The organism is Dongia sp. (assembly GCF_041906375.1).
GTDB lineage: Bacteria > Pseudomonadota > Alphaproteobacteria > Dongiales > Dongiaceae > Dongia.
Genome location: NZ_JAYRJJ010000001.1, coordinates 861,611 through 974,267, shown reverse-complemented (window position 1 = coordinate 974,267; position 112,657 = coordinate 861,611). Strand labels below are relative to the sequence as shown.

Below are 112,657 nucleotides of genomic sequence, written 5' to 3'. Positions count from 1 at the left end.
TCGCCCGCCATGGGCCTCATCGGTACCCTGATCGGCCTGGTCCAGATGCTGGGCTCGCTCAATCAGCCCGAAGGCATCGGCCCGGCCATGGCTGTGGCCCTCCTCACCACATTCTACGGCGCCGTGCTTGCCAACGTCGTTTTCCTGCCCATCGCCAGCAAGCTCGAGCGCAATTCGGCGATCGAACTGCTGATCAACCAGATTTTCATCCTGGGCGCTCTGTCCATCGGGCGCCAGGAAAACCCGCGGCGGTTGGAACTGGTGCTGAACACCATTCTGCCGGCCAACCAACGCGTTAAATATTTCGATTGAACGGAGACTAACCGATGCGACTTCTCATCGTCGGATCCCTGGACGGCCATATCGCCGCCGCCGGCAAGATCGCGCTCAGCCGCGGTGCCAAGGTGGCCCATGTCGATGATGTCGACCAGGCCATGACCGCCCTGCGCAACGGCCAGGGCGCCGAACTCATCATGTTCGATGTCAGCCTCGACATCACGCGGATGATCGACAGCCTGAAGCGCGAGCGGATCAGCATTCCGGTCGTGGCCTGCGGCATCGGTACCTCGGCGGAAATCGCCGTGCGCGCCATCAAGGCCGGCGCCAAGGAATACATCCCCCTCCCCCCGGATGCGGAACTGATTGCCGCGGTCCTTGCGGCCGTCACCGAAGAGAGCTCCGCTTTCATCTTCAGCGATCCGGTCATGAAGGCAACGCTGAAGCTTGCGGATCAGGTGGCGCCGTCCGATGCCAGCATCCTCGTCACCGGCGAAAGCGGTACGGGCAAGGAAGTGATGGCCCGCTACATCCACACCCATTCAAAGCGCGCCAACAAGCCCTTCGTCTCGGTCAATTGCGCTGCCATCCCAGAGAATCTCCTGGAATCCGAGCTGTTCGGCCATGAAAAAGGCGCCTTTACCGGCGCGATCGCGCGCCGCATCGGCAAGTTCGAGGAAGCCACCGGCGGCACGCTGCTGCTTGACGAAATCAGCGAGATGCATCCGCGCCTGCAGGCCAAGTTGCTGCGCGCCATCCAGGAACGAGTCATCGACCGGGTCGGCGGTTCGCAGCCAGTGAAGGTCGATATCCGCCTCATCGCTACCTCGAACCGCGACATGCAGGAAGAAGTGCGCAAAGGCACCTTCCGCGAGGATCTCTATTTCCGCCTTAACGTCATGTCGCTGGAGCTGCCGCCCTTGCGCGAGCGGCCGGGTGACATCGCGCTGCTGGCCGAGCACTTCGCACACAAATATGCGGCGGCCAACGGCGTCCATATCGATTCCATCTCGCCCGAAGTGATGGAGATGCTGCGCACCCATGAATGGCGCGGCAACGTACGCGAGCTCGAGAACACCATGCATCGCGCCGTGCTTCTCACCCAGGGCCCCGTCATCGGACGTGACGCCATTCTGCTGACCGGCGGTCGCGGCCTGCCCGTGGTTGGCGCCGGCATGATTGCCGCCAGTTCGCCGACTGACAGCGCGGTGGCCAAGGCCGCGGCGGTAGCCGCTGCCGGCACGACGGCGCTGGTCGGTCGCACCGTGGCGGCGGTCGAGCGTGACCTCATCATCGATACGCTCAGCCATTGCCTCGGCAATCGCACCCATGCCGCCAACATTCTCGGCATTTCGATCCGCACGCTGCGCAATAAACTGAAGCAATACAATGAAGAAGGCTTTGCCGTGCCAGCCGCGCATGGCGAGGACGCAGCTGCCAGCGCCTGATTTCACCGAATTCTAACCGCCGTTGAAGATCGAACAGTCTGGGATGAGGGGTAGCGGTCGATGACCGACACGGCAACGGGTACGAATGCAGCGGGCAGCGGTGGTGGTGCGGCCGCCTTCGGCAAGGCCTTCAATTTCATCAAGCGCGGCGAAATCGCCCTGGCGCTCGGCTTGGTCGCCGTGCTGTCGGTGCTCATCTTCCCAATGCCAGCCTGGCTGTTGGATATCTCGCTGGCTTTTTCGATCACTGTCTCCATCCTCATCCTGATGACAGTTCTGTTCATTGAAAAGCCGCTCGATTTCTCCAGCTTCCCTACCATGCTGCTGTTGGTCACGATGCTGCGCCTGGCGCTTAACCTCGCCTCGACGCGCCTCATCCTCACTCACGGCCACGAAGGCACCGACGCCGCCGGTCATGTCATTCAAGCCTTCGGCGGCTTCATCATGGGCGGCAATTACGTCATCGGCATCATCGTCTTTGCCATTCTCGTCCTGGTGAACTTCGTCGTCATCACCAAGGGCTCCGGCCGTATCGCCGAAGTTTCGGCACGCTTCAGCCTGGACGCCATGCCCGGCAAGCAGATGGCGGTCGATGCCGACCTCTCGGCCGGCTTGATCGATGAAAAGGAAGCCAAGCAACGACGCAAGACGCTGGAAGACGAAAGCAACTTCTTCGGTTCCATGGATGGTGCCGCAAAATTCGTGCGCGGCGATGCAATTGCCGGCCTCATCATCGTCTTCATCAATGTCATCGGCGGCATTATCATCGGTGTCGCGCAAGCCGGTCTTTCGATGAGCGAATCTGCGGCCACCTATACGCTCCTCAGCGTTGGCGATGGCCTCGTCTCGCAGATCCCGGCCCTGATCGTCTCGACCGGCGCCGGTATGCTGGTGACCAAGGCCGGCGTCTCCGGCTCAACCGACAAGGCCCTCTTCAAGCAGCTCTCCGGCTATCCGGCCGCCCTGGGCCTCGCCGCCTTCCTGATGACCCTGCTCTCCCTGATGCCGGGCATCCCCACGCTTCCCTTCATGAGTCTCGCCGCCATCACCGGCGTCATGGCTTTCCTGGTCATGCGTCATCAGAAGAAAGCCGTCGCCGCCGCAGTCCAGCAGCAAGTTGTCGAGCAGTCTCATGTGCCGGTAGCGGAGGAACCGATTTCGACCGCACTGCAGCTCGACGCCATCCGCCTTGAACTGGGCTATGGCCTGCTCGGCCTCATCAACACCGAACGTGGCCACCGCCTGACCGACCAGGTGAAAGCGCTCCGTCGCCAGCTGGCCAGCGAAATGGGCTTCATTCTGCCGGCCGTCCGCATCCAGGACAATCTGCAGATCCAGGCCAATTCCTACGTCATCCGCATCAAGGAGATCGAAGCTGGTCGCGGTGATCTGCGTCCCAACATGATCCTGGTGATGGACCCGCGCGGCGACAAGATCAACATGACCGGCGAAGAGACGACTGAGCCGACCTTCGGTTTGCCTGCCATGTGGGTGGATCCCGGCGCTCGCGAGGAAGCGCTGTTCCGCGGCTATACCGTGGTCGACCCGGCCACCGTCATCACGACACACCTCACCGAGCTGGTGAAGGACAACATGGCGGAACTGCTCTCGCATGCCGAGACGCAGAAGCTGCTCGACGAGTTGCCCAAGGAGCACCAGAAGCTGGTGGCCGATCTCGTCCCCGGCCAGATCTCGGTGGGCGGCATCCAGCGCGTTCTCCAGGCCCTCCTTACCGAGCGCGTCTCGATCCGCGATCTCGCCAATATTCTCGAAGGTGTGGCCGAGGCGACCGGCTATTCGCGCAATGTGAACGCGATTGTCGAACATGTCCGTGCCCGCCTCGCCCGCCAGATCTCCGATGCCAGCAGCGACAGTTCGGGCGTCATTCCGCTGGTCACTCTGTCCCCGGAATGGGAACAGGCCTTCGCCAACGCCGTGCGTGGGGACGGCGAGGACCGTCAGCTGGTGATGGCACCGAGTGATCTGCAGCAATTCATCCAGAACGTACGCCAGACGTTCGAGCGCTTCGCCATCATGGGCGACAGCCCGGTCCTGCTCACCAGCCCCGGCATCCGTCCCTTCGTTCGCTCCATCGTCGAGCGTTTCCGGCCGGCAACCACGGTGATGTCGCAGAACGAGATCCACCCAAAGGCCAAGATCCGGACGCTCGGGCAGATCTGATGACGAACCGCGTGGAACGCCGCTGACATGCGCCTGCGCACCTTCAATGCGCCCAACATGACCGAGGCGATGGCGCTGGTGAAGGCCGAGCTTGGCCCCGACGCCGTCATTCTCAATATCGAGCAGGTCGGGCAGGCCGTGAAGATCACGGCGGCACTTGATCGCGACGCGATCCTCGCCCAGCCGCCGGCACCCGTCCAGGATCCGCTCGATGCCATCGCCCAGGCGCTTGATTTCCACCGCGTCACGCCGGCACTGGCCGACCGCCTCACCCAGCAGGCGGCCCAGGTCTTGCTCGAGAATCCGCATCAGGCTCTGGCAGCCGCCCTCCGCTTGCGCTTTCCCGTTCAGGCGCTGACTGAGCGGCAACCGACCCGCCCCATCATGCTGGTGGGCCTGCCCGGTGCCGGCAAGACGGCGACGCTGGCCAAGCTGTTGGCACGCGCCAAGCTGCGCAAATGGCCTGGCGTCGCCATCACCTGCGACGTCGTCAAGGCGGGAGCGGTCGAACAATTGGGCACCTACACCAAGGCCCTGCAGGTTCCGGCCTACCGGGCCGGCGATATCGCGACGTTGCAGCGTGCGGTTGGCCAGGCCCCGGCGGGAGCCTTTGTGATCATCGATACGGTCGGTTGCAACCCGCTCGACAGCCACGATCTCGCCCACCTTTCCAGCCTCGCCGAAGCCGTTCGGGCCGAAATGGTCCTGGTGATGGCTGCCGGCGGCTGCCCGGTTGAATCTGCCGAACTCGGCCAGCTCTTCGCCGAAGCCGGCGCCAGCCGCCTCATTCCGACCCGGATTGACGCGGCGCGGCGCTACGGTGGTATCCTGGCTGCGGCCGAGGCCGGACGTCTCTCTTTCGCCGAATTCGGCGTCTCGCCTGAAATCGCCACCGGGCTTGATATCGTCGGTGCCGATCGGATCGCAGAATGGCTGCTGGAAACGGCGCCTGCCCGCCATCAGGCGCGCGACCTGCCGCGGGCAGATCACCCAATCAGGGCTAGTGGAACACGCTTATGAATGAACAGGGCCTATCCGGGACAGCCGCCACCCGTGCCGACGCCGGCACGATCGCCGGTGCCGTCGCCATCGCCTCCGGCAAGGGCGGGGTCGGCAAGACGTGGCTCGCCATCTCGTTGGCGCAGGCCCTCGCCCGGAACGGCGAACGCGTGGTCCTGTTCGATGGTGATCTCGGCCTGGCCAATGTCGACATCCAATTGGGCCTGACACCGGCGATTGATCTCGGCACCGCGCTGGAGCGGCAGCTGCCGCTGGCGCGCGCGGCCACACCTTGCGCCGCCGGCTTTGACGTCATCGCCGGCCGCTCCGGCTCAGGTGGCCTTGCCAATATGCCGCTGCACCGCCTCGCCGTCCTGACTGCGGGCCTGCGCGAGGTGGCGACGCAATATGATCGCGTGATCATCGATCTTGGCGCCGGCATCGACCGCCCGGTGCGGATGATGGCTGCCCTCTGTGCCACGGCACTTGTCGTCGCCAATGATGAACCGACCACGCTCACCGACGCCTATGCCCTCATCAAGATGCTGACGGCCGACCAGGCGCCGTGCCGTGTCGGCATCGTCGTCAATTCGGCCCAGGACGTCATTCAGGGTCAGCAGACCTATGCGACCCTCGCCAAGGCCTGCAACAATTTCCTCAAGCTCGATCCGCCGCTTCTCGGCATCATCCGGCGCGACCCCAAGGTAAAGGAAGCGATCCGTGCCCAGTCGCCGCTGCTCACGCGTCATCCCGGCACCACTGCCGCGCTGGATGTCGAGGCGCTGGCCGGGCAGATTCCGCTCATCAACCTGACATGAGCGATATCCTCAACCCGCTCGGTGGTCGCTACATCGGACCTTCCGGCCCGGTGGCGACGACCTCGGTGTTGGGGACTGTTTCAGATCCGCCGCGCGGCCTGCGCCAGGTCGATCCCGGCACTATCATCAAGGGCATCGTGCTCGGCCGCGAGAGCGACGGGCTGACGGCCATCGCCACCGACAAGGGAACCGTGCGCGTTGCCGCCAACATCCCGCTGCCGCCAGGGGCGCAAGTGACCCTCGAGGTGCGTCCCGCCGGCGACCGGCTCCAGGTCCTGATCCTTGCCAACGAGACGGTGGCGCGCGCGACACCGCAGGGCGCACCGGTGACGCCGCAGCCGGCCGGCAACACTCAAGCGCCAGCGCAGCCACCGTTGCCCTCCGCGACCAATGGACCCGGCACATCCGGTCCCGAGGCGCGGCCGGCGCCGACATCAGGGCCACAGCAACCACCCCCGGCACCGGTACGGACCGATACACCGAGCATCGAATTCGTCGGTTCGAGCCAGCGCGCGGTCGTCGTGCATGCTTCGGCGCCGGCCACAACTCCCCTCCCCGTACCGCAAGCGCCGCCCACGCCGGTTCCGCCCGCGCCAGTTCCGCCCGGTGCAACGCAACCCGCGCCGACGCCGGCGCCAACTACGGCCCCCGTTCCAGCGCAGCCAGCGACCGGCGCCACGCCGCCGGCGACACCCGCTCCCATCGTCACGACGATGCCCGGGATGCAAGTGCAGGGATCACCCCTGCCGGGCACAACAGCACCAGGCGCGCCGGCGCCGATCGTGATCATGGCACCCGGCAGCATAGCCAACGTCGCCACCGCTCAGGCGGCCCTCATCGCGGCGACCTTCGAGAAGAAGGACCGGCAAGCCGCCATGCCCGCGGCCCCTTTGCCGCTCACCTCGCCGCCACTGGCGGAAACGCCGACCGGCGAGGCTGCCGCGCATTATTCGGTCGAGCCGACCGACGAGCATCCGGCCGGCTCGCCGCTCACCACCTTGGTGCCGCCGGAAAGCGCCCTTTCCGCCGAAACCCGGCAGCGCATCCTTGCGCTCTTTGCTGCCGCCGGCACGGGAAGGGGCATGATGCCGCTCGAAGCGCCGACCGCCGCATCACCACAGGCGCCGGCACAAGCCCTGCCCATGGGTGCCGAATTGAAGCTCCGCGTGCTGGCGGTGCAGATGCAGGCCAACCAGCAGATCGAGTTTGATCCCATTGCCCTCGATCCCCATGACGCGCAGGGCAAGATCATCTTCGGCCGGGTCGTCAGCATCACGCCGGCCGGCCATGCGGTGATCCATACGCCCATCGGCGACATCATGCTGCAGAACCGATCCAGCCTGCCCATCGGCGCGCAACTTGCCCTGGCGATCGACATCGTCGAGACGGCACCGCCGATCACTCTCCCCACCCCGGTCGTGCAGACTCCGCAACAGGCGCTGCTCACCCTCTCGCAAGGCTGGCCGACACTCGCTGACCTGATAGCCCTGCTGCAAGGCGCCGAGGCCGGCACGGGTCGAGGCGCTATCGATGCCGACACGGCGCGCCAGGCCCTCAATCTGCTGCCGCATGCCGGGGTCAAGCTCGGCGCCGGCCTGATGAATGCGATAGCGGCGCTGCGCTCCGGCGATCTTGGCAGGCTGCTGGGGCCGCTGCTTGGCGCCAAGGGCGGCAGCACCGAGCGTGAGGAAATGGTGCGCCGCCTGCGTGGCGAGTTCAGCCAGCTATCGGCCCTCGCGCAGGAACGACCCGATGTCGATTGGCGCGCACTCTTCCTGCCCGTCATCGACGATCAGGGGCGCGTTACCCAGGTCAATCTGTTCTATCGCCGCCCGAAGAAGAACAGCGAAGACGGGCCCGGCGAATGGGGCAGTGGAACGCGCTTCGTGGTCGAGGCGGATTTTTCGCGCCTCGGCCCCTTCCAGCTCGACGGGCTGATGCGCCCACAGCGTTTCGATCTGATGATCCGCAGCCGCGCGCGCCTCAACGACCGCATGCGCCGCGAGATCGAGGCGATCTACGAGGAAGCCCGCGGCCTCACCGGCTTTGCCGGCTCGATCGCGTTCCAGACGGTGAACGAATTTCCCGTGATTCCGCTCGAAGACCTGAAGCGCGGCACGCCGACCTATACGGTCTAGCTCTCCCGCTTCGTCTTGCGCCGATGTTGTTCGAGACCCATCTCGTCGGTCGCGATCTGCTCGCGCCTGGCCGCGGCCTGGCGCTTGCGCTCCTGCCTGTTCTGGATGGTCTGTTCGGTCTTCTTGATGTCGCCGAAGGCCTCGGCGATCTCCTCGCGCACGCGCTCCAGCTCCAGCGTGATGTCAGCCACCGACTGCTCCAGCCTTTCGCGCCTCTTGGCCATCATGTCGCGATAGGGCGGCAGATGGCGGCTTGCCTCGAGATCCGTCCGCGCGATCTCGATCTCGCGCGCCACCTCATCGTCGAGCTTGGCGATGTCGCCCTGCAGCCGCTCGATGAGCGCCACCAGATCGGCGGCCTGACGCCGCTTTTCGTCAAGTGTCCATTTCTGCAGGCGCAGGAGCTGGTCGAGGCCGTTCATTTACCGGCGGCCTCGCTCGTCTCGGTGGGCGGTGGGGCCGTGTCGTCGACCAGGCCGAGGATGGCCGCGAGTGCTGCATAGCCACCGTCGAGGGTCGATTGCTCCTCGCGCCGCTGGCCGAGGAAGCGCTCGATCTCCGGGTAGAGCTGGATCGCCTGATCGACCGCCGGATCGGTGCCGCGGCGATAGGCGCCGAGGCGAATGAGCTCGGCCATGTCCTCGTAGACCGACATGTGCCGCCGCGCCTCGCGCACGATCCTGTTCTCGAATTCGCTGTTGCAGCCCGGCATGGTACGGGAAAGCGAGCGCAGGATGTTGACCGCGGGATAGCGGCCGCGCTCGGCGATCGAGCGCTCCAGCACGATATGCCCGTCGAGAATGCCGCGGCAGGCGTCGGCGATGGGTTCGTTATGATCGTCGCCCTCGACCAGCACGGTGAAGAGGCCCGTGATCGAACCCGATCCGGCGACACCGGGGCCGGCACGTTCAAGGAGGCGTGGCAGTTCGGCAAAGACCGACGGCGTATAGCCTTTCGAGGCCGGCGGCTCGCCGATCGAGAGGCCGATCTCGCGCATCGCCATGGCAAAGCGCGTGACCGAATCCATCAGGCACAGCACATCCTCGCCCTGGTCGCGGAAATATTCGGCGAGCGCCATGGTCATCTGCGCTGCCTGACGTCGCAGCAAGGGCGATTCATCCGAGGTCGCCACCACGACCACGCTGCGGGCAAGGCCCTCCTCGCCCAATTCGTCCTCGATGAATTCCTGCACCTCGCGACCGCGTTCGCCGATGAGGCCGATCACGTTGATATCGAGCGAGGTATAGCGCGCCATCATCGACATCAGCACCGACTTGCCGATGCCGGAGGCCGCGAAGATGCCGAGGCGCTGGCCTTTGCAGACGCTGGTGAAGGTGTTGATGGCTTTGATGCCGAGGTCGATCTTGCCACCGACGCGCATGCGCGTATGGGCGGGCGGCGGCTGATTGCGGATGCGGCTGGCGACCGGTCCCTGCGGCAGCGGCCCCTTGCCGTCGATCGGTTCGCCAAAGGCATTGACCACACGCCCGAGCCAGGCCCGCGTCGGGCGCACCACCGGCTCGCCATCGATCAGCACGACCTTGCTGCCGAGCCCTACACCCTCCAGCGAACCATAGGTCATTGCCAGCGCCAGCCCCTCGCGGAAGCCGACGATCTCGCACGGCACCTGCCGGTCGTTGCGGTCGACCAGCGCGCAGCGCGCACCGATCGAGAGCGCGCTTTCCATGCCGCTGATTTCCACCAGCATGCCGACCACCGCGGCGACGCGGCCATAAATGCGCGTCTCCGGGATGCGATCCAGTTCGCGGTAGAAGGCGTCGAATTCCTGCAACTGGGCGCTCACCGGGTCGGGCATCCTTCTGGTTGTCGGCCGCTGCAAAACCGGCCTCGAAAGCCGACAGCGAGCTTAGCTCAGGGGCATTAAATAAGTGGTTAAGACAGTCTTTATGCCCATCTTCAGCATCTCAAGCACGTTAACACCTTGGCGGCATTAGATAATAGGCGATTATTCCTGAGATGAAAACCTTCACCTTCCGTCATCAAAGTTAACGCCAAGTGCTTTACATAAGCCGCTATTAATGGTTAAGATTCACACATCAATCGGCTGAGGTCGAGAACCGAACGAGGTCCTTGCCATGCGCGTGCTAGTCGTCGAAGACGATTCCAACACCGCCCAAAGCATCGAACTGATGCTTAAGGCCGAGGGCTATATTGTCGACACAACCAATCTCGGCGAAGACGGATTGGAGATCGGCAAGCTTTACGATTACGACATCATCATCCTCGATCTGATGTTGCCGGATATCGACGGCTACGAGGTGCTGCGCCGCCTCAGGGCCGCGCGCATTAACACACCGATCCTGATCCTGTCGGGCCTGTCGGAACTCGACAGCAAGATTAAGGGCCTAGGTTTCGGCGCCGACGATTACCTCACCAAGCCCTTCGACCGCCGCGAGCTCATCGCCCGCCTGCAGGCGATCGTGCGCCGCTCCAAGGGTCATTCGGATTCGATCATCAAGACCGGCCGCCTGACGGTGAACCTCGATACCCGCACCGTTGAGGTCGAGAGCCAGCCGCTGCACCTCACCGGCAAGGAATACGGCATCCTGGAACTGCTCTCCCTGCGCAAGGGCACGACGCTCACCAAGGAGATGTTCCTCAACCACCTTTATGGCGGCATGGACGAGCCGGAACTGAAAATTATTGACGTCTTCGTCTGCAAGCTCCGCAAGAAGCTCAGCACTGCCACCGGCGGCGACAATTATATCGAGACCGTCTGGGGCCGGGGCTATGTGCTGCGCGACCCCGAAGACAGCACTCTCCCCGCCAAGACGGCAGAGAGCGCCTAAGGCCTCGCTTCCATAGATTGCTGCAAATGCCCGGGCCAGTCCCGGGCATTTTCTTTTAGGGGCAGAACACCAACCCAGTCGCCCCTTCTCCCGCAAGGGGGGGAGCGTACTCACAAGCCATCATAGTCCAGCGAAGACCCGGCCATGCACCTTCGCAACCTAAAGGAAGAGAGGAAACCTACGCCCGCGGTGTCGCTGGCGCCGCCCCTGGCGTGCCGAAGGCAGTCGGCGCCTTGATGCCGCCGGTGAGACCGTAAATGCCGCGCTGGCCAGGCAGCAGCTGGAACTTGTCGGAAATGCCGAGCACGGTTTCAGCACCGCCAAGGAACAGATAACCGTCCTCGGGCATCTGCTTGGCGATGCCCGCCAGCACCTTGGCCTTCGTCGGCTGGTCGAAATAGATCAGCACGTTGCGGCAATAGACTATGTCGAACTTGCCCAAGGGCGCCGGATCATTGAGCAGGTTCCATTCCCGGTACTGCACCTTGGAGCGGATCGCGTCGGAGATCTTCCAGCGGTCGCCGGTCTGCTGGAAATATTTGACCAGCAAGGTGATGGGCAAGCCGCGCTGCACTTCGAACTGCGAATAGAGACCTTCCTTGGCACGGTTGAGGATCTCTTGCGAGAGGTCGGTGCCGACGATGTCGATCTTCCAGCCATTGAGCTGCGCGCCCATTTCCGAAAGGATCATCGCCAGCGAGTAGGCTTCCTGGCCTGACGAACAGGCAGCCGACCAGATGCGAAGGCTCTTCTGCGCAGAGCGCGCCTTCATCATCGCCGGCAGGCAGATCTGCTTGAACTGGTCGAACGGTTTGGTATCGCGGAAGAAGAAGGACTCATTGGTCGTCATCGCTTCGACCACGTCGCGGATCACCGCTTCGTCGTTCTTCTGGCGGATAAGGCGGACCAGATCGTCGAAGGTGGCGAGCTTCCACTTGCGCGCCACGGGCAGCAGGCGGCTTTCCAGCAGATAGGCCTTGTCGTTGGTCAGCAGCAGGCCCGACCTGGTTTTCAATATCTGGCAAATGAAGTCGAAGTCGGTAATCGTCATCGACGGTTCTCTCATGCCACGCTGCGGGAGATTGCCTTTTTGACGAACGGACCGATATCTGCGAGCGGCAGAACCGCAGAGCAAAGGCCGGCAGTCGCCACGGCGCCGGGCATGCCCCAGACCACGGAACTTGGTTCGTCTTGAGCGATCACCGTTCCCCCGACATTGATCAGTTCCTGTGCCCCCTTCAATCCATCCTGCCCCATTCCCGTCAGCATGACAAACAAAGTCTTGTTGCCATAAGCCTTTGCAATGGAACGCAACATCGGGTCGACCGCTGGGCGGCAGAAATTCTCGGGCGGATTCTTGTTGAGGCGTACAACACGCTGTGCCGCGGTACCTTCGACCACCATATGGAAGTCGCCGGGCGCCACATAGATGCGCCCCGGGACCACGGCTTCGCCATCCTTGGCTTCCGCTGACGGCATGCCCGCCGCCTGCCCCAGATGCTCGGCCAGGATCGTGGTGAAGGTTGCCGGCATATGCTGCGTCACGAACACCGGCATATGCGAAATCTTGCCGATGCTCTGGAACATCTTGAACAGCGCCTGCGGGCCGCCGGTCGACGAACCGATCGCCAGGCAATCCGGCCGAAGCAAGGGCGGCATGTCGCGGAGCTTCACCGGCTGCGCGCCATAAAGACGTTTCGGCACCGCCGGTGCTGCGCTGTTGGGTTCGCCCGTGGGCGAAGGTGCAGCGATACCGCGCTTGCGGCGCCCGGCCTGGGCCCAGGACTTCACCTTCTCGACCAGATCGGCCTTGAAGTCGGTCGCCGCCGAAATAGCGCCGGTTGTCGTCGGCTTCGGCACGTAGTCGGACGCGCCCAGCGACATCGCCTTCATCGAAACCGAGGCGCCTTTGAGCGTCAGGGTCGATGCCATGATGACGGCAACACCCGGCTTGGTCTGCAACAGGCGCGGCAGCGCCGTGATGCCGTCCATAACCGGCATTTCGATGTCGAGCACGATGACTTCGATATCGTTGTCGGGCCGGCCGACGGCATCGATCGCCAATTGGCCGTTGCCCACAGTGGTCACGACCTTGATGGTCGGATCGGATTCCAGCGCGCGCGTCAGCAAGCCTCGGATCACGGCGGAATCATCCACCACCATGACGCGGTACGGTCCGGCTTTGCCGCCGGTGCCCGCTGCTGCCGCCTTGAAGGGTGTCATCACGCCAACCTGTCCCAGTCTATTTTCACTGCGTTCGCGCGCATGGCACGCTGCTCTGCGGCGATACGCATTCCGTTACAGCAAACCGACCTGGGAGAACTTCGATTCGATGATCTCGCTGTCGAAAGGCTTCATGATATATTCGTTGGCGCCGGCCGTGATGGCTTCCTGGATATGCTGGATATCGTTTTCGGTGGTGCAGAACACGACGATCGGTGTCTGCCCGCCATCCATCTTGCGCAGCAACCTCAGGAACTCGATCCCACTCATGACCGGCATGTTCCAGTCCAGAAGGATCGCGTCAGGCATCTCCTTGGCGCATTCGTCCATGGCCAGCTTGCCGTTTTCCGCTTCGACGATCTGAAAGTTGAGGCCCTCAAGGATCTTTCGGGCCACCATCCGGACGACTTTTGAATCGTCAACGACCAGGCAAGACTTCATTCAGAAACTCCGTTCGCCGAACGTATGCACTCAGACCTTAGCGAAACCGCCGGCACATTGCTTGTGCTTTCAGTTCTTTACCAATAGTCAGCAAACGCTGGGTCCGTCAATTACCCTACCAGCACTTTTAGCCGAATTTCATATATTTGCGGAAATGAGACCTCGTTATTACTGAGATCTCCTCCCTCGTCCCCTCCTCTCAGGCGACATCGGACCGATTGCCGAAATCGAGCAGCGAGCCGACATTCAGCACGACCAGCAGCGAACCGTTGAGCCGATAGATGCCGTCGGAGAATTCACGCAGCCGCGGATTGAGGGTTGGTGGATTGCGCTGGTAGTCGCGCGAATTGAGGCTCAGCACCTCGCCGACGCTGTCGACCAGCAGGCTGTAGAGCTCGCCATCATACTCGACCACGACCGACATCGCGGCCTTCCCGCCTTCGCGCGTCGCCAGACCCAGGCGCGGTCGCACGTCGATCGCGGTCACGATGCGACCGCGCAGATTGAGACTGCCGGCAACCTCCGGCGGTGCCAGTGGCACGCGGGCGATGTTCTGCGGCCCCAGCACGTCCTGAACGGTCAGGACCGGGATCCCAAACATCTGATCGCCGATCGACATGGTCACATAGTCGCGCTGCTCGCCATTGTTGGCTACAGACGCTGTGCCGAAATCGCTTCCGGCCCCGTTCGCACCACCGCTCATGCGGCACCTCGTACTTCAGAGAGAGCTTCGTTGAGAATATGCACCAAACCTTCGCGGTCGTATTTGGCGACATAGTCGTCGAAACCGACCTGGCGACCCTTGGCCAGTTCCTGCGGACTGGCGTGGGACGAAAGAGCGATGATCGGCGTCGTCTGCCAGCGGCCGCTTTTCTTGACGGCCTCGCAGAAGGCGAACCCATCCATCCCCGGCATTTCGATGTCGGAAATGATGAGGTCGAATTCTTCGCCGGCTTCCGCCAGTTCGAGCGCCTTGTCACCACTATCGACTGCCGTGACCGAGAAGCCGGCCGCGGAAAGCTGCGGTGCCAGGAGATTGCGGAAGAAGGCGCTGTCGTCGACCATCAACACGCGGCGCGCCTTGGAGCCGACCGAATCCTCGCGGCGCGAACCGAACCAATCGGCAAAGGCTTGCGACAGGAAGAAGCCGGTATCGATGATGTCGGTTGCCTGGCCGGCGATGATGGCGGAACCGATACGGCCCGGCGTTTCCGCCGCCAGATCGACATTGAGCTTGGCTTCGACGATGTCGACGATTTCGTCGACCATCAGGCCCATCGAATGTTCGCGGTCGGAGAAGACCAGAACCGGCTGCCGGCCTTCCTTGCCGGTGACATCCGGATAGCCTTCCAGCGGCACCAGCGGCATCAACTGGCCACGATACTGCACGACCAGGCGATCGTTGGAATGCTCGATCGCGGTGCGCTCGATTTCCTCGAGACGCGCGACGAGCGCCAGCGGCACGGCCTTGGGCGCACCCTGGCCGGCGCGGAATAGCAGCAGCGGCACTGCCTCGTCGCCATGAGCACGGCTGCGGAGAGCCTGCTTTTCGGCGGCATCGGCGTCGCCCATGCTGATCTGGCCCGAAGCCGCGGCGATGCCGTTGGGATCGAGGATCATGATGACCGAACCGTCACCCAGGATGGTATTGCCCGAGAAGACTTCAATATGGCGCAGGATCGGCGCCACCGGCTTCACGACGATTTCTTCCGTGTCGAACACGCGATCGACCATGATGCCGAACTGATAAGTGCCGACCTGGGTCACGACGATGAAGGTATCGTCGCTGCTGCGGTCCGACTTGGCTTCAAGCTTCAGCTTCTCGCGCAAGCTGACCAGCGGCAGCAGTTTGTTGCGAAGGCGCAGGACCGGCGTGTCGTTGATACGCTCGACCTTCAGCTCCCCCGTCGGGCTGGCACGCACCAGTTCGACGACGCTGATCTGCGGGATGGCGAAACGCTCCTCGGCGCATTCGACCACCAGGGCCGACACGATCGCCAGGGTGAGCGGGATCTTGATCGAGAAGGTGGTGCCCTTCCCTTCGACCGACCGCAGCTCGATGGTGCCGCCGATCTTTTCGATATTGGTGCGCACCACGTCCATGCCGACGCCACGTCCCGAGACGCTGGTCACTTTGGCGGCGGTGGAGAAGCCGGCCTTGAAGATGTATTGCTGGATCTGCTGATCCGACATGTTCTCCAGCTCGGCCTCGGTCGCGAGGTTGTTCTGGAGGATCTTCGCCTTGATCTTGTCGAGCGGCAGGCCTTTACCGTCATCGACCACTTCGATGATGATATGGCCGCCCTCGTGATAGGCGTTGAGCGTGATCTTGCCGGTTTCGGTCTTGCCGGCGCGGCGGCGCTCTTCCGGCGTTTCAATGGCGTGATCGGCCGAGTTGCGCACCATGTGGGTGAGCGGATCCTTGATCATCTCAAGGACCTGGCGGTCAAGCTCGGTCTCCTGGCCGATCATGACCAGGTCGATCTTCTTTTTCAGTTCGTGGCTGAGATCGCGGATGATGCGCGGCAGCTTGGCCCAGGCATTGCCGATCGGCTGCATGCGCGTCTTCATGACGCCTTCCTGCAGTTCCGACGTCACATGGTTGAGGCGCTGCAGGGGAGCAGCGAACTCGCTGTCCTTGTGCTTCCTGAGGATCTGCAGGACCTGGTTGCGGGTCAGCACCAATTCGCTGACCATGGTCATCAGGTTCTCAAGCAGCTCGACATTGACGCGGATGCTCTGGTTGGCGATGGCGGATTCCTTCGCCTCGCCGTCGCCACCTTCCTTCTTGACGGGGGCGGCTTTCACCGGCTTCGCCTCGACCGGGGCGGGAGCCGCCTCGACGATCGCAGGGGCGCTGCCGGTCGCTTCTTCGCGACCCGCATAGACCATGCCCATGATCATCGCGGCGATCTGCTGCGGCACTTCAAGCATGTTGAGGCCGGCCTGCAAATGCCCACAGACGGCGTCGAACTGGGTGTCGGACATGGCGCGGCCGGCGATGGGATGCGGCGCGCTGGTGTCGGGGCCACCGCACATCTTGGCCAGATGCTCGCGCATATAGCCCTGGACGTGATCGATGCTGTCGCCCTCGAAAACGGCTTTCAGCCTGAGGTCGCCCAAGATGCGGTTGAACATCACTTCGACCACGGCGTCGATGGTGCCCATGCCGCCGATCTGTTCGTAGAGCGTGGCGCCGGATTTCACTTCACTGGCGGCCGGCGCGGGAGCTGCTGCCGGCGCTGGAGCGGGAGCAGCCGGCGCTGCGGCCTTGCCGCCGTCGGCGAAGGCGTTGAGGCTCTTGATGAGTTCTGAATCGTCGCCCTGCGGCTCGGTGCCGGTGGCCTCAAGATCGCCCATGATGGTGCGGATGCGATCGAGGCAGGCGAGAATGAGGGTCACGGCCTGCGCCGTCACCTCGAGTTCACCGTCGCGCACCTTGCCGAGCACGTTCTCGCCGGCATGGGCGACCGATTCCAGTCGCGGCAAGCCGAGGAAGCCGCAGGTGCCTTTCACCGTGTGCACCAGTCGGAAGATATTCGACAGCAAGTCGATATCGTTGGGATTTTGCTCGAGCTTCACCAGCTCGACATCGAGTACGGCGAGATTCTCGTTGGTTTCGGTCAGAAACTCGCTCAACAGATCGTCCATGGCGCCTGCCCCACTCCGTTTGCCATCTTGGCTAGCGATGGTTCGGCCGACGGGCCGATTTCGCACCCTAATCCTTGGGCAAAAGAATTAATTTTGCGTGAAGCCCCTACAAACTAGGCAACCACTTTCAAAAATTGGCAAATTTCGCCCGGACTGGCCCGGCTGCGACCTCCCCGTCGCCCGACTCACACGCCTTTTCAGCCGGCGCGGTATTCCAGCCGGCCGGCGCCGCTCTGCGTGGTCTCGATCTTCATTTTGAGACGTGTCGCCAGGGTGCCGGTGAGATAGGCCAGCACATTGCGGGCATCGAGCGTGGCGGCCGTGGCATCGCCGCTCAGCAAGGCCTTGTAGTCGTCGGCAAAGACGATCTGCGCCCCTTCGGCAGCCAGGATGAAGCTCGTCGTCGGCCCATCGCCATTGACGGTGAGGTGCAGTTCACCGCCGCGGGGCAAGGTTTCCGACATCAGGATGACGCTGAGCAGCAGCAGCTTCGACCAGCCGGCGGGCAGGTCGCCGGGCGACATGGCGGGGATGCCGGACAAGGTGACGCGCCCCCCTTCCAGGAAATCGCGCGCCAGCTTGATCGCCTCGCCGAAACCAAAACTGGCCTGATTGCCGGCATTCCCGAGGGCGCAGCGATAGGCCTGCAGCAGGATGCTGGCACGCCGGGCGGAGCGGGCGGCCAGGGCCCGCGCTTCGGCCACCAGTTCCGGATCCTGCTCATCCTCCAGCAATTCCAAGCCGTTATTGACTGCGCCGATGGGGCTGATCAGGTCATGGCAGAAACGCGAGCAGGTCAATTCCAGAACGGCGAGGTCGATTTTCATGAGGTCTCCGGGTTGGCGCGAATCTCTCTATCAGCCCACTCTCGCGCCTGACGGGGCGGCTGGCAACCCGGCTCAGTCATCGAGCCTGCCCTGCCTCAACTTCTTGACGCTGCCGCGCTTGGCCTTGCTGTCCATGCGCTTTTCCTTGGAAGCCTTGGTCGGCTTGGTCTTGCGCCGGGCCTTCGGCACGACGGTGGCGGCGCGGATCAATTCCACCAGTTTTTCAAGCGCATCGGCCCGGTTCATCTCCTGGCTGCGATGGCTTTGCGCCGTGATGACGATCTCGCCCGAGAGGGTGAGGCGCCGCCCGGCAAGCTTCATCAGCCGCTCGCGCACCCCTTCGGGCAGGCTGGGTGAGTTCCTGGCATCGAAGCGCAATTCGACCGCCGAGGAGACCTTGTTAACGTTCTGCCCACCCGGCCCGGAGGCGCGGATGAAGCTTTCCTTGATCTCGCGCTCGTCGAGATGGATACGGCTGGTGACTTCGATCATGCCGGCGAAACTAGCAAAAAAGTCCCCGCTAATCGATTAGCTAATCGATTAGCTGGCCCCCTTTTCACCCCTCATCGGGGAGCGCCACGCCTTTTTGCCGGCAGGCGGCGATGAGGGTGCTGTGGAGGAGCATCGCGATGGTCATCGGCCCGACCCCGCCCGGCACCGGGGTGATCGCCCCGGCGCGGCCGATGCAGGACTGGAAGTCGCAATCGCCCACCAGCTTGCCCTTGCCGTCCTTCTCGATGCGGTTGATGCCGACATCGATGACGACGGCCCCCTCCTTCAGCCAATCGCCCTTGACCATCTCCGGCCGGCCGACGGCGGCCACCACGATGTCGGCGCGGCGCACTTCGGCGGGGAGGTCCTTGGTCTTGGAATGGGCGATGGTGACGGTGCAGCTTTCGCCGAGCAGCAGCTGCGCCATCGGCTTGCCGACGATGTTGGAGCGGCCGATCACCACCGCATGCTTGCCGGAGAGATCGCCCAACCGATCCTTCAACAGCAGCAGGCAGCCATAGGGCGTGCAGGGCACCAGGCCCTGCCCGCCGGTGGCGAGGCGCCCGGCATTCACGACATGGAAGCCGTCGACATCCTTGTCCGGGTCGATGGCGTTGATGACGGCCTGGGCGTCGATCTGCTTCGGCAAGGGCAGCTGCACCAGGATGCCGTTGACCGCCGGGTCCGCATTCAGCTGGGCGATGAGCTTCAGCAGCGTTTCCTGGCTGGTCGACGCGTCGAGCTTGTGCTCGAAGCTGTTCATGCCCGACGCCTTGGTCTGCTCGCCCTTGTTGCGCACATAGACCTTGCTGGCCGGATCCTCGCCCACCAGCACGACGGCGAGGCCCGGGGTGAAGCCGTTCCTGGATTTGAGGGTCGCCACCTGGGCTGCGATCTTGTTGCGGATCTTTTCGGCAAAGGCCTTGCCGTCGATGATCTTCTGGTCGCTCATGATGGTTCAAGCCTCGTGCTAATCGGTAGGGATGCCCTTGAGGGTCTCGGTGAGCCAGGCATCGAGCGCCTGGACCAGCGTCGTCGGGTTGCCCCGAATGTCCACCAGCTTGCGCCGGTCTTTTGCCCCGGCGGCGACCGAAATCGCCGCTTTTGCGACAGGAAGATGTTTGGCGAGCAAGGCGATCACCGCCGCATTGGCCTTGCCGTCCTCAGGCGCCGCGTTGATGCCGAGTTTCAAGGCGACGCCACCCGCCTCATTGCCCTCGCTCGGCAAGTCCACAAAACCCTGCGGCCCCGCGCGCCGCGACTTGGGCGTCACCCGCAGCCGCAGGCGGATGCCGTCGGCAAGCAGCTCGTAGCAAAGCGGGATCACGGCCGGGGCCCGGTCGTCAGCGGATCAATACCAACGGCTCAATAAATGACGTATTCCCACATCAGGTTGCGCAGGAACTGCAGCAGCAGGATGAGCACGACGGGCGAGAGGTCGAGCCCGCCGACATTCGGGAGATAGCGCCGGATCGGCCGCAATGCGGGCTCGGTGACGCGGTAGGTGATCTCGCCCAGGCCCCGCACGAAAGGCTGGCGCGGATTGACGATGTTGAAATGGATCAGCCAGCCCAGCGCGATGTTGATGATGAGGACCCAGGTGAAGATCCAGATGACGGTGTCGATCAGAATGCCGAGGGATTGCATATGCCAGGATCCATTGCCGCTTGATGGGACGCCCTGCCGGGATCAGCCGGCCGGGATAAGTCGTTGGGACAGTTCGGCGGGGCACGCGCCCGCCGGAAAGAAGAAGCCGGAAAGAAGAACCGGTGGCAAGCTATGCCAGCCCTCCCCTCCGGATCAAGCAGCACCGCCGCCTTGCCCAGGCCCGCCCGCCAACCCGACCAGCAGGAGGGGATTCGCCCCCGCCCGGCGGAAAGCGGCCCTGAGGCCCGTCCCGACCCCCGGAAAGATGGCCTTTTCGGCCCGAAATTCAAGCCGTTAACCCAGGCTTGACAGCGCCCCTCCCCCCAACCATATTCCCGCCCGTTCCGGCGGTTAGCCGGAATCCCAGCGGGTGGGCCCGTAGCTCAGTTGGGAGAGCGCCTCGTTCGCAATGAGGAGGTCGTCAGTTCGATTCTGATCGGGTCCACCAAATTCTGGATGCTTGAAGGCCGCCTTTTGGGCGGCTTTTTTTGTTTTGCGTCCTGGCCCGTCCGGTCGCTTCGCATACCCTGAGGGCGGATGGCGCACGATTCTCGGTATGGCCCTTAAGGGCGAGGCGTGCTAGCCGCGTCGACCGCTTCGGGACTAGGTCGTGGGGAAGGGTAACCCATGAAATGGAGGCAAGATATCCGGAAGCAAGATCAATCAGAGTGTGCCCGGATCGACTAGGTCATCTGGGGACGTGAGTGCAGCTTAGGCACAACGTCGATGCACCGGGCCGGCACACGATGAGGTCAGCCCTTGGGGAACGCCCGGTCAAACTCAGCCAATGCAGTGACGGCCAGTTCAGCCATCTTCCGCAATTCAGCGATCACCTGCTTGGGCGTCAAAGTTGGCATCATAGATTTAAGGTAAGGGATGTGTGCGCCAGCTTTGCGAATTGCGAGTATCAATGCTTCGTCCTCGGTTTTCGCCAGGTCCTGTGCGAGCACAAAGAGGTCAGTCTCGTCCAGATTTTGGAGCACATGCGCCGGCACGGAACCCGCTTGGTCGTCTCGATCACTTGGTTCTCCATGGCCGAGGCCATCCGCAATGGCGCCGGCAATCACATTGAGAGTGGAGAGCGATTGAATGCGCGTGATGAACTCTTCACGATAGCGCTGATGACGCTCGAATTTTATCAGCTCTTTTTGATCCTGAAACCCGCGCCGGATCTGCCAGCCTACAATCCAGGCACCAGCAACGATTGAACCGACGGACACCAACGCACTAAGTATATCACCCCCGTCAAATGGGCAGTCACGGCCACAGGCGCCCAAAATAGGCGGCAACTCAAACCAAAGAATAGAGATCGCCACTGCCATAGCCAACGCGACGACAACCGCCCTAAGCATCTGCCCCCCTAAGGAAATTTGACATCGATCAGTACTCGCGCCTCCCGCACAGCCACATTTTCGCTGTATGAAGGACACTTAACCAGGGCTTCGTCGCGGATGGCTTCGATCTCGCAGGCGCCAGGCAACTGGTCTCAACCAAATGGTGCACTAGCCCCTTCCACAAGGCGAGCGAGGCCAAAGCGGCCGCACTGTCGGGCGGACCGGTGCGGCTGAAACGGAGATCGCTCGGCATGACATCACCGGTTCAAGTCTGCGGTCCTAACAAGCACAAGGCCGTCGGCTTCTTTGGTTCCGGCGGCGTATTTGCGTTGGGCAATCGCCTGAATTTCGGCTTTGAAGGCATCATACAGGGCGAGAAGGCTTGCGATCGATCCGTCCTTGGAACGCCCACGATCCATCAGGGCTTCGCTCGAAACCGCGCATGCCACCCGCTTGTCCCCATCGAACGTTTCGATCTTGAGCACGAAGCGATCGGTATCCCACGTCGTCGTACCAGTGAAAGTTAAAGCCATGACTGACCTCCCCATCATTTTCCGAGGGCTGATCGTGCAGGCTTTGCTCGCCGGCTGCAAGACCATGACCAAGCGCCTAGCGTAGTGGAAAAAGACCTAAGCGCCGGATCTCGCCATCGGGTGTCTCAAGGATCTCAAGCGTCGCAACTGGGGTTGCCGACAGTTCAATGACAGATGGCAGATCCGCCAACCCTCACCCTAGAAAATGGTCAAGCCGGGGGACGGACGCTATGTTAGGTAATCTTGGCGCACGACATCGCATATGGATCAATGGTTGCCTAGGGAGATCGTCGCGAAGTGCCTAAAAGCTGGCTATTAATCGCCTTGGGCACCGATCCAGTATGAGGCCAATCACACTACCGAGAACTGGAGGAATGCAACAAGCCAGGTCGGCTGCGCGCTGCAATGCACCTGCCCACAATTTTCACCCGCCTCACCTTGATCGTCGAGGCCGCTACGATTGAGCAACAGCAGGATTTCAGCGGTCAAGATGCTAGCCCGAGGGATTGTCGGCCGAATGGCTTGAGGCCAGCCTGAGCTGCATTGAATCTGCCAATGTGCCAGCAAGGACGCAGCTCGCCTGCTTGTGGATGCATCTCCACGGCGTCGAATCCTGGTGGACCAACCCCGAGGTTGTCGCCCTCACCTTCCGCGTCATGCGCGGTAGCACCGACACCCTCTAAGACGCAGCGTGAAAACATATTCCTTTAGTGAAGAAGCAACATCTGGGGATCTTTCCCGGTAGCTCGGAGCGGGAAGTTGGTCAGATCCAAATTGCACTGAGCCCATGATTAGCTTGTATCGTGGACCTTGCCTGCTCAAGGCGTGGCAACAGATTCTTGCTGCGAGCAAGCACCTTTCGGGCAAAGAAATGTTGCCACCGACCCGCACCAGCGGGTCGTCGCAGGCCTGCCGGCAGCGGCTGGCCATCACAAAAGCGAAGCAATTGTTGGACGGAACTATAGAACCACATCACTTCGTGGATAAGATTGAGATCATAGATAGACCCAATAGCGGGAAGCGCTGCGTCATATGCATGGCAACCTATTGCGATGATATTGCCTGGATCGTTACGAATAAAACTCTTCCGATCTCGGTATCGACGAATGCGGATAAAGCGAGTTTCATAGTCATCAACTACTACGCAGGCACGATCAGAAATGATCTGAGCTTCAGTTATCAGCATAGTCAGACAAGATATTATTCGCTTCGCCTCTTCCTCCCGAGCCGCGTCGTTCTGGGCTTTGATAGTTACTCTTGTTTGCCATGTGACCCCTACAATAGCAAAGATCGTTCCGAGAAATGTCGAGCTCACGACAAGAACATTGATGATGTCTGTATCGTTCTTGAGCCCCGACAAACCGCGAAACACGACGGAATAGGGCGCATAGAACATCGATAGCAGTGCCGTGCAAAAAAGCAGAGAGCTTACCGAGACTATTAGCAGCGCTACACTTACTGCCGGCGAGATAGGCAGAGTCTTAAAGAGACCAGCCCAGCGTTTTCTTGTATCCAGAAATCTTGCAGCCAGCATTGTTGCGCAGGCAATGCAGAACAGAAAAACAGACAGCAAAAAGAATGCGAAAAGAGGGCTCCACTCAGACAGATTTGGCACTTGATCGAACAACCTCTCTATGGGCCGCCAGAGCAATTGAATACAAAAGGCACCGATCAACGCCCAGTAGAATGGCTGCCTGTAAATGGAATCGGATTTGATATTCACGTCGCACCGGGAGAATCAGTCTTTCGCGTTAAGATAGCAGCTGAAAGCCAAAAGGCCACACATTCTAGTGACCTACGCACATAACCTTCACGGCACAGCGCCAAGCGTATCTTAAGGTTGAACAGAAATCGGAGTCGGAACAGAAATCGGAGTCAGACACCAATTTTGAGCAGGTGTCTCTTGGCTTCACACTCGTGGATGGCCGGCTGCAGTTGTTGAATGTCGGCATGCGCCGGCGGGCGACCACGATGGGGGAGTGATGGGCCAACCGGGATGCGGGCAGACGGCCCGGGTATGCTGCTGAGCACAGCTGACCCCACCGAGTGAGTAGTCATGGATGCCCGGATCAAGTCCGGGCATGACGGCGGGGGTGGAGATTGGGCTTGCGACGTTGGTTGCGGATGGTGGCGATGGTGTGGCGGTGCCGCTGCCACACGCCGATAGTGGGATGAGTTGCGCAACATCGTGGCGGTGGAGAGATACCCCCTCCCCGGCCCTCCCCCTCAAGGGGGGAGGAGAAAGAAGGGTGAGGGTTTCACGGCTTGTGCGCGACGCCGCCGCCCGATCTTTCCGGTTGTCCCCTGCGGATTTCGCGGCATAATCGCAGGCCAGTTGCCGCATCATGTCGAGGCTGACTTTGCCTAAGCACTGACCGATCTCAGTGAACCCGCGTCTCAAGTGGCGCCTGCGCGTGATTGCGTGGGGCCCTGAGGTTGTTCGTGCTGGCTGCGGTGGGCTGGGATCGGTTGTGGCGGGAAGCCCGACGGAACAGCGCATCTTTGGCATCTTGGCCCCTCATCTTGGGCCCTTGGTCCGGCCAGAGATACTAGGCGCGAAATCGTTCCATCATCCCCTTCTGCAGCGCCTTGGCCGAGCTCCGGCATGCGACGTCTTTTTCAAGATCTCACCTGACACCGCCGCACAGCACTTCCGGATCGGAAGGCTGTCATCCACATGGTTACCCCTATCGGCGCCAGCGGCGCCCTGGTGCAGATCGACGTTACGACGCAACAAGACCCTCAAATCGAGCGGCATTGTGCCGGCTGCAAGGCGCGCGGCACCTTTGCCAGCAGCGGCAAGTTCCGCGTCAACGCCAACGGCAAGCAGGTCGATGCCTGGCTGATCTATCGCTGTGTCCTGTGCCGGCAGAGCTGGAACTATCCCATCCACGCGCGGCGGCCGGTGCGCAGTTTTGATGCGGCGGAACTGACCGCCTTGATGCGGAATGACGCAAGGCTTGCCGCCCGACATGCGCGCGATGTCGCCGGTCTCGCCGCCGCCGGGGCGGAGATCGTGCCGGGACGCGCGGTGGAGATCAGCCGCACCGTTCTGCGCCCGGCCGGCGACGATGCCGCGCGCGTCCAGCTGATCCTTCGCGTGGCGCCGGCTTGCGAAATCCGGCTCGACCGCCTGCTGGCGCTGGTCCTGGAACTGCCGCGTAGCGAGATCGAGCGGCTGGCGGGTGCCGCGGCTGTCACGATCGTGACGGGCCAGATTCATGCGCCGGATGCGGCGGATGCGCCGCGTGCCTTGCGGCGGACGGCCGGCGATGGGCAGCGGGTCGAACTCGATCTGGCGCGCTGCCCGCCTTCCGTCCTGCAGGCACTCAGAGCGGTTAGGGTGCGCTGACCTTCGGCCCGGCCCGACCTTCATCCATCTGGCGTTCCTTGATGCGGGCCGCCACCAATTGCTGCAGGTGCCAGAGATGGCGGTCGTGGATGCCCTTGGCTTCGAGATGGCTAACTGTGTTGTGCAGATATTCAGCACCACTGCCCCAATGGCCACAGGCGCGGCTGAGGATGTCGGCCACCTCCTCGACCGGCAGCTTGCCGGCATACGACGGCGCCGCGCGGTTCATGAAGAAGGCGATGGCGCGCACCGGGCCGGATGGTGCGGCGACGGTGATCCAGCGCGGGCGGCAATTGGGCGGCTTTACCGTGAATTCGCGGCGGAAGAGCTTGTCGACCTGGGCCTGGAGATCATCGTCCGGCAACCGATAGAGCATGTCGCCGCAACCGCCGCCGCGGTCGAGCGCCATCATCAATCCAGGCTCCGCCCGCGTGCCGCGAAAGCGCTGCACGCGGAAGCAGAAGGCCCGGTGATAGCCGCGCACCAGGCCGCGCATCTCGTCCACATGCGGAATTTCCGGCTTCCAGATCAGCGAGCCGTAGGCGAAGAGCCAGCACGGGGTCCGGGGCGGATGTTCGGCCAGCATCGATGCGGTGATGGCGGCATAGTCGGCATCGTCGTGATAATCGAGGCCGGGGACCGGCCCTTCATCGGCCAGGTCGCGGTGGACGCGCGCCACCAGTTCGGGCGTCAGATCCATGCGGCGGGGTGTGTTGCGGCCGGGTGTGTTGCGATTGGGCAGAGCGGACCTCGGATGTGGCAAAGGAGATTCGGCAATGGGGGGAGCTGCGTCACGGAGAATTCTGCGGCATCGTCGCCCCGCATCGGCTAGAAGGGCAAGTGACGATTTCTCACCGCCCGGTTGAGATGCCCTGGCCCGTAAGATGCCCTGGCCGCGTGAGATGCCCCTAAGGAGCCCCGATGACCACCGCTTTGTTGTTCGACCTCGACGGCACCCTGGTCGACACCGACCATCTGCATCTGGAGGCCATCAACCACATCTTTGCCGAACACGGTTTGCAGATCGACCGGCCGACCTATACCGCCCGCATCATGGGCCAGCCGAACCATGGCGTTGCCGAGGCCTTCCTGCCGCATCTCTCGCCGGAAGAAGGTGCTGCCGTGCTGGCGCAGAAGGAAGCGGTCTATCGCACGCTGGTGGGGCCGCTCACGCCGATCGCGGGTCTCATCGACCTCCTCGACTGGGCGGAGGCGCGGGGCTTGCGGACTTGCGTCGTCACCAACGCGCCGCGCCCCAATGCGGAACTGGTGCTGGGCGGGCTGGGCCTCGCCGCGCGGTTCGAGACCCTGGTTATCGGCGAGGAGTTGGCTGAGATGAAGCCGCATCCCCTGCCCTATCTCACCGGGTTGGAGCGGCTGGGGGCCGTCGCCGCCCGCTCGGTGGCGTTCGAGGATTCCTCCGCCGGCATGCGGGCGGCACTCGGGGCGGGCCTGTCGCTGGTCGGCATGGCGACCTCCCTGCCGCCCGATGCCCTGCTGCAGGAAGGGGCGCATCTGGCAGTGAAGGATTACCACGACCCGCGCCTCCGCGCCTTCATCGAGGAACGGCTGCTGGGGGCCGGCTGAGGCGCTCGAGCAGGAACGCCACCGTACAAGTTTCATCATCATGTAACGCTGTCCGGCCGGAATTGATTTATACCCAGGCGCGGCCGAGACTGGCCGCCTTTGCCCTGCCGGAGGTTGCCCCCATGACCGTGCTCAACGCGCCGAACCTCAAACCGCTTGCCGCCACCATGCCGGACAAGCCGGTGCATCGCCTGCCGCTGGTGCGGGCGACGCCGGAAAACCTCAAGGGCTATGGCGAGATCATCGCGCATGCGGATGCGCGCAAGGTCGAGATCGTGCGCTGGCCGTCGCTGGGCTGGCGCCAGGTCGAGCCCGGCACCGGCGACCAGGGCGGCACGACGGAGGGCGAATTCCGCTTCAACTGGCATGGCGACGTGCTGCGTGCCCGCAACGAGGCGGTCGACGACGATTACGTGCTGGGCTGGACCTGCCAGCCGAGCCAGGCGCGCGAGGACCGGCAGACCTGCCCGCGCGATGAATTACTGCTGTGGCGCTGCAACTATCATCCCGATGGCGGGCAGCTGTTCTTCCCGCTGGAGCCGGGGCCTTTCGTGACGACCCTGGCCCTGCCCGGCGACGACATCACGCCGGAGAGCTTCGTTGCCTTCTATTCCGAAGGCGGCAGCGGGCTCTACATCCACCCCGGCATCTGGCACGAGGCGCTGTGCCCGGTGAATGACAGCTTCCGCTTCTATGGCCGGCAGGGGAAAGTGCATGCCCGTGTCGGCGCCGATTTCCCCAAGGAGTTCGGCTGCTATCTCTCGGTGTCGCTGCGCCAGGAAGACGTGCGCGAGCGGCTCTAGCTCCGCCGCGGGCGCCGCAGCGCCGCGTCGGGATCCGGGAGGTCGAAGCCGTAATTGCGGTAATAGGCGCTGGCCGCATCCTGGCGCGGTTCGAAATCCCACGGGGTGACACGGCCCTTCACCAGGGCCTCATGCACCAGGCGCCGCCGATGCTGGCTCATCAGCACCTGGCCGCGGAGTGCGTCGAAATCCCAGCGCGATTCCGCTGCGGCGATGAATTCTGCAAGCTCCGCCGAACAGGCAGGATCGCGGGCCAGATTGTGCCGCTCCAGCGGGTCGGCGGCGAGATCGTAGAGCGTCGCGCCGTCGTCGCGGGCATAGGTGAATTTCCGCGCGCCCTTGCGCAACATGACGGCCGGGTGTTCATAGCCTTCGCCCATATACTCGCCGGCGATGTCGCCCGTGGGCAGCGCCGTTCCATTGAGGCTCGGCCACAGGCTGCGGCCATCCAAAGCAAGACCGGGGAGCGCGCTCGCCGTCAGATCGGCGAAGGTCGGCATCAGATCGAGATGCGACACGGCCGGCGCCACGCGCTTGCCCGGCGCGATGCCGGGGCCGGCGATGACCAGCGGCACGCGAATGGCGCGCTCGAAGAAGGTCATCTTGTACCAGAGGCCACGCTCGCCCAGCATGTCGCCATGATCGGAGGTGACGATGACGATGGTATTGTCGAGCTGATCGAGGACCTTCAGCGTCGCGATGAGGCGCCCCAGCAGATCGTCGCAATAGCTGATCATGCCGTAATAGGCATGGCGCGCGCGACGGATCTGCTCCGCCGACAATGGGATCTCGCCGCGGTCGTAGAGCTGGAACATGCGGCGCCCGGCGGCATCGTCCTGCTTCGGCACCACCGGCATGTCGATCTCGGCATCGGCGTAGAGATCCCAGAAGGGTTTGAGCGCCTGATAGGGATCGTGCGGGTGCATGACCGACAAGGTCAGCATGAAGGGGCGCTTATCGGCCGCACCGGCATGCTGGTGCAGCCATTGGCGCGCCTTGAAGGTCGCCTCCTCGTCATATTGCAGCGAGAGTGAATAGTCGCAGGGCCCGGCCTCGGCGACGGATTGCAGCGTGTGATACCAGGGCAAGGCCGCCTGCGGATGCTCCCAATCCGGCGTCCAGCCGAGATCGGAGGGCGACAAATCCGTCGTCAGCCGTTCCTCATAGCCATGCAGCTGGTCGGCACCGGTGAAATCCATCTTGCCGGAGAGACAGGTGCGATAGCCGGCGCGGCGCAGCAGATGGAGGAAGGTCGGCACGCTCGACGGCAATTCGCTGGCATTGTCGAAAGCCCCGATGCGCGCGGGCAGCAGCCCGGTCAGCATGCCGAAACGCGCCGGCGAGCACAGCGGGGCCGCGCAATAGGCGTTCTCGAACAGGGTGCCGCGCGCGGCAAGCGCATCGAGATGCGGCGTCTTGACCACCTTGTGACCATAGGCCGGCAGCGACAAGGCAGCCAGCTGGTCGAACATGACGAAGAGGATATTTGGCTGCGGCATCTTGGGATCAGGAACGCAGGCGGCGATAGATGAAAAGCAGCAGCAGCGAGCCTGCGACGGCGATGACGAAGCTCTTGATATCGAAGCCGGTGATGTCACCCAGGCCGAACATGGTGGCCAGCCAGCCACCGAGCATGGCGCCGACGATGCCGATCACGGTCGTCATGATGAACCCGCCAGGATCGCGGCCCGGCATGATCCATTTGGCGAGTATGCCGGCGATGAGACCAAAGGCAATCCAGCTGAGCCAGCCCATGACAATCCTCCGTAAATGAAGAGGCGCCGAGACTAGCCAATATTCGGGCTTTCCGCCACCGGTGACATCGTCGTGGGATCGCCTTTGTGACGTCACCGCCTTGTCACGCAGGCGACGGAACGATCGCCAGTACGAACCATTTCCTTTCGGGACGACCGCGCAATCACGCGTGAGCAGAGAAGGAGATGAGGCCATGATGAAACGCATCCTGCTGGCGGCCACCGTGGCGGTATTGCCGCTGGGACCCGCCCTCATGAACCCGGCGCTTGCGGAAGACCCGGCGGCGACGCCGAGCGCGCCCGCCCCGGCCGAGTCAACGCAGCCGGCAGCACCCGCCACCAACAGTGTCGGCACGGTTGAAGCTGAGCCGGTCGTGACACCGCCGCCATCCGAGGCGGTTATTCCGGCCCAGCGCGCCAATGAAGTGCGTGCCGAAAGCCTGATCGGCGCCACCGTGTTCAGCCCGGAAGGCGACAAGGTCGGCACGGTGAAGGACATTCTGTTCGATACCAGCGGCAAGGCGACCGGCCTTGTGCTCTCGGTCGGTGGCATCATGGGTCTCGGCGCCAAATCGGTCGGCCTGACCTGGGAAGAAGTCGACGTGCAGCCGGAGCCGAAACTGTTGCAGGTGAAGTACAGCGAAGATCAGCTGGAAGCCGCTCCGGCCTTCAAGACCCAGGAAGCACAGCAGGCGGAATCGGATGCACAGAAGCTGCAGGCCGAACCGCCGGCCCAGGCGCCCGCGCCGATGACACCCGCACCGGCAACGACGGAATAGGCTTGATTACATTACTGCGGACCCCGGCTCCGGCCGGGGTTCTTCGTTGCCGGCAAAGTCGTGTAACGTTCGCGCCGGCGGGAATGAAACGGTGACGACGGTCCCCTGGTTTGGTGAACTGGCGACAGCGATCTGACCACCATGTGCGTCGACCAGCTTCTTGGTGATGGCTAGGCCCAGCCCCGTGCCGCCATAACGTCGCGAAACCTTGGCATCGACTTGGTAGAATGGCTGGAACAGCTTCTCAAGCGAGCTCGCCGGAATGCCGATGCCGGTATCGCTCACCGACATTTCGATTCCGCCCTTGTCGTTCACATACGCTGAAACCCGGGCCGTACCACCCGGCGGTGTGAACTTTACTGCGTTGGAAAGCAGATTGAGCACGATCTGCTTCAAGGCGCGCTCGCCCCCCATCAAGGGAGGGAGGCCGGGCTCGATATCGGCCAGCAGCCGCACACCACCTTCGCCCGCCCGGCGCTCGATCAGGCGCCGGCTGGTGGCGATGATGGCCGGCATGTCGATTTCCCGCTCCTCAAGATCCACGCGTCCGGATTCGAGTTTCGCCATGTCGAGAATGTCGTTGATGAGCTGCAGCAGAAGCTGCCCGCTGTCGAAGATGTCCGCGGCATAACGCCGGAAGGTGTCGAGGTCCGAAGTCAGACGCTGATCCCGGATGATCTCCGAAAAACCGAGAATGGCATTGAGCGGCGTACGCAATTCGTGGCTCATATTGGCCAGGAACTCGGACTTCGCACGATTGGCCAGTTCGGCTTCGTTCTTGGCCGCGATGAGATCGGCTTCAAAGCGGCGCTGCTCGGTGATGTCGAAGCCGATGCAGACGAGCAAGGAAATGCGATCCTTGGCATCCTTCAATGCCACATTCGACCAGCGCAGCAGGCGCTTTTCGCCGGACCGGCTGATCCAGAAATTCTCGTTGATGATGGGATAGGCGTCGGCCTTGCGGCCGCACACGATCTCCTCCACGCGGTCGAAATCAGTGCCGGGCAGAATCTGGCGCCAGATCGCCGGGTCAGTCAGCTCCACCTCACTATAGCCCGACAATTTTTCCGCCGCTCTGTTGGCACGCAGCAAGGTGCCATTGGCGTCGTAGACCGTGATTGCGGCATCAACCGAATCGAGGACGAGCGAAACGAAGGCTTCTTCGTAAACCGGCGCAGGGGGATGATTGCGCATGGCGAGCCAAGCCATCACGACATTGCCGAGCAGGATAGCAGCGACGATAGCGGTCAGAATTTGCGCGCTGCCGCTGGCGAGCGCCGCCAGCCCAGCCACCACCGCCAGGGCCCCCAGATTGATGGCGAGTGCGATTGACGCGCCAAGATGCCGCCGAAGATGAGCCTGGTCGATGCCGGCCTTCGACCTGTGCTTTACGCCATTCGCCACGCGCTGCCTGCTGAGATGCCCCAATCACGTCGTTCGGACGCGATCTCGTTTCATGACAGCGAGTCTCGGGCAGATGGGTTAATAAACCCTTCACGATCCAGCCCGAAATAGGCCGAATTGTCGTGGTTTTTAGGCAACTTGGGTCGTTTGAGCACCCGAGTTGCCGATGCGATTCGACCTATTTGTGATGGGTTGTCTGGAGGAAGCCGCGCAGGCGATCGGAGCGCGGATTGGCAAAGACTTCGCGCGGATTGCCCTCCTCCTCGATCCGGCCCTGGTGGAGGAAAATCACCTTGTTGGCGACTTCACGGGCAAAGCCCATTTCGTGCGTGACCACCAGCATGGTACGGCCTTCCTCGGCCAGTTGGCGCATGACGCGCAGCACTTCACCGACAAGTTCCGGATCGAGCGCCGAGGTGGGCTCGTCGAACAGCATCACCTTGGGTTCCATCGCAAGTGCCCGGGCAATGGCAGCGCGCTGCTGCTGGCCGCCTGACAGATGGCTCGGATAATGGTTACGCTTGTCGGCGATGCCGACCTTGGCGAGCAGCTTCTCCGCCCGTTCGATCGCGTCCTTCTTGGGCAGTTTCAGCACATGCACCGGCGCCTCGATGACGTTTTCGAGGATAGTCATATGCGACCACAAATTGAAACTCTGGAACACCATGCCGAGGCTGGCGCGGATGCGGTCGACCTGCTTCCAATCCTCGGGCGTGGCATGGCCGTTCTTGAGGGCGCGCATGCGAATGAGTTCGCCGCTCACCGTGACCTTACCGGAATCGGGAGTCTCCAGCAGGTTGATGCAGCGCAAAAGCGTGCTTTTCCCGGAGCCGGACGAGCCGATCATGGCGATCACGTCGCCGGTATGGGCGGTTACGGATACGCCCTTCAAAACTTCAAGTTCGCCGAATCGCTTATGCAGATCTTCGACTTCAAGCGCGACTTGCGCCATGCAATCCCCCTCGCCTTTCCCTGTCCGGGGCCAACGGTCTTTGGTCAAGCCGTGTTTCCCCATCTTCTGGCGGGAGTTAAACCCACTTTGCAGCCTCGCGCCAAGGAAAATCCTGCCTTTTGGGCATTTAACCACCCCATAGTCGCCATTTGACTAAGCTCGGCGGGTTCGCCAAAGTCGTCGGACGCTGAACATTAGCAACTGAATCGGGAAAAAAGTATGATTTCACTCTGGTACCGCGGCAAACAGCTTCGTTCTTTTTTCCCCTTGCTGGCGGTCCTTGCCATCGGCGGCATGCTTTGCGCCGACCCATCTGCCGCGGCGGATGAGGAGGTCGAATGCAACTCGATCCGGCTCCAAATGGCGTCGGAAGGCTACGACATGATCTGCTCTGTCGATGACGTCTCGGACATCACCTACGAGACGCTTGAAGCCAACGCAACGGATGGCAGCCACTTCCTGGTCGTGACCGATGCCCGCACGAATTACGGCTATATCTTTGAAAGCCGCGGCCTGCGCGAATCGCTGACCAAGATCTTCAGCGAACTGGAAGTCTCCAACTGGACTGGCGGCAAGGGCGAACAGGGCCTCACGACCTCCGAATTCGACACCGATGTCAAAACCGTGGCCTCGGCCTGCGTCGGGTTTCACAAATACACCTCCCGCGATCAATGGGGCGGCTGGCGGCGGCACGTCATCGGCTTTGGCTGCAGCCGCGGCGGGGATCGGAAGCAAGTCTATGAAGCCTTGAAAAAGATCGATTTTCCAAACTAACAGGGCCACGTTAACTTTCCCAGCGCGCCTGCTTCCTGCTAGATTGCAGCTATGTTCGAGATCGACAATCAGCGCGCCATCATCGACCGCCGGGCCCTCATGGCGGAGCTTGACGGCCTCGCCGAGAGGCTGTCCGACCCGACCAGCCCGGGCGCGGAACTGGTCGATATCCTAAAGCGCCACCTGCAATCCGGCCGCGAGGAGATCCAGCGCCGCTTCCTCGGCAATAGCAGAGGAGCCCAGGCGGGCCTTACCAGCGCCCATGAAGCGAGCTTCCTGGTCGACCAACTGTTGCGGGTTCTTTTCGACTTCACTACCCAGAAGGCATTTCCGCTGGGGAATCCGACGGTCGCCGAGAAGCTGACCTTGCTGGCCGTCGGCGGCTATGGCCGAGGTGAGTTGGCGCCCTATTCCGACATCGACCTCCTCTTCCTGCTGCCCTACAAAATGTCGCCCTATTGCGAGCAGGTAGTGGAGTTCATGCTCTATCGCCTGTGGGATCTGGGGTTGAAGGTCGGCCAGGCCACGCGTTCCGTTGAGGAGTGCATTCGCCAGGCGGAAGGTGACCTCACCATCCGCACCAACCTCCTCGAAGCGCGCTATGTCTGGGGCGATCAGGCTCTCCATGACGATTTCAAGAAGCGCTTCCGGAAGCAAATCGTCAAAGGACACGGCGAGGCCTTCTATCAAGGCAAGCTCGCTGAGAGGAATGCACGGCACCAGCGCCATGGTGGATCGCGCTACACACTTGAGCCCAATATCAAGGAAGGCAAAGGTGGCCTCCGGGACCTCCAGACCCTGCTTTGGCTGGCCCGCTTCGTCTGCGGCGCGGACAGCATGCAGGAACTGGTCGAGCAAGGCATGCTGACCTCAGCCGAACGCGCGACCTTCGACAAGGCGCTCAACTTCTTCTGGACCCTGCGCTATCACCTTCACTACCTCACCGGCCGGGGCGAGGAACGGCTGACATTCGATCTGCAGCCGGAGATCGCGCGGCGCCTGGGCTACACCGACCACGCGGGCACCAAAGGCGTCGAGCGGTTGATGAAGCACTACTTCCTCACGGCCAAATCGGTCGGCGGGCTTACCCGCTATGTCTGCGCGGCGATCGAAGCGCAACTGATCAGGAAACCGATGCTGCGCCTGCCGGCGCTTGGCATTCTCAAGAAGGAACTCGGCGGTTTCCCGATCGAAGGCGGCCGCCTGACGATTCCGCGCGGCGATCATTTCGCGCAGCATCCGATCGACCTGCTGCGCATTTTCGCCGTGGCGCAAAAGAACGATGTTGAGATCCATCCGACCGCGATGACATCGATGTCGCATGCGTTACGTCAGGTTGACCGGCTGCGTGACGATCCTGCCGCCAACGCCGTCTTTCTCGACATGTTGACAGCCGAGCGCAGCCCGGAGCTTACGCTGCGCCGCCTCAGCGAGGTGGGCATTCTGGGGCGCTTCATTCCCGATTTCGGCCGTGTCGTGGCGCAGATGCAATACGACATGTATCACAGCTATACCGTCGATGAGCACACACTGTTCGCCATCGGCATTCTGGCGCGGATCGAAAAAGGTGAGTTGAAGGATGACGCGCCGATTGCCAGCACGGTGGTCAAGGAAGTCCTGTCGCGTCGGGTCCTCTATCTGGCGGTACTGTTGCATGACATCGCCAAGGGGCGCGCCGGTGACCATTCGATCCTTGGCGGCGACGTCGCGGAGAAGCTGTGCCCACGCCTGGGACTGACAGCCGAAGAGACGGAACAGGTCGCCTGGCTGGTACGCTATCACCTGCTGATGAGCAACACGGCATTCCGCCGCGACATCGACGACCCCAAGACCATCGCCGACTTCGTCGATCTGGTGCAATCGCCGGAGCGGCTGCGGCTGTTGCTGGTTCTCACCGTCGCCGATATCCGTGCCGTTGGTCCGAAGACCTGGAACGGCTGGAAGGCACAGTTGCTGCGCGAGCTATACACCCGCGCCTTCAATATGATGATGGGTGGCCTCAACACCACCGAGGAGGACCGGGCAGCATCAGTCATCGCCATTCTCAAGCAGGAATTGGGTGATTGGTCCGAGGCCGATCTGGCGGCTCATGCCGAACGCGGGCATTCCGCCTATTGGCTGGCCTTTCCGCCAGCTGCACTTGGCCGCCATGCCCGCATGATCCGCGCGGCGGAAGCCGAGCAGCGGCCGCTTTCGGTCGAATTCAACGTCGACCGCTGGCGCTCAATGACTGAAGTTACGATCTATACACCCGACCGGCAGGGACTGTTCTCCCAGCTTGCGGGCGCCATGGCACTGTGCGGCGCCAATATCGTCGACGCGCGCATCGTCACGTTGCGCAACGGGAAGGCGATCGACACCTTCTTCGTGCAGGACAGCGAAGGCGGGCCGTTCGACCGCCCAGCGCGCCTCGCCAAACTGTCGGCGACAATCACCCGTGTGCTGGAAGCGCCCGAGCAGACGCTGGAACAGTTGCAGGATCTGCCGCCGCTGGCCAACCCGGCGGCACGCAATTTTCCCGTTATCCCGCGCGTGCTGATCGACAACAAGGCCAGCGCCACGCACACAGTCGTCGAAGTCAACGGCCGTGACCGGCGCGGCCTGCTCTATTACCTCACCTCGGCACTGACCAAGCTTAACCTGCAGATCTCCAGCGCCAAGGTTTCGACCTTCGGTCATCGCGCGGTCGACGTCTTCTATGTAAAGGATCATTTCGGCTTGAAGGTCGAAAGCGAAACGCGGCTGAAGGCGCTGCGCGCCACCTTGATGACCGTGCTCACGGAAGCCGAACCAGAGAACGCCCTGCAGACGCGCGCCGTCACGGTCGATTCCTGGCCGCCGGTAGCCCCCTCGACCGCTGCGCAGTAGCTCCTATTCGTTCCTAAGATACGGCGCCGCGCGCGCACTGAGCGCACGCCAGGAGCCAGCGAAGCCAAGCCCCACCGCCAGCACCAGGCTGATCCCGACAATTCCGAGAACCAGCGGCAGATCGAAGGTCCAGCTGCTTTCCATGAGGCGCGTCAGGAAGAAATAAGCGCCGGTGCTGCCAATGCCCAAGGCGAAGATAGCACTCAGCCCCGCCAGAACGGCAAATTCGGTGAGATAGCCAAGTGCTACGTCGCGCCGTGTGCCGCCCAGCATCTTCAACAGCACGGCTTCGTAGATGCGCCTTTGTTGCCCGCTCGCCATCGCGCCGGCAAGGACCAGGGCACCGACGGCCAGGGCGATGGCAGCCGCGGCGCGCACGGCCCAGCCGACCGCATCGAGAATCCGGGTCGCGGTAGAGATCGCATCCTTGACGCGGATGGCGGAGATATTCGGATAGCGGGCGGCAAGCTCCGTCACCAGCGCGCCTTCGCGGTCGGGATCCACCCGCACGGTTGCGATATGGGTCTGTGGGGCGCCAGAGATCATCCCGGGGGAAAAGACCATGACGAAATTGATGTCGAGGCGCGACCAGTCGATTTCGCGTAAGGATGCAATCCGGCCGGTGATCTCGCGCCCGAGAATATTGACGGTCAGCTGATCGCCGATCTTGAGGCCGAGGCCGCGCGCCGTCTCTGCGTCAAGCGAGATAAGAGGATCGCCGCTGTAATCCGTCGGCCACCATTCGCCGGCGACGATCTTGGCACCGGGTGGCGGTTCCGCTGACCAGGTGATGCCACGATCCCCGCGCAGGACCCAGGCGATGTCTGCCGGGGCATTGACCTTTTCCGACGGGACACCGTTCACCTGCGAGATCCGGCCGCGCAGCATGGGGACGTGTTCATAATCCGTCGCCGTCGGATACTTGCTAACCTCCTCGGTGAAATCCGCGAGTTGCGCCGGCTGGATGTCGATGAAATAGAAGCTCGGCGCCTTGGCCGGCAGCGTCTCGGCGATGTCGCGCGTAAGGCCGCGCTGGATGAGGCCGACCGCCACGAGAATGGTGAGGCCGAGGCCGAGCGAGATCACGATACCGGCGGCCGGCGCCTGAGGTCGCACCATGGCGCCCAGCGCAAACCTGATGGCCTGCGGCCAGGCATTGCGCTGGGCGCGACGACGCAAGATCGCTGCCAGGTCGCGAATGCCGATAGCAAGCAGCCGGAACAGGGCGAGAGAAATCAGGGACGCGATGATGAACCATGTACCGAGCACACGGTCCTCGCTGCCCAGCAGCACGAGGCCAGCCAGCACCCAGCCGATGAGGCCGAGGGCGATGGCGTCGACCTTCTTCACCGCGCCAAGCTCCAGCGCCAAGGCGCGAAACAACTGCGCCGGACGAATGCGTTGTGCGCGCAGCAGCGGCAGCAATGAGAAGCAGGCGGCGGTCAGCAGGCCCACGGCGGTCGCGAACAGCAGGGGCAACACATAGAAACCAGGCAGGAGGCGCAGGCCATAGGAACTGAGTGCCGATTGCGCGACAAAAGGCAGCGCCACGCCGATGGCGAGGCCGAACACGATTCCCATCCCCGCCATGGCAAGAATCTGCATGCCGTAGATCAGGAACAGAAGACGCGAGGTGGCGCCGAGACAGCGCAGGATCGCCAAGGATTGCGCGCGGCTTTCAAGATAGGCGCGCACGGCATTGGCGATGCCGATGCCGCCGATCAGCAAGGCGGCAAAGCCGACCACGTTGAGGAACTGCGCCGTGCGGTCGAGGAAGCGGCTAGCGCCGGAGGCGGCATCGCTGAGATCGCGGATGCGCCAGCCGGCCTTGGGCAGATCGGCGCGCAATTTGTCGAGGAAGGCAGCCCCGTCGAGCGCCGGCTTATAGGCGACACGGTAGAGATGATAGACCAGGGCACCGGGCTGTAGCAAGCCGGAAGGCTGCAAGGCTGCCGGCGAGAGCATCAGCCGCGGCCCCAGCGAGAAACCGCGCAGTCCCCGGTCCGGTTCGAACTGCAGCAGCGCGGTCAGGCGATACTGGCCGTCCCCGATGGTGAGTCTGTCGCCGATCTTGAGGCCGAGCCGGTCGGCCAACGCACTTTCCGCAACCACACCGTAGAGGCCGTCGCTACCTCGCGCCAATGCTTGGCTGAGCGGGATTGCCGGTTCAAGCACCGGCGCTCCATAGAGCGGATAGGCATCGTCGACCGCCTTCACTTCGGCCAGGGTCGGCGCCACGTCGCTGCCGGCCACCTTGACCATGGCGCGCAGCTCCATCGCATGGGACAGCTTGCCTCCCTGCTCCAAGGCAGCGCGTTCGGTTGCGTCAGCCTCGCGATAAGCAAGGCGGAACTCCGCATCGCCTCCGAGAATGGCGCGGGCGTCGTTGGCAAATCCGGCTTCGATGGCAGCGGACAGTGATCCTACGCCGGCAATGATGCCGACGCCCAAGGCAAGGCTGGCAATGACAATGCCGAAACGCCGAAGGCCGCCGCGCATTTCACGGCGCGCGAATTTGAGGGCGAGTTTGAGACTGTCCATGATCAGGCTGCGAGCCGCCCGTCGCTGACGATACGGCCGTCGGCCATGCGCAGGGTCCTATCGCAGCGCTTCGCCAGGGCCGGGTCGTGCGTGATGAGCAGCAGGGTCGCCCCCACCTGTTCGCGCAGGGCGAAGAGCAGCTCAATAATGCGGCTGCCGGTTTCCATGTCGAGATTGCCGGTGGGTTCGTCGGCCAAAAGCAGCTTCGGCCGCGGCGCGATGGCCCTTGCCAGCGCCACGCGCTGCTGTTCGCCACCCGACAGCTGCGACGGGTAATGTGTCAGCCGATGGCCGAGCCCCACTGCTTCCAAGGCGCGGCCGGCGATGCCGAAAGCGTCGTCGATTCCGGCCAGTTCCAGCGGAACCGCCACATTCTCGGTCGCGGTCATGGTAGGAATGAGATGGAAGGATTGGAACACGATGCCGATATTCCTGCGCCGGAACAGCGCCAGCGCATCCTCGCTCATGCCTGATATTTGGGCACCGTTGACGCTGATCTGCCCGGCAGTGGCGCTTTCAAGACCCGCCAGCAGGAGCATCAGGCTGGTCTTGCCGGAACCTGACGGGCCGACCAGGCCAACGGTCTCGCCGGCAGCGATAGAAAGATCGACGCCATTAAGGATATTGACCTCGCCGGCAGCGCTTCCCAGTTTAAGTGCGACTTGAGATAATTCGATCATGCCTTCCCAATCCGGATATCCGATGCTTCGACATTTGCTGGCCATCATCACCCTGGCTGCCACCCTTTTTACCGCCAATTACGGCACGGCCATGGCGGGACCGGTACGAATTCTGGCGTTCGGCGACAGCCTGACGGCGGGGTATGGATTGCCCGAGGGTGATGGTTTCGTTCCCCAATTGCAGCAAGCCCTGGAGAAGATGGGGCGTGAGGTGACGGTAATCAATGGTGGGGTTTCCGGCGACACCACCGCCGGCGGCCTCTCCCGCCTCGACTGGATGCTGGCGGACAAGCCGGATTTTGTGATCCTCGAGCTCGGCGCCAATGACATGCTGCGCGGCCTCGACCCGGCACAGGCGCGCAGCAATCTGGATGCGACGATCCAGCGTATCAAGCAATCCGGCGCAAAACTGCTGCTGGTCGGCATGTTGGCCGCACGCAATATGGGCGAAGACTACCGCCGCGCCTTCGACACCATCTATCCCGACCTGGCCAAGGCGCACGAGGTTCTGCTTTATCCCTTCTTTCTGGATGGGGTGGCTGCCAAGCCAGAACTCAACCAGCAGGACGGTTTGCACCCGACCAAGGAAGGCGTTGCCGTGATCGTCGGCAATATCCTGCCCTATGTCACCCGCCTGCTGGATGCCCCAGCCTCATGACGGGAAGCTTTGCCAGCGCGCATGCAAGCGGAACACACTGGGCCGACATCACACGCGCGTGCCTGACTGCACTGGGGCCGGTCGAGCGAGAGAATGCGCTCGGCTTCGTCTATGTGACCGATCCGCTGGCCAATGACCTCGGCGCCATCGTCGATCAGCTGCGCCTTGCAACGGGGATCGAGCATTGGCTGGGCACGGTCGGCATCGCCATCCTCGGCCAGGACGCGTCGGGAGCCGCTGCGGAGTATATCGACCAGCCAGCGATCAGCCTGATGGTGGGCCATTTCCCAGCCGACAGTTTCCGCCTGCTGGAACCGGAGCCGGGCGGCTTGGGCAGCCGGCTGCGCGCCCTGCAGCCCTGGCGACAAACACGACACCCGGGTATCGCCCTGGTCCATGGCGATCCCAGCAACCCGCAATTGCCGGTCCTGATGCAGCAAATGACAGGTGATGCGGGTCTCTATCTCATCGGTGGCCTCAGTTCCTCGCGCACGACCGTGCCGCAGGTTGCCGGGCGTGTCGGCGAAGGCGGCCTCTCCGGCGTTCTGCTGGCCGGCGATGTCGCGGTTGTGACGGGACTGAGCCAGGGTTGTTCGCCCATCGGCCCCGTACACACCATCACCGAGGCGGAACAGAATATCGTCATGGAGATCGATGGCCGTCCGGCCCTTGAGGTCTTCCGCGAGGAGATCGGCGAGGTACTGGCACGCGACATGCGCAAGGTCGCCGGCTTCATCTTTGCCGCATTGCCCATCGCCGGATCGGATACAGGCGACTATCTGGTGCGCAACCTGACCGGCATCGACACCGGCAAGGGCTGGTTGGCCATCGGCGCGGAGGTTGCGGCCGGCGACGGTATCATGTTCACGCGGCGCGACCGCAATTCAGCGCTGGCCGATTTCGAACGCATGCTCGATCGCCTTAAGCGGCGCATCGATCGGCCGATCCGCGGCGGGCTCTATGTTTCCTGCGTCGCGCGCGGACCCAATCTCTTCGGGCCGGATGCCGTGGAAACGCGGCTGATTGCCGAGCATTTGGGCCAGTTCCCCTTGACCGGCTTTTTCGCCAATGGCGAAATCAGCCATGATCGAGTTTATGCCTATACCGGCGTGCTCACCTTGTTTCTTTAAAATATCGTCTCCAGGGGGAAAGCAGAATGGAATACCGTCGGCTCGGGCGCAGCGACATCAAGGTCAGCGTCATCTGCCTCGGCACGATGACCTGGGGCGAGCAGAATACCGAAGCCGAGGGACATCAACAGATGGACCTGGCTCTCGACCGGGGCGTCAACTTCTGGGACACGGCGGAAATGTACGCCGTGCCGCCGCGGAAGGAGACCTATGGCGCCACCGAGACGATCATCGGCACCTGGCTGAAATCGCGTGGCAGGCGCGACAGGATCGTGCTTGCCAGCAAGATCGCCGGACCTGACAAGCGTCTCACCTATCTGCGCGATGGCAAGCTTCCCTTTGACGCGAAGAACATCGCGGCAGCGGTCGATGCGAGTCTCAAGCGCCTGCAGACCGACTATATCGACCTCTATCAATTGCACTGGACCGAGCGCAGTACCAACGGTGCCGGACGGCTGGGCTACGAGCACAATGCGGACGAAACCTTCACGCCATTCGCCGAAACCCTGCTGGCCTTGCAGGATCAGATCAAGGCCGGCAAGATTCGCATGGTCGGCCTTTCCAACGAGACCGCTTGGGGCGCCATGCGCTGGCTGACGGAAGCCGAGCGGCTGGGATTGCCGCGCATGCACTCGATCCAGAACGCCTATTCGCTGCTCAACCGCAGCTTCGAAGTGGGGCTTGCCGAGGTAGCGATGCGGGAAGATTGCGGATTGCTCGCCTATTCGCCGCTTGGCATGGGGATCCTCTCCGGCAAATATATCGGCGGAGCTGCGCCGGCGAGCGCGCGCCTCAACCGCTTCCAGCAATTCCAACGCTATCGCGGCCCGATCACCGCGGCGGCGGTCGAGAAGTACGTTGCTATCGCCCATCGCCACGGACTCGATCCGGCACAGATGGCCCTGGCCTTCGTGAATTCGCGGCCTTTCGTGACCGCCAACATCATCGGCGCCACCAATTTGGCACAATTGCAAAGCAACATCGCCAGCATCGACATAAAGCTGTCACCGGAAATCCTTAACGAGATCGAAGCGGTGAACAAGGAGCATACGTATCCCTGCCCCTAACTCTTCCTGGGGTGCTCCATGGTCAGGGCGGGAGATCGCTGGTATGATTGCGCACGGTTCGATTCGGCCGTTTTTCTTCGGCAGGTGAGTGATGCGCCTTTTCGTGGCCATTTCGCTGCCCGACCAGGTGCGCTGGCAGTTGCGCCTGCTCTGCGGGGGCCTGCCGACGACCAAATGGGTCCCGCCGGAGAACTTCCATATCACGTTGCGTTTCCTGGGCGAGCTTGACGGGCGTGAACTCGACTATGTCGATGCGGCCTTGGCTGGTATCCGCGCGCCCACCTTCAATCTGCGACTGGCCGAAGTCGGGCATTTTGCCAGCGGCGGCCGCGTCAAATCGGTCTGGGCGGGCGTCGCCAAGGAGCCGGCGCTGATGCATCTCCACGACAAGGTCGAGTCGGCGGTGGTGCGGGCGGGCCTATCGCCAGAAGGACAGAACTACCGGCCGCATGTGACGCTGGCGCGCCCGAAAGACCCGCCACCGCACAAGCTGCAGCAATATCTCGCCATGCATAACCTCTTCCGCTCGGAGAGCTTCGAGGTCACGCATTTCACGCTGTTCTCGAGTCATATCGGCGGTGAGACACCGATCTACAACGCTGAACGGTCCTACGATCTTTCCGCAAGCATGGTGCGCTACGCCGCGCAGCGCTGAAGCGCCCTATTCCGCCGCGTCCGCATGGCCGCCATCGGCCCAGCGCGTCACCGCCAGCGACAGGACACCAAGGACGGCAAAGCCGATACCGAGCGGCAGGATCGTGCCCTGATAGGCATGGCCGATGACAGCACCGCAACCGACCGAGATGAAGGTCGTCATAGCCCCGATCACCGCGGCACCGACCCCGGCGATATGGCCGAGCGGTGCCATGGCCATGGCGTTGAAATTGCCAAACAGCAAACCGATGAGAAAGAACGCACCCATCATATAGGCCATGAACAGCAGGAAGGGCGGCTTGCCTTCGACATAGAAGGCGATTGCAGCAAAGACGAGCGACAGCAAGGTGTGCCCGATCAGCGCCCGGTGGGAAAGCTTGCGCATACCGAAACGCATGACCAGCTTGGCGTTGGTCAATGAAGCGGCACCAAAGGTGACAGCCAGCATGCCGAAGCAGAGCGGGAACAGCTTGCCCATGCCATACATCTCCTGGAAGATTTGCTGGGCCGAAGCGAGATAGCCGATGAAGGCACCAAAGACGAGGCCGGTCGCTGTCATATAGCCAAGGGCAACACGGCTGCGGAACGTTTCGGCGATAGCCCGAAACACCCGCGCGAAGGAAAGCTCGCGGCGGCGCTCGATTGGCAGCGTTTCTTCCTGGCGAAGTGCGAACCACAGCGACGTTACGATCCCGAGAGCGAGCAGCATCCAGAAAATGGCGCGCCAATGCGCCACGAGCAGAATGCCCTGGCCAATCGATGGGGCCAGGACAGGTACCAGGATGAAGACCGAAGTGACCAGCGACATGATGCGCGCCATGGCACGCCCCTCATAGCGATCACGCACCATGGCCACGACGACGGTACGGGGACCCGCAGCGCCGAACCCCTGCAGAAAGCGGCCGACGAGCATGGTGGTGAAATCGCCGGAGAAAATGCACAGGATGCTGCCGGCGATGAAAATCAGGAAGCCTGCATAAATCACCGGCTTGCGGCCCACACTGTCGGACACCGGGCCGTAAAAGATCTGCGCGATGCCGAAGCCGGCAAACAGCACGGTAATCACCATCTGGCGATCGTTCGGATTGGTAACGCCAAGATCAGCAGCGATTTCCGACAAGGCCGGCAGCATGGAATCGATCGACAACGCCACCAGCGAGATCGTGAACGCCAACAGGAGGATGAACTCGACCCGTACTTGATCGGCGGCACCGGCCCTGTCCTGCAAAATTCCGTCACGTGTCGTCATGGCCACCATCGTCCCATCGCAAAACACTGCGGGCCGCCAAGACAATCGGCGGCCCGCAATTGAAAGAAGTAGTTTTCTATAGCCCGGCAAGCGCCGGTTAAGCCAGCCTCACGGCCGAATAGGTGCTATGCACAAGAAAGCGCCGTCATGGCTTAACCCGTTGCATCTTATAGATCATGTTGTCGAGCGCGAAGACGGCAATATCCTCGGCGATGAGATCGAAATCCATGCCGATATCGGCATCCCCGGATATGCACCCCATGCTGAGTTGCAGGATGTCTCCGTCGTTGAAGCCGAGTTCCTTGGCCTGGCGCACCGGGTCAGTCAGACCACCCTCGAACAGGTATTCGGGCGGCACCTTGGCAATTTCATATTTTGCCTTGTCGCAATTGAGGAAGGCCGGACCTTGCACGGAATCAGCCATGAAGGTGATGCGGCCGCGTGCGATCTCCTCATTGGGGACGGGCTTGTCAGCCGAACTGGCATCGACCCAAGGCGCCGGTTGCACGGCTACAACGTCCCAGGACCCGGTGAACGCTTCCTGTGCCGCAGCCGGATGCGTTTGCCAGATACCGATGGTCCCGATGGCAGCGATTGCAATGCAGCTGGCGGCAATTGCCAAGTGAACGCGCTTCATTTCTCCGTCTCCCGCCGAACCCGAAGGTCGGCGCCTTGTTTCTCGTCCCCTGGCGAGATTCCTACAAGGCGGCTGCGGCCGGAGCAACGACGCAAGCTGTGCGCACCGTCACGTCATGTTCACATTCAGGGGAGCGTCAGGTGCGTGCGCGGCTGGATTTGAGATCCGGCAGGAAGACGGCGAGCAGGCCCAGCGCCGGCAGAAAGGCGCAGAGCTGATAGACAAAGGTAATGCTGGTGAAATCCGCCAATTCCCCCAATACCGCTGCCCCCACCCCGCCCATGCCGAAGGCGAAGCCGAAAAAGAGCCCAGCCACCATGCCGACCTTTCCCGGGATCAGTTCCTGGCCATAGACGACGATCGCCGCAAAGGCCGAAGAGAGGATGAGGCCGATCGGAATCGTGAGGATGATGGTCCAGGTGAGGTCCACATGCGGCAGGACCAGCGTGAAGGGCAGTACACCCAGGATCGAGCCCCAAATGACACGCTTTGGGCCGATTCGGTCGCCGATGGGGCCGCCGAGGATCGTGCCCAACGCTGCCGAGCCGAGGAAGAAGAAGAGATAGACCTGTGCATCCTGGGTCGACACGCCGAAATGATCGATCAGGTAGAAGGTGTAATAGCTGCTGATGCTGGCCATGTAGAAATACTTGGAAAAGAGCAAGCCGAGCAGCACGGCGAGAGCCGCCACAACCGTGCGGCGCGACAAGGGATTGGCAATCGCCGCAACCGGCCGCTTGGCACGGGCGGCGCGATGTGCCTTGTACCAATGGCCGACGGTCGCCAACAGGATCACGCCAAGCAGTGCCACCAGCGAGAACCAGGCGACGCTCGACTGTCCATGCGGCGCTATCGCATAGGCCGCGACGAGCGGGCCGATCGCGGAACCGACATTGCCGCCGACCTGGAACAAGGATTGGGCAAAGCCGTGCCGCCCGCCGGAAGCCAGTCGTGCGATGCGCGAGGATTCCGGATGAAAGACGGACGATCCCATGCCGACCATGGCCGCCGCCATCAACACCATCGGGTAGCTGCCGGCGAAGGCCAGCAGCAACAATCCGCAAAGCGTGAAGCTCATGCCGACCGAAAGGGAGAAGTTCTTGGGACTGCGATCGGTATACATGCCGATCAAGGGTTGCAGCAGTGAGGCCGTAATCTGATAGGTCAGCGTGATAAGACCGATCTGACCGAAATCGAGCGCAAAACTGGCCTTGAGCATCGGATAGATCGCCAGGATCAGCGACTGCATCATGTCGTTGAGCATGTGGCAGAAGCTGATGGTGAGCAGCACCCGACGGGCGGACGCTGCCTCGCGATGCTGATCAGGTGCCGGCGTTGATAGGGTCTCGGTGGTCGCGGACATCTCTTGAAGTCTCATAAATCGATGGATTTAGAGAGAATAGCGGCTAGGATGGGGCCTGCTTTCCATAATGGGTCATAGTTCTTCGAGATTGGGCCATGGTACGAAACGTCCGGGGCTGGGAGCTGGATTCAGCGTCCCGGCCCGTCATCGCCTCCGGCAATGATTACCCGCACGATTACGAGATCGCGCCGCATCACCATGCGCGCGGTCAGCTGCTGCACGGGGTCCCGGGCGTGATGACGGTCCGTACCGAGCACGGCGCCTGGGTCGTGCCGCCGGACCAAGCCGTCTGGATCCCGCCGCATATCGAACACTCGGTGCGCATGATGGGTGAGGTCGAAACACGTTGCGTGTTCGTCGATCCGCTTCATGTGGATGGCCTGCCGGGGAAATGCCAGGTGCTCGGCGTTTCGCCCTTGATGCGCGCGCTCATCCAGGCTGCGGTCGACCTGCCGCTGGACTACGCACTGACAGGACGCGAGGGGGAGATCATGGCGCTGCTGCTCTCGGAGCTGCGCGCCCTACCCGTTCTGCCGCTGTCGCTGCCCTTCCCTGCCGATCCGCGTCTTGGCGAACGTTGCCAGGCTTTCCTGGCGCGACCCGAAGCGCACCAGACCATCGACGATTGGGCGGACGCCATCGGCATGAGCCGGCGCACCTTTACACGCCACTTCAAGCGCGAATGCGGGGTGAGCTTTGCCGCCTGGCAGCGTCAGGCCTGCCTGTTTGCCGCCCTGCCCCGCCTTGCCGAAGGCGAAGCCGTGACCACCATCGCCCTTGATCTCGGCTATGAGAGCCCCGCCGCCTTTACCACGATGTTCCGCAAGACCTTGGGCTTTCCGCCAAGCCGCTATCTGAAAGCAGCCTAGAAACCGCGCAGCGGCAAATGGTCTCCGCGCCGCAGCCAATTGTCGGCCGGATAGCGGCAGGCACCGTCAATGCAATGCAGCGTATAGGCGTGGCGCGACCGCGTTGACCGGTTGGCCGAGGAATAGTGTGGCAAGAGGCCGTGGAGGACCACGAGCGATCCCTTCCTGGCATCAAGGTTGACGACATCTTTTTCCAGCCACGGCGTCGTGACGAGCTTCTCAGTCTCCAGCTTGCCGTCGGGCAATCGGCGAAAGCGCTGCCGCAAGGGACCACGATGGCCGCCCCGCATCGCCAGCATGCCGCCATTGCTGCTATCTGCATCCTCAAGAGCGAACCAGAAACCGATGCAACTCATCGGCTCCGTATAGAGATAGGTCGAATCCTGGTGCCAGGAGACCTCGCCGCCGATGCCCGGCTGCTTGAAAATATACATGGACTGCAGCAGCAGCGGATCCTGAAGCAGACCCTTGGCGAGTGCCGCGAGATGCGCTTGCCGCGAAAACTCGGAAAAGACCGGATCAAGATCATGCATCGCGTGGCCGATCTTGTTGATGGCCAGTTCCTTCGGTCTGGTCAAATTCCCGGCAGCATCAACGGCCTCCTCCTCCAGGAAGAAGCGGATGGCATCGCCCGACTCCTGAAAATAAAGCGCGGTCGCATGGGCCACGGATTTCGTTGAGAAGACTGTTCTATGAGCCTCAATATCGAAACCGCCCACCAGTTCCGTCGCGCGAGCCATCAACCGGTCGCAGAGATCCATCGGCACGAAATCTTCGATGACGAGATAACCGTCCGTTTCAAAAGCAGCGCGCATCTCGGCGGTGAGACCGCTATCGGTCGCGCGGAACGTACGGGCAGTCGGACGATCGGATAAAGTCTGCATGATGACTCTCAAAAACACGCTTGGCCATGAGCAAGCGGCGAAATGCCCAGATGCTTGGCGATGGTCTGGCCCATGTCGGCAAAGCTGGTACGGCGCCCCAGCGGCCTGGCCGGCGCCAATGGACCGAAGAAGAGAACGGGCACGAATTCGCGCGTGTGGTCCGTGCCACCGGCGGTCGGATCACAGCCATGGTCGGCGGAAATCAGGGCCAAATCGCCGGAACGCATCGCCGCCTGCAGTTCCGGCAGGCGCTTGTCGAAGGCCTCGAGCGCCGCGGCATAACCGGGAACATCGCGGCGATGGCCGAAGAGTGTGTCGAAATCGACCAGATTGACGAAGGTGAGGCTCCCCTCCGGCGCATTCTGCATCAATTCCAGCGTTACATCGACAAGGGCGGCATTGTCCTCGCCCTTCACCCTGCGCGTAATACCGCGCTGCCCGAAGATATCGGCAATCTTGCCCACCGAAATGACGTCGCGTCCGGCGTCCTTCAATCGGTCAAGCAGGGTCAATTCGGGCGGCGGCGTGGTGAAATCGCGTCTGTGGGCAGTGCGTTTGAAACCGCCGGAACGTTCGCCGACAAAGGGGCGCGCTATGACGCGGGCAATGCGCAAGGGTTCCAGCAGGCGCTTCGCCACCTGGCAGACCTCAAGCAAGCGGTCGAGGCCGAAATGCGTTTCATGCGCCGCGATCTGGAAAACGGAATCGGCTGAGGTGTAGCAGATGGGCTTTCCGGTGCGGATATGCTCCTCACCCAGGCGATCCAGCACTTCCGTGCCCGAGGCATGACAATCGCCGATGATGCCCGGAAGGCTGCATGTCGCGATGAGTTCAGACATGATCTCCGGCGGAAAGCAGGGTTCCTGCCGCGGGAAGTAACCCCAATCGATCGGCACCGGGCAGCCCGCCATCTCCCAATGTCCGCTCGGCGTGTCCTTGCCGGCGGAAAGTTCGGCCGCGGCGCCATAGGCGCCTTTTGCATGGGAAGCACTGAAGCCGGCCGGCAGTTCGCCGGTCGCCAGCTGCGCAGCAAGTCCCAGGCCGATCTCCTCAAGATTGGGGAGACGCAACGGACCGGCGCGGAGGCCCGCGCGGTCCGCCTTCCCCGCCGCACAGGCAGCCGCGATGTGGCCGAGCGTATCCGCACCCGTGTCGCCAAAGCGCGCGGCGTCGGGTGCGGCCCCGATGCCGAAGGAATCCATCACCAGGATAAAGGCGCGCTTGGAGATCATCGCAATTCCTCGATCACGGCCGGACCGGTGCGGCTCTCGCCAACCAGACGCACGGCCCGCCGCAGGGTCTTCATCGCTGCTTCCGCCGACGGCTCATCCGCCGCATGCACCAGGGCGATGGGGCGGTTTGGCCCCAGTTCCTCACCAAGACCGACGATTTGCGTCAACCCAACGCGATGATCGATCCCATCGCCCGGACGAGTCCGTCCGCCGCCCAACGCGACCACGGCCATACCAATGGCGCGCGTATCCATCACACGAACGATGCCGACCTCTTCGGCATGGCAAGGCCGGATCACCGGCGCCTTGGCGAGATGCTTCTCCGGATGGTCAAGAATGTCGGCCGGCCCGCCCAGGCCAACCACCATGCGACGGAAATGTTCCGCCGCACGCCCGCTCTCCAGGGCGCGCTCGGCCAGGCGGCGACCTTGCACAGCGTCGGCAGCCTTGCCACCGATGACCAGCAATTCGGCTGACAACGCCAAGGTGACGTCGAGCAGGCGCGGATCAGTCGCCTCACCCTTCAGGCATTGGATCGATTCCAGCATTTCAACAGCATTGCCGGCCGTGCGGCCCAGCACCTGGTTCATGTCCGTAATGAGCGCGCTGGTCTTGACCCCTGCACCGTTGGCGACACGGACGATGGAATCGGCCAGTTCCCGCGCCATCTTGAGCTCGGCGGCAAAGGCGCCCGAGCCGGTCTTTACGTCCATGACCAGGCCTTGCAGGCCGGCGGCCAGCTTCTTCGACAGGATCGATGCGGTGATGAGCGGGACCGATTCCACCGTCGCCGTCACATCACGGATGGCATAGAAGCGCCGATCCGCCGGGGCCAGATCCGCCGTCTGGCCGATGATGGCGCAACCGGCTTCCTTCACAACGCGGCGGAACGTGTCGAGATCTGGCGCCGTCTGGTAGCCTGGAATGGCATCGAACTTGTCGAGCGTGCCCCCGGTATGGCCGAGGCCGCGCCCCGATATCATCGGCACATAGCAACCGCAGGCCGCGATGATGGGGCCAAGGATCAGGGAGGTCTTGTCGCCGACGCCGCCGGTCGAATGCTTGTCGAGGATCGGGCCGTCGAGCTGCAGCGGCACCCAGTCGAGCACGGAGCCGGAATTCATCATGGCGCGCGTCAGCGCCACGCGCTCGGTCATATCCATGCCGCGAAAGAAGACCGCCATGGCGAAGGCCGCAATCTGCCCTTCGCTGACCGCGCCTGAGCTGATGCCGGCGACAAAAAAGTCGATCTCGGCCGGTGTCAGCCGCTGGGCGTCGCGCTTCTTGCGGATGATTTCCTGCGGCAGCATCATGTCTTGGCACCGAGGTATGCCAGTAGCAGACGCGTTAGCTGGGCGGAGGCCACACCCATCTGCGCCATCGTATGCTCATGGCTGAGGTTTTCCGTACTCATGCCGGCACCCATGTTCGTGATCGCACTAATGGCCAAGGCCTTCATGCCGAAATAGCGCGCGAGGATGACGTCGGGAACGGTTGACATGCCGACCGCATCCACACCGATGACGCGCAGGGCACGAATTTCCGCCGGTGTTTCGAATTGCGGGCCAGCAAGCCAGGCATAGACGCCCTCACGCAGCTCGATCTTGAGACGTGCCGCGCAAGCCAGTATATCCCGCCGCATGTCGGCATCGTAGGCGCCCACCATGTCGACGAAGCGCTTGTTGGTCGCAATCCCGAAAAGAGGCGATTCCTGAACCATGTTGATGTGATCGTTGATCAGCATCAAGCCGCCCGATCCGACCTCCGGCATCAGACTGCCGGCAGCATTCGTCAGCAGCAGACTTTCGCAGCCCAGTCCGTGCAGGGTCTCGACCGGTGTTTTCATGGCGGCGGCATTGCCGCGTTCATAGTAGTGGATGCGACCTTGCAGGATGGCGACGCTTACCTTGCCGATACGGCCCAGCACCAGGCGTCCGGCATGGCCGCTGACGCCAGATTGCTCAAAGCCCGGCAGGTCGTCATAGGGAAAGACGATCTGGTCTTCGACGTTTTCCGCGAACTCACCCATGCCGGAGCCGAGCACCAGCCCGATCTCAGCGCGAAAGCCGGGCGCCCGCCGCATGATCGCCTGCACGGCCGCATTACTCATGGCAGATGATCCTTGCCGAACGAGGCAGGCAGCAGCTCGCCAAGCCTGAACGTACGGCGCAGCCCCTCCGGACCGCAGATATGGACAGGTGTGTCTGCCATGCCAAATTCGGCAATGCGCTGGCGGCAGCCGCCACAAGGCGTCGTGAATTCGTTACCGCTGCCCATCACAGCAATTTCGCCGATCAGCTTGCCGCCACCCGTCACCATGGCACCGATCGCCGAGGTTTCGGCGCACCAACCCTCCGGATAAGCGGCGTTTTCGACATTGCAGCCGGCATAGATATTTCCGTCATCGGCCAGAATGGCGGCGCCGACGTGAAACTGCGAATAGGGGGCATGCGCCCGCACCATCGCCTTACGCGCGGCTTCAAGCAATCGCGGGTCCATGGATCATCGCTCCTTGATATAGGGTAGACCGAGCGCCTTCGGTGCCACGGCCTTACCGATGAAGCCGGCCAAAAGCACGACCGTGAAGATATAGGGCAGCGCCTGGATCAACGGCACCGGCACCTGGCCGAGGCCAGGCACCGCGACACCTTGCAGGCGAATGGCGATCGCATCGAGGAAACCGAACAGCAGGCAGGCAAAGAAAGCTGGCCAGGGACGCCACTTGCCGAAGATCATCGCCGCCAGCGCGATGAAGCCTCGTCCGGCAGTCATCTCCTTCTGGAAGGTCGCGTTCTGGGAAATCGACAGGAACGTACCGGCAAGGCCGCACAGCAGGCCGGCGATCATCACGGCCGTATAGCGCAGGCGCAGAACCGGGATACCGGCCGTATCGACCACCGCTGGTGCCTCACCTGTCGCGCGCAGGCGCAGACCGAAACGCGTGCGATACAGCACGAACCAGACCAGCGGCACCAACGCCACGGCGGCATAGGTGAGCAGGCTGTGACCGCTGATGATATGGAAATAAACCTGGCCAATGAGTGGGACATCACGCAACGCCTCGGCGCCCGGCAGAGTGATCGGCATGAAACGCTGATCTGGCGCGAGGTCAGGCGTATTGCCACCACGGGCATACCAGGCATGGCCCAGAACGACCGTCAGGCCCGCAGCCGTGATGTTGATCGCCACACCGGAAACAACCTGGTCGCCGCGATGGGTAATGCAGGCAAAACCGTGCACCAAAGAGAACAGAACAGCCACGAGAATCGCTGCCAGCAAGGCGATGGCCGGCGACCCGGTTTCGGCTGCCACCGTTGCCGCCGCAAAGGCTGCCGCCAGCATTTTGCCTTCCAGCCCGATATCGATCACCCCCGACCGCTCCGAGAAGAGGCCGGCCATGGCGCAGAAAATGAGTGGTGTCGCCATGCGGATGGTAGCCGCAAGTGTCGAGAGGCTGAGGGCGACCGCGTCATCCATGTGCCGCCACCTCCTCGGCACGTCCTGCGGCAAAGCGCAGATAAATGCGCTCGACCCAAGGGCGGTTCATATAGGCGAGCGCCCCGGAGAACAGAATGATGAGGCCCTGGATCGTGATGATCATTTCACGCGTGATGGTGGGAATCTCAAATGCCAGTTCGGCGCCCCCCTGATAGAGCGCGCCGAACAACAGGCTGGCGAGCACGATGCCGAAGGGGTGGTTGCGGCCCATCAGCGCAACCGCAATGCCGGTGAAGCCCGCGCCGGCAACGAATTCCAACAGCAATCGGTGCTGCACGCCGAGGATCTCGTTGACGCCGACCGACCCGGCCAGGGCGCCGGAGATTGCCATGGCGATAAGAACGATGCGGGCGGGCCTGATTCCCGCATAGACCGCGGCACGGGGCGCAAGGCCGGTGGCGCGGATTTCATAGCCAAGTCTTGACCGCCAGATGAAGACTTCGACCAGCACGCAGCAGATCAGCGCCCAGACGAGCGACAGATTGAGCGGCGTCGAGGGGATCTTAATGCCGAACCAGCCGAAGACCGCAGCGATTTCCGGCAAGGTGGCACTGTCTGCGAAGGTGCGGCTTTGCGTCGACATCTGCCCGGGGTCACGAAATACGTCGACCAGGAGATAGACCATCAAGGACGCGGCCAGAAAATTGAACATGATGGTGGTGATAACGATATGGCTGCCGCGATAAGCCTGCAGATAGGCCGGCACGATCGCCCAGGCGGCGCCAAAGACGGCCGATGACAGGATTGCCAGCGGCAACAGGACCGGCGCCGGCAGAACCTGGTCGAAGGCAAGGGCAGCGAGACCAGCGCCGAGCCCGCCGATCGTAGCCTGTCCCTCGCCACCGATATTGAAGAGGCCCGCATGGAACGCCACCGCGACCGCCAAGCCTGTGAAAATGAAGCTGGTGGCATAATAGAGCGTGTAGCCCCAGCCATAGCCGCTTCCGAAAGCACCTTCGACCAGGATGGCGATGGCATCAATAGGATTGGCACCGATTGTCCACAGGATGAGGCTGGCCACGACAAGTGCCATCAGCACGTTGATGACCGGCAGCAGCCCGATCTCGATCCAGCGCGGCAGCTGACTTGGGCGTGCACTCATGAAGCTGCTCTCTGTTGGTCGCCGCCGCCCGTCATCATCAGGCCCAATTGCCGCTCATCTGCCGCCGCTCCGTCGATCTCTCCAACAATACGCCCCTGGTTCATCACCAGAATCCGGTCAGCCAGAGCCAGGATCTCGTCCAACTCCACCGACACCAGCAGGATTGCAACGCCACGGTCGCGCAGGGCGACGATCTCCCGGTGTATGAACTCAATGGCGCCGATATCAACCCCGCGCGTCGGCTGACCGATCAGCAGGACGCGAGGCTGGCAGGCCATCTCCCGCGCCAGAATGAGCTTCTGCTGGTTGCCGCCACTGAATTTGGCGGACCCCAATTGCGGTTGCGGCGGGCGCACATCAAAACTCTGCATTAGCTTCTCGCAGTGCCTTGTCATGTTCACCCGATCGAGCAGAAAGCGCCCGCCCAGTTCGGCATCGCGCTGGTATCCAAGGACAGCGGATTCCCATGCCGGAAAGCCGGCGACAATACCCAGTCGGTGCCGGTCTTCCGGTACATGGGCGACACCGAGCCTGCGCATCATGGCGGGATCGCCAGGCTTCGCTGCCGTGATTTCCGTCTCTCCTACACGCAACGTTCCCAAGCTCGGCGCCCGGATTCCGGCCAACACCTCAAGCAGTTCGCTCTGGCCATTGCCTGAGACCCCGGCGATGCCGACGATCTCTCCGGCCCGCAGGGCAAAGGTGATATCGTGGAGCCGCGTGACACCGCGCTCGTCGACCAAGGAAAGATGATCGGCGGTCAATTCCGTCGCCCGCAGCTCGGTCGGCGACTTTTCCAGTTCGAGGCGAACCTTGCGACCGACCATCAATTCGGCCAATTCATTGGCATTGGTGTCGGCCGTATGTCTGTCCGCAACGACCTCGCCAGCCCGCATGACGGTGACATGGTCCGTGATCGCCAACACTTCCTTGAGCTTATGGGTGATGAGCAGGATGGTGACGCCACGGGATTTGAGGGCACGCAGAATGCGGAAGAGCTGGTCGGTTTCCTGTGGCGTCAGCACGCCGGTTGGTTCGTCGAGAATGAGAATGGAACAGTGGCGAAACAGGGCTTTCAGAATCTCGACGCGCTGCTGGTCGCCGACCGGAAGGTCGGCGACGCGCGCATCCGGATCGACGGTAAGACCAAATTCGCGACCCAGCCGAAGCAATTCGGCCCGCGCCTTATCAGCGCCGACTTGAAGCAAGGCGCCACTTTCGGCACCGAGCATGACGTTTTCCAGGACGGTAAAGCTCTCGACCAGCATGAAATGCTGGTGCACCATGCCGATCCCCGCAGCGATAGCATCGGCCGACGTGGCAATGGTGACCGGCCGGCCGTCGATCCGGATTGCACCGCTGTCAGCCTCATAGAAGCCATAGACGATCGACATCAAGGTCGATTTCCCGGCGCCGTTTTCGCCGATGATGCCGTGGATGGCTCCCTTCTCGACGCGCAAGGTCACGTCGCGGTTCGCCTGCACGGTTCCGAAACGCTTGTTTATGCCGACCAATTCGATGGCAGGCGGCGGCGCCCTGTCGGACGCCGCCGCTTTCATCGCCTGATCCGGCCCGAGACGGGCGGTTGGCATTGTCGATTAGTAGGTGCAGGCGTTGTCGGCCATATAGTCATGGACCGCAATCTTACCGGCGATAATGTCGGCCTTGGCGGCGTCGAGCTTTGCCATCATGTCCGGCGTGATCAGCGACTTGTTGTTGTCGTCGAGCGCCCAGCCGACGCCATCCTGGGCTAGACCCATGACCGTGACGCCGGCTTTCCAGCTGCCATCCTTGGCCGCCTTGGCCGAATTGTAGACGGCAACGTCAACCCGCTTCATCATCGACGTGAGCATCGTCCCCGGATGCAGATGGTTCTGGTTGCTGTCGACGCCGATAGCAAACTTGCCGGCATCCTTGGCAGCTTGATAGACACCCGTACCGGTACCGCCGGCAGCCGCGAAGATCACGTCGACGCCCTGGTCGAATTGCCCTTTGGCAAGTTCCGTGCCCTTCGTTGGATCGTTCCAGGCGGCAGGCGTCGTCCCGGTCATGTTCGCGGTAACGCTGATATCCTTGTTTGCAAACTTGGCGCCCTGCTCGTAGCCGCATTCGAAGCGGCGGATAAGCGGAATGTCCATGCCGCCGATGAAGCCGACCTTGGCTGATTTGCTGGCCATGGCGGCGAGGATGCCGACAAGGAACGAGCCTTCATGTTCATTGAACACGATCGACTGCACGTTGGGCAGTTCCACCACCATGTCGATGATGGCGAAATGCTTGTCGGGGAATTCCTTGGCAACCTTCGCTAAGGCGTCCGCCTGGCTGAAGCCGATGCCAATGATGGGGTCTGCACCCTTTTCGGCCATGCGTCGGAAAGCCTGTTCGCGCTGGGCGTCGGTCTGCACCTCGAACTCGAGATAGGAATCGCCCGTTTCAGCCTTGTACTTTTCCATGCCGTTGAAAGCGGCTTCGTTGAAGGATTTGTCAAACTTGCCACCGGCATCGTAGACGACAGCCGGTTCGGCCAGGGCGGCATTTGCCGCGAACATGACAGCCATCGCCGTTGCGGCGCGCAACAAGAGCTTGTTCATCTCACGTCTCCCAAAAGTGGCCTTTTGGCCGTTTCTTTTCGCCAGTCGGGGAAAGGCCCATCCAGGCTGCCCCCGCCTTAGGGCGATAATGCTGACCCTTTGGACAGGAATCAACCGCGATATCCCTTGAACCGGTCAAGGATGAGCCGCAGTGGGGCATTTTCAAAGAAAGATTTGTAGAGTTTCGCCTGCTCCGCGCGCTGCCCAAATGGCGGGGTCCCCGGTGTAAGCTGTGGGCCGCAGAAATCGGGGGAAAGAGCCGGCATGCCGCCATCGGATTACCCGCGCGACCTCGTTGGTTACGGCGATCGCCCACCCTATGCGAACTGGCCCGGCGACGCTCGGATCGCCCTGCAATTCGTCTTGAATTATGAAGAGGGGGCGGAGAACTGCATCCTGCACGGCGATGCGACTTCAGAAGCCTTTCTTTCGGAGATCGTGGGCGCACAGCCGCTGCCCGCACAGCGGCATATCAGCATGGAATCCATCTATGAATATGGTAGCCGGGTTGGGGCCTGGCGCGTGCTTGACCTGTTCAAACGCCACAATTTGCCGCTCACGATCTTCGCCGTCGGAATGGCAGCGGAGCGGCACCCGGCCATCATCCGTGCCATGCACAATGCCGGGCATGAGATCTGCAGCCATGGCTATCGCTGGATCAACTACCAGAACGTCGACGAAGCAACAGAGCGCGCCCATATCGGCAAAGCAATCGCTGCCATCGAGAGTGCAACCGGCGCCAGGCCCGTGGGTTGGTATACCGGGCGAACCGGCCCCAATACGCACCGCCTGGTCGCCGAGGAAGGCGGCTTTCTCTACAATGCCGATGACTATAGCGACGACTTGCCATTCTGGTCGACGCTGCATGGGCGACCCCAGTTGATGGTGCCCTATACACTGGATGCCAACGACATGCGCTTTGCGACGCCACAGGGCTTCAACAGCGGCGACCAGTTCTTCGCCTATCTGCGTGACAGCTTCGATGTCCTCTATGCCGAAGGTGAGAAGACGCCGCGCATGATGTCAGTCGGGCTCCATGGTCGCCTGATCGGCCGCCCAGGGCGGCTGAGATCCCTTGAGCGATTCATCGACTATGTCACCAGCCATGACAAGGTCTGGATCTGTCGCCGCATCGACATTGCCCGCCACTGGCGGGAACATCATCCGTTTGGAGAGACCAGATGAGCAGCCCCGACGCCGAAGGTCAGCCCTTCGGCACCTCCTTCATCAACCTGCTGGATCCGCGCCTGGGCGCAGAAGCCCTGTCCGCCAGCGACGAATTCTTCGCGCCCAAGGAGCGGATGCTCAATCCGGAGCCTGCGGTCTTCATTCCCGGCAAGTATGACGACAACGGCAAATGGATGGACGGATGGGAGAGCCGGCGCAAGCGCCAGGAAGGCTACGATCACTGCATCTGCCGCTTGGCTTTTCCAGGGCGCATCGCCGGTTTTGATATCGATACCAGCCATTTCACCGGCAACTTCCCACCTGCAGCCTCGATCGAGGCCTGCAATGTCGCTGGTGATCCGATGGCTTCCACGAAATGGCAAACCGTCGTGGCCGCGACGTCTCTCAAAGGTGACAGTCACCATTTCATTGCCTGCCATGACGACAATGCTTTCACCCATATCCGTCTCAATATCTTTCCCGACGGGGGTGTCGCCCGCCTGCGAGCCTTCGGCAGGCCAGCTGTCGATTGGCAACGCATCGACCGCAAGCAGCCACAAAACCTTGCCGATGTGGAACTTGGCGCCTACGCCGTCGCCTGCTCTGACCAGCATTACGGCTCCCCGATGCGGCTGCTTTTTCCGGGCCGTGGCATCAATATGGGTGATGGCTGGGAAACACGCCGTCGCCGCGAACCCGGCAATGATTGGTGCATCATCGCGTTGGCCCGTGCGGGGCGACTCTCAAAAATCGAAATCGACACGGCGCATTTCAAAGGGAACTTTCCGGACCGCTGCTCGATCCAGGCCGCGCTGGTCGACGCGTCGACCGAACAATCCATCGTCACGCAATCAATGTTCTGGCGGACGCTGTTGCCCGAACAGAAAATGGCGATGGACAAGCAGCACTATTATGCCGGCGAGATCCCAGATATCGGTCCGGTGAGCCATGTAAGGCTCAATGTCATTCCGGACGGCGGTGTATCGCGCCTGCGCCTGTGGGGTGAACCGGTATGATGCTGAAGGCCGAACCTCTGACCCGCGCCGCCTTTGCCCCATTCGGCGACGTGATCGATTGCGGCGGCGACAATCACTACACGATCAATGAGGGATATGCGGAACGCTACCATGACCTTGCCAAGGTCGACGTTGGCGCCGAGGGTGGCAGGCCGTTGATCAGTATCTTTCGCGCCAAGCCGCGTGAAATGCCATTGCGCATCCGGATGATGGAACGCCATCCCCTTTCTTCGCAGGCCTTCATACCCTTGCTGCCGCGCGCCTTTCTGGTTGTCGTGGCGCGGCCTGGGCAGGCGCCGACGGCGGCCAATCTCCGTTGCTTCCGCACGCTTGGGCAGCAAGGCGTCAACTACGCACCCGGGACTTGGCACCATCCACTCATCGTGTTGGAGGATGAGCAGAATTTCCTGATCGTCGACCGCGGCGGCCCCGGCGAGAATTGCGACGAAGTGCGTTTGACTGAGGATATCAGCGTTGCCGGCTGACGGCGTCAGCTCGCCAGCGGCAGGCTGATCGTCACCTCGAAACCACCTTCCGGCCGGTTCCGCGCGGCGACACGGCCGCCCATCAGTTCGATATTCCGGCGGACGATGGCGAGGCCCAGGCCGAAATGCGGCCCACCGGCAGCACCCGCACCGCTGCCATTGCTGGGCCGGTGCGACACATGACGCTCGAAGATCGCCGGCAGCAGGTCGACCGGAACACCCGGCCCTTGATCGATGACCGACAGGCGGGCGCGGCCACCACCCTGTTTCAGTTCCAGGCGCACGGTGGTGCCCTGCGGCGCGAAGCTCACGGCATTGTCGACCAGATTCTCGATCGCCGTCTCCAAGGCCTCTTCACTGGCCGAGACCTTGATACCCGGCTCGACGCTGGCCACGATCTTGACGTTATTGCCATGTGCTTCGGCAAATGCCCGCGCCGTGTTCTCAACCAGCGGCGACAGCTTGATCGGCGATGCCGGCGCGTCGATCATCTCGGCGATGGCCTCATCGATCCGCCGGGCCGACGCCACCAGATCCTCCATGCGCTCGAGCGCACGCTCGATCGTCTCCACCGCCCGCTTGGCGCGGTCGTCATTCGTGCTGTTGGCGATACGCCGGATCGGTTCGACCGCCTGCGCCATGGCAGCGATCGGCGCCTTCAGCGCATGGGCATTCTCTTCGGCCGCTTCGCGGATCGAACGCGCCGAGGTTTCCAGCGTCGTCACCAGACTATCGAACTCGACCGCCACCGGTTTCAGCTCCGGAACCGGCGTTGCATTGGCGAAACTGATCTGCCGGCGCCCGGGTGTATGGCGGATAAGGCGCGCCAACCGCGCAAAGCGGCTGAGCCCCAGCGCCACCGACACGGCGACGGCCAAAATCAGCAACGCCATCATGGCATAGAAAATGCCGGCCCACCGGACTTCGGGCGCCGACGCGAACGGCCGCGCCAGGGTCGTGCCCGCCGGGTCACTTTCGGCATAGGCCGTAATGACAGCCCAGCAACCGACTTCAGTATGGAAAGGCGAGATCGAGGTGAGGATTTCGGTCGTGCCACTAGGGCCGGTAAAGCTCTGGCTGAGGCTGCGATTGCCGGCGCAGCTCTCTTCAACCTTGCCGAGGATACCTGTTGCAACGAGAGCCGCGCGCTCCGCATCGAGATAGGCTGCATCCACAGTTGGGAAGGCGGCGACATAGTAGAAGCTCTGTTGCTCCCCCGTCGGTCGCATCAGCAGCTTGATGCGCAAGCTGCTGGTGCCGAGCCTCGCCACCCAATCCGCCGCCGCCACCGGCGCCTTGGCGCCTTCCGCGTGCAAAGCGAGTTCCAGCCCCTGAGCGAGGAGATATCCCTGGTTCTGCAGATTGCCGAGCAGCAATTGCTGGCGCTCTTCGTCGACGGTCGCGAAACGGGCATAGAGAATCATCGGCACGCTCAGGAACACCAGCCCGAGCAGCACCAGTTTCACCAGCACAGAACCGAATATCGTGCGCAGCATCGCCTCCCCCGCGACCGCCCCCGGCCTTTACGTATCTTTGCTGGCGGCGCGCCAGCGGTACCCAAAGCCGGGGAAATTCTCGATCGCATCGAAGCTGGGGTCGACAGCGATGAATTTCTGTCGAACGCGTTTGATGAGTGCGCGCACATTGGCGCGGTATCCATCAGGCCCCTGCCCTGCCGCAAAATTCTCGCCCCGGAGCGCGTCGTAGATCTCTCGGTAGCTCACATCGCGCCCCGCGCGCACCATCAAGGCCACTGACTTGAATTCACCCAAAGTGAGGCTGACCGGACGCTCGCGCCAGGTCACTGCATGCGAGCCGGCATCCAACAGGAGGGGGCCGGTCTGCAGAATGCCATCGGCATTCGCCGGCCCTTCTGCCGCGCCGTCGACCGTTTCCGCGCGGCTGAGCGCAAGTTCGATGCGCCGCTGCAGAATGGCAAAGCTGCGCGTCTTGCCGACGAAATCGATGGCGCCGGCCTTCAACGCCGCTTCTTCGTAGATCACGTCATCGAGGGAGGTGAGGAAGATAGCCGGCGTCATCAAGCCGATCTGTCGCAGCCGCTGCAACAGCTCAAGCCCCGTCAGGCCTGGCATCTTCCAGTCGAGAATGAGCAGGTCGATGGTGGCTTCCGGTGCCACGCTATCGGCACTGAGAGCCTCAAGCGCTACGTCCGGCGCCGAGAACTCGCGCACCGCGAAGCCGGCCTCGGACAGGTTTCCGACCAGCATCGGGCGAAACAGGTCATCATCATCGACCACGACAATGCGTGTCGCCTCAGCCATGTCGACCGTTCCGAATCTTATGGCACATGGTGAGCCTCCTTAAGCGCCTTATAGCAAGACTGAATAGCCGCATCATCAGCCCCTTCGGGCAAAATCTCGTAGCTCAACGCGCGCCGCTGATTGTCGGCAACATCGAGGAAGAAATAGACGTCGAGCGAGCAGGATTCGGTCCGATAGGTCCAGATCGTGCCCGTCCCCTCGCGCCGCGTCGTGACCGGCCGGCCAAGCAGCCTCGCCACGTCGGTTTCCGCCTTGCTCTTCAATTCATCCGGCGACGTTGCAATGGACAGCGGCTCAGGTTCAGCGGCAATCACAGCTGGCGCCGGGAGAACCGCAACGCTGCCGGCTTCCATTTCCTCGCCATCCTTGACGCGCGCTTCCGAGACGGCACCTTGCTGCGAAATAACGAGTTGGTGGCCGTCCTGACCTGTCGCCGAACCGGTTGCCCCATTCGCCGCCTCAGCAGGCTCGGTTTCGGTTAATTTCGGCGAGGCCGGCGCACGCTTCTGCGTCTTGGGTTTCAGCTTGGGAATGATCGGAGCTTCCGGTGGCGGTGCTTTGGCAGCCGGCTTAGCCGCCACGACGACGGGCTTCTTCGCATCCTGATCGACGCTGGCACAGGCCGAAAGCAGCATTACCGCGACAACTCCGTTAACTAGCTGGGAAATCAGGCGTCGTGTCATATCTTCACTCGTGGCGTCGCCGGGATTGTTTTTCGGCACAACTCGGCCTGCAGATAGCCGCCCATGCCAATCGCTACAAGATAGTGATCACGCAAGGGCGGTGCGGCAACACCAGAATGTGGCAGAACCGACACTGTTGGTAGCAATTGCCTTTGGTCGGGGACAATGGCTTAGAGGAAATGTCACAGAAATCACACCATGCGAAACATTGCCGGAGCCCAGTAGTTCCCAGACCCTTACGAGGATTTTGAGCTGGAAATGCGGCAAGTTGCGGCACGGGCCAAGATAGGCTTCGAACCTTGGCCAGACCTGTGGTCGGGAGATATTTCGCGGGAAGTAATGGTGGGCGCAGTAGGACTCGAACCTACGACCCGCTGATTAAGAGTCAGCTGCTCTACCAACTGAGCTATGCGCCCGCGGACCGGATGATCCGGTCGGCGCGCGGTATAGCAAACGCCCCGTACCCTGTCGATAGCTAAATTTAACAATTCTGACCGGGACTTACAGCCTTGTTTAAAGGGGCTAATTCTCTTCTCGCCCAGTGCGGCCGATCTTGGCGTCGCGGTGTACATAGGCCGACATCATCAGGCCGAATCCGGCCAGCACCGTCATCATGGCGGTACCGCCATAGGAGATGAGCGGCAGCGGCACGCCGACCACCGGTATCAACCCCATGACCATGGCCGTATTAATGAAGAAATAGGTGAACAAATTGAAGCTGAGGCCGAAGGCCATCATCTTGCCGAACTGGCTGCGGCAGCGAAGGGCAATGACCACACCGTAGAGCACCAGCATCGAATAGAGCGACAGCAGCACCACACCGCCCACCAGCCCCCATTCTTCGGCAAACATGGTAAAGATGAAGTCGGTCTGGCGTTCAGGCAGGAAATCGAGATGGCTCTGCGTCCCCTGCAGGAAGCCCTTGCCCCAGACGCCGCCGGACCCCAGCGCGATCTTGGACTGGATGATGTGGTAGCCGGCCCCCCGAACATCGGATTCAGGATCCAGGAAGGTCAGGATGCGCGCCTTCTGGTAGTCGTGCAGCAAGCCTGAGTTCCAGGCGAAATAGGCGCCGACGACCCCGGCCGCAATGATGATGGCGAATTTCCACCAGCGGACGCCGGCCGCAAAGAACATGGCGCCACCGACGATCATCAAGGTGACAGCAGTGCCGAGATCGGGCTGCTTCATGACGAGACCGGCCGGGGCTACTGCCAGCAACGTGGGCGGAATGAGGACCCATGGCTTGCCGACGGCCTCCCAATCGACGCCATGGAAATAGCGCGCCAGACTCAACACCAGCGCCACTTTCATCATTTCCGATGGTTGCAGCTGCATGAAACCGAGATTGATCCAGCGCTGCGCGCCCATGCCGATCTCGCCCAGGAACTCGACATAGACCAGCAGAACAAAGGCGACGGCATAGAAAGCATAGGCAAAGCGCATGTAATAGCGCAGGTCGATCAGCCCCAGCACCAGCATGCCGACGAGGCCGAGGGCAAAGCGCTTGATCTGGGCGTTCATCCACGGCTCGGTGCTGCCATGAGCGGCGGAATAGAGCATGGCAAAACCGATTGACGCCACCGCCGTCACCAGCAGGACGAGGCTCCAATTGAGTTGCAGAAGCTTCTCGCCCAGCGAGATCTTCTTCTGCTTGTTGCCCATCGGCGTCATGGCGAACATGTCAGCCGCTCCTGCCGCACAAGGTGGTTGAAGTCGCCCACATCATGGCATCTCCCGCCTTCCGCCTTCGTCATTGGGATTGCGGCGGGCCGGGTCGCGGCGCTGGCATTCGATGAGGATGTCGCGGGCGATCGGCGCGGCAAACGTCGAACCACCGCCGCCATGCTCGATGACGACCGAAATGGCATAGCGCGGCTGATGAACCGGGGCAAAGGCCACAAACAAGGCGTGGTCTCGCTGCGGCCAGGGCAGATCCTCGTTCTTGCGCACGCCGGTCGCGCGTTCCGACATGGTGATGCGGCGAACCTGGCTGGTGCCGGTCTTGCCCGCCATTTCCATGCCGGGAATATCGATGCGGCGGCGATAGGCTGTACCGCGCTGGTCATTGGTGACGAGATCCATGCCGCGCCGGATCATGGCCAGATGTTCCGCCTTCACATCCATCTTGGGCGCCGCATCCGCCCCTTGGCTGGCATTGACCACCGTCAGGGGTGGCGAAGCGGCATCGGCGCCCGCAGCGCCGTAGCGCTTGAAAAGTCGCGGCGTGATCGCATAGCCGCCATTGGCGACCCGCGCTGTCATCAGGCAGAGCTGCAACGGCGTCGCTTGAATAAAGCCCTGGCCGATACCCGCGACGAGGGTTTCGCCCGGATACCATTTTTCGCCCAAGGTCCCGATCTTCCAAGCCTGATCGGGGATGACTCCGGGATTCTCGCCCGGCAGGTCGATTCCGGTCACCTTGCCGAGGCCGAACTTCCGCGCCATCTCGGCGATGGCATCGATCCCGACCCGCTTGGCGACATCGTAATAATAGACGTCGCAGGAATGCTTGAGCGCATCAGCCATCGAAACATGGCCATGCCCTTCCTTCTTCCAACAATGCAGGCGCATCGGCCCGAAAGTATAGAAGCCCGGGCAAAAGACGCTGAAATTGGGGCTGATTCCGGCAGCCTGGGCCGCCATGGTGGTCACGATCTTGAACGTCGAACCCGGCGCATACCCGTCGGAGACCGTCTTGTTGGTCAGCGGCCGGAACATGTCGGCATTGAGCGTGCGCCACTCATCGCCGGAAATGCCCCGATAGAAGGAGGCCGGGTCAAAGGTCGGGGTCGAGGCCATGGCGAGAATTTCGCCGGTGAAGATGTCCATGACGACAGTCGAACAGGATTGCTCGGCGGCGATGCGCTGCTGGGCGAATTCCTGCAGGCCGATATCGATCGTCGTCACCAGATCGGCGCCCGGCTTGCCCTCGACACGGGACAATTGGCGGATGATACGGCCGACCGAATTCACCTCGATCTCGCTTTTACCGGCCGAACCGCGCAGCGACTTGTCATACGTGCGCTCGAGACCGTTCCGACCGATACGGAAGCCAGGCAGCGTCAGCAACGGATCTGAATCGGCAGCGACCTCAGATTCCGAGGCGGTCTGAACGTAGCCCAAGATATGGGCCGTGAGCCCGGCAAAGGGATAGTAGCGCTTCTGGTCTTCTTCGATGGAAATGCCGGGAAGCTCCGGCAGATTGAGTTCGACCTGACTCATCTGCTCCCAGGAAAGATCCTCCTTGACCGGGATCGGCGTGAAGGCGCGGTTGCGCTTCAACTCGCGCATGACCTTGGCGCGCTCACGCTCGCTCAAGGGAACGAGGCGCGCAAAGTCGCCCAGCGTCTGCTCAAGGTCTTTCGTCTGCTCGGCCACGAGAATGGCGCGGTAGTTCGGAAAGTTCGCGGCAATCGGCACGCCGAAGCGATCGAGGATCAGCCCGCGCGATGGCGGCAGCAATCTTAGATTGATGCGGTTCTCGTCGGCCAGCAGCCGATACTTCTCGGATTCGATGACTTGCAGATAGTAGAGACGCGCGATCAGGGAGCTGACCAGTCCCGCCTGCATACCGCCCAGAATCATCGCACGCCGGGAGAAGACCTTCGCCTGATTCTGAGCCTGTTGCTTGTTACCAGCCATCACACATACTCAATCGGTCGGCAGCAACCGGCGCTCAATCCACGCAAAGACATATGCGAGCGGCGGATAGCAGACGAACTCCAGCAGGAAGAGATTGAAGGCCTGTTCCGGATTGACAAGCGTTTCCTGCAGGAAGGAAACCAGGAGCCAGGTGAGGAATGTGGCGCTCGCGGCGACCACCCCGAACAAGGCCCAGATCAGGAAGAACGGCATGCCGTTAAGTGCCTTGCGTTGCCAAAGCGCGACGCCATGCACCACCAGCAGCACCAACAGACCGACACCAAACGGCGCCAGCATCAGGAAATCATGCAGCAGGCCGATGGAGAGAACTCCCCACATGGTCATCAGGCCCGGTTGATGCACCGTCCAGAAGAACACGGAAATCAGGACCAATGCAGAGGCGATCGTGCCAAGGCGCGGCAAATGCCAGGACAACAAGGCGGCAAACAGCAGCAGGATGGTGAGCCCGACCGGTAACGCCGCACGCCAGGCAATGTCGGCCTGTTGGCCAAGACTGGGCCTGATCACTCGCCCGCCTCAGGCGCCATCGATCCGGGCTGGTTGCTCGGGTTGAGCGCCTTGGTGGTATCGACGCCGAAATCTTGGAGGAGGATACCCGGCAAGCTGTAATCGATGAGGCGGATGTTCTCGAGCCGGCTGAAATCGACGAAAGGCTGCACCAGCACATGGCCGCCGGCGACCGACGTCACCTCACCGACCGGCAGGCCGGCAGGGAAGACACCGCCCTGCCCCGACGTCACGATTCGGTCGCCGATTTTGACGTCGCTATCGCGCGAGAGATAGAGCAGTTCGGGCAGATCCGAGTTGCGGCCGGCAAGGACGGCCTGGTCGCGGCTGCGTTCCGCGACGACCGGGACGCGCGCGTTGATATCGGTGATGAGCAGGATGCGCGCCGAGCGTTCGCCGACTTCGAGCACACGGCCGGCAAGTCCGCTGCCCGTTACGGCAGCCTGGCCCTTGGCGACGCCGGCCTTGGTGCCGCCGAGGACGATCAACGATCGCACGAAGCTCGACGAAGCATCGGCAACGACGCCGGCGGTGACGAAGCTGACCTTCGGCCCCGGCTGGAAATTGAGCAGGTCGCGCAGGCTGGCATTCTCGGCCTGCAATTCACGCGCGACGCGCTGCCATTCCATCAGCGTATCGTTCTGCCGCTTGAGGGCTTCGTTTTCTGCTTTCAAGGCAAAGTAGTCGCGAACATCGCTGGCCGTTTCGCGCGCAGCATCGATCGGGCGGGAGACGGCATTGATGACCGGCGCGGTAATGTCCGTCACCATCATGCGGATGCGGCTAACCAGGACTGAATCAGGCTTGCCGATCAGCATCAGGCCGAAGGCAAACGCCACTAAAAGAACAAAAGTGAACCGATGGGTCCAGGAGCGGGTCGCCGCCGCGGTCCCGATCGATCCCATACGCTTGTTCACCTATGATTCCTCCCAAACCCAGGGGATCGACCCATGACTCGAGGCCAATCAATCACTTAGGGTATTTTTCCACAGGAAGGGTTAAAGCGCAATTACTAAGCGGGCGCCTTCGCGTGATAAATCGCGATGAAAGGGCAAAATCCCCAGCACATTCCTCAGTACATATTGATGAGGACGTGCCGGTGCGCCTTGATGTCTTCCAGGCAGCGGCCGGTTCCGAGCGCCACGCAGGAAAGTGCGTCATCCGCGATCGATACCGGCAGGCCGGTGGCATGGCGCAGGACAAAGTCGAGATTGGCGAGGAGAGCCCCGCCGCCGGTCAGCACGATGCCCTTGTCGACGATATCGGCCGCGAGTTCCGGCGCCGTATGCTCCAGGGCGACCTTCACGGCTTCGATGATGGCCCCGACCGGCTCAGCCAAGGCTTCCGCCACCTGGCGCTCGGTGATCACCAATTCCTTTGGCACGCCGTTCATCAGGTCACGGCCCTTGATCTCCATGACGCGGCCTTCGCCGTCTTCCGGCGGGCAGGCCGAACCGATTTCCTTCTTGATGCGCTCGGCAGAGCCTTCGCCGACCAGAAGGTTATGATTGCGGCGGATATAGGCGATGATGGCTTCGTCCATCTTGTCGCCGCCGACACGGACCGAGCGGGAATAGACGATGCCGCCGAGGCTGAGAACCGCCACTTCGGTGGTACCGCCGCCGATATCGACCACCATCGAGCCCGTGGGCTCAGTCACCGGCAGGCCGGCGCCAATGGCAGCCGCCATCGGCTCTTCGATCAGATAGACCTTGCTGGCGCCCGCGGATTCAGCGGATTCCTGGATGGCGCGGCGCTCGACGGCGGTGGAGCCGGAGGGCACGCAAACGATGATCTGCGGGCGGGCAAAGCTGCGGCGGTTGTTGTGCACCTTGCGGATGAAATGCTTGATCATTTCTTCGGCGACTTCGAAATCGGCGATGACGCCGTCGCGCAAGGGGCGGATGGCCTGAATGTTACCCGGGGTGCGGCCCAGCATCAGCTTGGCTTCGTCACCCACCGCCAACACATGCTTCTTGCCCTTCACATCGGCTATGGCAACGACCGAGGGCTCGTTAAGCACGATGCCGCGCCCTTTGACATAAACCAGCGTGTTCGCAGTACCGAGGTCGATCGCCATATCGGCGGAGAACATGCCCATCAACTTCGAAAACATCAGTACCACCTGCTTACCGCCATACGCGGCGTTATTGTTCTGTCCGGCACGCCCCAAGCTCCAGGCGCCTGGGAGCCAATAGCTGAATTTCCTCGGGAGCCAATCGGGAACATTCAACCGACACCGCGGCGAAGCCCTGATTTGATGGGAATATTCCTTGGATTTTCACGCGTTAGCGGTCCGGAACACACCCCGACTCCGGAAACCAGCATGGTCCGGTCCGGGCTTGCTTTTACCGCCCGTCCCGGACCGGGACAAGAGGATTGTGATGGAATTCCAAACGAGTGCCGGGACTTTCTCAAACACGCGCTACGATGTCATCGCCAACTTACAGCACGTAGCGGACTTGGCCGTCCGGTTCCGGAAGGGAACCCGAGACGGCCCTGAGGGTGATTTCCTCTTCGGCTCTTTTCAGCGGCAGGAAGGACGCCAGCACCATATCGACACGGGCGCCATCCTGAGCGAGCGGCAGTCCAAGTCTTTTAACGTAATAATAGTCTTCATTTACCAAGGTCAACCGGCTGGCAAGGAAGACGGGGCGACCTTTCCGAACGATCTCCTCCAGCGCCCACTGGACCGGCGCCGTACGTTCAGCAGACCCCAGTTCATCGATATAGAGGCCCGTCACCTCACGGCCGACCAGGGCGGTAAACCCGGTTGCCGCCAAGCGGAATTTGAACCGGAACCGGGCCGGCTGGCGATCGACCTCGAACAAAAGCATGTGCTTGAGGATCGCTGGCGGCAGATCGGTCGGGTCGAAATCGGCGCGCGACGGCAAATGCCCATCCCGGATCCGCGACAGCCAAAGAGAATATATCGCCGTGAACTCCGGCTCTGCCGCCTCGGCCGGCAAGGTGCCAAAAGACAAATCCATCGCCCCCTCCGCGCCCGACCAACAACTGGCGTGCGAACAATCTACTTGCCATCAGCCCGCCACAAAAGCAAAAGGACGGCTCCAATGGAGCCGTCCTTGCCGAACCGATTGCCAAGCAATCTTAGTTCTTGGTCTTGTCGACCAGACGGTTCTTGCCGATCCAGGGCATCATGGCGCGGAGCTTGGCGCCCACTTCCTCGATGCTGTGCTCGGCCTGGCGGCGACGGGTCGCCTTGAAGCTCGGCTGGCCGGCGGCATTCTCGAGGACGAAGTCGCGCACGAAGCGGCCCGACTGGATGTCTTCGAGGACGCGCTTCATTTCCTTCTTCGTCTCCTCGGTGACGATGCGCGGACCGGTCACGTAGTCGCCGTATTCGGCGGTGTTCGAGATCGAGTAACGCATATTGGCGATGCCGCCTTCATAGATCAGGTCGACGATCAGCTTCACTTCGTGGAGGCACTCGAAATAGGCCATTTCCGGGGCATAACCGGCTTCGACCAGGGTTTCGTAGCCGGCCTGGATGAGCGCCACGAGGCCGCCGCACAAGACGACCTGCTCGCCGAAGAGATCGGTTTCGCACTCTTCGCGGAAGTTGGTCTCGATGACGCCCGAACGGCCGCCGCCAATTGCGCTGGCGTAGGAGATGGCAAGCTCAAGCGCGTTGCCGCTGGGGTTCTGCGCCACGGCGACGAGGCAGGGAACGCCGCCGCCCTTCACATATTCGCCGCGCACGGTGTGGCCAGGACCCTTGGGCGCAATCATGATGACGTCGAGATCGGCTCGCGGCTCGATCAGCTTGAAATGGATGTTGAGGCCGTGCGCGAAGGCCAGTGCCGCACCCTGACGCATGTTCGGCGCCAATTCCTCGGCGTAAAGCTTCGCCTGCAATTCGTCCGGGGTCAGGATCATGATGAGATCCGCCCATTTGGCGGCTTCCGCCGGGGTCATCACCTGGAGGCCCTGCGAAGTCGCCTTGGCTTCCGAAGCGGAGCCCTTGCGCAACGCCACGCGCACGTCCTTGACGCCACTGTCTTTGAGGTTGAGCGCATGGGCATGGCCCTGGCTACCGAACCCGACCACGGCAATCTTCTTGCCCTTGATCAGGTTCACATCGGCATCGCGATCGTAATAAACACGCATGGTCTTTCCCTTTCAGTAGAACAAGTGCGATCCAGGCCCGCAACTCAGCATGGGGCGTGGGATTAGTTCGTTTCAGTTCCGCGCTTCATGGCGACAATACCGGTACGAGACACGTCGGCAAGCCCCAAGGGCTGCATGAGCCCGATGAAGGCGTTGATCTTCTCGGTCGATCCGGTCATCTCGAAGACGAAAGATTCGATGGTTGCGTCGACCACATGCGCGCGGAAAATATCGGCGATGCGCAAGGCCTCGACACGCTTGTCACCCGTGCTCGCGACTTTCACAAGAGCCATTTCCCGCTCCAGCGACGGCCCTTCGACGGTGAGGTCGGTAACGCTGTGGACGGGGACCAGACGCTGCAGCTGATGCTTGATCTGCTCGATGATCATCGGCGTGCCGGTGGTCACGACGGTAATGCGCGACAGATGCTGCGCAGCATCGACCTCGGCCACGGTCAAGCTCTCGATATTGTAGCCGCGGCCCGAAAACAGGCCGATGACGCGGGCGAGGACACCGGATTCGTTGTCCACGAGCACCGACATCGTATGGCGTTCGATCGTTGTATCTTTCACGCTCAAAGTCTCCCTGCCGAACTGGCCAATGCCCGCGACTTCCGCCGGCACGCCAGAGACAATCCCCAATCCACGACGTCTGACACCGCTCATCAGACCAGCACCATGCCCTCTTCCGAGACCGGCTTGGCAGATTGGTCATCGGGGCCAAGCAGCATTTCATTGTGCGGTGAACCCGACGGAATCATCGGGAAGCAATTTTCCTTTTCGTCGACACAGACATCCACAATGACGGGCCCCTTGATGTCGATCATCTGCTTGATGACGTCATCGAGCTCCGACGGCTTCTGCGCGCGCAGGCCCGCGGCCCCGAAAGCTTCCGCCAGCTTCACGAAATCGGGCAAGGCGTCGGAATAGCTTTCCGAATAGCGGCCGCCATGCAGCAATTCCTGCCACTGGCGCACCATGCCCATCCATTTGTTGTTCATGATGAAGATCTTGATCGGCGCGCGGTACTGCACGGCGGTCGCAATCTCCTGGATATTCATCAGGATCGACGCCTCACCCGCCACGTCGATGACCAGCGATTCCGGATGCGCGACCTGCACGCCAACCGCCGCCGGCAGGCCGTAACCCATGGTGCCGAGGCCACCGGAGGTCATCCAGCGATTGGGCTTCTCGAATTTGAGGAACTGCGCCGCCCACATCTGGTGCTGGCCCACTTCCGTCGAAATGTAGAAGTCCTTGTCCTTGATCGCGGCGTAGAGCCGTTGCAGCGCGAATTGCGGCTTGATGATCGTGTCGGACGGCTTGTACTTCAGGCATTCACGGCCGCGCCACTTGTTGATCTGGTCCCACCAGGCGGCCAGCGCCTTCTGGTCGGGCTTCACCTGGCGCGCCTTCCAGATGCGCATCATCTCTTCGACCACATGGCCGACATCGCCGACCACGGGAATGTCGACGCGCACACTCTTGTTGATCGAGCTTTTGTCGATATCGACGTGAATCTTCTTCGAGCCCGGCGAGAACGCATTGAGGCGGCCGGTGACGCGATCATCGAAACGTGCGCCGATATTGATCATGACGTCGCAATCATGCATCGCGTGATTGGCTTCAAACATGCCATGCATGCCGACCATGCCGAGCGACAAGGGATCCGACGCCGGGAAAGCGCCAAGGCCCATCAGGGTCTGCGTGCAGGGGAACCCGGTCAAACGAATGAAATCCGTCAGCATCTTGCAGGCGAGCGGGCCGGAATTCACGGCGCCACCGCCGACATAGAAGATCGGGCGCTTGGCCGTTGCCATCAATTCGACGGCCTGTTCGACCTGATTGCGCTCCGGCTTCTGCACCGGATTGTAGGTGCGATGGCGCTGGCCGGCATGATTGACATATTCGTACTTGGCCTGCTGCACATCCTTGGGCAGATCGAGCAGGACCGGTCCCGGGCGACCCGAACGCGCCACGTAAAAGGCCTCATGGACCTTCCGCGACAGATCCTCAACCGATTTCACCAGATAGTTGTGCTTGGTGCAGGGGCGCGTGATGCCGGTGGTGTCCGCTTCCTGGAACGCGTCGTTGCCGATGAGATGGGTCGGCACCTGGCCGGTGAGGCACACGATCGGAATGGAATCCATCATGGCGTCGGTAAGCCCCGTGACGGCATTGGTGGCACCTGGCCCCGACGTCACCAGCACCACGCCGACCTTGCCGGTTGAACGCGCATAGCCTTCGGCCGCGTGCACGGCACCCTGCTCGTGCCGCACAAGAATGTGTCGGATCTTGTTCTGCTTAAAGAGAGCGTCATAGAGCGGCAATACGGCCCCGCCCGGATAGCCAAAAATGACCTCAACGCCCTGATCTATCAGGGCTTTGACGATGATTTCCGCACCAGTGATGGGTTCCGTAGCCATTGTTCGATCCTCAGTTCCTGCACCCGTCGGGCACAAAGAAATCCAATCGCAGAGCGATTTTCGCGCTGCGGTGGCCGGAACTTAGTGGCTGCCTCTCAAGGGGTCAACAGGAAATCGCGAATTTTGTGGCGCGTTTCCGCCGTATAACTTTGCGAAAATTTCATAGCTGGCATATCGGGCGATATAAAATTTGCCAGAGCCACTTGATGCCGAAACCAGGTGAGCTGCCGCTTGGCGTAACGGCGCGTCGCCTGCTGCGCCGCCGAAATGGCGGCCTCGAGCGGCATTCGGCCCGCAACCACTGCCGCCAGTTCAGGATAGCCAAGTGCCTTGCGGCCGCCGGCGACCGTCTCCGGCGGAAGCGCCTCGGCGCGCACGACCTCATCAAGCGCCCCCCGGGCCACCATCGCCGCAAATCGCCCATCGACGGCCTGATAGAGTTCGGCACGATCGGGATTGAGAATGAAGGACAAGAAGCGATGCGTGGTCGGCGGAACCGGTGGCTGCGCCTGCCACCAGGAAAGCGGCCGCTCCGTCGCCAGCAGCACTTCCCAGGCACGGGCGACACGTTGTTTGTCGGTCGGTTTCAGGACCGCCGCCATTGCCGGGTCGCGGACGGCCAGCAACGCATGCACCGCCGGCGCCCCCTGTTTCGCGACCAGGCGGCGCGCCTCGGTACGGACCTCTTCCGGGATCGGCGGCAAGGGGCTGAAGCCGGTGGTGAGGGCCTTGATATAGAGGCCTGTGCCACCAACCAGGATCGGCACCCTGCCCGCCGCCAGGACGGCATCGATCTCGGCCGCCGCCAGTTCGGCCCAGCGTTGCGCGTCGCAGGCATCGTCGAGGCCGAGGAAGCCATAGAGCCGATGCGGAACGCGGTGAAGTTCCGCCGCGTCCGGTTGCGCGGTCAGGATCGGCAGATCACGATAGACCTGCATGGAATCGGCATTGATGATGGTGCCGCCCAGGGCATCGGCCAGGTCGACCGCCAGGGCCGACTTCCCGCTGGCGGTCGGACCGGCAAGAATCACAACCCTGCCGGCGGCCGGCGCCGGCTTGTCCTGGTCCGCCATTTCCTCTATACGCCCGACCGTCATGGATCTCGTTCTTACCCTTGTTTCGGCCCCCGACAAAGCGCGGCTTGAACCGGCCCTTCTGGCCGAGATCGCCGCTGCCCTGTCGCGCGCCGGCGCCAAAGTCGCGGCTCCCCTGTGGCTCGACCCCGCCATTGCCTGCGATCTCGCGTTCGGCGGCATTGAGGCCAGCCACGCCCAGAACATCGCCATGGCGATGCTGGGTGGCGAAGCCGTGGATTGTTATGCGCAAGGGGCGGGCGGACGCAAGAAGCGCCTGCTCCTCTGCGACATGGATTCCACCATCGTCACGGCTGAAACGCTCGACGATCTTTCGGTCTTTGCCAATGACAAGGCGGAGATCGATGCTCTGACGCAGAAGTCGATCGCTGGCGAGATGAACTTCACGCAGAGCCTGATCGCCCGCGTGGCCCTTCTGAAAGGCCTCACCGAGGCTGAATTCGCCGCTGCCTATTTGAAGGTCGAAGTGTCGCCCGGTGCCGAGACGCTGATCCGGACCCTGCGCCGCGACGGCTGCTACACGGCCCTGGTTTCCGGCGGCTTCCGCTATTTCACCAGCCGCGTCGCTGCCCGCGTCGGCTTCGACATCGATATTTCAAATGATTTTGAGATGGCGGACGGAAAGACCACGGGAAAGCTGATGCCGCCGATTGTCGATCCTGATGGCGAGTTCGGCAAACTCGGCCGCCTTCGCCATCTCGCCAAGGAATGCGGCATCGATCTTTCTGCTGCCGCAGCAATCGGCGACGGTTCGAACGACATTCCGATGCTGAGCGCTGCCGGCATGGGCTGCGGCTATCGCGGCAAGCCCAAGGTTAAAGCGGCGACCGGTTGCCAGCTGAACTACGCCAACCTCACCGGTCTCCTCTTCTACATGGGCTATCGCCGGGATGAGTTCGTAACCTGAGGCCGCTTACTTCTTGCCGATCTTCACCGCGATCCACTGGAAATCGCCCTGACGATTGATCAGAAGCGTCACCAGCCGATAGCCGTTCTCCTGGGCTGACTTCACGCGGTCGCGTACATCGGCCGGGGTGGCCACGGCCTTCTGGTCGACTTCCGCGATCACGTCGCCCGGACGAAGGTCCTTTTCCGCGGCGGGTCCGTTTTCATCGACGGTGAGGACGACGACCCCTTCCGCATCTTCCGGCAGATCGAATTTGCCGCGGGCGGCATCGTCGATCCGGCCGACTTCGACGCCGAGGAGTTCTATCTTGTCGCCTGCATCCACCGGCTGTTCGGGTTCCCCCTCCGGCTGGGTCGTCTGCAACGCGGCCTCGGCCTTCTCGTCGAGTTCGCCCAGTTCAACCGTCACGGTGGTCTTGGCGCCCTTGCGCCAGATACCGACCGGAACCGATTTGCCGAACTGTGAATCCGCCACGAGACGAGGCAGCGCCTTCATGTCGCTCACTTCGCGACCATTGAATTCGAGAATAACGTCGCCCTGACGGATACCGGCCTTGTCGGCCGGACCGCCGGTCGAAACGCTGGAAACGAGCGCCCCCTTTGCCTCGGGCAGGCGCAGGCCTTCGGCAAGCTCCGGGCTCACCGTCTGGATGCGCACGCCGAGCCAGCCGCGCCGCGGATGGCCGAATTCCTTGATCTGGGCGATGACGCCCTTGGCCAAGTTCGAGGGGATGGAGAAGCCGATACCGACCGACCCGCCGGAGGGCGAGTAAATCGCCGAATTGATGCCGACGACGTCGCCATCCATGTTGAACATGGGGCCGCCAGAATTGCCGCGATTGATCGAGGCGTCCGTCTGGATGAAATCGTCATAGGGGCCGGCATTGATGTCGCGCTGGCGGGCCGACACGATACCGGCGGTGACGGTGCCGCCCAGGCCGAACGGGTTGCCGATGGCCAGCACCCAATCGCCGATCCGCAAGGCATCGGAATCGCCCCATTTGACGAAGGGCAGCGGCGTCTTGGTTTCGACTTTGAGCAGCGCCAGATCCGTTTTCTCGTCGCGGCCCACGAGTGTCGCCTTCAGTTCCTCGTTGTCGTGGGTGATGACCGTAATTTCCTCGGCCCCATCGACGACATGGTTGTTGGTGACCACATAACCCGTGGCATCGATGATGAAGCCGGAACCCAGAGAAGTTGCCTTGCGCGGTTTCGGCTTTTCGCCGTTCTGGCGGTCCAGGAACTCGCGAAACATTTCATCGAGATCCTGAATCTGGCTATCGGGCGACACCATCTGGGTGGTCGAGATATTGACCACGGCCGGCAGGGACTTCTCGGCGAGATCCGCGAAGCTCTCAGGGGCCGAGCGGGCGGCAGCGATCTTGAATCCGGCCAGCAGCGTCAGCAGCGCCACCAGCAGCGCCAGCCCGACAAGGCGGAACTCCTTTGCGCCAAAGGCTGGCCGGGCCAGCGCCTTGGCCATGACGCGAGACTGGTTCCATTTCCTATGCATCGCTCTCTTCACCCTCGCCTAATTCGCCGGCTTTCCAGCCCGACCGCCCCGTTACGAACTTGGCCGCCGGCCGGATTTCGCCACCCACTATAACGCAAAAACCGACCGGGCAATCCGCTCGATCGGTTTTTGCCGACATATCGTCAGGGCCGACATGCCAAAGTCGCACCTATTGGGCCGGTGCCGCTTTCCCGCGCTCCATTCCGAAGAAGCGGAAAAAGTCACCGCTCGGCGGTCCGACATAGGTGGTCGTATCGCCCTTCAAACCGTCCTGCATGGCCTGCAGCGACCGGTAGAAATCGAAGAATTTGGCATCGCGGCCAAAAGCCTCGTTGTAGATCGCAATCGCTGCGCCGTCGGCCTCGCCACGCAGAATCTCGGATTGCTTGCGAGCCTCGGCGATCTTAACCACCCGTTCCTTGTCCGCCTCGGCTGTCTTCTGGCGGGCCTCGCGGGCACCCTCGGCGCGGATCCGGGCCGCTTCCTGGGCACGTTGCTTGCGCATGCTGTTGAACACCGCATCGCTGTTCTGGGCCGGCAGGTCGACGCGCTTGAAGCGCACGTCGACGATCTTGATGCCGTAGGGTTCAGCAGCCTGCCGCGTCAGTTCGGTGTGGATCTGCCGCATGATCTCGGCACGCTTGGGCGTCAAAGTATCGACCAATGCGACGTTGCCGATGACACTGCGCAAAGTCGATCCCAGCACCGAGCGGATCTGGCTCTCCGCATTCGCATAGGTACGTCCCACCTGATAGAACTTGAGGCTGTTCACAATCTGGTAGCGCACGAAGGCGGAAATGACGACGCGCTTTTGATCGCGTGTGAGCAACTCCTGCGCCGGCGCATCGAAATTGAGCACGCGTCGATCGAGCAGAATGACCTGATCGGCAACGGGAATCTTCAGCTTCAGGCCGGGCTGCTCGATAACCACCTGCGGGTTGCCGAAACGCAACACGATGGCGCTTTCCGCCTGCTGCACGACGAAGGTGGAGCTATACGCCACGATAGCCAGCAGAACGACGAAGATGACGGCGACTATTGTCTTGTTCTGGCTCATTGCGCCGCTCCCGCATTGCTACCGGCCGCGGGTGCTGTGTTGTCACCCATGGTCGCTTTGCGCTGCTTCAACAACTGATCCAGCGGCAGATAGGGGACGGCACCTGCGCCGCCCGCTTCATCAATGATGATCTTGTTCATACCCGCGAGAATGCCCGACATGGATTCAAGATACAGGCGCCGCTCCGTGATATCCGGCGCCTGCTTGTATTCGTTGTAGATCGAGATGAAACGCTGCGCGTCACCTTGCGCAATAGCCACTTTCTCGGCCTTGTAGGCTTCGGCTTGCTTCACGATCTGCGTCGATTGACCGATGGCTTCTTCGGTCACCTGATTGAAATAGGCCTGCGCATCATTGATGGCAGCTTCCTTGTCCGCGCGCGCTTTTTGCACGTCGCGGAAGGCATCGATTACTTCGCTCGGCGCATCGACCTTCTGCAGCGACAGTTGCTCGATGGTGATCGGCCCGGCGCCGCTGTCGCCCATGCGATAGCTGTCGAGCATCTGCTGCGCCAGATCGCGCGCCTTCAGCTCGATCGAGCCACGGCCCTCGGTGATGGCGTATTCAAAAGTCGACTGCCCGATGATCTCGCGCAACGCAGCCTCGACCGTGTTTTTCACGCTGGCTTCCGGCTCGCCAATGCCGAACAAATATTGCTCGACATTGTTGATGCGCCACAACACGACAGCGCGGACATCGATAATGTTCTCATTGCCTGTGAGCATCAGGCTTTCTTCCGGAACGTCCCGGTCGGAACCGCTGGCCGTCTCGGCACGGAAGCCGACCTCGACGCGGTTACGCGTCGCGACATCCGGGGTGTAGTGATCGCCGATGGGAACCGGCCAGTTCCAGCGCAGCCCCGGCAATGTCTGGCTGACGAAGCGCCCGAACAGCATGTTGACGCCGACCTGGCCCGGGTTGACGACGTAGAAACCGGTCACCAGCCACAGAACGACAGCCGCCGCCCCGATCAGTGCCAAAGCCCGGCCTGAGCCGAAGCCACCCGGCAGGATCGACTTCATGCGGTCCTGACCGCGCTTGATCATTTCTTCGAAATCGGGGGGTTGATTGCCGCCACCGCCGCCGCGACCCCAAGGGCTCTGCCCGCCGCCCCAGGGACCACCCTGATTATTCCACGCCATAAGGATCCTCAAGATTGGTCTAGAATGAGACCGCTGCCGGCCAGCGCCCTTTTATTGGTCGCGTCAAAGCCTTATATGACAGCCGCCGCACCACCGCAATCGACGGGGCCCGCACCGGATTCGGCCCCCGCCGCGAATTGATGGTGCGCGCATCATATCGGGCCGGGGAGAGGACATTTCAAGGATGGCCAAGATCGTGGAAGCGGAAATTCGTTCGGTTTTGTCGACAATTACCGCACCGGACGGCGGCAACATCGTCGATCGCGGCATGGTTCAGGGCCTGGTTGTGCGTGACGGACATGTCGGCTTCAGCATCGAAGTCGACCCGGCGCAGGGGAATCAGCTGGAACCGCTGCGCAAATCGGCGGAAGCGGCGATCATGGGATTGCCCGGCGTGCTGTCGGTGACCGCGGTTCTCACCGCGCACCGGGGCGGTAGCGCCGGCGGCGCGCCCCAGCGCCCGGTGGCGGCTCCGGCCCCGCGGCCCCAGGGCCAGCATCCTGGCGGAAACAAGGCCCTGGTTCCCGGCGTCAAGCACATCATCGCGGTTGCCAGCGGCAAGGGTGGCGTCGGCAAATCGACCACGGCCACCAATCTCGCCCTCGCCTTCACCACTTTGGGCCTCAAGGTCGGCCTGCTCGACGCCGACATATACGGTCCGTCGCAGCCGCGCCTGATGGGCCTCAGCGGCCGCCCAGAAAGCCGCGACGGCAAGACGCTCGAGCCCAAGCAGAATTACGGCGTAAAGGTCATGTCGATGGGCTTCCTCATCGAGGAAGACACGCCGATGATCTGGCGCGGCCCCATGGTCATGAGTGCCATTACCCAACTGCTGCGTGAGGTCAATTGGGGCGAGCTCGACATCCTGGTCTGCGATCTGCCGCCGGGCACGGGCGACGCGCAGCTCACCATGTCGCAATCGGTGCCGCTTTCCGGCGCCGTCATCGTCTCGACCCCGCAGGATATCGCCCTCCTCGACGCCAAGAAGGGCCTCAACATGTTCCGCAAGGTGGATGTGCCTGTTCTGGGGTTGATCGAAAACATGAGCTACTTCAGCTGCCCGAATTGCGGCCATCGGACAGACATCTTCGCCCATGGCGGCGCGCAGCGCGAGGCGGCCAAATTCGGCGTCGATTTCCTGGGCGAGATTCCGCTCGATATCCAGATCCGCGAAACGTCGGATTCCGGGCGACCGATCGTCGCAAGTGAGCCCACCTCGCCGCATTCGCTTGCCTATGGCGAGATTGCCCGCAAGATCTGGCAGAAGCTCGACGCAACCCCGCAACGCGCCGCGCCGCGCATCGTGCTGCAATAAGCGATAGGATCTGAGAAGATGAAAGCCCGCGTGAAGTGGATCGAGAACAGCACGTTTCTCGGCGAGAGCAATAGCGGTCATGCCGTCATCATGAACGCGGCGACGACGGCGGGCGGTCCGACAGTGGCGCCCTCGCCCATGGAATATCTGCTTCTCGGCACCGGCGGATGTACATCGATTGATGTCGTCATGATCCTGCAGAAGGGCCGCCAGGATGTGCGCGGCTGCGAGTGCAGATTGGAAGCCGAGCGCGCCCCGAGCGATCCGAAAATCTTCACCAAGATCAACATGCACTTCGTTGTCACCGGCAAGGATCTGAAGCCCGAGACCGTGCAACGGGCGATCGACCTGTCGGCGGAAAAGTACTGCTCAGCCTCGATCATGCTGGGCAAGATGGCCGAAATCACTCACAGCTTCGAAATCATCCCCGCCTGACCCATCAGCCCGACCCATCAGCCTGAACCATAAAGTTGCGCGCCACCTTCGAACGCGCGTCGTGGTTGACAGTTGAAACGCCCCCTGCGCCAATAAGCTTCATGTTGAAAGGCACGGGGTCGGTGGGGCGGTGGCGCGACCAAGTCTAAGAACAGCAGCGGTTTTAGCTGCGGCAATCTCTATTGCTGCGCTTGTCTATTTGATAGGCGAATTTGCCTATCGCCGCGATATCGCGCTGGCCTCGGAAGCACGGACCCGAAACCAACTTACGGGATTGGCCAACCGGTTTCTGACTGAAATTGCCGCCGGAACCGATCTGGGGCTGGGCCTCGCTGCCGTGGTCGCAGCGGAACCGACCATCACGGAGCGGAAGTTCACCACGATCTGTCGTACCATTCTGGCGGCACAGCCGAAGGTGCGCAATATCGCCCTCATCGTCGGCGATCTGGTCAAATACAATTGCCCGCTGGGTGGCCCCTCCGTGAAGATTGGCCGAGAGTTGGGCGATGCGGTCGATGGTGCCAGCTCGTTTGAACGGCTGCAGCAATCCGATGACGCCGTGGTTTCCGGGCCGCTGCGGGTTGGCACCGGCGACTGGGTGATCGTCGTGCGCATTCCGATACGCATCAAGAGCGAGACCGGGCTGCTCAAATACTGGGGCGCCATCAGCGTTCCGCTTCGCCTCAGCGGCATGATCCAGCAATCCGGTTTGTCCGACCCGACCATGGGCATCGATGTCGCCATGAGGGGAAACCGGGAACCAATGCGTGCGCCGGAAACGATCTTCGGCGATGCCGCGATCTTTGAGAATGGCGCTGTGCGCGTTCCCATCGCCATGCCGGAAGGGACCTGGTTTCTTGCCGCCCGTCCGACCAAGACTCTCCCCGACGAGCCGCAGACCTTGCAGCGGCTCTTCATGGTAATCGCCGCCCTTTTCAGCGGCGCTGTCGTGCTGGTTGCCGTTCCCTATGTCGCTCGCCGCCGACGGCTGGAAGTTGAAGTCAACCGCAACCGCGACCTGCTCCGCGCCTTGATGCGGAATTCGCCCATCGCGATGTATGTCAAAGATGTCGAAGGCCGCTACCTGGATCTCAATGAGGAGGCGTATCGGGCCTATCGCATTGGCGAAAGTGATATCCATGGGCGCACGGCGCGGGACTTCGTTGACCCGGACCTCGCCGATCAATTTGAAGCGGAGGATGTCCGTGTCCTGAGTGGCGAGGTGGTCCGCACCGAGCGGCGCGCCGATGCATCAAGTACCTATGCCTGGGAACGCGAGATCAAGTTTCCTGTAATCGATGCCAGCGGCAAGGTTATCGCCATCGCCGGCTACGTCCTCGACATCACCGGGCAGAAGCAGAGCGAAGCCCGCATGCTCGAGGCCCTCCGGCGTGCGGAGGCAGCCAACCGCGAAAAATCAAACTTCCTCGCCACCATGAGCCACGAGTTGAGGACGCCGCTCAACGCCATCATCGGCTTTTCCGACATTCTGCGACGTGAGATGTTCGGTCCACTCGGCAGTGCAAACTATCAGGCCTATGCGACCGACATCCACAAAAGCGGGCAATTGCTCTACGATCTGCTGGGCGGCATCATCGATCTTTCGGCCGTCGAGGCAGGCCACCTCAACGTCAAATCCGAATCGCTCACGCCGGATCAGGTGATCGCCGATTGCCGCGCCATCCTCGAAGCCCTGGCACGCGAGCGCGATCACACGCTGATCATCCGCGTCGATACGAGCACGGCAATCTGGGGTGACCGACGCCTGTTGCGACAGGTCATCATCAACCTGACCAGCAACGCCGCCAAATACACACGCAAAGGCGGTCGCATCGAAGTCATCGCGGAAGACCTGGGCGATCAAGTCGTGTTCCGCGTGTGTGACAACGGCATCGGCATGGAGCCTGGCGATATCGAACGCGCGTTGCAGCCCTTTACGCGCCTCGGCGACCCAATGCGGGCCGAAATCGGTGGTTCCGGCATCGGGCTGACACTGGTGAAGCGCTTGGTCGAAGCCATGCGCGGCTCGTTGATCATATCGAGCACGCCCGGCACGGGCACCACGGTCGAGGTTCGCCTGCCCAAGGCAAGCTAGGTGCAGCCAGCGCCGAAGCCATGTTGACAGGAGCCGCCGCAAGTTGCCCAATGCGGCAGGATATATCGTCAGCACCGGGATAAGTCTCGTGCCACTGTCGTCTCGGACCAAGTATGTCTTGATCGGTATCGGAGCGGTGGCTATCGCCGTCGCGATATTCTCGGCTGGCGAGTGGCTCAGCCGCCAGCGCGCAGAATCGCTGACACGAGCCACGTTGAAGTCAGAGCTCAACACTTTCGCCGGTGCATTGAAAACGGAAATAGACAGGAGTGTTGATCTCGGGCGTGGGCTTGCGGCTGTCATTGCAGCACGCGATGGTATCTCGGCCGAGGATTTCGCGGAAAGCTGCGAAAGCCTGCTGCTGCATGAACCAAAAATCCGCAACATCGCGCTGATCGTCGGATCGGTCATCACCTACAACTGCCCGCTGGCCCGGAACAGAGGAACGATCGGCATCGATCTGCGCCAACGCCCCGATCAATGGCCCTCCTTCGAGCGCATGCGCGCAAGCGGGCGCCCGGACGTGGCAGGCCCCGTCAATCTGGTGCAAGGCGGCTGGTCCATCATCGCGCGCGTCCCCATTTTCGTCCACGGCCAGGGCCGACCGCCGGTCTTCTGGGGGGCGCTCAGCATGCCGCTCAACATGGAAGGGCTCTTCGACCAATCGGGCATCACCGATGCGGCGCAACTGATCGATATCGCCGTTCGCGGCAACCGCAATGCCACCCTGGCGCCAGAGACCTTGATCGGCGATCCGTCCGTATTCGACGACAACCCGGTAACTGTCGAGATTCCATTTCCCGACGGCGCCTGGAAACTTGCGGCGCGAGTGCCGCTCTTCGGGAGCGGCCTCACGACCGATTCGCCGTTGCATCTGGCAACCTTGCTTGCAGCCATCATGTGCGGCGCCATGTTCTTTGTCGTTTCAATCTATGCGGATCGCCGGCAGCGGCTCGAGGCAGAGTCCAATCGCAATCGCGACTTGCTCCGTGCCTTCATGGAAAATGCACCGGTCGCCATGTATGTGAAGGACGTTGACGGTCACTATATCGACCTCAATGCCGAAGCCCGCCGTGCTTTTGGCGTCGGCGACCGCGCCTATTATGGACGCACCATGGACGAGTTCTTCGATACGGCGATGGCGAAAGACCTTGCCGACGATGATGTCAAGGTAAGGGGCGGCGCCGTCGTTCGCGCCGAACGCAATTCGGGCCTCAAGCAGGCCTATCCTTGGGAGCGGGAGATCAAATTCCCGGTCAAGGACAAGGAAGGCAAGGTTGTCGCCATCGGCGGCTATGTGTTCGACATCACCGCCGGCAAGGAAGCTGAGATCCGACTGGTGCGTGCGCTGCGCACTGCGGAGGAAGCCAATCGCGCCAAGTCGGAATTCCTGGCAACAATGAGCCACGAATTGCGGACACCACTCAATGCCATCATCGGATTCTCGGACGTCATCCAGCGCGAAGTCTTCGGCCCGATCGACAACCCAACCTATCGAGGGTATATCAACGACATTCATGTGAGCGGGCAGCAATTGCTGGACCTGCTGGGCGGAATTATCGACCTGTCGGCAGTCGAATCGGGTCGCATCGAAGTCAAGCGCGAGGTCGTCACCGCACAAGAGGTATTGGGAGATTGCCGTGCCATCATCGAAGGGATGGCACGCGAACGGCAGCATCATCTGCATTTCAATGACGCGGCGCATGCCCCCTGTTGCGCCGATCGGCGCCTGTTGCGTCAGGTTCTGCTCAATCTTGCCAGCAATGCAGCGAAGTACACGAGGAAGGGCGGCGACATCGAAGTTTCGACACGTGATGATGGCGACATGGTGACATTCTCCATCATCGACAATGGTGTCGGCATGTCGACCACGGAAATCGAACGGGCCATGCAGCCCTTCACGCGCCTGGGAGATACGATGCGCGCCGAGGTCGGTGGCTCCGGCATTGGCCTCGCCTTGGTCAAGCGCCTGGTCGAAGCCATGAACGGCCGCCTGCACATCAAAAGCGAACCTGGCCGGGGAACGACGGCCGAAATCAGCATGCCGAAGGCAGGCGCCGCCTGACCCCGTCAGGGTTGCTTGAAGAAATCCTCGGGCAATTCGGAAAGGTCCGGCGGCACGACGCGCTTGGGTGTGAACTGCAGCGAACGTTTCTGGGCGGCTTCGATCTGGGCGGGCGTCATGCCGGCAGCGACTTTCTCGCGCAAATCCACCATCTCGCGCCGCTCCTTGCCTTGCGGCAATTGCGCGGCGGCAATGTTGTACCACATATAAGCCTTGCCCGGATCGGCAACGGTGCCGAGGCCGGCCTCATACATCTGCGCCGTGGGTGCATAGGCTTCGAAACAGCCCTGCATTGCCGCCTTTTCGAACCAGCTCAGCGACGTGCGATAGTCGAGCGGCACGCCCTGTCCGAAGAAATAGGCGACCCCCATCAACCGCTCCGCGACCGGATGCCCCAGCTTGGCCAGCTTCTCGAAGACCGGGACGGATTTTGTGAAGTCGCCGTTGCTGTAGGCAACCCATGCCGTGTCGGTGCCCTTCTCCAATTTGTCCCAGGTATAGGGAATGCCCTCGATCATCACGACATATTTGCAGGCGCGCCCTTCCCCGGCAGGAATGGCCGGGGTCGAGGGTTCCGGCGATGCAGCAGGTGCCGTTTCGGCCGGGCTGACACCGGGCTGCGTGTCCGGCGCCTTGCCGATACCGGCCGGCGGCGGCAACGGCGTCGCCTGCTGCCCCAGACCCGGGGAAGCGAACGCCACGCAAAGGCCCAGTATGGTCGGAATCAGGAGCGATGTGGTCTTCATGGCTGCAAACATTGATGAGGATGGCTCAAGCTAGCATTTCTTGGGCCAATTAGGCTCACAATCCGTTTATATGTCGTGAATTCGATCTGATCCAGCGCAGATCCCCCTTGCCGGACGCAGGCCGCGACCCCATTTTCGGTGCTTCGATCCAAAGGGAGAGCGAGTTGGCCGATCCGACCGATTCCGAAACCGAGACCTTCGACACCGGCAAATTTGAACGGGATCGCCAGCGCGTCGAACAAGGATTCTGGCCGAAACTGCGCCGCATCGCCGGACGAATCCCTTTTCTGGACGAACTCCTGGCCGCCTATTATTGCGCCGTCGACCCGGCCTCGCCGCTCAAGGTCAAAGCCGTGCTGATGGGAGCCTTGGCCTATTTCGTGCTGCCATTCGACGCTGTGCCGGATTTTCTGGCTCTGTTCGGCTTTGCCGACGATGCCGCCGTCGTCTATGCCGCCATCAAGATGGTGGCAAAGCACATCACGCCTGCGCACCGGGCCAAAGCCCAGGCGGCACTCCAGAAGCTCGAGACCTAATCCGCCGCTTTCGCTGCCCGCCCCAGCCGGGCTTCGCGCTGGGCGATGTAGATGGTGCTGCCGACGATCAGCGTGGCACCGATGAGCGTCCAATGGTCGGGCACTTCGCTGAAAGCGACGAAGCCGATCAGGCCGGCAAAGAGCAGTCGCAGATAGTCGAAGGGCGCCACCACCGACGCCTCGCCCGCCTTGAAGGCCAGGATCCACCAATATTGCGACAAGGCGCCCGTTACACCGATCGCGACGAGGTAAAACCATTCGGTGGCATTCGGCCATTGCCAATAGTAGATCGCAGCCGGGGTCACCAGCAGGGTCCCGATCAGGCCGTAATAGAACAGCATGATCAAGGGCGTCTCGCTGGCCGGCAGCCGTTTCAGGATCGTGATGAGAAGTGCAATGGAAAGCGCGTCGCCCATGGCGAGCAGCGCCCAGGGATTGAAGGCGCTGCTGCCTGGCTGCATCATCACCAGAACGCCGATGAAGCCGACAATCGTGGCGGCCCAGCGTCGCCAGCGGACCTCTTCCTTGAGGATGACGACGGCGAGGATCACGGCAAAAAGCGGCTTGGTGAAACTGAGGGCGGTATATGTCGCCAGTTCCAGTTTCGCGATGCCGATATAGGCGCAGATCATGGCGACAAAGCCCAGGACTGCACGCAGCGCATGCGCCTTGATGTATTGCGAGCGCAAGGATTCAAACCCTGAATTCGCCACGAACGGCGCCAACATCAGAAAGCCCACGAGCACGCGGAAGAAAGTGATTTCAAAGGTGTTGATACCGGCCTGCCCGGCCAGTTTCACAAAGGCCGCCATCACCGAAAAGCCGAGCCCGCACAGCGCCATCCAGATGCAGCCGCGGATATTGCCGGACAGAAGCATGAAGCCTTTTTTCATTCCGGATTCCTGGAAATGCGCGACGCTGGCGTGGAATTGAGATCGGCGGCAATGCCTGGCTGCGCGCTCTCGACCGTCGCCTGAATCGCCAGGGCATCGCTGCCGCGGGACCGGCGCAAGAAGGCCTCGCGCTGGGCGATATAGAGGCCGGCCGCGACGATCACGGCGGAGCCGACCCAGAACCAATGATCCGGCTGCTCGCCGAACCAGAACATGCCGATCCCGGTGACAAAGATGAGCCGCGAATAGTCATACGGCACGATAGCCGATGCATCCGCCATGGCGAAGGCCCTGGTCCAGCAAAGATGTCCCAGAGTCCCGAAGAAGCCCAGCGCCACCACATAGGGCCAGGATTCCAGGCTGGGCCAGGTCCAATAGAAGAGCGCCGGGCCCAGCGCCAAAGGTGTCGACAGCAGCACCATGTAGGTGACGATGGCCTGCGAGCTTTCGCTCCGCGAGAGCGTCTTGACGATGACGGAGACCGTCGCCGTCAGGAAAGCGCTGCAGATGACGAGGATTTCGCCGAATCCGATATCTGTCGTCCCGGGCTGCAGGACGATCAGCACGCCGGCAAAACCCAGCAGGGTCGCCGTCCAGCGCCGCAGCCGCACCTGCTCTTTCAGGATCAAGGCGGCGAGGATGGTGGCAAAGAGCGGTGCCGCGAAGCTGAGCGAGGTTGCATTCGCGATCGGCATGTAGGCCAAGGCCGTAAAGCCGCACATCATGGAAATGACGCTGAGGCCCGAGCGGAAGAGGTAAGTCCCGAAACGCCCGGTCCGCAGGCTGCCGAACCCGTGCCGCCACAGCCAGGGGATCATGAACACGAAGCCGAACAGATTGCGCCAGAAGGCGATGACGAATCCGTGCAACTCGCCGGAAAGCTGCTTCACCGAGGCGCTGAGCAGGGAAAAAAAGACGCAAGCACCGAGAGCCAGGAGAGCGGCGACGACCGGGTCGGGCAGGCCGCTTCTCTTGTGGTCGGAACTTGTCATGTGTATGTCGGGAATCGTCTTGCCAGGATGAGCCCGCGCCCGGAAGATGCGCTTGCTCTGTACCTTAAGGTGCGGCAGAGACAATAAAAAGGGTGGACAGTGCGGCCAAGCCTTGCATTTTCCGCAGGTCGGGTCAGTTTGGCCTATGTTGCAGCGCGGTCAGGCGCGCATTGGTGCTGAAGGGAAGACAGTATGGACGATTTGTTGTGGCAACCGAGCGAAGCCGTCGTCGCCGGCGCCAACATGACCAAGTTCCGCACCCAGGTTGCCCGCGACTGGCAGATCGACCTGCACGATACGGCGGCCCTGTGGCAATGGTCGGTGGATGAAATCGAGCATTTCTGGCTGTCGCTGTGGCGCTATTGCGAGGTGATCGCCGATGGGCCTGGCCATCCTGTGCTCGTCGATGGCGACAAGATGCCGGGGGCACAGTTTTTCCCGAACGCGAAAATCAACATTGCCGAAAACCTGCTGCGCTTCTCCAAGGCCGGCGATACGCGCGACGCCTTGGTCTTCTGGGGCGAGGACAAGGTCAAGCGGCGCCTCAGCCACGGCGATCTACATGACCGGGTGGCGGCACTCGCCGCTCATTTTCGAGGCATCGGTCTGAAACCTGGCGACCGCGTCGCCGGTTTCGTGCCCAATATGCCCGAAAGCATCATCGCGGCGATGGCCGCCGCCTCGATCGGCTGCGTCTGGTCCTCCTGCTCGCCGGATTTCGGCGTCCAGGGCGTGCTCGACCGCTTTGGTCAGATCGAACCGCGTGTCCTCATCACCGCCGACGGCTATTGGTATAACGGCAAGAGCCACGATTGCCTGGAACGTGCCGCCGAATTCCTGGCCAAGCTTCCCAGCGTCGAGGAAGTGCTGGTCATTCCCTACATCAATGACAGCCCAACCTTGGGCAACCTGCCCAATGCCCGCCTGATCGATGACGTCATTGCCGCCAATATCGGCGCCGAACTGAAGTTCGAGCGTCTGCCCTTCAACCACCCGCTCTACATCATGTTCTCCAGCGGCACGACCGGTGTGCCGAAATGCATCGTCCATGGCCAGGGTGGTACGCTGCTGCAGCACCTCAAGGAACACCGCCTGCATTCCGACGTGAAGCCGGGCGACCGCGTGTTCTATTTCACCACCTGCGGCTGGATGATGTGGAACTGGCTGGTTTCCGGCCTCGGCTCCGGCGCCACGCTGCTGCTCTATGACGGCTCGCCCTTCGCACCCAACGGCAACATCCTGTTCGATTTCGCCCAGGCCGAAAAGTGCACTTTCTTCGGCACCTCGGCAAAATATATCGATGCCTGCGCCAAGGCCGGTGTTGACCCGATCAAGACCCACGATCTCTCGGCCATGCGGACCATCGGCTCGACCGGCTCACCCCTGGTGCCGGAGGGCTTTGACTACGTCTATCGGCACATCAAGCAGGATGTCTGTCTGTCCTCGCTTTCGGGCGGTACCGACATCGTATCCTGCTTCATGCTGGGCAATCCGGCAGGTCCGGTATGGCGCGGCGAGATTCAGATGCGCGGCCTCGGCATGAAGGTCGAGGTCTGGGACGATGACGGCAAGCCGGTGAAAGGCGAAAAGGGGGAGTTGGTCTGCACCCGCCCCTTCCCCTGCATGCCGGTCGGTTTCTGGAACGATCCCGACGGCAAGCGCTACAAGGCCGCCTATTTCGAGCGCTATCCAAATATCTGGCACCATGGCGACTATGTGGAACTGACCGCGCATGACGGCATCATCGTCTATGGTCGCTCCGACGCCGTGCTCAATCCGGGCGGCGTGCGCATCGGCACGGCGGAAATCTACCGCCAGGTCGAACAGCTGCCGGAAATCCTGGAGAGCATCGTCATCGGTCAGGATTGGGAAGGCGATGTCCGCGTCATCCTCTTCGTGCGGCTGCGCCCCGAGGTGAAACTCGACGAAGCGCTGGAGAAGAAGATCCGCAACCAGATCCGTGCCAACACGACGCCGCGCCATGTGCCGGCCAAGATCGTCGCCGTGACGGATATCCCCCGCACCAAATCCGGCAAGATCGTGGAACTGGCCGTGCGCGATGTCGTCCATGGCAAGGCGGTGAAGAACAAGGAAGCACTCGCCAACCCGGAAGCGCTCGATCTCTACGCCAACCTCAAGGAACTCAAATCGTGAGCCTACACGCCAATCCCTGGCTCACCGCCGTGGCAGTTCCACCCATCGCCGAAGCACAGGGGTGGATTGAGGGCCGGACGTTTCCGGCGGAAAAACCGCTGATCGATGTCTGCCAGGCGGTCCCAGGCTATGCGCCGCCGCCCGCCCTGACCGAGCACATGGCAAAAGCCCTGCAACTGCCGGCAACGCACCGCTACACCGACATCACCGGCCTGCCCGATCTGCGCGCCGCCCTCGCCCGCGACATCGCCAAAAGCTACGACCTCGGCGGCGAGGTCGCGGCCGAGAATGTGATGATCACGGCTGGCTGCAACCAGGCCTTTTGCCTTGCGACCGCCGGCCTCGCCAAGGCCGGCGACGAGATTATCCTGCCGCTCCCCTATTACTTCAATTACCAGATGTGGCTGGAGATGATTGGCGTCAAGGCGCGCCATATCGACTTCCGCCCCGCAGCCGGCGGGCAGCCGGACTTGACCGAGATCGAGGCCGCGATTAACGGCAGCACCCGCGCCCTCGTTCTCATCTCACCCAACAACCCGACAGGCTCGGTCTATCCGCCGGAATATTTGAAAGCGGCCCTCACCCTCTGCCGCAAGCACGGCATCGCCCTCATCCTCGATGAGACCTATCGCGATTTCATGCCGCATGATGAACCTCCCCACGATCTCTTCCGCGATGCGGACTGGGCCGGCACGCTCGTCCATCTTTACAGCTTCTCGAAGGTGTTCTGCCTTACCGGCTACCGCGTGGGGGCCATCGTCGCCGATCCCGCACTCATTGACGAGATCGGCAAGGCGATGGATTGCGTCGCCATCTGCGCACCGCGCATCGGCCAGATTGCAGCAATACACGGCCTCGAATCCCTCAGCGACTGGCGTGGCAGCAATACAAAGCTGATGCGGGACCGGCTTGCCGCCCTGCAACAAGCCTTCACGCGCAACGATCTTGGATACGAGGTGGTGAGTGCCGGGGCCTATTTCGCCTATGTAAAGCACCCTCATCGTGGGCAACCTGCAACGGCTGTCGCCAAACGGCTCGCCGACAAGCAGAATCTTTTGGCTCTCCCCGGCTCTATGTTCGGTCCGGGCCAGGAGGATTTCCTGCGCGTTGCCTTCGCCAATGTTGATGCAACGAAGATGCCGGAAATCGCGGCGCGGCTGGCGGCAGATGCCGCTGACAGGTCTTGGTGACTAAGGTCTGATCTCGATCGGCGTGCCGAGATCGACGGCGGACCAGATCACGTCCATGGCAAGGTTGGAGACACCGATACAGCCATTGGTGAGCGGGGAGCGCGAGAACCAGCGCCACCAATGCCGCTGGCCGTGGATCATGATGCCGCCGCCCGCTGCCTCGCCCTTCGCTGCCGCGCGCGACGCCTGCGCCTTGTTGGGATAGGAAACGAGCAGTGCCTTGTGATGGGTCGAGGCATCATTGCCCCAGATGAGCTTGTACTTGCCCTCGGGCGTGCGCTGATCGCCCTCGCGCAGCTTCTGTCCCGTGGGATTCTTGCCGAGCGAAATATCGGCCGAGAACACCGCCTTCCCGTCGCGCATCAGCGCAATCGTGCGGGCGGATTTGTCGACCAGCACCTTGTCGACCGGGCCGATAACCAGCGCCATCACCGGCCCGGGCACATAGGCGAGCATCGCCCAGGCGATGAACAGGGCCGCCAGCACCTTCAACCCGCGCTTCAGCCAGCGCGGCGGTTTGGCTGCAACCCAATCGACGCTATCGAGGACCAGTTCGCTCATTTGCTCTCGAGCAGCGCCTGCAGTTCAAGCCATTCGCGCTTGCCCATGCCGCTCGACTCTTGCGTGACCGCTTCGCCGGCGAGACGCCGCTTCACGACACTGAGCGCATTCTTGGAAAGGGTCGCAGCGCCCAGTCGATGCTGCACGAACGCCTCGTAGCAAAGCGGAACCCAGCGCTTGAGCATATCGAGCATCGCGTCGGCATAGACACGGATCTCGTATTGCGCATGCGGGTCGGCGCGCAGCGAGAGAAAGTGCATGAAGTTGTGCAGATCGATCTTCCAATACCATTGGGTATAGAAGTTGAGGCTGAGGTTCATGCGCGCCAGCTCACGCGCGAGGCCCGGGCGGCTGGCATCGATCGGCTCGCCCGCTTCGTTCTCGTTGAGCATATCGACGTAATGGTCATAGACCTGGGTCGAATCGCGCTTGAGCAAGTCGAGCACGCGCTGCGCCTCCGCCCCTTCCAGCACATCGCCGCGGCCCTGGCGGTTCGACGAGGATTGCGCGGCAAGATGCTCGGGGGCTGGGATATAGAACTCCCGGTCGAGAATCGAATAGCGCGCCGAATACTCATTCACATTGGCGGTGCGGTGGCGGATCCATTGCCGCGCCACGAAGATCGGCATCTTCACATGGAATTTGATCTCGCACATCTCGAACGGGGTCGAATGGCGATGACGCATCAGATAATGGATGAGGCCCTGGTCCTCGCTCACCTTCTTGGTGCCGCGGCCATAGGAAACGCGGGCTGCCTGCACAACCGCATTGTCATCGCCCATATAGTCGATGACGCGCACAATGCCGTGATCGAGCACGGGGATGGCTTGATAGAGGATTTCCTCCAAGGCCGGGGCGACCGCGCGCCGCGTCGCCACGGATTGTGCGCGCTGTTCCTCGATCGCCGCCAGTTGCTCGGGTGATAAGGGCATGCCGGGTCCCGCCTAACTCAATGTGCCGAAAACGAAACTTTCCCCCGGGGCCGACTCGCTGCGACCCCGCCGGCGCTGGGCCGGAGGCGGGTTTTTACCGGGAACAGGACCCGGCAACAAGGCCGCCGGCATGGCCGCGCCATCCTGGCCTCAAAGTCGGGCGTATAAATGATTAACGGAACCTCACCCGCGGGACTTTCGCTGGCGGACCGGGGCGCCTATATTAGGGATGTCGGGAGACCGACTATGGCGATAAACGTCTTGTGAAATAAGCGTTGCGGACCCGGGGGCGGTACCCGGCGCCTCCACCATAAACACTTGTCCATCAACCTGTTACCGGCTGATGACGAGCTTCATGGGGGCGAAATAGGATCGACGTGCGCGGTAAAGACAAGGCTTTTGCTCGGTATGGTACCCGCCGTTATCGGGCCAAACCTAGAGATGCCAACGACAACGTTGCATCCGATCTTCGTATGGCTGCCTAACATCCCTAACGGGCTGTAAGCAGTTTACTTAGAACGCGGTACCGGGGGGCGCCGGGCAACAGAAAGCCCCCCACCTGATTTCCAGTGCTTGACGCAGGCTTGGGGGCTGGCGGGACTGGACGGGTCACCAAGGGGAGATGGGACGGCGTTATGGCAAAGGATTGGCTGCGGTACGATCAGATGGTTGAGGATGCCCTGCGCGGTGTCGTGCGGCGGGCATTGACCGAGGCGGCTGTCAGTGGCCTGCCCGGCGATCATCATTTCTACATCACTTTCCGCACCGACAATCCGCTGGTCCGCATCCCGCAGCATCTGAAGGCGCAATATCCGCGCGAAATGACCATCGTGCTGCAGCACCAGTTCTGGGGCCTCGAAGTCACCGACGACAGCTTCACCGTGACGCTGAGCTTCGGCGGCAAGCATGAGGCCCTGTTCATCCCCTACGAGACCATCGTCAGCTTCGCCGACCCGTCGGTGAAATTCGCCCTGCAATTCGATTCCGGCGAAGCCGAGAATGATGAAGAGCATGAGGGCGATGAGGCCGAGGGCTCCGAGACGGTCCTTGCCCTCGACAAGCCGGAAGCAAAGCCGGCCCTCCTTGACCAGCGCCTGGCAACGAAATCCGAAGGCGCCGCCAAGGCTGATGGCGATGCCGTTGCCGCCTCGAGCGGTGGCACGGTCGTGGCCCTCGACGCCTTCCGCAAGAAGCAATAGCACGCCTCCCCCCTCTGGCATTCGTGCCACAGGCTCGCGGAAAATTTGCACCGATACACTTTCGCGGCTTGACGCGAGTCAGGCGGCTGCGTATTTTCGCCGCACCTCTCGAACAAGGAGGAGGACCGTCGAATGAACCATGTCACCCGAAAGAGCTGCTTCGCAGCCTGAGATTCGATGTCGGCCGACGCGCCGATGGCGTGTCGCTATTGCCCTTGTTCTCCGGAAATCCCGTTCAACTCTAACCGCGTAACGTCGGATCAACTCCGTCGCTGATCGATTCCCTCTGCGGAGGGTTCGTTTTGCGCCTGGGCCGTTCCGTCACTTTCCGGACCATCCAAGGCTAAGACACGTCGCCGCCGTTCAGTATGAACGACGTCGTTCCAGCATCGGATCTCACCCACAAACCCTGGCCTTTGATGCCGCTCGTTTCGCCCTTCGGGGGCGTTCGACGGAACGGTGAAGTCATGCCGGCATCACGGGTCAATTCAACCAGAAGGAAATATCGTCATGCCGATCAATCTCAATCTCTGGACCATCATGCTGGCTCGCTGGATGGATCGTTCGCGTCAAAGCAATGTTTTGACCACCATCGGCCTAAGCCGCGCGTCCCGGGACCATGCCGAAGGCGATAAGCCGAGGCGCGGTCAGGCACCACCGCTCGATCTCGAGCGGCTGTCGGTTCACCTGCGCCGCGATATCGGTCTCGAATTCGACCGTGTCTGACGGAAGGTGCCGGGGGTGGGAGCAATCCCGCCCCCGGGCCTTCCCGGTCGGGTGTCTCTCGGTCGGGCGTCTCTTGGTCGGGCGTCCCTCGGTCGAGCGATCAACCCAACATTTCGGTAGCCCGCGCCAGTCTTTGACTGGCCGTCAGGGCTATCTGCAGGATCTGCGCCCGACGGCGATTGCCGTTGAGGGGTGTGGCTGCCGATTCACGCAAGATTGCCCCGCCATGCCGGTCGGCGACGATGAGGCCGCATTCCGCCGGCAGGATCGCCTGCGGAAAGGATGGCGCCACGGCAAAGAAGAACCGGTCGCAGAAGTCGAGATATTCAGGCCATTTCTGGTCGGCCCGGAAATCGGCCCGGCAGGATTTGATCTCCACGATCACGATTTCGCCGGCTTCGTTGAGCGCCACAATGTCGGCGCGGCGTTTCACCCGCAACGGAAACTCCTGCAGCGCCGCATAGCCCAGATCCCCAAACAACCGCATGACACCGCGCGCAATATCGGCGGCGATCAGGGGATTGTCGGTGGGTTCATCGCGTGCGGGAAAAAGGCTGTGGGACATGGCGGAGCTCCTTAGATAGGCTAAGCTTGCCTTGGCGTTCCCGTTTTGTCCAGGCACTCGCCCGCTTGCGGCCCGGGCCCCGGGCAGATATCCAGAGCGGCTGGAAAGCCGGGGGCGGGATGATCGAGGCGGAACCCATAAAGCGACCGAGTTGGCTGCGCCGCGCCTGGCGCTTCCTAATGCGCGCCATCGCCCTCTTCCTCCTCATTTCGGTGGTATCGACAGCCGTCTATGCCTGGGTCCCGCCGCCGGTCACCCTGCTGATGCTGCAACGGGTCTTTGAAGGAAACTGGATTCACAAGAGCTGGCGCTCCTACGGCAATATCTCACCCAATCTCGCACGCGCGGTCATCGCCGCCGAGGATGCGAAATTCTGCGAGCATCGCGGCTATGATTGGGAAGCGATCGAGAAGGCCTGGAAGCGGAATCAAAAAGCCAAGCGCATCCGCGGCGGCTCGACCATCAGCAACCAAACGGCCAAGAACGTCTTCCTCTGGCCGGACCGTTCCTATGTGCGCAAGGGCTTGGAATTCTATTTCACCGGCCTCATCGAGCTCACCTGGACGAAAAAGCGCATTCTCGAGGTCTATCTCAACGTCGTCGAATTCGGCCCCGGAATTTATGGTGCCGAGGCTGCGGCGCAGGCCCATTTCGGGAAATCCGCCAAGGATCTCACGCGCCGCGAGGCGGCCTTGCTGGCTGCGGTCCTGCCCAATCCCATTCGCTGGTCCGCCTCGAAGCCGACCAGCTATATCCGCAATCGCGCCGGCACGATCCAGGCACGCATGAACGACGTGCCGGACCCATCCGGGGATCCCTGCAAGCGGGCAATTGCGCCGTAACAACAGCCCTGCCCGCACCGTATCGTCAATTAACCAAGACAGAGACGTAACCCGGTTGCAGAATAACGGCCATGCCGACGATCGGTAGCCTCATAAATAACGGTCAGGGCCAGGTGATCGCCAAGGTGCCGGGCGGTGCGCCGGGGACCGAGTCTTTCCTTGTGCGCAAAGTCACGCAAGGCAATGAAGCGGCAGCGCCATCGGCCAGCGCAACGGCCGGCCAGCTTTCGGAAGCCGACCGCCGCATCATCGCCGAATTGCAGCAGCGCGACCGCGAGGTGCGCAACGAGGAACAACGCCACGCCGCGACCGCCGGCCAGTTCGGCGGCCAGCCGCAATATGTCTTCAAGCGCGGCCCCGACGGCAAGCTCTATGCCGTCGAAGGCAAGGTGCCGATCAACGTCAATGTCAGCGGCACGCTCGAGGACCAGGAGAAGGCGCTGCGCCGCGTGCAGGCGGCGGCCGTCTCTGTTCAATCCCCCTCATCCGGCGACACGCGCGCCGTCGCCGGTGCCGCAGCGGCCCTCGTCGCACAGGATGGCAAGCAGCCGCAATCATCTGAAGCTGAGCGCCGGCAGCAGGCCGAGAAAGCCTATCGCCAATCCCAGGCGACGCAGGCAGCCGCCGACCTGGCGAAGGAAATCTTCGGCGCCGTCGCCGACCAGCGGATTTGACCGCTATCCCTTGAGCCGCTGCAGCAATTGCCAGGCGACATAGACGGCGCCGACGCCGAAGAGGAAAGGCGGGCCGCCGAGCAGCAGGGCAAGGCCGCCATCGGTCGGCATCGAGACCAGGATGCAGCCGCCGGCGCCAAGCACCACAAGGACGCCGACGATGATCACGGCCCAGCTGACGACGGTCGCAAAGCCGTCATTGCCGGCTGGCCGGTTGTTGTTTTCCGCGCTCATCTTGCCCCCTTGGCCCAAGCTCGACCAGCTGCCAGTCTTTGCTCGAGGCCCGGCCGGTAAAACAGATTGTAGGTGTCGAAGGGAATGATCTTGCCTTCCGGCGTCACGAAATGAATGCAGGAGCGCTTCACCTGCCCGGTGCAGAAATTGAAGCGGTCGAGAAACTGGATGCCGAGAACGCGAAAGACGCGATCGTAGCCCAGCGCCTGTGGCAATTCGATATCGGGCAGGCAGCAAAGCAGGGATTGCAGGGCCGGCGCCGCATTGTTGCCGGCGGTCGACAGCGACATCAGTTCGAACAGCCGCTGCTTCAGGGCCGGGTGCTTCTCATAGGCGATGGTGTTCGGGCCATTGCGCAGGATCTCCTCCTTGGGCAACAGGCGCGTGATCGGCGTCAGCTTCTCGCCGTCGCGGAGCGCATAGCCGATGGTGATCGATTCCGGGTTGCAGGGCAGCGGGATGATGTCGTCGGGCGCGAACTGGTCGAACTGCGTGAGAATACCGCGGCGGATATCCGACAGCACGATCCTGTTCTGCTTGGCGTCGAACCCGTCATTGCGGCCGGCATCCTGCACCGGCTGAAAGGTCACCCCGCGTACGCAGCGATATTTCAGGGCGTGGCGGATGATGTCACCGATCTCATCATTGTTGACGCCGCGCTTCAGCACCACGACCAGGGTCGTCGCTATGTTGTAGCGTTCCAGATTATCCAGCGCCTGCGCCCTGATCGCCCGCAAATCGGCACCGCGGATATCCATCAAGGCATCGCGCTTCAGGGAATCGAATTGCAGATAGACTTCAAAACCCGGCGTGAACTCCTGCAACGCGGCGACGAAATCCGGCTCCTTGGCGATGCGCAAGCCGTTGGTGTTGAGCATGATATGGCGGATCGGCCTGCGTTTCGCCGCGCGGATGATGTCCAGGATATCGGGATGCAGGGTGGGTTCGCCGCCGCTGATCTGCAGCAGGTCCGGCTCCCCCTCGCTTGCCACCAGCGCATCCAACATCTTCTCGACTGTGGCGAGGTCCAGCTGCTTCGATTTGTGCGGCGCCGAATCGGCAAAGCAGACCGGGCAAGTCAGGTTGCAATGCTCGTTGATCTCAATCAGCGCCAGGCATGAATGCTGCTCATGATCCGGGCACAGGCCGCAATCGAATGGGCAGCCATAATCGGTGCGGGATTGAAAGGCCTGCGGAATGTCGCCGGGCTTCAGCCAGTCGCGCTGCTGGCGCCAATAGGCGGCATCCGTCGAAACCAATGTCTTCTGAACGCCATGTGCGCCGCAACGCTTCTGGTAATAGACCTCATTCCCCTCAATGAGGATCTTGGCCGGGACCGGCAGCAGGCAGATTTCGCACAGCGAGGTCGTCTGGCCGAAGAAGAGATAGGGTCTCAAATCGCGCATGGTGCCGCCAAATCCGCCAAAGCATGAAGGCAGCGTAGAGGATCAAAACCAGGGCGCCAATCTGGAATACGGTAAGAGCGTTCACAATGCGCCCATAGGGCTTGAGGAACTCCAGTAGAAGGCGATCGGAAGCAAACCACAGGGCGAAAAGATAGAAGCCATAGGCGCTTGCCGCCCTGGGCCGCGCCCGTGACCAGGCGAAGAACGCGCCGGCAAAGACCAGCATGGCGGCACTCTCATAGAGCTGCACCGGGTGGCGCGGGATGCCGTCCCCAAAATCGTAGCCCCATGGCAGCGCCGTCGGCGTGCCATAGGTAAAATCTTCCATGCCGCCCAGAAAGCAACCGATGCGCCCGATGGAAAGACCCAGCGTCAAGGGCAGAACGAAGATCGCCCCGGTCGAGAGCTTGATCCCCTTCCCCGACTTATAGAGCTCGATGCCGACGATACCGCCCAAAACCGCGCCGAAGACGCTGCGCCCGATTCCGGGCACCCCTGAAACTGCGAGGTTGAGCGTCCCCAGCCAATAGGCGCCGAGTGCCGCCGAAATGGTGAGCGCGAGCCAATAGCCCTGTCCCCTTCCTGCGGAAACCTCCGGCGCCACCGGTCGCAGATAGCGCCGATACAGCCACCACCCCGCCGCACTGCCGACAAAAGCCGACAGCAGGTCGGTGATGAAGTGCAGGTTGATCAGGCCGCATCCCCCGTCACGTCATAGCCGACATCTTCGATTGCCGCGACGACTTTGGAGCGGTCGGGCGAGCCGCTGACCTTCACCTTGCCGCCGGGGATATCAACCTCGACCTCGGCGCCCGGGGCCACGACCGCCAGCGCCTTCTTGATCGACGAGACGCAGCCGCCGCAATTGATGCCTTCGACCTTCAAATTCAACATGGTGATCTCTCCTCTCGATACGCTGTCCAAAGCAATATGGGGCCTCCCATGATGGGAAGGTCAAGGAACCTGGCAGCTTTTTTCGATGGCGCTCTTGAAATAGAGTACATTTCGATATATCTAATAAATCGATATATCGAAATAGAAAGGACAGATATATGTTTTTCAAACACTTAACCAGTCACTGCGATAAGCACGGGGAGCGCGGCGACCGCCGTTTCGCCCGGGATGAGTTCGGCGGCGGCCGCGGTTTCTTCGGTCGCGGCGGCTTCGGTGGGCACGGCTTTGGCGGCCGGCATGGCCGGCGCTTCGGGCGCATCTTCGAACATGGCGACCTGCGCTATGTGGTGCTGCAGATGATCGCCGAAAAGCCCCGCTACGGGTATGAGGTCATCAAGGCGATCGAGGAGAAGCTCGGCGGCGCCTATACGCCGAGCCCCGGCGTCATCTACCCCACCCTGACGCTGCTCGAGGAAACCGGCTATGCGACGGTAAGCGAGGCTGAGGGCAATAAGAAGCTCTATGCCATCACCGAGGCCGGCAAGGCGTTCCTCGCCGAGAACAAGTCGATCATCTCGGCGATTTTCGACCGGATCAGCGAGACCCATGCAGCCCATGGCGGCGGTCCTGCCCCGCAGATCCTGCGGGCGATGGAGAATCTTAAGGTGGCCCTGCGTCTGCGCAGTTCGCAAGGCCCACTTACCGACGAGCAGATCCGCGCCATCGCGGCCACGCTCGACGAGGCAGCCCACAAGATCGAGAACTTGAAATGATGGTGATGATGATGGCTGAAGCCGCCAACCGACTGACTTCGCCGAGTCTGACTTCGCCGAGTCTGGCCTCGCCGGGCCAGACGTCGCAGGGCCTGACTTCACTGGCGCGTGTCGCCACGACCTCGCCCTCGCGCTATCTGGGGCAGTTGTGCAAGCATTTCGCCCACAAGCTCCCGACCACGCATGACGCCGAAACGGGGCGCATCGAATTCCCTTTCGGGCTTTGCGAACTTGCCGCCGGCAAGGACATTCTGGCTCTCACCGTATCCGCGGCCGATGCAGATACATTGACCCGCATGGAAGAGGTGATCGGAAGTCACCTCATCCGCTTCGCCTTCCGCGAACCGCTTGCGGTCAACTGGCAGCGCGACGCCGACTAGCGGCCGCCTTAGTGCGGCTGCTCCTTCACCTTGAGGAATTTGACCTTGGGGTGATCCTTCTCCGCCCGGTCGAGATGCCAGGCATTGCGGGCGAGGAACACCGGATCGCCGTTGTGATCCTTGGCAAGGCTGGCCCGGGTCTCGTCCACGAAGGCCTTCAGCGCCGCGGGATCGTCGCTTTCAATCCAGCGTGCGGTATGCAGGCTGCTCGGCTCGAACCGGACCGGCAGGCCATATTCGGTGCGGATGCGGTCGGCCAGGATTTCGAACTGCAAGGCGCCGACGACCCCGACGATGTAGTCGGTGCCGATCTCGGGACGGAAGACGCGGGCAGCACCCTCCTCCGCCAGTTGCTCAAGAGCCTTCCCCAAGTGCTTGGCACGCAAGGGATCGTCGGCCCGGACGGACTGCAGATATTCCGGCGCAAAGCTCGGAATGCCGACGAATTGCAGCTGCTCGCCCTCGGTCAGCGTATCGCCGATGCGCAGATTGCCGTGATTGGGGATGCCGAGAATGTCGCCGGCAAACGCCTCTTCCGCGATCTCGCGGTCCTGAGCCAGGAAGACGACCGGGTTGTGGAGCGTCAGCTGCTTGCCCGAACGGACATGCAGCATCTTCATGCCGCGTTGGAAGCGCCCTGACACCAGCCGGGTGAAGGCGATACGGTCGCGGTGCTTCGGGTCCATATTCGCCTGGATCTTGAAGACGAAGGCCGTGGTCTTTTCCTCGGTCGGTTCGACCAGACGGGTCGAGGTCTTCTGCGGTCGGGGCGGCGGCGCCATTTCCGCAAGGCCCGCCAGCAACTCGCCGACGCCGAAATTGTTGACGGCCGATCCGAAATAGACCGGCGACAGATGCCCTTCGCGATAGGCCTTGAGGTCGAACGGCTTCATCAGGCCGCGCGCCATCTCGATGTCGTCGCGCAGGCGCGTGGCCTCGTCTTCTTTCAGGTTCCGGTCGAGCGCCGGATCATCGATTCCTTTAATTTCAACGATATCTTCGTCTTGCTTGCCACCGCGAGCGAAGAGAATGAGCTGGTCTTTGAGCAAGTCGTAACAGCCCTTGAAGCTCTTCCCCATGCCGATTGGCCAGGAGGCCGGCGTCACGTCGAGAGCCAGGCGCTCCTCGATCTCGCTCATGAGATCGATGGGCTCGCGCCCCTCACGGTCCATCTTGTTGATGAAGGTGACGATCGGCACGTCGCGCAGGCGGCAGGCTTCGAACAGCTTCAGGGTCTGCGCTTCGATACCCTTGGCGGCGTCAATCACCATCACCGCGCTGTCGACGGCGGTCAGGGTCCGGTAGGTATCTTCCGAGAAATCCTCGTGGCCCGGCGTGTCGAGGAGGTTGAACGCGCAGCCTTTATATTCAAAGCTCATGACCGAGGCGGTGACCGAGATGCCGCGCTCGCGCTCGACCTTCATCCAGTCGGAACGTGCGCGCCGCTGCTCGCCACGCGCCTTGACGGCGCCCGCCAACTGGATGGCGCCGCCGAACAGCAGCAGCTTTTCGGTGAGCGTGGTCTTGCCGGCGTCAGGGTGCGCGATGATCGCGAACGTCCGGCGCCGGGACACTTCATTCGGCAGATTGGCCATGAGTCTCTCGAGGTTCGAAGTCGAGGCGCAATCTAAGCAATTCGGGCAGATTTTCCACCCAAATCATAGCGCAACAACGGATTGATTTTTAAGCTTTTTTCGAACCGACTAGCATGACGCCGCCAAGCACGAAGGCAGCACCCACCATCTGCTCCAGCGAGACATCCTCGGCGAGGAACAGCCAGCCGAAGAAGATGGTGGCGACCGGACCGATCGACCCCACGATCGAGACCTTGGAGGCCCCCACCAGTTGGATCGCCTTGGCGGTGAGAAAAATGGGCAGGATGGTCGACAAGCCGGCCATGGCAGCAGCATAGGCATAGACCTGCCAGGGCTGCGTGACAGCCTCGACCAGGGGGTTGGCGATCAGGAAATGGATGACGCAGGCGATGGCCGCAACGCTGGTCGCCAGTCCCGCAAACCGGGTCGAGCCCATGCGGCCCATCATCTGCCCGCTGCCGACCAGATAGATGGCATAGGTGATCATGCACAGGAAGATGAGCCCGCCGCCGACCGCCGTCGCCCGGTGGTCGCCGGTCATTTCTATATCGTGCAGGAAGGCGATGCCGATGCCGACATAGGAGAGGACCATGGCGAATATGGCGCGTCGGGTGATGGTCTTGCCGAACATGTAGACCGAGATCAGCACCACCACGGTCGGATAAAGGAACAGGATCAGCCGCTCGAGCCCGGCCGAGATATAGGCCAGCCCCATGAAATCCAGCAGGCTGGAAAGGTAATAGCCGACGAAGCCCAGGAAGATGATGTTGCCCCAGTCCCGCAGGCTGAGGCGAACGTCGGATTTGCGGCCGGACCACCAGGCGGCGGCGAGCAGTGCCGGCAAAGAGAAAGCCATGCGCAAAGCCAGCAGCAACACCGCATCGACGCCGTAAAGATAGGCGAGCTTGACGAAAATGGCTTTCATCGAAAAGGCGGCGGAGGCGAGAAACGCCAGCAGGACGCCGCGATTGGCGAGCATGATATGGTCCCGGCAGGAATGTTGGGCCGAGCCTAGAGAGCGGCGTCCGAGCTGACTAGCGCGAAACCGTCATAGCTCCATGTCGGATTAACGGCAGAGGTGCGGAAAAATGCCCCGCGCCGGTTGAAAAGGGAGGCCAAAAGGACCATTTCGGGAAAGGGATTCTGCCCCATTTCCATCATTCCGCAACCAGCCCGCGACGTGAGATCCCATGCCCCACGCCACGCCGCTCATTGCCACGATCGTCGGCAGCCTCGCCCTGGCCTTCCTGTTCGGTGCGCTGGCGCACCGGCTGCGCATCTCGCCGCTGGTCGGCTATCTGCTGGCCGGCGTCATCGTCGGCCCCTTCACCCCCGGCTATGTCGCCGACCAGGGTCTGGCGCTAGAACTCGCGGAAATCGGCGTCATCCTGCTGATGTTCGGTGTCGGCCTGCATTTTTCGCTGAAGGATCTGCTGTCGGTCAAGGCCATCGCCATTCCCGGCGCGGTGCTGCAGATCGCCTTCGCCACCCTGCTCGGCTGGGGGCTGGCCTGGGCCCTCGGCTGGCCGATGGCCGGCGGTCTCGTTTTCGGCCTTGCCCTCTCGGTCGCCAGCACCGTCGTGCTGCTGCGCGCGATGCAGGAGCGCCACGCGCTGGAGACCGATCGCGGCCGCATTGCCGTCGGCTGGCTCATCGTCGAGGATCTGGCGATGGTGCTGGTCCTGGTGCTGCTGCCCCCCTTTGCCGCGATCCTTACCGGCAGCGAGGGCGGCATCCTGCAGCCCTTGCTGATGACGCTCGGCAAGGTGACGGCCTTCATCGTCTTCATGCTGGTGGTGGGCCGGCGGGTCATCCCGTGGGTCCTGCACTACATCGCCCACACGGGTTCGCGCGAACTGTTCCGCCTCGCGGTCCTCGCCATCGCACTCGGGGTCGCCTTCGGTGCGGCCATGCTGTTCGGCGTGTCTTTCGCACTCGGCGCCTTCTTTGCCGGCATGGTGCTGGCGGAATCGGAGCTCAGCCACCGGGCCGCTGAAGAATCGCTGCCGCTGCGCGATGCCTTTGCCGTGCTGTTCTTCGTTTCGGTCGGCATGCTGTTCGACCCCACCATCCTGTTGACCAGCCCGTTGCTGGTGGCGGCGACCTTCGGCATCATCGTATTCGGAAAATCGGTGGCCGCTTTTCTCATCGTGCGGCTGTTCCGGCATCCCACCGGGACGGCCTTGATCATCTCGGCCAGCCTCGCCCAGATCGGCGAATTTTCTTTTATCCTGGCGGCCTTGGGCGTCGACTTGCAGCTGCTGCCGCAAGAAGGGCGCGACCTCATCCTCGCCGGCGCCATCCTTTCCATCCTTGCCAATCCCCTGCTCTTTGCGGCCATAGACCGGCTGCAAGGCAAGAAGGTGGAAACATCTGACAGCAAAGCTCCAGCCGATGAAATCGCCAAGACGGCACTGACCGACCACACGGTCATCGTCGGTGGCGGCCGCGTCGGCACGGCGCTGATCGACTATCTGCGCGCGGCCGGATTGCCCTTCCTGGTGATCGAAGATCGGACACACGCCCTGAAATCCCTGCGCGCCGACGGCGTGGAGGTCATTGCGGCCAATGCGGCCGATCCGCAGGCCATCGCGGCAGCCAACATCGCCGGTGCGAGGCGCCTGTTCGTGGCGATCGACAATGCGTTCGAAGCGGGTCAGGCGGTTGAGCAGGCCCGCGCCGCCAACGGCTCGCTGGAGATCATCGCCCGTGCCATCTCAAACGACGAGACCCAGCATCTTCGGCAGCGCGGCGCTGACCGCATCGTCGTCGGCGCGGACGCCATCGCGCAAGGGATGCTGGCGAAGGCATTCAAGGAGGCACTGTAACGCCTCCAGCCTCCGCACAGGCGGAGGACCTATGAGTTATCGCAATTGCCCCAAAGACTCGTGGATGGCCCGCCTGAAGCGGGCCATGACAAGTCTAGGCAACCAAGAACTCAGCCCACCGCTTGCAGCTTTTCCGGTTCCGGCTGGTCGAGGCCCCACATCTTTTCCAGGCTGTAGAGCTTGCGCACATCCGGCCGGAACAGATGGATGATGATGTCATTGCCGTCGACCAGAACCCAGTCACCCTGGCTGATGCCCTCGATACCGATCGGCTTGGCGCCCGCCTTGGCGAGTTTTTCGGCGACATGATGCGCCATCGCCGCCAATTGGCGCGTATTGCGGCCCGTGGCGATGACCATGTAATCGGCAATTGCCGACTTGCCGGCCAGATCGACCGTCACGATGTCCTCAGCCTTGTCGGCATCCAACGACTTCTCGACCAGCTTCAGCAGATTGCGCGACCATTGATCGGCGCCCTTGGGGGCACCTGAAGCGACCGGCTTGGCGCCAGCCATCTTGGCAGCGGTCTTCGGCTTTACTGCAGTCTTGGCTTTGGCCGGAGCCTTGGATTTGGGAGCCTTGGATTTGACGGCCGTCTTCTTGATCGACGGCTTGGCTCCCTTCGTCGCCGCCTTGGCACCCTTGGGTGCTACGGCCTTTTTAGGGGCGGCCTTTTTGGCGGCGGGTTTCTTCGTGCCGGCGGATTTTGCAGCGGTCTTCCGGCGGACCGCGGTGTTCTTTTCGGAAATGGCCTTGATCCTCCTCAAACCGACGTGACTGACAACAACATCATCGGGGCGTCGCCGGTTCTGCCGCCCGTGGCCCGCTTTCGCCCCAAAGCCGCTTGCGGCGGATTTCGGTGGCCGAAATTGGATTCAGTCGATGATGCACAAACGTCCACGCCGGCGGTGGCGACGTGACCAGCGTTCGGGCTGCTTGCTCCCGCGCCCGAAAACAGGCGAATCGCCGTGCCGCAAGAGCGGCCAGTGCTTGATAAGTATATGTCGGACGGTCAAAAACCGCAATTGGCACCAAATGAAAGATCTGTTGCCAGTCCTTCCAGCGCGACATGCCGGCGAGATTGTCTGCCCCCATCAGCCAGACGAAGCGGTAATGCGGGTATTTGCGGACAACTTTCTTGAGCGTATCGGCGGTATAGGTCGTCCCCAATCGCAATTCGAGATCGCTGACCCGGATGCGCGGATGATCGGCCACCCGTTGTGCCTCGGCCAGGCGCGCGTCGAGCGGCGCCATGCCGACGGGGCTCTTCAGGGGATTTTGCGGCGCCACCAGCCACCAGATCTCGTCGAGGCCGAGATAAGCGAGGGCAGCGAGGCTGATGTCCCGGTGCCCATCATGAGCCGGATTGAAGGAACCGCCCAGGATCCCGATTTTGCGCGCGATCGTGCCCACGCGTTAAGGCCGTACCTGGCCGTCGCCGCGCACAATGTATTTGTAGGACGTGAGCTGTTCGGCGCCCACCGGCCCGCGCGCATGCAGCTTGCCGGTCGAAATGCCGATTTCGGCGCCCATGCCGAACTCGCCGCCATCGGCGAACTGGGTCGAGCTGTTCCAGATGACGATGCCGGAATCGATCTCGTTCAGGAATCGCGCCGCAGTCGCGGCATTGCGGGTAACGATAGCCTCGGTGTGATGCGAGGAATGACGTTCGATATGTTCGATGGCACCGGCGACACCCTCCACCACTTTGACGGATAGAATGGCGTCGAGATATTCCGTGTCCCAATCCTGCGACGTTGCCACGCCGACGCGCTTGTCGAGTGCCTGAATTTCGGCGTCACCGCGGAGCTCGCAGCCGGCCTTGATGAGATCGTCGAGAATGGGCTTGGCGAAAGCCAGGGCCGGACGGTCGATCAGTAAGGTTTCGGTTGCGCCGCAGATGCCCGTGCGGCGCATCTTGGCGTTGAGCACGATCTTCCGCGCCATTTCTGGTTCAGCCTCGGCATCGACATAAGTGTGGCAGATGCCATCCAGATGTTTCAGCACGGGAATGCGGCTTTCATTGGCGATGCGCTCGATGAGGCTTTTGCCGCCGCGCGGGATGATGACATCGATGGTCTCGGTCATGCCGAGCATAATGCCGACAGCGGCCCGATCGGTGGTCGGCAGGCGCTGCACGGAGGCCTTTGGCAGACCGGCGGCACAGAGCCCTTCCTGCAGGCAGTCGAGGATGGCCGCGGCACTATGCGCGCTTTCGGACCCGCCGCGCAGGATGGCGGCATTCCCCGATTTGAGGCAGAGCCCGGCCGCATCGGCCGTCACATTGGGCCGGCTTTCATAGATGATGCCGATCACGCCGAGCGGCACCGAGACACGTTCGATCTTGAGGCCATTGGGCCGATCCCAGCTGGCCAGAGAGCGGCCAACCGGGTCAGGCAATTCGGCGATTTCTTCCAGCCCGATCGCCATTGCTTCGACACGCTTGCCGTCGAGGGCCAGCCGGTCAAGCAATGCGCCGGACAATCCCTTTTCCCGCGCCGCTGCCATGTCGCGCTCGTTGGCGGCGAGGATCTTCGGCGCCTGCGCGCGGATTTCGGCCGCCATGGCCCGAAGCGCCAGATCCTTCTTGTCACGCGGGGCTTGTGCAAGTTTCAGAGACGCTGCCTTAGCGGCGCGGCCGAGCGCGAGCATGTCGTTCAAAAGCGCGTCGCCGGTTTCCTTCTTCAGCGCGGTCATTCGTTTGGTCCCTACCCGAGAGTCTTCAGTCTCAACCACCCCTCACCCCGCCCCTCTCCCCACTTCGTGGGGCGAGGGAGTTCCCTCCGAGCTTGGTCGAAAGCCCCTCGCCCCTCCGGGGAGAGGGGTTGGGGTGAGGGGCCTTTGCGTTTCGTCTAGCTCACCACCAGATCGTCCCTGTGGATCATCTCATCACGGCCGCGATAGCCGAGCAAGGCCGCAATCTCCTTCGATTTGTGGCCCGCGATCAGCTTGGCATCGGCCGCGTCATAGGCGGCAAGGCCACGGGCGATCTCGTTGTCGTCCTTGTCGACGACGAGAACGGCATCGCCCCGCTCGAACCGGCCTTCGACGCGCGTGATGCCGGCAGGCAGCAAGGATCGTCCGCCCTTCAAGGCGGCCAGCGCGCCGTCATCGACCACGAGCTTGCCCTTGGCCTTCAGCGATCCGCCGATCCAGCTCTTGCGTGCCGTCTTCGGCCCGCTGGCGGGCAGAAACCAGGAGCAGGTGCCGCCGTCCAGAATGGCCTGCAGCGGATTCACTTTCTTGCCGCTGGCGATGACCATGCGGCAGCCGGCCGACATGGCGATGCGCGCGGCGGCGATCTTGGTCACCATGCCGCCGGAGGAATAGCCGGTGGGTGCCACGCCCGCCATGGCTTCGATCTCGTTGGTGACCTCGGTGATCTCGCCGATGAAGGCCGCGTTCTTGTCCTTGCGCGGGTCGGCGGTGTAGAGGCCGTCGATATCGGAGAGCAGCACCAGCGTGTCAGCGCTGATCATGGCGCTGACACGCGCCGCGAGGCGGTCATTGTCACCAAAGCGAATCTCGCTGGTCGCCACCGTGTCGTTCTCGTTGATGACGGGAACGGCGCCCATCTGCAACAATGTATTCAGTGTCGAGCGGGCGTTGAGATGGCGGCGGCGTTCCTCGGTATCGTCAAGGGTCAGAAGCACCTGGGCCACGGTGATTCCATGGCGGGCCAAAGTTTCCTGATAGGCATGCGCCAACCGAATCTGGCCCGTGGCGGCGGCGGCCTGTTTTTCCTCAAGGCGCAAAGCGCCGTCGATGAGGCCGAGATGACGCCGGCCGACTGCGATGGCGCCCGAGGAAACCAGCAGCACCTCCTTGCCGGCTTCGCGCAAGGCGGCGACGTCATCGGCCAAGGCATCGAGCCATTTGCGGCGGATTCCGCCCGTCTCGTCATCGACCAGCAGGGCGGAGCCGATCTTCACGACGATACGCCTGGCGCTGCTGAGGGAGCGCTCTTTGCTCGATGTTTTCTTCTTGTCGGTCATTGGCGCGTATTCCCCTTACCTCGCCGTTCCCCTCACCCCAACCTGCCCGATCAGATCACGCGTCGATCTCGACGCCGGACATGGTTTCCGCCTGCTCGGCAGCCTCGCGCGCCTTGTCGGCGTCGATGATCTCCAGCATCTTGCGCATCAGCTCGGTGATGCCGATGCCGGCAGCACCGGAGACCCGATAGATGATCTGCCCCTTCTTGAGCTTCGCCGCTTTCTTGAGAGCGGCGGCTTTCTCCTCGATTTCCTCTTCCGTCAGGGCATCGCATTTGTTGAGCGCCACCAGCTCCGGCTTGCCGGCCAGCATCGCGCTATAGGCCTTCAATTCCTTGCGGATCGTCTTGTAGGCGTTGCCAACATCTTCCTGCGTGCCGTCGACAAGATGCAGCAGCACGCGGCAGCGCTCGACATGGCCGAGGAACTTGGTGCCGAGTCCGGCTCCTTCATGGGCGCCTTCGATGAGACCCGGAATATCGGCCAGCACGAATTCACGCTCGTCGACATGGACGACGCCGAGCTGCGGCTTCAAGGTCGTGAAGGGATAGTCGGCGATCTTCGGCTTGGCGCGCGACACCGCCGCCAGCATAGTCGACTTGCCGGCATTGGGCAGACCGACGAGGCCCGCATCGGCGATCAGCTTCAGGCGCAGCCAGATCCAGCGCTCCTCGCCCGGCCAGCCCTGGCCGGCGATTCGCGGCGCCTGGTTGGTCGAGGATTTGAAATGCGCATTGCCGAAACCGCCATCGCCACCGCGGCACAGCACGATTCGCTCACCCGGCTTCATCAGGTCGAACAGCAGCGTTTCCTTGTCCTCGTCAAAAATCTGCGTGCCGACGGGAACGCGCAGGACGATGTCCTCGGAATCCTGGCCCGAGCGCACTTTGCCCATGCCGTGATAGCCGCGGCGCGCCTTGAAATGCTGCTGATAACGATAGTCGATGAGCGTGTTCAGATTGGGCACGACCTCGACGATGATATCGCCGCCGCGCCCGCCATTGCCGCCATCCGGCCCGCCGAACTCGATGAACTTCTCGCGCCGGAACGAGACGCAGCCGGCGCCACCGTCGCCTGACTTCACGAAGATCTTGGCCTCGTCGAGGAATTTCATGACTGCATCAATCCAGCAAAAGGACAAAAACGAAAAAGGGGAATGGCGTTTCCGCCATTCCCCTTGATCTAACCGCTCAGCGAATGGCCGCGCCCGCTAAGGGCGCCGATGGCTCACTCGGCTGCCGGGAGAGCCACGGGCAGCACCGAAACAACGGTGCGGCCGCCGGTGCCGGTCTTGAACGTCACGCGACCCGCCGCAGTGGCGAAAATCGTGTGGTCCTTGCCGATACCGACATTGAGGCCGGGGTGAACTTTGGTGCCGCGCTGACGGATGATGATGTTGCCCGACGCGACGATTTCGCTGCCGGCCTTCTTCACGCCCAGGCGACGGCCAGCGCTATCGCGGCCGTTGCGCGAGCTACCACCGGCTTTTTTATGTGCCATTTGGGTCTCTCCCTAAATTCGATCAGGCTGGCCGTTAGGCCGCCTTGATGCCTTCGATCTTGAGCACCGTCACGAACTGACGATGGCCGCGCTTGCGGCGGTAGTTGTGGCGACGGTTCTTCTTGAAGATGATGACCTTGTCGCCCTTGCGCTGCTCGAGCACCTTGGCCGTCACCGAGGCACCAGCCACATTGGGCGAGCCCACCGTGATGTTGCCGCCATCGCCCACCATCAGCACTTCGCCCAACGTAACGTTGGCGCCCTCTTCGGCGTCGAGCTTCTCGACGAGGATGATGTCGTTGGTGGCGACCTTGTATTGCTTGCCGCCGGTCTTGATCACTGCAAACATAATTGCCGTCCTAAAGGCGGGTCGCGGGTCGGATTGCACACCGGGCCGCACTGCGCCATTTCATGCCAAAAGCTTCGGGCCGCCGAAGGGCGACCCGTTCGCGGTGGGAAATAGACGTTCTCACCCCTGCCTGTCAACTTGATTCATGGCGAAAATGCCGCCCGGACAGGGCTGCCTATCACCGGATGCTCCTACTCTAAGTCCTTGGTTTCAGGCCCTCAAGCCGCAAGACCTGGGTATCGGGCCGGGCAATCTTCCCAGCCCGTTCGAGGCCGACCACCATGATTGTTCCGGCAGCACAATCCAGCATGCAGGCTAAGCGGCTGAATTTGTTTAGAATCGGGTATTCGAGCCAGGTGAAATCCCCCGGCAGTTCTGAAAGCCCCCCTGCCCATAGGCAGGCATCCCGGAAGCGCCCGCCGCTATCCACCCCGCGCAGCCAACCGCGCGGCCAGGGCTCAGTGGAGCCGGGAAGAACCGGCCAATGATTGGAGATCGCCGTGGGGCCGGTTCGCAGCCGGGCGCGGCTTTCCAAGCGTTCGATCACAACGGCGCGGCCGTCGGCTCCAGCGAGGCTGAACAGCGCCGGCATGGACAATTCGGTATCCCGCAACAGTCGCTGTGCCTCATCGAAATCCTGCGCCTTTTCAAAGACATGACGTAGGAGATGGGTGGGTGGGATGGCGGTCCGCCGATCGACCCGGAAACGTTCGACCACCCAATCCAGGGGCTTGATGCCGGTCGCCAGGCGGATCGGCGGCTGATTGTAGGAAGCGGCAAAGCGCCCCGGCGCCAGGCCGGTCAGGACGCCGACGAAACCCGGCCAGGTCGCCTGCCACCAGGCACCGACTACAGCGTCGTGGCGCGTGATGGTTAATGCGACCCCCATGCCGTGGAGCGGCCAATCCAGCGTCCGCATCAGCCGGCTGCCGTGAACCATGCTGGAACAGGCCCATTCCGTGCTGAGATTGAGGGCGTAGGCGCCGCTCAATCCCGGAATCGCCGCGATGCGGGCGATCTCGTCCTTATAGGGAGTGCTGTTACGCGCGAGCCATGCCTTGGAGCGACCATCCATCCAGGCCTGAACAGGCCCGGAAACAAGGGCGCGGCCGGCGGCGGCCATCAACAGCACCTTTTCCGGTGCCAGGGCAGCCAGTTGATCGAGGCCCGCCGATCCGAGGTCGACGACCGGAATCTGCGGCAGATCGGCCCCGTTCATGCCCATTTCCCCTGTGCTTGCCCTAGCCCGGCCCAGAGGATCGACGTTAACAGCGAGCCGGGTCAAGCCGGGCTTGCGAAGTGTGATTCACTTCGTTAGGTTCCGCGCGCATCAAACGGCCCGGATCTTCCGGATCCCCTGCGGAGGGGTGCCAGAGTGGCCGATTGGGACAGTCTCGAAAACTGTTGTACGTGCAAGCGTACCGTGGGTTCGAATCCCACCCCCTCCGCCACTCTCTCCTTGCAGCACCCCAGTTGATCAATCGGTGAGCTTCTTCAGCGCTACTGCAATGTCGGCACGGCGGCCGGCATCGGCGTCGGGGCGGTCGGGGCGCGGGGCCGCCGCGAGGGCCTTATTGAGGTAGATCGCGGCCTTGTCCTTCTCGCCCTGATCAGCGAGGAAGTCGCCATAGAAGTAGTTCTCGTCGATACCGTCTGGGTTGAGGGCGACACCCTTGGCCAGATAGTCGGCGGCCTTGTCGTCGTCGCCAAAGCCCAGCGGCCAGCCGGGCACGCGGTAATAGAGCGCGCCGATCGAGGTATCGATCCCGCCGCCGATGGCCTTCTCGTCGATCTTACGCGCCGCTTCCAAAGACTTCAGCGCCTGCTTGGCGTAATCCAGGGCGCCGAGCCCGCCTTTGGCCCCGGCATAGGTGCTGAGGATGATGCCGCGCCAAGCCAGCAATGCCGCCGATTGGGGGTATTGCTGCACGGCCGCTTCAGCCTTGGGCACCAGAGCCTTCAACGCGTCTTCGCGCTGGTCTTCCGGCAATTGGTAATTGGCCTTGGCCCATTCGTGCTGCAGGGATTGCAGCGTCGCCGTGTCTTCGCCGGCTATGGCGAGGCTGGCGACACTCATGAAGGTCGCGAGCAAGGCCGCACCGGCCATTGATGTCTTGATCGTCATTTCAGTTGTTCTCCTTGTTGAGGGTAAGGCCGCTGTTCCTGCCGGGAGCAAATGACAGGACCTTTCGGCTGGTACCGATGAGGCCGCGATCCACCACCGCAGGGAGGACCGCGTTCAGCTTGGCGAAGAAGCGTTCCGGCCAACCGATGAATGTTTCGTTCTTCTGCCGCTTGATGGCCGTGATGATGCGCTGGGCCACCAATTCCGGCGTATCCATCGCCATCTTGGTGGCGCGGGCCATGACGTCGACGGCGCCATTGTTGAAGTCCGTTCGCGTGTAACGCGGAGCGACGTAGACAATCTTGACGCCGGTGCCGCGCAGTTCCCGTCGCAGCCCC

The 112,657-nt window shown here is 62.2% G+C and carries 110 protein-coding genes, 3 tRNA genes and 1 other RNA gene (2 of these 114 cut by a window edge); 40 read left to right on the top strand and 74 right to left on the bottom strand.

Features of this window, described 5'->3' with window-relative positions; translation table 11 throughout:
* The 6 genes in view from ACE3OA_RS04475 to ACE3OA_RS04450 are tightly spaced (at most 60 nt apart) and all read left to right on the top strand, a layout consistent with a single transcriptional unit that may run on beyond the window.
* Positions 1–312 carry the 3' portion of a motility protein A gene (locus ACE3OA_RS04475; RefSeq protein ID WP_374308330.1) on the top strand. It extends 540 nt beyond the left edge of the window, so 312 of the gene's 852 nt are visible here — the last part of the coding sequence; the start codon falls outside the window, past its left edge; it ends in the stop codon at positions 310–312.
* A 14-nt stretch (positions 313–326) separates the two neighbouring features.
* Positions 327–1,724: a sigma-54-dependent transcriptional regulator gene (locus ACE3OA_RS04470; RefSeq protein WP_374308328.1), complete on the top strand. Its 1,398-nt coding sequence runs from the start codon at positions 327–329 to the stop codon at positions 1,722–1,724.
* 60 nt (positions 1,725–1,784) lie between these two features.
* Complete coding sequence (gene flhA, locus ACE3OA_RS04465; protein WP_374308326.1) at positions 1,785–3,905, top strand: flagellar biosynthesis protein FlhA; 2,121 nt, start codon at positions 1,785–1,787, stop codon at positions 3,903–3,905.
* 27 nt (positions 3,906–3,932) lie between these two features.
* A complete protein-coding gene (locus tag ACE3OA_RS04460) occupies positions 3,933–4,925 on the top strand; it encodes a GTP-binding protein (RefSeq protein ID WP_374308324.1) in 993 nt (330 codons plus the stop codon).
* The gene (locus ACE3OA_RS04455) at positions 4,922–5,722 is read left to right on the top strand and encodes a P-loop NTPase (protein WP_374308322.1); all 801 of its coding nucleotides are present in this window, start codon (positions 4,922–4,924) and stop codon (positions 5,720–5,722) included. Before ACE3OA_RS04460 ends, ACE3OA_RS04455 begins: the two co-directional genes overlap by 4 nt.
* Positions 5,719–7,860, top strand: coding sequence for a hypothetical protein (locus ACE3OA_RS04450; protein WP_374308320.1), 2,142 nt, complete (start codon positions 5,719–5,721; stop codon positions 7,858–7,860). Before ACE3OA_RS04455 ends, ACE3OA_RS04450 begins: the two co-directional genes overlap by 4 nt.
* Here ACE3OA_RS04450 and ACE3OA_RS04445 read toward each other — a convergent pair.
* A complete protein-coding gene (locus ACE3OA_RS04445; protein WP_374308318.1) occupies positions 7,857–8,282 on the bottom strand; it encodes a hypothetical protein in 426 nt (141 codons plus the stop codon). The genes ACE3OA_RS04450 and ACE3OA_RS04445 overlap by 4 nt on opposite strands.
* Positions 8,279–9,676: a flagellar protein export ATPase FliI gene (gene fliI / locus ACE3OA_RS04440; protein WP_374308316.1), complete on the bottom strand. Its 1,398-nt coding sequence runs from the start codon at positions 9,674–9,676 to the stop codon at positions 8,279–8,281. Before fliI ends, ACE3OA_RS04445 begins: the two co-directional genes overlap by 4 nt.
* A gap of 280 nt (positions 9,677–9,956) precedes the next feature.
* On the opposite strand from fliI, the gene ctrA reads away from it, so the two are divergent.
* On the top strand, positions 9,957–10,670 hold the full coding sequence (gene ctrA / locus ACE3OA_RS04435; protein WP_374308314.1) for a response regulator transcription factor CtrA: 714 nt from the start codon (positions 9,957–9,959) through the stop codon (positions 10,668–10,670).
* Positions 10,671–10,848: 178 nt separating this feature from the next.
* On the opposite strand, the gene ACE3OA_RS04430 is transcribed toward ctrA, so the two are convergent.
* The 10 genes from ACE3OA_RS04430 to ACE3OA_RS04385 form a co-directional block, all read right to left on the bottom strand.
* Entirely contained in the window at positions 10,849–11,721 is an 873-nt protein-coding gene (locus ACE3OA_RS04430) for a protein-glutamate O-methyltransferase CheR (RefSeq protein ID WP_374308312.1), read from the bottom strand.
* 11 nt (positions 11,722–11,732) lie between these two features.
* Positions 11,733–12,893, bottom strand: a complete 1,161-nt coding sequence (locus ACE3OA_RS04425; RefSeq protein WP_374309214.1) for a chemotaxis response regulator protein-glutamate methylesterase — start codon at positions 12,891–12,893, stop codon at positions 11,733–11,735.
* A gap of 75 nt (positions 12,894–12,968) precedes the next feature.
* Positions 12,969–13,334, bottom strand: coding sequence for a PleD family two-component system response regulator (locus tag ACE3OA_RS04420; RefSeq protein ID WP_374308310.1), 366 nt, complete (start codon positions 13,332–13,334; stop codon positions 12,969–12,971).
* 199 nt (positions 13,335–13,533) lie between these two features.
* Positions 13,534–14,037, bottom strand: coding sequence for a chemotaxis protein CheW (locus ACE3OA_RS04415; protein WP_374308308.1), 504 nt, complete (start codon positions 14,035–14,037; stop codon positions 13,534–13,536).
* A complete protein-coding gene (locus tag ACE3OA_RS04410) occupies positions 14,034–16,985 on the bottom strand; it encodes a chemotaxis protein CheW (protein ID WP_374308306.1) in 2,952 nt (983 codons plus the stop codon). Before ACE3OA_RS04410 ends, ACE3OA_RS04415 begins: the two co-directional genes overlap by 4 nt.
* Positions 16,986–17,182: 197 nt before the next feature.
* Positions 17,183–17,812: a histidine phosphotransferase family protein gene (locus ACE3OA_RS04405; protein WP_374308304.1), complete on the bottom strand. Its 630-nt coding sequence runs from the start codon at positions 17,810–17,812 to the stop codon at positions 17,183–17,185.
* A gap of 72 nt (positions 17,813–17,884) precedes the next feature.
* On the bottom strand, positions 17,885–18,304 hold the full coding sequence (arfB, locus tag ACE3OA_RS04400) for an alternative ribosome rescue aminoacyl-tRNA hydrolase ArfB (RefSeq protein ID WP_374308302.1): 420 nt from the start codon (positions 18,302–18,304) through the stop codon (positions 17,885–17,887).
* Between the two features lie 64 nt (positions 18,305–18,368).
* On the bottom strand, positions 18,369–19,256 hold the full coding sequence (folD, locus tag ACE3OA_RS04395) for a bifunctional methylenetetrahydrofolate dehydrogenase/methenyltetrahydrofolate cyclohydrolase FolD (protein WP_374308300.1): 888 nt from the start codon (positions 19,254–19,256) through the stop codon (positions 18,369–18,371).
* An 18-nt stretch (positions 19,257–19,274) separates the two neighbouring features.
* Entirely contained in the window at positions 19,275–19,631 is a 357-nt protein-coding gene (locus ACE3OA_RS04390) for a DUF167 domain-containing protein (protein WP_374308298.1), read from the bottom strand.
* A gap of 38 nt (positions 19,632–19,669) precedes the next feature.
* Entirely contained in the window at positions 19,670–19,951 is a 282-nt protein-coding gene (locus tag ACE3OA_RS04385; RefSeq protein WP_374308296.1) for a YggT family protein, read from the bottom strand.
* Positions 19,952–20,323: 372 nt separating this feature from the next.
* On the opposite strand from ACE3OA_RS04385, the gene ACE3OA_RS04380 reads away from it, so the two are divergent.
* Positions 20,324–20,399, top strand: a tRNA-Ala gene (locus ACE3OA_RS04380).
* A 304-nt stretch (positions 20,400–20,703) separates the two neighbouring features.
* On the opposite strand, the gene ACE3OA_RS04375 is transcribed toward ACE3OA_RS04380, so the two are convergent.
* The 4 genes from ACE3OA_RS04375 to ACE3OA_RS04360 form a co-directional block, all read right to left on the bottom strand.
* Positions 20,704–21,303: a hypothetical protein gene (locus ACE3OA_RS04375; RefSeq protein WP_374308294.1), complete on the bottom strand. Its 600-nt coding sequence runs from the start codon at positions 21,301–21,303 to the stop codon at positions 20,704–20,706.
* 239 nt (positions 21,304–21,542) lie between these two features.
* Positions 21,543–21,818, bottom strand: coding sequence for a DUF1488 family protein (locus tag ACE3OA_RS04370; RefSeq protein ID WP_374308292.1), 276 nt, complete (start codon positions 21,816–21,818; stop codon positions 21,543–21,545).
* Between the two features lie 351 nt (positions 21,819–22,169).
* Positions 22,170–22,307 carry a hypothetical protein gene (locus ACE3OA_RS04365; protein WP_374308290.1) on the bottom strand — a complete coding sequence of 46 codons (138 nt, stop codon included), beginning with the start codon at positions 22,305–22,307 and terminating at the stop codon, positions 22,170–22,172.
* A 274-nt stretch (positions 22,308–22,581) separates the two neighbouring features.
* Positions 22,582–23,541: a hypothetical protein gene (locus ACE3OA_RS04360; RefSeq protein ID WP_374308288.1), complete on the bottom strand. Its 960-nt coding sequence runs from the start codon at positions 23,539–23,541 to the stop codon at positions 22,582–22,584.
* A gap of 954 nt (positions 23,542–24,495) precedes the next feature.
* Between ACE3OA_RS04360 and ACE3OA_RS04355 the strand changes: the two genes are divergently transcribed.
* Positions 24,496–25,170 carry a DUF1062 domain-containing protein gene (locus tag ACE3OA_RS04355; protein ID WP_374308286.1) on the top strand — a complete coding sequence of 225 codons (675 nt, stop codon included), beginning with the start codon at positions 24,496–24,498 and terminating at the stop codon, positions 25,168–25,170.
* Here the strand turns inward: ACE3OA_RS04355 and ACE3OA_RS04350 are convergent.
* The gene (locus ACE3OA_RS04350) at positions 25,157–25,870 is read right to left on the bottom strand and encodes a gamma-glutamylcyclotransferase (protein ID WP_374308284.1); all 714 of its coding nucleotides are present in this window, start codon (positions 25,868–25,870) and stop codon (positions 25,157–25,159) included. The genes ACE3OA_RS04355 and ACE3OA_RS04350 overlap by 14 nt on opposite strands.
* A gap of 221 nt (positions 25,871–26,091) precedes the next feature.
* Between ACE3OA_RS04350 and ACE3OA_RS04345 the strand changes: the two genes are divergently transcribed.
* On the top strand, positions 26,092–26,757 hold the full coding sequence (locus ACE3OA_RS04345; RefSeq protein ID WP_374308282.1) for an HAD family hydrolase: 666 nt from the start codon (positions 26,092–26,094) through the stop codon (positions 26,755–26,757).
* A 122-nt stretch (positions 26,758–26,879) separates the two neighbouring features.
* Positions 26,880–27,560, top strand: coding sequence for an ureidoglycolate lyase (locus ACE3OA_RS04340; RefSeq protein WP_374308280.1), 681 nt, complete (start codon positions 26,880–26,882; stop codon positions 27,558–27,560).
* Here ACE3OA_RS04340 and betC read toward each other — a convergent pair.
* Complete coding sequence (betC, locus tag ACE3OA_RS04335) at positions 27,557–29,059, bottom strand: choline-sulfatase (RefSeq protein ID WP_374308278.1); 1,503 nt, start codon at positions 29,057–29,059, stop codon at positions 27,557–27,559. The genes ACE3OA_RS04340 and betC overlap by 4 nt on opposite strands.
* Positions 29,060–29,066: 7 nt before the next feature.
* Positions 29,067–29,315 carry a GlsB/YeaQ/YmgE family stress response membrane protein gene (locus ACE3OA_RS04330; RefSeq protein WP_374308276.1) on the bottom strand — a complete coding sequence of 83 codons (249 nt, stop codon included), beginning with the start codon at positions 29,313–29,315 and terminating at the stop codon, positions 29,067–29,069.
* Positions 29,316–29,508: 193 nt separating this feature from the next.
* On the opposite strand from ACE3OA_RS04330, the gene ACE3OA_RS04325 reads away from it, so the two are divergent.
* The gene (locus ACE3OA_RS04325) at positions 29,509–30,093 is read left to right on the top strand and encodes a PRC-barrel domain-containing protein (protein WP_374308274.1); all 585 of its coding nucleotides are present in this window, start codon (positions 29,509–29,511) and stop codon (positions 30,091–30,093) included.
* A 6-nt stretch (positions 30,094–30,099) separates the two neighbouring features.
* On the opposite strand, the gene ACE3OA_RS04320 is transcribed toward ACE3OA_RS04325, so the two are convergent.
* Together ACE3OA_RS04320 and ACE3OA_RS04315 are read right to left on the bottom strand one after the other, a co-directional pair.
* Positions 30,100–31,497 carry a PAS domain-containing sensor histidine kinase gene (locus tag ACE3OA_RS04320; protein WP_374308272.1) on the bottom strand — a complete coding sequence of 466 codons (1,398 nt, stop codon included), beginning with the start codon at positions 31,495–31,497 and terminating at the stop codon, positions 30,100–30,102.
* A gap of 178 nt (positions 31,498–31,675) precedes the next feature.
* On the bottom strand, positions 31,676–32,449 hold the full coding sequence (locus ACE3OA_RS04315) for an ABC transporter ATP-binding protein (protein ID WP_374308270.1): 774 nt from the start codon (positions 32,447–32,449) through the stop codon (positions 31,676–31,678).
* Between the two features lie 219 nt (positions 32,450–32,668).
* Here ACE3OA_RS04315 and ACE3OA_RS04310 point away from each other — a divergent pair, with 219 nt between their 5' ends.
* Both ACE3OA_RS04310 and ACE3OA_RS04305 read left to right on the top strand, forming a co-directional pair.
* Positions 32,669–33,223: a hypothetical protein gene (locus ACE3OA_RS04310; RefSeq protein ID WP_374308268.1), complete on the top strand. Its 555-nt coding sequence runs from the start codon at positions 32,669–32,671 to the stop codon at positions 33,221–33,223.
* 51 nt (positions 33,224–33,274) lie between these two features.
* Positions 33,275–36,091 (top strand): [protein-PII] uridylyltransferase, encoded by a 2,817-nt coding sequence (locus ACE3OA_RS04305; protein ID WP_374308265.1) that lies wholly within the window; start codon positions 33,275–33,277, stop codon positions 36,089–36,091.
* A 3-nt stretch (positions 36,092–36,094) separates the two neighbouring features.
* Here ACE3OA_RS04305 and ACE3OA_RS04300 read toward each other — a convergent pair whose 3' ends face one another.
* Positions 36,095–38,632: an ABC transporter permease gene (locus ACE3OA_RS04300; RefSeq protein ID WP_374308263.1), complete on the bottom strand. Its 2,538-nt coding sequence runs from the start codon at positions 38,630–38,632 to the stop codon at positions 36,095–36,097.
* Between the two features lie 2 nt (positions 38,633–38,634).
* On the bottom strand, positions 38,635–39,312 hold the full coding sequence (locus ACE3OA_RS04295; RefSeq protein ID WP_374308260.1) for an ABC transporter ATP-binding protein: 678 nt from the start codon (positions 39,310–39,312) through the stop codon (positions 38,635–38,637).
* Positions 39,313–39,334: 22 nt separating this feature from the next.
* Between ACE3OA_RS04295 and ACE3OA_RS04290 the strand changes: the two genes are divergently transcribed.
* The 4 genes from ACE3OA_RS04290 to thpR all read left to right on the top strand — a co-directional run bounded on the left by ACE3OA_RS04290 (position 39,335) and on the right by thpR (position 42,822).
* Entirely contained in the window at positions 39,335–39,970 is a 636-nt protein-coding gene (locus tag ACE3OA_RS04290) for an arylesterase (protein ID WP_374308258.1), read from the top strand.
* Complete coding sequence (locus ACE3OA_RS04285; RefSeq protein WP_374308255.1) at positions 39,967–41,100, top strand: FIST N-terminal domain-containing protein; 1,134 nt, start codon at positions 39,967–39,969, stop codon at positions 41,098–41,100. The genes ACE3OA_RS04290 and ACE3OA_RS04285 overlap by 4 nt, the downstream gene beginning before the upstream one ends.
* Positions 41,101–41,126: 26 nt before the next feature.
* Positions 41,127–42,167: an NADP(H)-dependent aldo-keto reductase gene (locus ACE3OA_RS04280; protein WP_374308253.1), complete on the top strand. Its 1,041-nt coding sequence runs from the start codon at positions 41,127–41,129 to the stop codon at positions 42,165–42,167.
* A gap of 91 nt (positions 42,168–42,258) precedes the next feature.
* Positions 42,259–42,822, top strand: coding sequence for an RNA 2',3'-cyclic phosphodiesterase (gene thpR / locus ACE3OA_RS04275; protein ID WP_374308251.1), 564 nt, complete (start codon positions 42,259–42,261; stop codon positions 42,820–42,822).
* Positions 42,823–42,828: 6 nt separating this feature from the next.
* On the opposite strand, the gene ACE3OA_RS04270 is transcribed toward thpR, so the two are convergent.
* The 3 genes from ACE3OA_RS04270 to ACE3OA_RS04260 form a co-directional block, all read right to left on the bottom strand.
* Positions 42,829–44,070 (bottom strand): multidrug effflux MFS transporter, encoded by a 1,242-nt coding sequence (locus ACE3OA_RS04270; protein ID WP_374308249.1) that lies wholly within the window; start codon positions 44,068–44,070, stop codon positions 42,829–42,831.
* A 145-nt stretch (positions 44,071–44,215) separates the two neighbouring features.
* On the bottom strand, positions 44,216–44,707 hold the full coding sequence (locus ACE3OA_RS04265) for a hypothetical protein (protein ID WP_374308247.1): 492 nt from the start codon (positions 44,705–44,707) through the stop codon (positions 44,216–44,218).
* Positions 44,708–44,843: 136 nt separating this feature from the next.
* Positions 44,844–46,070 (bottom strand): MFS transporter, encoded by a 1,227-nt coding sequence (locus tag ACE3OA_RS04260; RefSeq protein WP_374308245.1) that lies wholly within the window; start codon positions 46,068–46,070, stop codon positions 44,844–44,846.
* A 95-nt stretch (positions 46,071–46,165) separates the two neighbouring features.
* On the opposite strand from ACE3OA_RS04260, the gene ACE3OA_RS04255 reads away from it, so the two are divergent.
* Complete coding sequence (locus tag ACE3OA_RS04255) at positions 46,166–46,939, top strand: helix-turn-helix domain-containing protein (protein ID WP_374308242.1); 774 nt, start codon at positions 46,166–46,168, stop codon at positions 46,937–46,939.
* Here the strand turns inward: ACE3OA_RS04255 and ACE3OA_RS04250 are convergent.
* From ACE3OA_RS04250 to ACE3OA_RS04210, 9 genes are read right to left on the bottom strand one after another with little or no spacing between them, the layout of a single operon-like run.
* Positions 46,936–47,823, bottom strand: a complete 888-nt coding sequence (locus ACE3OA_RS04250; RefSeq protein ID WP_374308240.1) for a phytanoyl-CoA dioxygenase family protein — start codon at positions 47,821–47,823, stop codon at positions 46,936–46,938. The genes ACE3OA_RS04255 and ACE3OA_RS04250 overlap by 4 nt on opposite strands.
* An 8-nt stretch (positions 47,824–47,831) precedes the next feature.
* Positions 47,832–49,055 (bottom strand): phosphopentomutase, encoded by a 1,224-nt coding sequence (locus ACE3OA_RS04245; protein ID WP_374308237.1) that lies wholly within the window; start codon positions 49,053–49,055, stop codon positions 47,832–47,834.
* Positions 49,052–50,368 carry a thymidine phosphorylase gene (gene deoA, locus ACE3OA_RS04240; protein WP_374308235.1) on the bottom strand — a complete coding sequence of 439 codons (1,317 nt, stop codon included), beginning with the start codon at positions 50,366–50,368 and terminating at the stop codon, positions 49,052–49,054. Before deoA ends, ACE3OA_RS04245 begins: the two co-directional genes overlap by 4 nt.
* A complete protein-coding gene (locus tag ACE3OA_RS04235) occupies positions 50,365–51,165 on the bottom strand; it encodes a purine-nucleoside phosphorylase (protein WP_374308232.1) in 801 nt (266 codons plus the stop codon). Before ACE3OA_RS04235 ends, deoA begins: the two co-directional genes overlap by 4 nt.
* Positions 51,162–51,554 carry a cytidine deaminase gene (locus tag ACE3OA_RS04230; RefSeq protein WP_374308230.1) on the bottom strand — a complete coding sequence of 131 codons (393 nt, stop codon included), beginning with the start codon at positions 51,552–51,554 and terminating at the stop codon, positions 51,162–51,164. The genes ACE3OA_RS04235 and ACE3OA_RS04230 overlap by 4 nt, the downstream gene beginning before the upstream one ends.
* Before the next feature lie 3 nt (positions 51,555–51,557).
* Positions 51,558–52,532, bottom strand: coding sequence for an ABC transporter permease (locus ACE3OA_RS04225; protein WP_374308227.1), 975 nt, complete (start codon positions 52,530–52,532; stop codon positions 51,558–51,560).
* Positions 52,525–53,655, bottom strand: a complete 1,131-nt coding sequence (locus ACE3OA_RS04220) for an ABC transporter permease (RefSeq protein WP_374308225.1) — start codon at positions 53,653–53,655, stop codon at positions 52,525–52,527. The genes ACE3OA_RS04225 and ACE3OA_RS04220 overlap by 8 nt, the downstream gene beginning before the upstream one ends.
* Positions 53,652–55,214 carry an ABC transporter ATP-binding protein gene (locus ACE3OA_RS04215; RefSeq protein ID WP_374308223.1) on the bottom strand — a complete coding sequence of 521 codons (1,563 nt, stop codon included), beginning with the start codon at positions 55,212–55,214 and terminating at the stop codon, positions 53,652–53,654. The genes ACE3OA_RS04220 and ACE3OA_RS04215 overlap by 4 nt, the downstream gene beginning before the upstream one ends.
* A 39-nt stretch (positions 55,215–55,253) precedes the next feature.
* On the bottom strand, positions 55,254–56,246 hold the full coding sequence (locus ACE3OA_RS04210; RefSeq protein ID WP_374308221.1) for a BMP family protein: 993 nt from the start codon (positions 56,244–56,246) through the stop codon (positions 55,254–55,256).
* Between the two features lie 264 nt (positions 56,247–56,510).
* Between ACE3OA_RS04210 and puuE the strand changes: the two genes are divergently transcribed.
* Genes puuE through ACE3OA_RS04195 form a run of 3 tightly spaced genes read left to right on the top strand, consistent with a single transcriptional unit; the run spans position 56,511 to position 58,914 of the window.
* Positions 56,511–57,431: an allantoinase PuuE gene (gene puuE / locus ACE3OA_RS04205; protein WP_374308218.1), complete on the top strand. Its 921-nt coding sequence runs from the start codon at positions 56,511–56,513 to the stop codon at positions 57,429–57,431.
* Complete coding sequence (alc, locus tag ACE3OA_RS04200) at positions 57,428–58,429, top strand: allantoicase (RefSeq protein ID WP_374308216.1); 1,002 nt, start codon at positions 57,428–57,430, stop codon at positions 58,427–58,429. The genes puuE and alc overlap by 4 nt, the downstream gene beginning before the upstream one ends.
* Positions 58,426–58,914 carry an ureidoglycolate lyase gene (locus ACE3OA_RS04195; RefSeq protein ID WP_374308214.1) on the top strand — a complete coding sequence of 163 codons (489 nt, stop codon included), beginning with the start codon at positions 58,426–58,428 and terminating at the stop codon, positions 58,912–58,914. The genes alc and ACE3OA_RS04195 overlap by 4 nt, the downstream gene beginning before the upstream one ends.
* A gap of 5 nt (positions 58,915–58,919) precedes the next feature.
* On the opposite strand, the gene ACE3OA_RS04190 is transcribed toward ACE3OA_RS04195, so the two are convergent.
* The 14 genes from ACE3OA_RS04190 to miaA all read right to left on the bottom strand — a co-directional run bounded on the left by ACE3OA_RS04190 (position 58,920) and on the right by miaA (position 73,705).
* Positions 58,920–60,410 (bottom strand): sensor histidine kinase, encoded by a 1,491-nt coding sequence (locus tag ACE3OA_RS04190; RefSeq protein WP_374308212.1) that lies wholly within the window; start codon positions 60,408–60,410, stop codon positions 58,920–58,922.
* Between the two features lie 27 nt (positions 60,411–60,437).
* Positions 60,438–61,196, bottom strand: coding sequence for a response regulator transcription factor (locus tag ACE3OA_RS04185; protein WP_374308210.1), 759 nt, complete (start codon positions 61,194–61,196; stop codon positions 60,438–60,440).
* A gap of 17 nt (positions 61,197–61,213) precedes the next feature.
* Entirely contained in the window at positions 61,214–61,831 is a 618-nt protein-coding gene (locus tag ACE3OA_RS04180) for a hypothetical protein (RefSeq protein WP_374308208.1), read from the bottom strand.
* Between the two features lie 388 nt (positions 61,832–62,219).
* Positions 62,220–62,295 (bottom strand) — tRNA-Lys (locus ACE3OA_RS04175).
* Between the two features lie 106 nt (positions 62,296–62,401).
* Positions 62,402–63,562 carry a rod shape-determining protein RodA gene (rodA, locus tag ACE3OA_RS04170; protein WP_374308206.1) on the bottom strand — a complete coding sequence of 387 codons (1,161 nt, stop codon included), beginning with the start codon at positions 63,560–63,562 and terminating at the stop codon, positions 62,402–62,404.
* 42 nt (positions 63,563–63,604) lie between these two features.
* Complete coding sequence (gene mrdA, locus ACE3OA_RS04165) at positions 63,605–65,524, bottom strand: penicillin-binding protein 2 (RefSeq protein ID WP_374308204.1); 1,920 nt, start codon at positions 65,522–65,524, stop codon at positions 63,605–63,607.
* Positions 65,525–65,533: 9 nt separating this feature from the next.
* Positions 65,534–66,052: a hypothetical protein gene (locus tag ACE3OA_RS04160; RefSeq protein WP_374308202.1), complete on the bottom strand. Its 519-nt coding sequence runs from the start codon at positions 66,050–66,052 to the stop codon at positions 65,534–65,536.
* Entirely contained in the window at positions 66,049–66,969 is a 921-nt protein-coding gene (mreC, locus tag ACE3OA_RS04155) for a rod shape-determining protein MreC (RefSeq protein WP_374308200.1), read from the bottom strand. Before mreC ends, ACE3OA_RS04160 begins: the two co-directional genes overlap by 4 nt.
* 155 nt (positions 66,970–67,124) lie before the next feature.
* Positions 67,125–68,168: a rod shape-determining protein gene (locus ACE3OA_RS04150; protein WP_298683713.1), complete on the bottom strand. Its 1,044-nt coding sequence runs from the start codon at positions 68,166–68,168 to the stop codon at positions 67,125–67,127.
* Positions 68,169–68,496: 328 nt separating this feature from the next.
* Positions 68,497–69,042, bottom strand: a complete 546-nt coding sequence (locus ACE3OA_RS04145) for a PAS domain-containing protein (protein ID WP_374308197.1) — start codon at positions 69,040–69,042, stop codon at positions 68,497–68,499.
* Positions 69,043–69,163: 121 nt separating this feature from the next.
* Positions 69,164–70,183, bottom strand: coding sequence for a ketol-acid reductoisomerase (gene ilvC / locus ACE3OA_RS04140; protein ID WP_374308194.1), 1,020 nt, complete (start codon positions 70,181–70,183; stop codon positions 69,164–69,166).
* A 62-nt stretch (positions 70,184–70,245) separates the two neighbouring features.
* Entirely contained in the window at positions 70,246–70,725 is a 480-nt protein-coding gene (gene ilvN, locus ACE3OA_RS04135) for an acetolactate synthase small subunit (RefSeq protein ID WP_374309212.1), read from the bottom strand.
* 122 nt (positions 70,726–70,847) lie between these two features.
* A complete protein-coding gene (locus ACE3OA_RS04130; RefSeq protein ID WP_374308192.1) occupies positions 70,848–72,608 on the bottom strand; it encodes an acetolactate synthase 3 large subunit in 1,761 nt (586 codons plus the stop codon).
* Positions 72,609–72,703: 95 nt separating this feature from the next.
* A complete protein-coding gene (gene miaA / locus ACE3OA_RS04125; RefSeq protein ID WP_374308189.1) occupies positions 72,704–73,705 on the bottom strand; it encodes a tRNA (adenosine(37)-N6)-dimethylallyltransferase MiaA in 1,002 nt (333 codons plus the stop codon).
* Between miaA and serB the strand changes: the two genes are divergently transcribed.
* Positions 73,704–74,609 (top strand): phosphoserine phosphatase SerB, encoded by a 906-nt coding sequence (serB, locus tag ACE3OA_RS04120; protein WP_374308187.1) that lies wholly within the window; start codon positions 73,704–73,706, stop codon positions 74,607–74,609. The genes miaA and serB overlap by 2 nt on opposite strands.
* A 6-nt stretch (positions 74,610–74,615) precedes the next feature.
* Here the strand turns inward: serB and ACE3OA_RS04115 are convergent, their stop codons facing one another.
* The 3 genes from ACE3OA_RS04115 to hflK form a co-directional block, all read right to left on the bottom strand.
* Positions 74,616–76,121: a DegQ family serine endoprotease gene (locus ACE3OA_RS04115; RefSeq protein ID WP_374308185.1), complete on the bottom strand. Its 1,506-nt coding sequence runs from the start codon at positions 76,119–76,121 to the stop codon at positions 74,616–74,618.
* Positions 76,122–76,290: 169 nt separating this feature from the next.
* Entirely contained in the window at positions 76,291–77,178 is an 888-nt protein-coding gene (hflC, locus tag ACE3OA_RS04110) for a protease modulator HflC (protein WP_374308183.1), read from the bottom strand.
* On the bottom strand, positions 77,175–78,320 hold the full coding sequence (hflK, locus tag ACE3OA_RS04105) for an FtsH protease activity modulator HflK (protein ID WP_374308181.1): 1,146 nt from the start codon (positions 78,318–78,320) through the stop codon (positions 77,175–77,177). Before hflK ends, hflC begins: the two co-directional genes overlap by 4 nt.
* Before the next feature lie 184 nt (positions 78,321–78,504).
* Here hflK and ACE3OA_RS04100 point away from each other — a divergent pair, with 184 nt between their 5' ends.
* From ACE3OA_RS04100 to ACE3OA_RS04085, 4 genes are all read left to right on the top strand, one after another.
* Positions 78,505–79,635: an Mrp/NBP35 family ATP-binding protein gene (locus ACE3OA_RS04100; protein WP_374308179.1), complete on the top strand. Its 1,131-nt coding sequence runs from the start codon at positions 78,505–78,507 to the stop codon at positions 79,633–79,635.
* 18 nt (positions 79,636–79,653) lie between these two features.
* Positions 79,654–80,070 (top strand): OsmC family protein, encoded by a 417-nt coding sequence (locus tag ACE3OA_RS04095; protein ID WP_374308177.1) that lies wholly within the window; start codon positions 79,654–79,656, stop codon positions 80,068–80,070.
* Positions 80,071–80,344: 274 nt separating this feature from the next.
* Complete coding sequence (locus ACE3OA_RS04090; RefSeq protein ID WP_374308175.1) at positions 80,345–82,165, top strand: ATP-binding protein; 1,821 nt, start codon at positions 80,345–80,347, stop codon at positions 82,163–82,165.
* 88 nt (positions 82,166–82,253) lie between these two features.
* A complete protein-coding gene (locus tag ACE3OA_RS04085) occupies positions 82,254–84,230 on the top strand; it encodes an ATP-binding protein (RefSeq protein ID WP_374308173.1) in 1,977 nt (658 codons plus the stop codon).
* A 5-nt stretch (positions 84,231–84,235) separates the two neighbouring features.
* Here the strand turns inward: ACE3OA_RS04085 and ACE3OA_RS04080 are convergent, their stop codons facing one another.
* Positions 84,236–84,976 (bottom strand): tetratricopeptide repeat protein, encoded by a 741-nt coding sequence (locus ACE3OA_RS04080; RefSeq protein WP_374308170.1) that lies wholly within the window; start codon positions 84,974–84,976, stop codon positions 84,236–84,238.
* Between the two features lie 164 nt (positions 84,977–85,140).
* Here ACE3OA_RS04080 and ACE3OA_RS04075 point away from each other — a divergent pair, with 164 nt between their 5' ends.
* Positions 85,141–85,512 carry a YkvA family protein gene (locus tag ACE3OA_RS04075; protein WP_374308168.1) on the top strand — a complete coding sequence of 124 codons (372 nt, stop codon included), beginning with the start codon at positions 85,141–85,143 and terminating at the stop codon, positions 85,510–85,512.
* Here ACE3OA_RS04075 and ACE3OA_RS04070 read toward each other — a convergent pair.
* Together ACE3OA_RS04070 and ACE3OA_RS04065 are read right to left on the bottom strand one after the other, a co-directional pair.
* Positions 85,509–86,405 carry a DMT family transporter gene (locus ACE3OA_RS04070; RefSeq protein WP_374308165.1) on the bottom strand — a complete coding sequence of 299 codons (897 nt, stop codon included), beginning with the start codon at positions 86,403–86,405 and terminating at the stop codon, positions 85,509–85,511. The two genes, ACE3OA_RS04075 and ACE3OA_RS04070, sit on opposite strands and share 4 nt — an antisense overlap.
* Positions 86,402–87,397: a DMT family transporter gene (locus tag ACE3OA_RS04065; protein WP_374308163.1), complete on the bottom strand. Its 996-nt coding sequence runs from the start codon at positions 87,395–87,397 to the stop codon at positions 86,402–86,404. Before ACE3OA_RS04065 ends, ACE3OA_RS04070 begins: the two co-directional genes overlap by 4 nt.
* A 192-nt stretch (positions 87,398–87,589) precedes the next feature.
* Here ACE3OA_RS04065 and ACE3OA_RS04060 point away from each other — a divergent pair, with 192 nt between their 5' ends.
* Positions 87,590–89,551: an acetoacetate--CoA ligase gene (locus tag ACE3OA_RS04060; RefSeq protein WP_374308160.1), complete on the top strand. Its 1,962-nt coding sequence runs from the start codon at positions 87,590–87,592 to the stop codon at positions 89,549–89,551.
* Positions 89,548–90,741 (top strand): aminotransferase, encoded by a 1,194-nt coding sequence (locus tag ACE3OA_RS04055; RefSeq protein WP_374308158.1) that lies wholly within the window; start codon positions 89,548–89,550, stop codon positions 90,739–90,741. The genes ACE3OA_RS04060 and ACE3OA_RS04055 overlap by 4 nt, the downstream gene beginning before the upstream one ends.
* Here ACE3OA_RS04055 and ACE3OA_RS04050 read toward each other — a convergent pair whose 3' ends face one another.
* A complete protein-coding gene (locus ACE3OA_RS04050; protein ID WP_374308156.1) occupies positions 90,742–91,302 on the bottom strand; it encodes a murein L,D-transpeptidase family protein in 561 nt (186 codons plus the stop codon). It lies immediately after the preceding gene.
* A complete protein-coding gene (thyX, locus tag ACE3OA_RS04045; protein ID WP_374308153.1) occupies positions 91,299–92,234 on the bottom strand; it encodes an FAD-dependent thymidylate synthase in 936 nt (311 codons plus the stop codon). The genes ACE3OA_RS04050 and thyX overlap by 4 nt, the downstream gene beginning before the upstream one ends.
* 192 nt (positions 92,235–92,426) lie before the next feature.
* Here thyX and ssrA point away from each other — a divergent pair.
* The 3 genes from ssrA (at position 92,427) to ACE3OA_RS04030 (ending at position 94,159) form a co-directional block, all read left to right on the top strand.
* Positions 92,427–92,794, top strand: a transfer-messenger RNA (tmRNA) gene (ssrA, locus tag ACE3OA_RS04040).
* Between the two features lie 75 nt (positions 92,795–92,869).
* Positions 92,870–93,433 (top strand): SspB family protein, encoded by a 564-nt coding sequence (locus ACE3OA_RS04035; protein ID WP_374308151.1) that lies wholly within the window; start codon positions 92,870–92,872, stop codon positions 93,431–93,433.
* Positions 93,434–93,943: 510 nt separating this feature from the next.
* Positions 93,944–94,159 carry a hypothetical protein gene (locus ACE3OA_RS04030; protein ID WP_374308149.1) on the top strand — a complete coding sequence of 72 codons (216 nt, stop codon included), beginning with the start codon at positions 93,944–93,946 and terminating at the stop codon, positions 94,157–94,159.
* A 100-nt stretch (positions 94,160–94,259) separates the two neighbouring features.
* Here ACE3OA_RS04030 and ACE3OA_RS04025 read toward each other — a convergent pair whose 3' ends face one another.
* Positions 94,260–94,724, bottom strand: coding sequence for an MmcB family DNA repair protein (locus ACE3OA_RS04025; protein WP_374308147.1), 465 nt, complete (start codon positions 94,722–94,724; stop codon positions 94,260–94,262).
* 119 nt (positions 94,725–94,843) lie between these two features.
* Between ACE3OA_RS04025 and mtgA the strand changes: the two genes are divergently transcribed.
* Together mtgA and ACE3OA_RS04015 are read left to right on the top strand one after the other, a co-directional pair.
* On the top strand, positions 94,844–95,566 hold the full coding sequence (mtgA, locus tag ACE3OA_RS04020; RefSeq protein ID WP_374308145.1) for a monofunctional biosynthetic peptidoglycan transglycosylase: 723 nt from the start codon (positions 94,844–94,846) through the stop codon (positions 95,564–95,566).
* Between the two features lie 71 nt (positions 95,567–95,637).
* Entirely contained in the window at positions 95,638–96,240 is a 603-nt protein-coding gene (locus tag ACE3OA_RS04015) for a putative metalloprotease CJM1_0395 family protein (protein WP_374308143.1), read from the top strand.
* Positions 96,241–96,243: 3 nt separating this feature from the next.
* Here the strand turns inward: ACE3OA_RS04015 and ACE3OA_RS04010 are convergent, their stop codons facing one another.
* The 4 genes from ACE3OA_RS04010 to ACE3OA_RS03995 form a co-directional block, all read right to left on the bottom strand.
* The gene (locus ACE3OA_RS04010; RefSeq protein WP_374308141.1) at positions 96,244–96,474 is read right to left on the bottom strand and encodes a hypothetical protein; all 231 of its coding nucleotides are present in this window, start codon (positions 96,472–96,474) and stop codon (positions 96,244–96,246) included.
* Complete coding sequence (locus ACE3OA_RS04005; RefSeq protein WP_374308139.1) at positions 96,471–97,880, bottom strand: radical SAM protein; 1,410 nt, start codon at positions 97,878–97,880, stop codon at positions 96,471–96,473. The genes ACE3OA_RS04010 and ACE3OA_RS04005 overlap by 4 nt, the downstream gene beginning before the upstream one ends.
* The gene (locus ACE3OA_RS04000) at positions 97,789–98,484 is read right to left on the bottom strand and encodes a prolipoprotein diacylglyceryl transferase (protein ID WP_374308137.1); all 696 of its coding nucleotides are present in this window, start codon (positions 98,482–98,484) and stop codon (positions 97,789–97,791) included. Before ACE3OA_RS04000 ends, ACE3OA_RS04005 begins: the two co-directional genes overlap by 92 nt.
* Before the next feature lie 86 nt (positions 98,485–98,570).
* Entirely contained in the window at positions 98,571–98,774 is a 204-nt protein-coding gene (locus tag ACE3OA_RS03995) for a heavy-metal-associated domain-containing protein (protein ID WP_374308135.1), read from the bottom strand.
* 158 nt (positions 98,775–98,932) lie between these two features.
* Between ACE3OA_RS03995 and ACE3OA_RS03990 the strand changes: the two genes are divergently transcribed.
* The gene (locus ACE3OA_RS03990) at positions 98,933–99,547 is read left to right on the top strand and encodes a PadR family transcriptional regulator (protein ID WP_374308133.1); all 615 of its coding nucleotides are present in this window, start codon (positions 98,933–98,935) and stop codon (positions 99,545–99,547) included.
* Complete coding sequence (locus ACE3OA_RS03985; RefSeq protein ID WP_374308131.1) at positions 99,544–99,927, top strand: DUF2218 domain-containing protein; 384 nt, start codon at positions 99,544–99,546, stop codon at positions 99,925–99,927. Before ACE3OA_RS03990 ends, ACE3OA_RS03985 begins: the two co-directional genes overlap by 4 nt.
* An 8-nt stretch (positions 99,928–99,935) precedes the next feature.
* On the opposite strand, the gene ACE3OA_RS03980 is transcribed toward ACE3OA_RS03985, so the two are convergent.
* The gene (locus ACE3OA_RS03980; protein ID WP_374308129.1) at positions 99,936–101,522 is read right to left on the bottom strand and encodes a peptide chain release factor 3; all 1,587 of its coding nucleotides are present in this window, start codon (positions 101,520–101,522) and stop codon (positions 99,936–99,938) included.
* Positions 101,523–101,610: 88 nt separating this feature from the next.
* Positions 101,611–102,501 (bottom strand): DMT family transporter, encoded by an 891-nt coding sequence (locus tag ACE3OA_RS03975; RefSeq protein WP_374308127.1) that lies wholly within the window; start codon positions 102,499–102,501, stop codon positions 101,611–101,613.
* Between the two features lie 211 nt (positions 102,502–102,712).
* Here ACE3OA_RS03975 and ybaL point away from each other — a divergent pair, with 211 nt between their 5' ends.
* The gene (gene ybaL, locus ACE3OA_RS03970; RefSeq protein WP_374308124.1) at positions 102,713–104,350 is read left to right on the top strand and encodes a YbaL family putative K(+) efflux transporter; all 1,638 of its coding nucleotides are present in this window, start codon (positions 102,713–102,715) and stop codon (positions 104,348–104,350) included.
* Between the two features lie 110 nt (positions 104,351–104,460).
* On the opposite strand, the gene rsfS is transcribed toward ybaL, so the two are convergent.
* Entirely contained in the window at positions 104,461–104,865 is a 405-nt protein-coding gene (rsfS, locus tag ACE3OA_RS03965) for a ribosome silencing factor (protein ID WP_374308122.1), read from the bottom strand.
* Position 104,866: 1 nt separating this feature from the next.
* On the opposite strand from rsfS, the gene ACE3OA_RS03960 reads away from it, so the two are divergent.
* Positions 104,867–105,127, top strand: a complete 261-nt coding sequence (locus tag ACE3OA_RS03960) for a hypothetical protein (RefSeq protein WP_374308120.1) — start codon at positions 104,867–104,869, stop codon at positions 105,125–105,127.
* 12 nt (positions 105,128–105,139) lie between these two features.
* On the opposite strand, the gene ACE3OA_RS03955 is transcribed toward ACE3OA_RS03960, so the two are convergent.
* The 7 genes from ACE3OA_RS03955 to ACE3OA_RS03925 form a co-directional block, all read right to left on the bottom strand.
* Positions 105,140–105,763, bottom strand: coding sequence for a nicotinate-nucleotide adenylyltransferase (locus ACE3OA_RS03955; RefSeq protein WP_374308118.1), 624 nt, complete (start codon positions 105,761–105,763; stop codon positions 105,140–105,142).
* A 3-nt stretch (positions 105,764–105,766) separates the two neighbouring features.
* Positions 105,767–107,047: a glutamate-5-semialdehyde dehydrogenase gene (locus tag ACE3OA_RS03950; protein WP_374308116.1), complete on the bottom strand. Its 1,281-nt coding sequence runs from the start codon at positions 107,045–107,047 to the stop codon at positions 105,767–105,769.
* A gap of 155 nt (positions 107,048–107,202) precedes the next feature.
* A complete protein-coding gene (gene proB / locus ACE3OA_RS03945) occupies positions 107,203–108,345 on the bottom strand; it encodes a glutamate 5-kinase (RefSeq protein ID WP_374308114.1) in 1,143 nt (380 codons plus the stop codon).
* Positions 108,346–108,400: 55 nt separating this feature from the next.
* Positions 108,401–109,459: a GTPase ObgE gene (gene obgE, locus ACE3OA_RS03940; RefSeq protein WP_374308111.1), complete on the bottom strand. Its 1,059-nt coding sequence runs from the start codon at positions 109,457–109,459 to the stop codon at positions 108,401–108,403.
* 113 nt (positions 109,460–109,572) lie between these two features.
* Complete coding sequence (gene rpmA / locus ACE3OA_RS03935; protein ID WP_374308109.1) at positions 109,573–109,845, bottom strand: 50S ribosomal protein L27; 273 nt, start codon at positions 109,843–109,845, stop codon at positions 109,573–109,575.
* A 34-nt stretch (positions 109,846–109,879) separates the two neighbouring features.
* A complete protein-coding gene (rplU, locus tag ACE3OA_RS03930) occupies positions 109,880–110,194 on the bottom strand; it encodes a 50S ribosomal protein L21 (RefSeq protein WP_374308106.1) in 315 nt (104 codons plus the stop codon).
* 196 nt (positions 110,195–110,390) lie between these two features.
* On the bottom strand, positions 110,391–111,413 hold the full coding sequence (locus ACE3OA_RS03925) for a hypothetical protein (protein ID WP_374308104.1): 1,023 nt from the start codon (positions 111,411–111,413) through the stop codon (positions 110,391–110,393).
* Between the two features lie 142 nt (positions 111,414–111,555).
* Here ACE3OA_RS03925 and ACE3OA_RS03920 point away from each other — a divergent pair.
* Positions 111,556–111,645, top strand: a tRNA-Ser gene (locus ACE3OA_RS03920).
* Positions 111,646–111,671: 26 nt separating this feature from the next.
* Here ACE3OA_RS03920 and ACE3OA_RS03915 read toward each other — a convergent pair.
* Positions 111,672–112,319: a hypothetical protein gene (locus ACE3OA_RS03915; RefSeq protein ID WP_374308102.1), complete on the bottom strand. Its 648-nt coding sequence runs from the start codon at positions 112,317–112,319 to the stop codon at positions 111,672–111,674.
* A 1-nt stretch (position 112,320) separates the two neighbouring features.
* Positions 112,321–112,657: the 3' portion of an SDR family oxidoreductase gene (locus tag ACE3OA_RS03910; protein ID WP_374308100.1), read on the bottom strand. It continues 494 nt past the right edge of the window; only the last 337 of its 831 coding nucleotides appear in the window; its start codon lies beyond the right edge, outside the window — the gene reads right to left on this strand; its stop codon occupies positions 112,321–112,323.

Excerpts from the sequence above, each read along its gene's own strand:
- ACE3OA_RS04470 (WP_374308328.1), top strand. The coding sequence starts at position 327 with ATGCGACTTCTCATCGTCGGATCCCTGGACGGCCATATCGCCGCCGCC.
- flhA (WP_374308326.1), top strand. The coding sequence starts at position 1,785 with ATGACCGACACGGCAACGGGTACGAATGCAGCGGGCAGCGGTGGTGGT.
- ACE3OA_RS04460 (WP_374308324.1), top strand. The coding sequence starts at position 3,933 with ATGCGCCTGCGCACCTTCAATGCGCCCAACATGACCGAGGCGATGGCG.
- ACE3OA_RS04455 (WP_374308322.1), top strand. The coding sequence starts at position 4,922 with ATGAATGAACAGGGCCTATCCGGGACAGCCGCCACCCGTGCCGACGCC.
- ACE3OA_RS04450 (WP_374308320.1), top strand. The coding sequence starts at position 5,719 with ATGAGCGATATCCTCAACCCGCTCGGTGGTCGCTACATCGGACCTTCC.
- ACE3OA_RS04445 (WP_374308318.1), bottom strand. The coding sequence starts at position 8,282 with ATGAACGGCCTCGACCAGCTCCTGCGCCTGCAGAAATGGACACTTGAC.
- fliI (WP_374308316.1), bottom strand. The coding sequence starts at position 9,676 with ATGCCCGACCCGGTGAGCGCCCAGTTGCAGGAATTCGACGCCTTCTAC.
- ctrA (WP_374308314.1), top strand. The coding sequence starts at position 9,957 with ATGCGCGTGCTAGTCGTCGAAGACGATTCCAACACCGCCCAAAGCATC.
- ACE3OA_RS04430 (WP_374308312.1), bottom strand. The coding sequence starts at position 11,721 with ATGACGATTACCGACTTCGACTTCATTTGCCAGATATTGAAAACCAGG.
- ACE3OA_RS04425 (WP_374309214.1), bottom strand. The coding sequence starts at position 12,893 with ATGACACCCTTCAAGGCGGCAGCAGCGGGCACCGGCGGCAAAGCCGGA.
- ACE3OA_RS04420 (WP_374308310.1), bottom strand. The coding sequence starts at position 13,334 with ATGAAGTCTTGCCTGGTCGTTGACGATTCAAAAGTCGTCCGGATGGTG.
- ACE3OA_RS04415 (WP_374308308.1), bottom strand. The coding sequence starts at position 14,037 with ATGAGCGGTGGTGCGAACGGGGCCGGAAGCGATTTCGGCACAGCGTCT.
- ACE3OA_RS04410 (WP_374308306.1), bottom strand. The coding sequence starts at position 16,985 with ATGGACGATCTGTTGAGCGAGTTTCTGACCGAAACCAACGAGAATCTC.
- ACE3OA_RS04405 (WP_374308304.1), bottom strand. The coding sequence starts at position 17,812 with ATGAAAATCGACCTCGCCGTTCTGGAATTGACCTGCTCGCGTTTCTGC.
- arfB (WP_374308302.1), bottom strand. The coding sequence starts at position 18,304 with ATGATCGAAGTCACCAGCCGTATCCATCTCGACGAGCGCGAGATCAAG.
- folD (WP_374308300.1), bottom strand. The coding sequence starts at position 19,256 with ATGAGCGACCAGAAGATCATCGACGGCAAGGCCTTTGCCGAAAAGATC.
- ACE3OA_RS04385 (WP_374308296.1), bottom strand. The coding sequence starts at position 19,951 with ATGCAATCCCTCGGCATTCTGATCGACACCGTCATCTGGATCTTCACC.
- ACE3OA_RS04375 (WP_374308294.1), bottom strand. The coding sequence starts at position 21,303 with ATGCTTAGGGCGGTTGTCGTCGCGTTGGCTATGGCAGTGGCGATCTCT.
- ACE3OA_RS04370 (WP_374308292.1), bottom strand. The coding sequence starts at position 21,818 with ATGGCTTTAACTTTCACTGGTACGACGACGTGGGATACCGATCGCTTC.
- ACE3OA_RS04355 (WP_374308286.1), top strand. The coding sequence starts at position 24,496 with ATGGTTACCCCTATCGGCGCCAGCGGCGCCCTGGTGCAGATCGACGTT.
- ACE3OA_RS04350 (WP_374308284.1), bottom strand. The coding sequence starts at position 25,870 with ATGGATCTGACGCCCGAACTGGTGGCGCGCGTCCACCGCGACCTGGCC.
- ACE3OA_RS04345 (WP_374308282.1), top strand. The coding sequence starts at position 26,092 with ATGACCACCGCTTTGTTGTTCGACCTCGACGGCACCCTGGTCGACACC.
- ACE3OA_RS04340 (WP_374308280.1), top strand. The coding sequence starts at position 26,880 with ATGACCGTGCTCAACGCGCCGAACCTCAAACCGCTTGCCGCCACCATG.
- betC (WP_374308278.1), bottom strand. The coding sequence starts at position 29,059 with ATGCCGCAGCCAAATATCCTCTTCGTCATGTTCGACCAGCTGGCTGCC.
- ACE3OA_RS04330 (WP_374308276.1), bottom strand. The coding sequence starts at position 29,315 with ATGGGCTGGCTCAGCTGGATTGCCTTTGGTCTCATCGCCGGCATACTC.
- ACE3OA_RS04325 (WP_374308274.1), top strand. The coding sequence starts at position 29,509 with ATGATGAAACGCATCCTGCTGGCGGCCACCGTGGCGGTATTGCCGCTG.
- ACE3OA_RS04315 (WP_374308270.1), bottom strand. The coding sequence starts at position 32,449 with ATGGCGCAAGTCGCGCTTGAAGTCGAAGATCTGCATAAGCGATTCGGC.
- ACE3OA_RS04310 (WP_374308268.1), top strand. The coding sequence starts at position 32,669 with ATGATTTCACTCTGGTACCGCGGCAAACAGCTTCGTTCTTTTTTCCCC.
- ACE3OA_RS04305 (WP_374308265.1), top strand. The coding sequence starts at position 33,275 with ATGTTCGAGATCGACAATCAGCGCGCCATCATCGACCGCCGGGCCCTC.
- ACE3OA_RS04300 (WP_374308263.1), bottom strand. The coding sequence starts at position 38,632 with ATGGACAGTCTCAAACTCGCCCTCAAATTCGCGCGCCGTGAAATGCGC.
- ACE3OA_RS04295 (WP_374308260.1), bottom strand. The coding sequence starts at position 39,312 with ATGATCGAATTATCTCAAGTCGCACTTAAACTGGGAAGCGCTGCCGGC.
- ACE3OA_RS04290 (WP_374308258.1), top strand. The coding sequence starts at position 39,335 with ATGCTTCGACATTTGCTGGCCATCATCACCCTGGCTGCCACCCTTTTT.
- ACE3OA_RS04285 (WP_374308255.1), top strand. The coding sequence starts at position 39,967 with ATGACGGGAAGCTTTGCCAGCGCGCATGCAAGCGGAACACACTGGGCC.
- ACE3OA_RS04280 (WP_374308253.1), top strand. The coding sequence starts at position 41,127 with ATGGAATACCGTCGGCTCGGGCGCAGCGACATCAAGGTCAGCGTCATC.
- thpR (WP_374308251.1), top strand. The coding sequence starts at position 42,259 with ATGCGCCTTTTCGTGGCCATTTCGCTGCCCGACCAGGTGCGCTGGCAG.
- ACE3OA_RS04270 (WP_374308249.1), bottom strand. The coding sequence starts at position 44,070 with ATGACGACACGTGACGGAATTTTGCAGGACAGGGCCGGTGCCGCCGAT.
- ACE3OA_RS04265 (WP_374308247.1), bottom strand. The coding sequence starts at position 44,707 with ATGAAGCGCGTTCACTTGGCAATTGCCGCCAGCTGCATTGCAATCGCT.
- ACE3OA_RS04260 (WP_374308245.1), bottom strand. The coding sequence starts at position 46,070 with ATGTCCGCGACCACCGAGACCCTATCAACGCCGGCACCTGATCAGCAT.
- ACE3OA_RS04255 (WP_374308242.1), top strand. The coding sequence starts at position 46,166 with ATGGTACGAAACGTCCGGGGCTGGGAGCTGGATTCAGCGTCCCGGCCC.
- ACE3OA_RS04250 (WP_374308240.1), bottom strand. The coding sequence starts at position 47,823 with ATGCAGACTTTATCCGATCGTCCGACTGCCCGTACGTTCCGCGCGACC.
- ACE3OA_RS04245 (WP_374308237.1), bottom strand. The coding sequence starts at position 49,055 with ATGATCTCCAAGCGCGCCTTTATCCTGGTGATGGATTCCTTCGGCATC.
- deoA (WP_374308235.1), bottom strand. The coding sequence starts at position 50,368 with ATGATGCTGCCGCAGGAAATCATCCGCAAGAAGCGCGACGCCCAGCGG.
- ACE3OA_RS04235 (WP_374308232.1), bottom strand. The coding sequence starts at position 51,165 with ATGAGTAATGCGGCCGTGCAGGCGATCATGCGGCGGGCGCCCGGCTTT.
- ACE3OA_RS04230 (WP_374308230.1), bottom strand. The coding sequence starts at position 51,554 with ATGGACCCGCGATTGCTTGAAGCCGCGCGTAAGGCGATGGTGCGGGCG.
- ACE3OA_RS04225 (WP_374308227.1), bottom strand. The coding sequence starts at position 52,532 with ATGGATGACGCGGTCGCCCTCAGCCTCTCGACACTTGCGGCTACCATC.
- ACE3OA_RS04220 (WP_374308225.1), bottom strand. The coding sequence starts at position 53,655 with ATGAGTGCACGCCCAAGTCAGCTGCCGCGCTGGATCGAGATCGGGCTG.
- ACE3OA_RS04215 (WP_374308223.1), bottom strand. The coding sequence starts at position 55,214 with ATGAAAGCGGCGGCGTCCGACAGGGCGCCGCCGCCTGCCATCGAATTG.
- ACE3OA_RS04210 (WP_374308221.1), bottom strand. The coding sequence starts at position 56,246 with ATGAACAAGCTCTTGTTGCGCGCCGCAACGGCGATGGCTGTCATGTTC.
- puuE (WP_374308218.1), top strand. The coding sequence starts at position 56,511 with ATGCCGCCATCGGATTACCCGCGCGACCTCGTTGGTTACGGCGATCGC.
- alc (WP_374308216.1), top strand. The coding sequence starts at position 57,428 with ATGAGCAGCCCCGACGCCGAAGGTCAGCCCTTCGGCACCTCCTTCATC.
- ACE3OA_RS04195 (WP_374308214.1), top strand. The coding sequence starts at position 58,426 with ATGATGCTGAAGGCCGAACCTCTGACCCGCGCCGCCTTTGCCCCATTC.
- ACE3OA_RS04190 (WP_374308212.1), bottom strand. The coding sequence starts at position 60,410 with ATGCTGCGCACGATATTCGGTTCTGTGCTGGTGAAACTGGTGCTGCTC.
- ACE3OA_RS04185 (WP_374308210.1), bottom strand. The coding sequence starts at position 61,196 with ATGGCTGAGGCGACACGCATTGTCGTGGTCGATGATGATGACCTGTTT.
- ACE3OA_RS04180 (WP_374308208.1), bottom strand. The coding sequence starts at position 61,831 with ATGCTGCTTTCGGCCTGTGCCAGCGTCGATCAGGATGCGAAGAAGCCC.
- rodA (WP_374308206.1), bottom strand. The coding sequence starts at position 63,562 with ATGTTCGCCATGACGCCGATGGGCAACAAGCAGAAGAAGATCTCGCTG.
- mrdA (WP_374308204.1), bottom strand. The coding sequence starts at position 65,524 with ATGGCTGGTAACAAGCAACAGGCTCAGAATCAGGCGAAGGTCTTCTCC.
- ACE3OA_RS04150 (WP_298683713.1), bottom strand. The coding sequence starts at position 68,168 with ATGTTTTCGAAGTTGATGGGCATGTTCTCCGCCGATATGGCGATCGAC.
- ACE3OA_RS04145 (WP_374308197.1), bottom strand. The coding sequence starts at position 69,042 with ATGGATTTGTCTTTTGGCACCTTGCCGGCCGAGGCGGCAGAGCCGGAG.
- ilvC (WP_374308194.1), bottom strand. The coding sequence starts at position 70,183 with ATGCGTGTTTATTACGATCGCGATGCCGATGTGAACCTGATCAAGGGC.
- ilvN (WP_374309212.1), bottom strand. The coding sequence starts at position 70,725 with ATGTCGGTGCTCGTGGACAACGAATCCGGTGTCCTCGCCCGCGTCATC.
- ACE3OA_RS04130 (WP_374308192.1), bottom strand. The coding sequence starts at position 72,608 with ATGGCTACGGAACCCATCACTGGTGCGGAAATCATCGTCAAAGCCCTG.
- serB (WP_374308187.1), top strand. The coding sequence starts at position 73,704 with ATGGATCTCGTTCTTACCCTTGTTTCGGCCCCCGACAAAGCGCGGCTT.
- miaA (WP_374308189.1), bottom strand. The coding sequence starts at position 73,705 with ATGACGGTCGGGCGTATAGAGGAAATGGCGGACCAGGACAAGCCGGCG.
- ACE3OA_RS04115 (WP_374308185.1), bottom strand. The coding sequence starts at position 76,121 with ATGCATAGGAAATGGAACCAGTCTCGCGTCATGGCCAAGGCGCTGGCC.
- hflC (WP_374308183.1), bottom strand. The coding sequence starts at position 77,178 with ATGAGCCAGAACAAGACAATAGTCGCCGTCATCTTCGTCGTTCTGCTG.
- hflK (WP_374308181.1), bottom strand. The coding sequence starts at position 78,320 with ATGGCGTGGAATAATCAGGGTGGTCCCTGGGGCGGCGGGCAGAGCCCT.
- ACE3OA_RS04100 (WP_374308179.1), top strand. The coding sequence starts at position 78,505 with ATGGCCAAGATCGTGGAAGCGGAAATTCGTTCGGTTTTGTCGACAATT.
- ACE3OA_RS04095 (WP_374308177.1), top strand. The coding sequence starts at position 79,654 with ATGAAAGCCCGCGTGAAGTGGATCGAGAACAGCACGTTTCTCGGCGAG.
- ACE3OA_RS04080 (WP_374308170.1), bottom strand. The coding sequence starts at position 84,976 with ATGAAGACCACATCGCTCCTGATTCCGACCATACTGGGCCTTTGCGTG.
- ACE3OA_RS04070 (WP_374308165.1), bottom strand. The coding sequence starts at position 86,405 with ATGAAAAAAGGCTTCATGCTTCTGTCCGGCAATATCCGCGGCTGCATC.
- ACE3OA_RS04065 (WP_374308163.1), bottom strand. The coding sequence starts at position 87,397 with ATGACAAGTTCCGACCACAAGAGAAGCGGCCTGCCCGACCCGGTCGTC.
- ACE3OA_RS04060 (WP_374308160.1), top strand. The coding sequence starts at position 87,590 with ATGGACGATTTGTTGTGGCAACCGAGCGAAGCCGTCGTCGCCGGCGCC.
- ACE3OA_RS04050 (WP_374308156.1), bottom strand. The coding sequence starts at position 91,302 with ATGAGCGAACTGGTCCTCGATAGCGTCGATTGGGTTGCAGCCAAACCG.
- thyX (WP_374308153.1), bottom strand. The coding sequence starts at position 92,234 with ATGCCCTTATCACCCGAGCAACTGGCGGCGATCGAGGAACAGCGCGCA.
- ACE3OA_RS04035 (WP_374308151.1), top strand. The coding sequence starts at position 92,870 with ATGGCAAAGGATTGGCTGCGGTACGATCAGATGGTTGAGGATGCCCTG.
- ACE3OA_RS04030 (WP_374308149.1), top strand. The coding sequence starts at position 93,944 with ATGCCGATCAATCTCAATCTCTGGACCATCATGCTGGCTCGCTGGATG.
- ACE3OA_RS04025 (WP_374308147.1), bottom strand. The coding sequence starts at position 94,724 with ATGTCCCACAGCCTTTTTCCCGCACGCGATGAACCCACCGACAATCCC.
- mtgA (WP_374308145.1), top strand. The coding sequence starts at position 94,844 with ATGATCGAGGCGGAACCCATAAAGCGACCGAGTTGGCTGCGCCGCGCC.
- ACE3OA_RS04015 (WP_374308143.1), top strand. The coding sequence starts at position 95,638 with ATGCCGACGATCGGTAGCCTCATAAATAACGGTCAGGGCCAGGTGATC.
- ACE3OA_RS04010 (WP_374308141.1), bottom strand. The coding sequence starts at position 96,474 with ATGAGCGCGGAAAACAACAACCGGCCAGCCGGCAATGACGGCTTTGCG.
- ACE3OA_RS04005 (WP_374308139.1), bottom strand. The coding sequence starts at position 97,880 with ATGCGCGATTTGAGACCCTATCTCTTCTTCGGCCAGACGACCTCGCTG.
- ACE3OA_RS03995 (WP_374308135.1), bottom strand. The coding sequence starts at position 98,774 with ATGTTGAATTTGAAGGTCGAAGGCATCAATTGCGGCGGCTGCGTCTCG.
- ACE3OA_RS03990 (WP_374308133.1), top strand. The coding sequence starts at position 98,933 with ATGTTTTTCAAACACTTAACCAGTCACTGCGATAAGCACGGGGAGCGC.
- ACE3OA_RS03985 (WP_374308131.1), top strand. The coding sequence starts at position 99,544 with ATGATGGTGATGATGATGGCTGAAGCCGCCAACCGACTGACTTCGCCG.
- ACE3OA_RS03980 (WP_374308129.1), bottom strand. The coding sequence starts at position 101,522 with ATGGCCAATCTGCCGAATGAAGTGTCCCGGCGCCGGACGTTCGCGATC.
- ACE3OA_RS03975 (WP_374308127.1), bottom strand. The coding sequence starts at position 102,501 with ATGCTCGCCAATCGCGGCGTCCTGCTGGCGTTTCTCGCCTCCGCCGCC.
- ybaL (WP_374308124.1), top strand. The coding sequence starts at position 102,713 with ATGCCCCACGCCACGCCGCTCATTGCCACGATCGTCGGCAGCCTCGCC.
- rsfS (WP_374308122.1), bottom strand. The coding sequence starts at position 104,865 with ATGGCTGGCGCCAAGCCGGTCGCTTCAGGTGCCCCCAAGGGCGCCGAT.
- ACE3OA_RS03950 (WP_374308116.1), bottom strand. The coding sequence starts at position 107,047 with ATGACCGCGCTGAAGAAGGAAACCGGCGACGCGCTTTTGAACGACATG.
- proB (WP_374308114.1), bottom strand. The coding sequence starts at position 108,345 with ATGACCGACAAGAAGAAAACATCGAGCAAAGAGCGCTCCCTCAGCAGC.
- obgE (WP_374308111.1), bottom strand. The coding sequence starts at position 109,459 with ATGAAATTCCTCGACGAGGCCAAGATCTTCGTGAAGTCAGGCGACGGT.
- rpmA (WP_374308109.1), bottom strand. The coding sequence starts at position 109,845 with ATGGCACATAAAAAAGCCGGTGGTAGCTCGCGCAACGGCCGCGATAGC.
- rplU (WP_374308106.1), bottom strand. The coding sequence starts at position 110,194 with ATGTTTGCAGTGATCAAGACCGGCGGCAAGCAATACAAGGTCGCCACC.
- ACE3OA_RS03925 (WP_374308104.1), bottom strand. The coding sequence starts at position 111,413 with ATGAACGGGGCCGATCTGCCGCAGATTCCGGTCGTCGACCTCGGATCG.
- ACE3OA_RS03915 (WP_374308102.1), bottom strand. The coding sequence starts at position 112,319 with ATGACGATCAAGACATCAATGGCCGGTGCGGCCTTGCTCGCGACCTTC.